This window comes from Solibacillus sp. (genome assembly GCF_040273735.1).
In the GTDB taxonomy this organism is placed as follows: Bacteria; Bacillota; Bacilli; order Bacillales_A; family Planococcaceae; genus Solibacillus.
The window spans coordinates 1-115,343 of the sequence record NZ_JBELZM010000011.1 but is presented as its reverse complement, the minus strand read 5'-3'; the positions used below and the strand labels follow the sequence as shown (position 1 = coordinate 115,343).

Genomic DNA, 115,343 nt, shown 5'->3' with positions numbered 1-115,343 from the left:
TTAATAAGCCAGTCACTCGGTTCAATACGCCGCTTTGGTTGATTACTGTTACTGTAAGCACTCGCTTCATGGCTTCTTCACTCCAATCATTTCATGTAATCCTTTACCAGGTGCAACCATTGGGAATACGCTAACAAGTTGCTTCACTCGGCAGTCGATTACAACCGGTTCATCCGAATTGATCGCTTCGTCAAAGATTGCTTCTGCTTCTGCTAAATTGTCAATGCGGTATCCTTTAATGCCATATGCATCGGCAAGTTTTACGAAGTCCGGCTGGATAGGCATTAAGCTTTGTGAATAACGTTCGTCATAGAAAGTTTCCTGCCATTGACGTACCATTCCTAAACAGCTGTTGTTAAGGATAACTACTTTTACTGGTAAGTTGAATTCTTTAAGTAATGCAAGCTCTTGGTTTGTCATTTGGAAGCCGGCATCTCCTACAATTGAAATAACCTTTTTCTCAGGCTTCGCAAATTGTGCACCGATTGCTGCCGGGAAACCGAAGCCCATCGTTCCTAAACCGCCTGATGTTACCCAGTTATGCGGATTATTTAAATGATAGTATTGAGCTGCCCACATTTGATGCTGTCCAACATCCGTTGTGACAATTGCATCACCATCCGTCAATTTATGAAGAATTTCAATTGCCTGCTGCGGTAAAACTTCTTCCCCTGCTTCTTCATACCAAAGTGGATATTTATCACGGCTATCGTTTAAGTAATAGATCCATTCTGTCGTATCCGGCCCTTGGAAATCTTTTTTCAACAGTGCAAATAATGCTTCTTTTGCATCTGCAACAATCGGAATATCAGTTGGTACATTCTTTCCGATTTCTGCCGGATCGATATCGATATGGATGATCGTAGCATTCGGTGCAAATGTTGCTAAATTTCCAGTTAACCGGTCATCAAAGCGTGCACCGATATTAATTAATAAGTCGCATTTTGTAATCGCGTCATTTGCAGTTGCATAACCGTGCATCCCAGCCATTCCATAGAATTGTTTATGCTGTCCGTGAATGCTTCCTAGACCAAGTAATGTATTAACAATTGGTAAATTGTATTTTTCAATAAATTCTGTCAATTGTTCGCGTGCATCTGCGAATAATACCCCGGCACCTGCTAGCACTAAAGGTTTTTTAGCTAAACTTAATGCTTGTATTGCCTTTTGGATTTGAAGATAATTTGGTTTCGTTGTCGGCTGATAACCTGGTAAATAAATATCATCAGGAGCTTTAATTTCATCCAGGAACACTGTTTGTGAGATATTTTTCGGGAAGTCAATGACAACCGGTCCTTTACGTCCTGTATTGGCAATATGGAATGCCTCTTTTACGATACGAGGAATATCAGCTACGTCCTGCACCTGATAGTTATGTTTTGTGATCGGTGTTGTGATTCCCATAATGTCCGCTTCCTGGAATGCATCTGTACCGATAACGGATGTGGCAACCTGCCCTGTAAAAATAACTAATGGAATCGAGTCAATCATCGCATCGGCAATTCCCGTTACGAGGTTTGTCGCTCCTGGTCCAGATGTCGCAATTACTACACCCGGTTTATTCATAACACGTGCATATCCTTCTGCCGCATGGATCGCCCCTTGTTCGTGGCGTGTCAGAATGTGACGAATCGGATTTCGGTAAAGTGCATCATAAATTTGTAATACTGCCCCACCAGGGTAACCGAAAATAATATCAACATCTTGTTCATGCAGTGCCTGCACTAAAATATCCGCACCGTCTCTCGGTTTTGTTACTTGTTGTTCTTCGGGCTTTTCGATTTCTTGATTTAATGAAACGTTTGCACTCATAGTAATTTCTCCTTCCTTTTTCAAAACTTTATATGTGAAGTCATTTATTTATAAATTGGTAAAAAGAAAAAGCCTTTTTCTCCGCACGCAAAAGAAAACCTCTTACGTAGGGATGAAAAAGACTTTTCATGGTACCACCCTCATTTATAACATCGATGTACATGTGCTTCTAAAAGAAACAGTGTGCATCTAGTTACCTCGCGAACCGTCTGAGCCTCTTTATTTCAAAATTCACCTTAGGAAATTTGTGCAACAAAACAAAGAGAACAGTTCATTAATAACGAGCAATTCGAATATGCCCGGAGCTATCTAATAGCGAATGCGTTTAATAGCTCACTCCGAGGGGATGTCGGATATAGTTGTATCGCCGGCTTCCACCAATACCGGCTCTCTGGTAGATACAAGACTCTATATCCTTTAACCTCATCAACGTTTTAAAGTATTCAAATTATATTTTCATTACGCCGCCCTGGGAAGCATTTGTTACTAAAGCAGAGTAACGTGCCAACCAGCCGCGCTTAATTTTTGGTTCAAATGGTTTTAGGTTTTGACGACGTTCTGCAAGAAGTTCGTCGGAAACTTGTAAATTGATTGTTCTGCTTGGCAAATCAATAATAATTGTATCGCCATTTTCGACTAATGCGATCGGACCACCTTCAGCAGCTTCCGGAGAAATATGGCCGATTGAAATACCGCGCGATGCACCTGAGAAACGGCCATCTGTAATGAGAGCAACTTTCGTTCCTAGCCCGCGCCCTTGAATCGCAGAAGTTGGTGCCAGCATTTCCGGCATACCCGGACCGCCTTTTGGACCTTCATAACGAATGACAACTACATGTCCTTCTCGAACTAAGCCTTCATCAATTGCCTGTTGAGCTTCTTCCTGTGAGTCGAATACAATTGCTTCGCCTGTGAAGGTTTTAATCGAAGGATCAACTGCTCCTACTTTAATTACCGATCCTTCAGGAGCAATATTTCCGAACAATACGGAAAGTCCGCCTACAGCACTATATGGATTATCCTTTGTGCGAATGACACGTTCATTAGTAATTTCATAATCTTTCACAAGCTCTCGCATTGAAACACCTGCGATTGTTGGTCTATCAGGGTGAATTGCCCCTGGAATTTTTGTTAATTCATTAATAATCGCCTGAACACCTCCAGCTTTTGCAATGTCATCCATCGAAATGTCCGATGCCGGCATAATTTTAGCAATGTAAGGTACACGTTCTGCTACTTTATTAATATCTTCAATGTTATAGTCAATTTCTGCTTCATTGGCAATTGCCAGTGTATGAAGCACTGTATTAGTAGATCCGCCCATTGCCATATCAAGAGCAAAAGCATCATCAATCGCTTCTTTTGTAACAATGTCACGTGGTTTTACATCTTCTTTGATCATGCGTACTAAATGTTTCGCTGCTTCGTAAATCAGTTCTTTACGTTTTTCGCTTGTTGCAACAATTGTACCGTTACCAGGTAATGCTAAGCCCAGCATTTCCATTAAACAGTTCATTGAGTTAGCTGTGAACATTCCCGAACAAGAACCGCATGTTGGACATGCATTGTTCTCGATATCAAGCAGCTCTTCAGCAGTCATCGTACCTGCTTTATGTGCACCGACCCCTTCAAAAACACTCGTTAATGATAATGTTTTACCTGAAGAAGAAGTACCTGCTTCCATTGGTCCTCCTGATACGAATACTGAAGGAACATTTGTACGAACAGCTGCCATTAACATACCGGGTGTAATTTTGTCACAGTTTGGTATGTAGAACACTCCATCAAACCAGTGTGCGTTAATAACCGTTTCTGCTGAATCGGCAATAATTTCACGTGATGGCAATGAATAGCGCATCCCGATATGACCCATTGCAATTCCATCATCAACTCCAATTGTATTGAATTCGAATGGAATCCCGCCTGCTTCAATAATGGCCTCTTTTACTACGTCCGCGAATTCTCGCAAGTGCACATGGCCTGGAATAATATCAATATAAGAATTACATACACCGATAAATGGCTTTTCTAGATCTCTCGCCTTTACTTTACCTGTAGCGTATAAAAGACTACGGTGCGGAGCTCGGTCAACTCCCATTTTAATCATATCACTTCTCATTTTAAACGCCCCTCAACGTAATGCTTTTACTCTAGCTGTTTTTTATATGTTCGATTTTCTATATAATTTTCGAATATTCGAAATTTTATGATTAGAAAGTATCGAATGTTTTTACACCTTTTAAGCTCACATCAAAATGTCGCTTGAGTGATGTGGTGTACTAAATTGTTGTTATCATAGTACGAAATGAACAGGAACGTCAACACTATTTTTTGAATTTTTTATACAATTCAGAAAACCTGGATTTATTGCAATCGCTTTCATCCTTATTGATGTTACCTTTTTACTCTTTCGTCACACTTTTTACAAAAAGTGAATTTTTAAAATTTTTTGTATATATTTATTAACTCCGAATCTTTTCTCCATAAAAAAGAACCTAGCGCCTATTCAGGCTAGATTCTATTAATTCTCGTAATCTATTAGAGTAATAATAATTCAACAGCAAAATTCAATATGATTAAACTGTGGATTCCTACAAAAATTAACCCTTGACGGTCCAGTTTCTTCTTTATTGCCATATCCATATTAATCACCCCATCTTTTTAATATCCTAACTATACATCATCTGACATTAAAAATCAAAATATTTAGAATATTTAATCAACGTTTTTACCCGCATTTTTTTTTAAACCATGGCATAATAACGTTACAACTAAAAAGGAGTGAAAAATGGATGAAAAAAGCATTAATCGTAATTGATTATACGTATGATTTTGTAGCGGATGATGGAAAATTAACTTGCGGGAAGCCGGGACAGGCAATAGAAAAAAATATTAGTACTTTAATAGAAAAGTTTATTAAGGAAAATAATGTTGTCGTATTCGCTAACGATTTACATGTGGAAAACGATCCCTATCATCCTGAATCAAAATTATTTCCGCCCCATAATATTGTAGGAACTAAAGGTCGTGAACTGTATGGTTCAATAAAAGAACTATATGAAACATACAAAGATCGCGTTATTTCTTTTGATAAAACCCGTTATAGTGCCTTTGCTGGGACAAATTTGGATATCTTACTTCGTGAACGCAGTGTGGAAGAAGTTGTACTTGTCGGGGTATGTACAGATATTTGCATTTTGCATACCGCAGTGGACAGTTATAATTTAGGTTATAAAATTACGGTTCCTGAACATGCCGTTGCAAGTTTTAATGAAATCGGACATAAATGGGCACTTGGTCATTTCAAATCATGTTTGGGCGCATCAATTATTTAAAAAATTACACCTAATTCATATTCAATATAAATTAATATTACTTCCATAATTTCCGGAACTGCTTAAAAACTTCCAGCTAAAAAAATGTTTAAGCTTATGCATGATAGGAAATAAATAACTAGATGCAATTATTATTCAATAATTTTAAAACAAAGGAGTTGGAAAGTATGATGAGTTTCATCTGGTTTTTAATTATCGGAGGTATTCTAGGTTGGTTAGCAGGTGTAATTTTAGGCAAGGATGTTCCAGGAGGCATTATCGGTAACATTATTGCAGGTATCGTCGGTTCATGGATCGGTAGCATGATTTTAGGGAACTGGGGCTGGAAAGTTTCAGATTTCTATGTATTCCCCGCATTAATCGGTGCCATTGTTTTAATCTTTATCGTAAGCTTTATCATGCGCTCAATGCGTAAAGCGACTTAATTGGAAATCTGCATCTGGAATAATCAGCAAAAAGTGTGACATTACGTCACACTTTTTTATTTGTCCTCTTCAAGAGCAATTTGTTTCAACTGATTGCCGTAATCCCGGTATAGCTTATAGTAGTATAAAATATCTTCTACATAATCCTCACTATGATTATACTGAAAAATCGCTTTTTTCAATAGTCCATCATTTACACCGGCAATGGATAAAAATTTTGCTGCACTGAATACGGCATCTTCTATATCAAACGGATCTGCTATACCGTCGCCATTCGCATCTACCCCATACCCGCCATATTTTTTTATGATCGCTGGATTTGTTTTATCATGGTCCGGGATGTCCCCCTGCCCTAAATCTTTGCAGGAAGGATGTTGCCAGCCTACAAAAGTACAAGGCATAAACTGCAAATGTCCTTCTGCTCCAACCGGTGATATAAGGGTTTTCATTGTGGAAAAACGGGTTTCTACGCGGTGATGTGCTGCCAAAAGCGTCCATGGAACACCGTATTTCTGTTCGGCTGCGACATAAACAGGTATATATTCGATTGGAATTTCCAAATCAAATTGTTCCTGGATTTGCTGATACACTGTTTTATCGGTAAATGGCCAACCACGAAGCTGCTGCCAGCTGAAATATGCGACAATATAAACTATTAAAGTGATGGGGATAAGCAAAGTAATTAATAATATTTTAGTTTTCGGAGAGAGTATAAGATTCTTTTTCTTGCTTTTTGCCATATAAGCCACCAATCTTTAAGACGAAATAATGTTGTTAACTTTCATTCTACTAAAAAAGCAGGTAATTTTCACTGTTGAAAATTAAAATATCAATGTATAAAATTAGACTTTGTTTAATAAAGATAAGAGGAGTGCTATATTATGTGGAAAGACTTTAAAGAATTTGCGATGAAGGGCAATGTTATCGATTTAGCGGTTGCAGTTGTTATTGGTGCAGCGTTCGGTAAAATTGTTACGTCATTGGTTGAGAATATTATTATGCCGCTTGTCGGTATGCTTACAGGCGGAATTGACCTGACAAACGAATGGAAGTTTGGGCCAGGTGAAGCACAGGTTGCATTGGGGGTATTCGTTCAATCGATTATCGATTTCATTATTATTGCATTTGCCATTTTTATGGCTTTACGATTACTGACGAAACTGAACCGAAAAAAAGAAGCGCAGGTTGCGGAAGAACCGACACCGGAACTGGATGCTAAAGAAGAATTGTTGAAAGAAATCCGTGATTTATTAAAAAACGAGCAATCTAAATAAAAATATTAAATCCTAGTTTACAAATCAAAAACGTATTCTAGGATTTTTTATTTTTTATTTCAATTATTCCCCTATTCTACTTAATACTCGTTTCTCCTATTGTCCCTTTCTTCTGTTCATGATAAATTGATGTAATACTCGATTCATTCGAAATGTTTAGCAAATTCATGTAAGGAAGTGTATTCATGTCACAACGTTCAATTGAAACAAAATTAGTACAGCTCGGAAATCTAAGCGATGCCAAAACTGGTGCGATCAATCCGCCGATCTATATGTCAACAGCTTATCAGCATACGGGCATAGGTGAATCGACAGGTTATGATTATACACGTACAAAAAATCCAACTCGTACAATCCTCGAAAATGGAATCGCAGAGCTGGAAAACGGGGATGCTGGATTTGCCTGCAGTTCTGGAATGGCGGCAGTACAACTTGTCATGTCATTATTTAAACCGAACGATGAATTAATCGTTCCGGAAGATTTATATGGCGGAACATATCGTCTATTCAAAACATTTGCTGAAAACTATAATATTAAACCGGTTTATAATCCGTTCACAAATGTGGATGAAGTTGAAAGTTTAATCAATGAAAATACGAAAGCATTGTTTATCGAAACTCCGACAAATCCGTTGATGCAGGAAATAGATCTTGTGGTATATGCGGCATTGGCGGAAAAACACAACTTATTGCTAATTGTAGACAATACATTCTACACTCCTTATTTCCAACGTCCCCTTGAACTAGGTGCACACATTGTTTTACATAGTGCAACAAAATATATTGGCGGACATAATGATGTATTGGCGGGTCTAGTAGTTGCAAAAGGTTCTGAATTATGCGAGAAGTTAGCATTCTATCATAACGGCATTGGGATGGTGCTTTCACCGATGGATTCATGGCTGCTCATTCGCGGATTGAAAACATTGCATTTACGTTTAAAGCAGCATGATGCGAATGCAAAAAAGGTTGCGGAATACTTAGCTGATGAACCTCTCGTTACAGATGTACTGTATACAGGTAAAGGTGGCATGCTGTCCTTCCGCATCAAAGATTCATCAATGGTAAACCCATTTTTAAAAGGAATCAAACTGATTACATTCGCCGAAAGTCTTGGAGGCGTAGAAAGCTTTATTACTTACCCTGCTACTCAGACACATGCCGATATGCCATATGAGGAACGTGTTGCACGAGGTGTGTGTGATCGATTGCTTCGTTTCTCAGTAGGTATTGAAGAAGCGGAAGATTTAATCGCAGACTTAAAACAAGTTTTCGATTCGTTACGAGGTGAATTTGCATGACAAACCGCATTGAAACAGCGTTAGTTCATGGGGCGATCCGTGAAGGCTATGCCGATAAAAAAGGTGCTGTAAACGTACCGATGTATTTATCATCGACTTTCCATCAGGAATCAATCGATGAATTTGGCGAATATGATTACGCTCGTTCGGGAAACCCGACACGTGCCGCATTGGAAAAGGCGATTGCAGAACTAGAAGGCGGTAATCGAGGTTTTGCATTTGCTACAGGTATGGCAGCTGTTTCAGCTTGCTTTATGATTTTATCTGCAGGCGACCATATCGTTATTACCGAAGATGTATATGGTGGCACATACCGTTTCGTTACAAAAGTATTGCCGCGCTACGGCATTACCCATACATTTGTCGACTTTACAGATACTGAAGCAGTAAAAGCAGCTGTACGTCCGGAAACGAAATTAATTTATATGGAAACACCTTCGAATCCTACATTAGGTATTACGGATATTCGGGGTGTAGTTGAAATCGCAAAACAACACGGTGCACTCACTTTTTTAGATAATACGTTCATGACACCGTTGCATCAAAAGCCGCTAGAATTGGGTGTCGATGTTGTCATTCATTCCGCTACGAAGTTTTTATCAGGACATTCAGATATTGTAGCAGGCCTTGTTGTAACAAAAGAGGAAAGTCTGGGCAATGAAATTTATTTTGTCCAGAATTCATTCGGTTCTGTACTCGGTGTGCAGGATTGCTACACATTAATTCAAAACATGAAAACGACGGCTGTACGTTTTAACGAGGAATCACGTGTTGCAATGCGCATTGCACAATTTTTACATGCACATCCTTTAGTGGAAAAAGTATATTACCCTGGACTCCCTACTCATCCAGGCTTCGAGATTCATGCAGCACAGGCAACTTCAGCGGGTGCGGTCTTATCGTTTAGTTTACCGAATTATGAGATTGCAAAAGCTTTTGTCGAAGCGATGAAAATTCCGGTATTTGCGGTTAGTCTTGGCGGTGTTGAATCGATCTTATCGTACCCTGCCAAAATGAGTCATGCAGCGATGGAACCTGAAGAACGTGCAAAACGCGGAATTACTGATGGTTTGCTGCGCTTTTCTGTAGGTTTGGAAAATGAAGATGATCTGATTGAAGACTTTACACAGGCATTGGAAATCGCCAGTAAAATTATATAATTTGAAGGCCGGCAAAATCTCCTGAAACGGATTTTATCGGCCTTTTGTTATGTGCTTATTCACTAATTACCGATAATAAATTGATCTCAAAGCCTCCTTCACATGATTTAAAATTATAATCAGTTAAAGAACCGGTAACATCTTTACTTAATTCATCACATTGATAACTTTCGATATTTTTACTTCCGAAATTATCTTCTCGGTTATCGACCTCGATGTTATATTGACCTTCTTGAAATCCAACTTTCCAGTAAATTGGTGCCCCTTCTATCGTATAGCGCGTCATCTCCAACGATGTTTGTTTATTTTCTGCGGTCTCTTTTAAAAACTGCTGAAATAACTCCAAGTTCTCGATCTCACCATGTTGATCAATAACGCGATCGGTTTGTATAGGTTCGATTTCCCGTTCTTCACTGGGTCCGGCATGTTCGTTGTCTTGACATCCAACCAATACAAATAATAAGCCAAATGCGAGCAGTCTGTTCATTATATCACTCCTCTTCTAGTTAAAATTTATACAGAATAGTTATTCAAATCCTTTACCTATAGACGTATAAAAAGGTAAATAGTTACAATAAATATTTATTTTGAATTCGAGATATTTTCCTTGTAATTTAATCAGTTGAGTAGTAAAGTGATAATTAAGAAAGGATGTGTACAGATGAAAAGAAATACATTAGGCTCACTTATTTGGCTTCGTATGATGCGCTTTACACATGAAAGTAATAACCTTTCGAATGAATTTTTAAAGCAATTTGATTTAACGACGGCGCAATTCGATGTGCTGATGCAAATCTCTTTATCTGAGCCAATTACCCAATCGGAACTTGCAAAAAAAGTGACGGTAACACAAGGTGGAATTTCACGCATGCTGTCACGCCTTGAGCAAGACCAGCTGATTATGAGAGAGCAAGACTGGAAAACGAAATTTATTTCATTAACTGAAAAAGGTAATGTACTTTTAAACAATGCATTCGACGCGCAACTTGCCTTTCAAACATCTTTTTTCGATGAATCGTTAACGAAGGAAGAGCAAAAAACTCTTTATAAATTGATCTCCCGCATTCAAAAAAATAGCGAACAGCGCAGTAAATAATTATTGGAGGAATGAACATGTATACAATTCCAGGACACCATCATATTTCGATGATTACAAAAAATGCACAGCGAAACAACAAATTTTACCGAGATATTTTAGGTTTACGCCGTGTTAAAGTAACGGTCAATCAGGATGACACATCAATGTACCACCTTTTTTATGGTGATAAAACAGGCAGCCCTGGTACAGAGCTTTCATTTTTTGAGATTCCGTTAGTTGGACGCACTCACCGAGGCACAAATGCCATTACAAAAATCGGTTTGATCGTACCAAGCGTCGATAGCCTGCAGTATTGGGCGAAACGTCTGGATGAATTTGGCGTTGAAAATGAAGGCATTACAATGTTTGCCGGACGCCCTGCCCTCCTTTTTGAAGATGAAGAAGGTTTACGTTTGGCACTTATAGCTGCACCAAATACGAAAGTGGGACATTGGGACTCGTATGAAAAATCCCCGGTTCCGGTTCAACATCAAATTCAAGGAATGGGCACTGTTGAAATAACCGTGAAGAATAAAGGAAAACTGGTTCGAACTTTAACTGAAGTCTTTGGTTATGAATTGAAAACTCAATGTGAAACGACTGCCCTGCTCCAATCGGTCAATGATGAAATGTTCGGGGAAATATACATTGTCGAACAGGACGGACTTCCGGAAAAACCTGGCCGCGGCAGCATTCACCATCTAGCTATACGCGTGAAAAACGATGAAGAACTGGCATATTGGGATGAGCAAGTAAAAGCGCGAGGGTTTATCTCTTCCGGCATTGTCGACCGCTTCTATTTTAAAAGCCTATATTTCCGTGAGTCGAATGGAATCTTATTTGAAATTGCGACAGATGGACCCGGCTTTTTACGCGACGGCGATGTGGAATCGCTCGGTGAACAATTGGATTTACCGGATTTTTTGGAACAGCAGCGTGAAGAAATTACAGCAAAATTGAAGCCTATTATATAAGGGGGCAATAATCATGGAACAATATCGAATCAATGAAAAAAATGGGATGGAGTTTGGACTATATACGTTAGGTGACCATATTCCGAATCCTTTAACAGGGTCACGCATTTCCCCGCAGCAGCGCATTCAGGAAATCATCGAAGCGAGCCAATTAGCGGAACAGGCAGGAATTGATGTATTCGCAGTCGGTGAAAGTCATCAGCAATATTTCACTACACAGGCTCATTCAGTCGTACTCGGTGCAATTGCTCAGGCAACGAAAAGCATTAAACTGGCAAGCTCTGCAACGGTGCTAAGCGTAGCCGATCCAGTCCGTATTTACGAAGATTTTGCGACAATCGATCTAATTTCGAATGGCCGTGCAGAAATTGTTGCAGGTCGCGGCTCACGGGTTGGTGCACATGAATTGTTCGGGGTTAGTCTACGTGACTACGAGGAAATTTTTGAAGAAAAGCTCGCTCTGTTAAAACAGTTAAATGACAATTCGGTTGTAAACTATAATGGCAAATTTCGTCCGACTTTAAAGGATGCACATATTTTACCTCAGCCATTAAATGGTTCGATTCCGATTTGGAGAGCTGTTGGCGGTCCTCCTGGCAGTGCGATTAAAGCTGGCTATATGGGCATTCCAATGATGCTGACTACTTTAGGCGGACCTTCGATTAACTTTAAAGCTTCTGTTGATGCATACCGCGAAGCAGCAGATCGCAGCGGTTTTGATGCGACATCTTTACCGATTGCTACGACAAGTCTGTTTTATGTTGCGGAAACGGAAAAAGAAGCAGTTGATGGGATGCACCCGCATTTAAGCGGTGGTTTCCAGGCTATTCGTGGCCAAGGCTATCCGCGCTGGCAAGTGGAACAGGCACCGCAAGTGGAAGATGCGCTCATGGTCGGCAGTCCGAACCAAATCATTGAAAAGGTACTGTACCAATACGAATTGTTCGGCATGCAGCGCTTCATGGCCCAAATTGATTTTGGCGGTGTACCGTTTGACAAAGTAATGAAAAATATCGAACTGATCGGTAACGATATCATCCCAGCGATTAAAAAATATACGTCGAAATAACATAAAACCCATCCATTTTCTTCAAATGAAATGGATGGGTTTTTGCAATAATGCCTGTACGGACTTTATAAAAAACAGCGATATAAATTATCGTTATTTATGCTCTGTTATTGGCTCCAAACTCATATTGGAACTGGTTGCATCGTCCGATTCAATCATTTTTCCGTATTTCATCATTTTAAAGCAGTACAAGATAAACTTAATCATGCTGATGAGTGCGATTATAACTGCTATTACGTAAATGATATTAAATACAATCCAGTCGAGATGAATCAAAATATAGTTTGCAGTCATTAAAAACCACATACTTCCTATCAGCCAATTTTTAACCTTCTTCGTGTAATCCATATGCGGTGTCTGTTCAGCAAAACTGAAGCAAATCCCCAAAATATAATAATAAAATATTAGGTTTACAAAACTCATAATAAATTCATAAATGATTAAGAATTCTTGCGGACCCCCTGTAAAGAATCCCTGCAGTAACGGCATTTCAAATAAAGATAGAATCCCAGAAAACAAGCTTAACCAGAAAGCAGTTTTGCAGTATTTTGAATGAGCATATTTTTGAATTGCAAAAGCTATCACAACAAATCCAATAATATCCGGAAACCAGTCAATTCCGATTTGCACGTCAAAAATAATGATGAGGTATCCAATTAGCAACCGCGAAAAAAATTGATGCATTAGCGATCACCCATTTCCTGTACGAAATTTTCAACATATTGTTCAGAAGGTGGATTATCCATATAAAATCTCAAATTTTCAAGAAAAGGCTCCCCTGTATCAAGTGTTCCGTGTAGAATGATATCGGTATACATCGATGGCCAAAAACTAAAATTGGAGGAAGTACGGATTGATAGGTTTTCTCCTTTTTCTGTATTGTATGGAAGTGTCAATAACTTCTCATCTTTATAAATACCGATATTCTCTAATGGAAAGGTCGATTCGATTGATTTAATCGTTGCCACTTCTTTGACAGTAAATGTCGTAAGTGCACCCTCCTCAACTAATTCATGCTGTTGCTTTACTGTAAACGGTTTACCGTTATATTTCTCCAATATTGCTACATTCAGCGGAAATGTTTGCTTGTTTCCATTTGAAAATACAGCTGTCACCTCATTCAAGTCTTTTAGCAACTCAAACATATTTTCTTCCACTTTAAATTGAACCGAATGCAATTCGTAATACTGGTAGGTTTCCATTTTTGTATCTACTTTAGTGTTTAAAGGATTAAACTGTCCATCATTTTTATCGTTTATAGTACTCAACTGTAAATTTCCCGCACTAATATATGGAATCTCCACATTCTCATTACGATTTGTTAAGTAACTAACCGTTATGAATTGCTCCTCCTCATTACCTTCCTGCAAAACTTGAGTACCAAACGGAATAATGAGCGGTTCTTCGATTGTTTTGCTATGTAAAACAACTGTACTGCTTATAAAAACGAGCAATGTTACTGCAAGCATTGCCATGAAACGTCTGCTCAATCAACCCACCCCCTTTTGTATAATAATAACAAATTTGAGATTATCATTCACAAGTTTCAACAAAAAAACCGTGAAGCATATATTCCTTCACGGGATTGGATCAGTGTTATCCATACTTATGCTATTAATTCGATTTTAAAAAGTCAGGATCCATATAGGCAGGATTCGGGTATTTGTAGAAACCTTCGCCTGTTGAAACGCCCATTTTACCTTGATCAATCATTTCGCGTTTGATTTTTTCTGCCACTAATTTTGCTGCAGAATCGTGCTCTGCACTCATTAAGTTTAAATTATACGGTGTTTCCATTCCTACGATGTCGTATATTGCAAATGGTCCGCGTGGTGACCCTGTTGAAACCATCCAGTTTTTATCGATTGTATGCGGATCTGCAATATCTTTCACCCAAAGCTCCATTGCCGCAGATAAAAACGGTACTAATAATGAATTGAGAATATAGCCAGGCTGCTCTTTTTTCAGCACAAAAGGAATCATGCCGATATTACGGGCGAAATCTGCCACTTGTTCAACATACTGCATATCTGTTCCGGGATGTCCCATTACTTCCGCCGTATTATTTTGCCAAATAGAGTTCGCAAAGTGTAATGCCAGGAATTTTTCCGGACGACCCGTAAATTCGGCAAATTGGCTTGGTAATAATGTTGAGGAATTGGAAGCAAAAATTGTTTTTTCAGGTGCCACTTTCCCAAGGTTTTCATAAAAATTCTGTTTGATTTCTATACGTTCCGGCACTGCTTCAATAACAAGATCTGCATCTTTTGTTGCTTCTGCTAAATCGGTGTAAAACTGAAGTGTGCCAGACGCTTTTTCAGCACGGTCAACATCTTGAAAATATTCGCCATATGTTGTTCTTAATTTGGCCATTCGCTGTTTGGCCATAGCAACTGCTTCTTCATTGATATCATAAACACTTACTTCAAATCCGAAAAATGCGGATTGAAATGCAATTTGACTGCCTAAAACACCGCTTCCTGCAATTGTAATCTTTTTATAATTCATAGGAACCTCTCCTTTTTTGTAAGCTCAATACACTGAGAGTATTACCGTTTTTACGGTAAATAAAAGGCACTTCATTAATAAATCGACAATAAATTAGAGATATTTATTCAATAAAAAACCCCGCGAAGGGCATGACTCCTTCGCGAGGTTCATTTTATACAGTTACTTTACTTTTGGGTGCAACACTTTCCCACACCTTTTCGATGCGTTCTTTTGCTGCTTCTTCCAATGTTAAGCCATTGTCAGTTTGAATTACTTGTGAATCCACGATATAAATTGGACTAGAAATTGTCGTCGCCCCTAAAATCGATAGTACCGGCTTCAATGAATATTCCAATGCCAATAAGTGTGCAATTGACCCGCCGATTGCAACTGGTAAGACAATTTTGTTTTCCAGCCCTTTTTGCGGCAGTAAATCGATGAATGTTTTCAAAATGCCAGTATAGGAACCTTTATAGATCGGTGTGAGGAAAAATACGATATCGGCCTCCCCTACTTTGACAATTTCTTCAGCTATTGCTTCACTCGCATAGTTTGCAGTAATTAAATCTTCTGCAGGCAACTGATGAACCTGAATTGTTTCATGCGAAATGCCTTGTTGCTCAAGCAATGATTCAATTGATTGCTGAACGCCTGTTAATCGCGATGTCACACTGTTTCCACCATTAATTAAAATCGCTTTTGTCATGATTCACTCCTCCTAAATATTTTGTAAAGTATAACGAGATGGGATTTGTTTTAACCCTAAATTCTCACGTAGTGTTTTTCCTTCATATTCTGTACGGAATACCCCGCGCTTTTGTAGCTGCGGAATAACTAAATCAATAAAATCGGTAAAGCCGCCCGGGAAATACGGAGGCATCAAGTTGAAGCCATCCGCCGCTTCCTGATCTACCCACTCTATTAACTGATCAGCTATTTCACTTGGTGAACCAAAAATGATGCGATGACCACGTGAACCGGCAATGCGCAAATACAGCTCACGAATCGTCAGGTTTTCACGTTCCGCCAGTTCGATGATCAGCTGCTGACGGCTACGGTTACCGTTTGTCGGAGGAATGTTTTTCGGCAGCGGGCCATCCAGGTCATGTTGTGACAGATCGACACCTAAATAGTCTGCTAAAAAATCCAGGCCGATTTCCGGCGTAATTAACTGTTGCAGTTCCTCATATTTGGCATAGGCCTTTTCTTTTGTTTCCGCCACGTATATCGATACGCCCGGCATGATTTTGATATCATCGCGGTCACGTCCTGCAGCGACTGCCTTGTCTTTCAGTTTTTTATAAAATTGTTGTGCGTCTTCAAGCGTCTGCTGTGCTGTAAAAATAACATCCGCTTGTTGTGCAGCAAGTGTCGTACCGGATTCCGATGATCCTGCCTGCACTAACACCGGTCTTCCTTGAGGCGGACGCGATGAATTTAACGGACCGCGTACTGCGTAATATTCACCTTTATGGTTTAATGTGTGCAGCTTCCCTTTTGTAATATATTCACCCGTCTGTTTATTGCGTGCCAATGCACCATCTTCATAAGAATCCCACAATCCTTTTACTACTTCGACAAATTCATCTGCCCGTTCATAGCGTAGAGAATGATCCAGATGCTGATCCTTGTTAAAGTTGCTCGCTTCTGCCGAATAGTAACTTGTAACAATATTCCATGCGGCTCGTCCGCCGCTTAAATGGTCAAGAGATGAAAACTTACGAGCGATATGAAATGGCTCATTGTATGTTGTTGAAGCAGTAGCTGTTAAACCTATATTTTTAGTCACTGTTGATAAGACACTTAGTAATGTTAGTGGTTCAAAACGAACTTGTTCTGCCGGGTGTGAAAGCTCGTTAAAAGATAAGCCATCACTTAAAAACAGCATATCTAATTTCCCTTGCTCCGCTTTTACAGCAACTTCTTTAAAAAACTCGACATTTTCGCTTGCGTCAGCTTGTGCATCCGGATGTCGCCATGAAGCGATATGATGCCCTGTACCCATTAAAAAGACGCCTAATTTCATTTGTTTTTTCGTCATTTGTGTACCTCCTACACTAACTGTTCTTCGCGTTTAGCCAATATTTCATGAACAAGTGGAATGACCTTCTCTCCAATTTCTTCGATTACTTCCAAATGCGGGAAACCGCGAAGCAGTACTTTGTCAAAGCCTAAGTCGACAAACTCCACAATGCGCTCAGCTACCTGCTGTGGTGTGCCGACAAGCGCAATCGAATTGCCCGATAACACTTGTGTCAACCCTGCCCAAATATTCGGTGCAATCACGAAATTATTGTCTTTTGACTCAAGCATCAACTGATGAAGGCGGCTCACACCCACTGCTCCGTTGCTTACTGTATTGGCATGTTTTGCTTCCAATACTTCCGGGTCCACTTGGCTAATAATTTTGTTCGCATTTTCAAATGCTGCTTCTTCTGTTTCACCTAAAACGACCTGGAATGAAACACTGTATGAAAGATCGCGATTTTTTTCTTTTGCCAGTTTAACAACCGATTCCAGCTCTTCTTTTGTCGTTTCCAATGTTTCGCCCCAAAGCATGTAGACGTCAGCCACATCTGTTGCGACTTCTTTTGCAATTGGTGATGAACCGCCGAAGAAAATCGGAGGTGCATTTTTAACAGGCAATGGTAAGTTTGCACCTTTTAATGTGTAGAACTCGCCATTATAATCAAATGTTTCCCCGTTAAACAGGCGTTTTAAAATTTCAATATACTCACGTGTACGCTTGTAACGTTCTGTATGTGATAAGAAGTCCCCGTCATTTTCAAGTTCTTTTGGCGCTCCGCCTGTTACGACATTGACAAATACTCGGTTATTCGTCCAGTAGTTGACTGATGAATACTGTTTTGCCAGTTGCGTAGGCGCAGTAGAACCAGGTCGAACTGCAATCAGGTAATTCAATGTCTTTGTATGTGCAGTCAAATGCGATGCAGCAACCAATGAATCTACACAGCTTCCGCCAATCGGTAACAATAACGTTGAGAAGCCTGCTTTTTCAGCGGCCTGTGCAACTTTTGCAATATAATCTACAGAAGGTTCACGATCCGAATCAACACCGACACCTGACCATGTTTGTACACCTTTATTTGACGTTTGATTTCCTACATATTCACTATCGCCGGAAGTTGGCGCCATTGTAATAAACTCTACTTTTGTCATTTTAATTCCCCCCTTATTTTGTAACCGGTGCACTTGCTACTACTTCATCAGCCGGTAATTCGTTTGATTGTTGAATTGTGCCTGATTTTATCTGTTCTGCCACCTGTGCAAAAGATTGGTTTGCCGGAATGTTAATAAACGAAATCTGCTCTTCCTGTGCTTTTTTGTAAGATAATTCACAGAAAGTTTCAGGCGGTGCAACAAAAGTTGTCGCTCCCAGTTCAATTGCTTTACGTAATGTTGCGCCACGGCGTCCTTCTGTTAAATCAAGTGCCGGATTACGCAAATCTTCTACAGAATGGTCCTGCTGAACAATACGTAAAATTGTTCCTTCCACAATCGGTGTTACAATACCTTCATCATTTACTACAACTGCAATCGCCATTTTTAAATCCCCCTATTATTTTGTTATTTGAGCAACTTCGGCAGCTTTTTGCAAGCTTTGTGCCAAGTCGTTTTTAATGTCTTCAATATCTTCCAAACCTATTGATAAACGGATCAAACCAGGTGTTACACCACTCGCCAATTGCTGTTCCGGTGATAGTCGTGAATGCGATGTGCTTGCCGGATGGATGACAAGTGACTTCGAGTCGCCAACATTGGCAACATGTGAAAGTAGCTGAACATTATTAATAAATGCCTTTGCTGCCTCTAGTCCGCCTTTGATACCAAAGCTGAAAATCGAACCTGCCCCTTTTGGTAAATACTTCTCTACTAAATTGTTAGGATCATTACCAGGTAGTGTCGGATAATTTACCCATTCCACTAGATCATGTTCCGATAAATATTCAGCAACTGCCTGTGCGTTCACAACATGCTGACGAACGCGCACTGCGAGTGATTCAAGACCTTGAATGAAGAGCCATGCATTGAAAGGTGATAATGTGGCGCCTAGATCATGCCCTAGTTCAAAGCGTGCCTTCGCAATGAATGCTTTTTCTCCTGCTGCTTCAACAAATGAACGGTTGCCGATTAATTCATTTGGCTCTACGAAGCTTGTGAATCGAGGTGCTTTCCATTCAAATTTACCGCCATCAATAATCGCGCCGCCTAAAGAAGTTCCGTGACCGCCAATAAATTTCGTTGTGGAATGTACTACAATATCTGCTCCAAATTCAATCGGCTTTGATAAGTAAGGTGTCGCAAATGTATTATCAACAATAAGCGGTACATCACGACGGTGCGCTACTTGTGCCAATCCTTCAATATCTGCAATTTGCAAGCTCGGATTGCCGATTGTTTCAGTGAATACGGCACGTGTTTTATCATTGATTGCTGCTTCAACTTCCTGTAAGTTAGATCCTTCGACAAAGCGTACTGTTACACCGAAGCGAGGCAATGTTTTAGAGAACAATGTATAGGTGCCGCCATAAAGGGCGTTCGTTGCTACAATCTCATCGCCTGCCTGTGCGACAGTCAGTACAGCAATTAAAATGGCCGCCTGTCCTGAAGCGACCGCAAATCCTCCTACACCGTTTTCCAATGCAGCAAGACGTTCTTCAAATACAGCATTTGTCGGATTGGCATTTCTCGAATATAAATAGCCGCTTTCCTGTAATTTAAATAGGTTTGCTGCATGTTCCGTGTCATCAAATACATACGAAGTTGTCTGATACAGCGGAACTGCACGCGAGCGTGTTACCGGATCAACTGTTTGACCTGTATGGAGAGCGATTGTTTCTTGATTAAAAAATGTCATATGAAAGATTCTCCTTTAATAAAGAAATTTTTTAGTGAGTGTAAGCAATTCCTGTTCTGACAGTTCACCTTTTACGGTGTATACTACTTTTCCGTTAATCAATGAATATAATACCTATAAAAATAGTATGGATATAAAACAAAAAAAATCTAGGCACTTAATTTAATTTGATGTATTTCTTTTACTGGAAATAGAATTTTCTAGCAATTCAGTAATCTTAATTCGTAAGTTTACAGATGCTTTTATTCAATGTCAACAGTTAATTTAAACAATCCTTACTGGAATAGTATGCTTTTTGCGGATTAACGTAAAAAAACGTATTTATTTGTATTTATTTACAAATTAATTATGAGATATATAGGGTGATTTTGGAGTTAGAAGAAGAAAAAACCACTATTTACATAGCGGTCTTTTGGTTTTTACCATGTTTAATAATTCATGACTTGATAATAAACAACAATTTGATAAATCACCGGTACAATTAATGCAATCGCCAGTGAGATGACTGCACCCCACTTAGATTGTGTCATTAATCGAACATTATCGATTTTCAAGTGCTGAAAAAAAGACAGTGTAAAATATAATGCAGTGATTAAAAAGATAGGGGTTACGAATGTGAGCCAAATTCCTGCATTCATTTCATGCATCGATTCCTTCACCTCAATCCTATTATATTTCAATATACATCTGTTTTATTTCTGTGAAAACAAAATTAATACTTTCGTCGAAAATAAAAGTCCATGGCATTGAACAATAAGGAGGAATTTTGAGTGCATCAATTGTAAAATTTTGAGTAATTTTCCCCGCTTCTGTTATAATGCTTACTTCCCTATTATGGAAATTAAGTGGTTGATCTGTCCGATTATGAATAAGCGTTATAATGAGCTTCTGTTCTTTATGATTAGTGGCCGTTCGAATTATGTAACAGGAAATGCACTTATCCTGTTCTTTTGTTTTATGAAAAGCTTGTTCGATTAATAATCGGTCCTGAGCTGAAATTGTTTTATCCCATGCAGCTTCAAATTGCAGTTTTTGCATGAACTTCACCCTTCCCATGAATTATTTATGTAATTAAAATAAGTAATAAATCAACCTTTCTTCTATAATACATGTTACAGTAAGAAAGAATCTTAAAAGTTAGAAGGCGAAAAAATATGATCGAAGTAAAGAATTCCCCGATAAGTGATGGTGAATATAATCGCGGCATTTTTGCGATTAATGCAATTCCTAAAGGAACGTTATTCCACCAAGCACCAGTATTAAGCTATCCAAACGAGCAGCATGAACATATTGAAAAAACGAATCTTGCGGATTATGCGTTTGAATTTGGCATTGGACGCTCTGCAATCCTATTAGGCTACGGGATGCTATTTAACCATTCTTATGAGCCGAATGCCACATATGAAATTAATTTCGACAACGAAACATTCGATTTCTTTGCTTATAAAGATATTGAAGCCGGCGAAGAGATTTTTATTAATTATAATGGCGATGTAGATGACAATGACCCACTATGGTTTAACAACGAAGAAGAATAACACGGGGAGCTGTCTAAAATTAGACAGTTCCTTTTTCTGTTCCCTCGATAAATCGAATGATATCTTCCGTCAGTAATTCGCGTTCTTTTCCTAATGTAATAAGATGGCCGCTGTTGGCGTATTTTTTTTTCGTAATAGATTTGCTAATTGCAGTCTTTTCAATTATATCAATGCTTTGGTGGAAAACCGGTTCGTCGAGCATACCTTTTGCCAGGAAAAGCGGTTGTTTCAGTAAATGAAGCTGTTTTCCTGTTTCAACGATAAACTGCTGCAGTGCAATCAGTTTTTCGGCAGGTCTTGGAAAGTGATCGTCTAAAAAATCTTGCAGTTCCTGTTCAGAACTTCCTCTATTTTGTAAATACCTCTTGGAATAATAGACAACACGCTGTTCCAGACCTTCCACAGGCCGCTCCAATACTGGTGAAGAAATAATACATAAAGCATTCACTTCAGGGAATTCATTTGCCAGTCTTATTCCTAGTACACCACCTAATGACTGGCCAATTACCGTAATCGCTTCATATTTTTCATCGATTAAAAATTGAACTGCCTGTCTGCTATGTTTCCATATCTGCTCCATAGAACTTGCAAATAATTGTTCCGGTGATGCTCCGTGCCCTGCCAGATTTGGTGCATAACTTGTATATCCTTTACTATGAAGCATTTGTGCCATATAGTGCATCTCTTTCGCATTGCTCGTAAAACTATGTAAAAGCAGAACCGCCTGTTTATGTCCATTTAAATAAATATCCTCTACAAAATGTTTCATGTTGTTCCCCTTTTCATTTGTGACAATATTATAGCATAACAATTCTCTCTTACTGACATTTCCTCAAGTTTAAAAAGCGGAAACAGTGCAAATGTTTTATTGTTCGGCTACAATATGGATTGAGTAAAAAAACCTATGAAAGGAGAATCATATTAATATGAGAACAATATTATTATCGATTCTTGCTGCGTTATTTTTAGCTGTACCGAACGTAGCAGCACATACGTACTTAGACACGACAAACCCAGAAGATGGAGCAGTTGTAACAGAAACATTGCAGGCGATCGAACTTACATACGCCGGGAAAATTGAAGTAGGCAGTACATTTAAAGTCATTTCAAGTAACGGTGAAGAAATAGAAACGGTTACGATGGATTTAGTCGATGGTGTATTAACGGGTACTTTTGATTCCCCATTACCAAATGATGACTATACTGTTGAGTGGAATAGTATTAGTTCTGATGGCCATCCATTGTCAGGTAAATTCTCATTTACGGTTGATGCACCTGTAGCTGAAGAACCGGTCGAAGAAAAAGTTACAGAAGAAAATGAAGAGCAAGTAGAAGTAAACGAAACGGTAGAAAATAATGCAGCGGAAACGACTGCGGTAGATGAGGAAGAATCATCAAACAATACATTACTATATATCGTTGGAGCCCTTTTACTTCTTATTATAATAGTAAGTATTTTCACGATTGCTAAACGGAAAAATGTAAAATGATAGCATTGACCATTTTTAGTCAATTTTTACTCTATGTTAGTTTAGCACTTCTTATGGGCTCATTTATCCTGTACTGTATCCCAGAAACAGTTCGTCCGAAAATTGATGTTTCTGCAAAGTGGCTCATTGTTAGCGCGGTCATCTTGCCGGTTGTCACATTTGTACCGAATATTCAATTGCTGACAATTTTGACACCACAGTTTGGCTTCATGGAATCAGTGGTTATGCTGCTTATAAAATTTAAAGTTGGCCATTCATGGCTCGCGGTCATTGGCTTTACGTTTATTTTGCTTATAATGATTCGCCAATTTATGAAGAAACCTACGAAGCTTTTAGCGTTCATGTCAATTTTTATTTTAATCGCCATTATGGCGGCAATTGGCTATATTAGTCATGCAGGTTCGATGACAGGCATTGTCGGGTCGGCACTGGATTTTGTTCACCTTCTTGCTATCAGTGTATGGCTCGGCATCTTAGTACTGATGAGCTTTTTCTCAAAAGATGCGCAAAACTGGGACGCTTTTTTGAAGTGGTTCTCCCCTGTTGCTCTCGTAGCTTTTACTGCTGTTGCATTAACAGGTGTTCTTATGACTGACACAATCGTACCGGGCTATGTGACAAGCTGGTCGAGTAATTATGGACATTTTTTGTTCATAAAGCATGTTCTGCTCGTACCTTTGACTGTTATTGTTTTGGCAAACGGCCTGCTTATTAAACTGAAAATGGACAAGCCATTATTTGAACCACGTACGTGGGTAAGAATCGAAACAGTTTTGCTCGTGTTGATTTTATTCATTACCGCGCTATATAGTGAACAACAGCCACCCACTTTTTATGTTCAGGAAATCTCGCCGTTTTTTGAAATGTTCTACCGTAGCTCGATTGAAGCCGGCATGCGAGGTTATCTGCAAATGACTGGTATTGGATTAGGATTTTTCCTGTTGACTGCACTGTTCATCGGTCTTGTCATCATAAGTTATATTAAACAGCTGCCGGTCGTTGTATCGGCTGCCATGACTTTTGCGCTCACACTATGTTTTTACATGGGCTTTATGTCAATTGTATTTTTTAAATAATGTCAAAATAAAGGGTTGTAGTAAAAGTCATCACCGACTTTTCTACAACCCTTATTCATTAGGCTAGCCTTTTTGTCTTCATACGCATATAGCGAATGAGCGCCGCGATAATTAATATTACAGTTAATGCAATTGTACCGTTCTGCATTGTCGTCTCATCTGTTTTTACCGCAATACCGATTAGTGCCCATACGATGACGAGTGTAAAGAAAATATCTTTTGAAATCGCAACGGCCAGATAACCGAGAATCACCGCAACCCCGACAAGTACGAGTGATCCGATTACCTCTGAAATCCCCAAATCGACACCATGATATTTTAACACATAGCTTACATTAGCGATTGTCGCTACAGATATCCACGCCAAGTAAAATGAAAACGGAAAGCGTTCTGAAAGACCTTTCTCCGTGTTTTTATACTGCTGGTAAATCGCAATGAGTGTAAATAACAAAAAGAACATTACGATAATGGATAGTATAAACTGTTCATAATGCCAGCTGAACAGCCAAGCAATATTAAATATACAGCTGATGATAAATAAAATACCCACTTTTCCTTTAAAACGATTGTCTTTCACTTTGCGGTATATAGTAATCAGCCATATGACAAGCAGTATATAAATTAAAGACCAAATTGAAAACACGTAGCCTGCTGGCGTAAATAATACTTCTAATCGATTCGAAATTTCTGATGCCGTCTGCCCGTTTAACGGCAGTGTATTTGATAGCGCATTTACTACTATTACAGCGATCATGGCTATCCACATTGTAATATACAAGCCCATTTTTCATCATCCTTTTTTCTAGAATTAGGGAACTATACCCTTCTTTAAAAAAGAATAAGCGGTGAAAGGCTATTGCGTTTTAAAGGCAATGTGGTTGTGAATTACGCACATGTTGACTATCACGTCTGTTTTTCAAATGCAAGTTTGATGCCAAAGCCGATTAGAACCGCTCCAGTTAACGTTTCGATCACCGATTGTGTAGCAGGTTTTTTCATGAAATTGCGGATTTTGTTTAATAAAAATACATAGAGCGCAAACCAAATAAATGTTAAAACAATATAGATAATTCCCATTGTCAAAAATGGCCAAAATGGTTCTGCCCCTTTTGATAGGAATTGCGGTAAAAACGTCAGGAAAAATACTGCTACTTTAGGGTTTGTGATATTTGTAATGAGACCCTGCTTAAAATATGAATTTCCTTTAGCTTCAATTTCCGGAATGTCCGTCATTTCCCCCGTATCCGCTTTTTTCGCACGCATGCTCATTAATGTTTTGATACCTAAATAGCATAAATAAGCTGCTCCAACGTATTTCAGCACTGTAAATGCCACGGCAGATTTTACAATAATCGCCGATAGCCCCGCAACCGCCGCAATTGTATGGACGGTTAACCCCGCACAAGAGCCGACCATCGTTTGAAATCCGCCCTTTTGCCCGTTAACAATCGTATTTTTCGTAACGATCGCTGTATCAGGACCCGGCAATACAATCAGAAGAACACACGCAATGATAAAGAACACAAGATTCTCCATTTACTCACCTTCATTTTCTGAATTTTTAAATATGGTAACATGTTCATCAAAATGAAGCTAGGGGAATTTTATGTTTAATGGATTGCTAGTGTGGCGTTACTTGTATGAATTCTGATGATATGACCTGTGACTGATTTTATTAGAAGAATTTTATATTTATTAGAAAACACCAAAGGTTTATTAGCATATTCCGAATGTTTAATTGAACATCTAAGAGCATTATTAGAACAAGTGCCATATATTAGAAAATCGGTAACTTATTAGAAGATGTCAAATTGATATTAGATGATTTAAATGATTATTTGAATATTACTAGCGATTCCTTCAATCGTCAGCAAGCAATGCCATTTTTTCTGCAGCTTTCTCTATGATTACATTATCTTCAACCTGACCAGTATAATTGATATACATCACGATCCGACCCCTTACAAATAGAAAATCTTTGTGAAAAGAATTATCCCTAATTAGCAGACGATCAAAAGCTGTGTGTTTTCTTTCTTTAAAACTTGCAGGTTCACTTCCATATGTATGCTTGATTATTAACTCATTAACTAATGAGCTAACATGGGAATGGAACCGTAACTTATAAACTTCCGATGAGATTGATGGTTGATATGCATTATTTGGATCGTACCATTCCCCATCCTGAATAACGCCCCTTTCTGTTGAATCATATTGTACAGAAGCGAAAATATTCCACTGTGATGAGTAGGTGCTCCCCAAATCCTCTCCTTCGAAATAAAATGGCTTCCTTTTAAGATGCGGCTGATTTTCAATTGAAGCAAGACGGACAATTGGCAGCCCTGTATCTTCTTCTGGTAAAGGGTTTGTTTTCATACTCCATATTTGGTAAATCGGTATAAACACAATAGTTAATGTAATTACTAATAATAAGAAACTGAAGACTATACTTGACCAATAAAAGTTTTCCCATGGTATTTGTTGATCGTCTACTTTCCTATCTTTAAGTTCATTCCGCAAACGATTAATTTCAAATAAGCTTTTACCTATCGGAAGTATTTGTATAAAATTAACAAATAAGACTAACAATGGGGCAAGTGTAAATCCATCTATCAGTTGCGAAACAGTAATATTTCCGTTTTCAATAATTTTTATGAAAAACGTAGTGATTACAATAATTGCAATTAAATTAACTATAAAATTAAATAATGTTTTATTAAAAGCCTTTTTTGCTATTGAGATTTGCTCTTCTCGATCTATTGGTGGTTCATTTACTTTACGATCAGTCGGAGCAGCAAACACGTGAAAATTGCGGTCACTCGCAATATAATCCCAGCCGTTTTCTTCAAATAAGCGTATTTTTTCACTCGAGATATATTTGCTTTTTGCCAGTTCCAGTCGGTAATCCATTCTTTTGCGGTCGCCTTTTTTAAACTTTGCAAAATGAGTACCAATCTCATAAAAATGCAACCCTTGCTCGGACATATCTGAAAACCAGCTTTCATGTTCCTTGATACGCCAATACTGCCCGGGTCTTATTCTGTGTACTATTTCCGCCATCGCTCTCCCCCCCTATATATCTGACCTAACAATAGAATAGCAGGGAATGTTTGTAAATAAATAAATTGGACCAGGAAACCATTTTAGCACTCCCTGACGCAATAAAAAAATTGAAATGTTCTAAGCAAAAAGGCAACCCTACCCAAGTAAGATTGCCTTTTACATTGCCTGGAACTAACTATCCGCAAGCAGCAATATTTTCTGAGCTGCATTTTCCACTAGTACATCAAGCTCTGCATATCCGTAATAACGTATATACATAACCACCTTACCTTTTGAAGCAACTAATTGTTTCCATTCTTTATCCTCGCGCGTAACAAGGTGATCAAAACCAGGGTGTTTCTTTACGATAAAACTTTCCCTCTCATCTCCGTATGTATGCCACTCCATCAAGTCAGACAGCAATGGTTTAGCGAACACCTGAAATGTTAAATTGTATATTTCAGTAGAAACGCTCGGTGAGTATGTACCGCTTTTATCCAACCACATTTCATCCTTAATTATTCCATTTTCATCTGTCTCAAACTGCACGGGTGCAAAGATACTCCAATTTGTTGTATAGCGGTTCGCCCAATCAACTTCATCACTAGAATATCCATCCCGGGTTAACTGTGAATTTTGTTCGATATCGGCTAAACGGACAAACGGTAAGTTTTCTTCATTTTTTGGAAGTGTAAAGGTATCCGTTTTTTTTAATTGATAAAATGGCATTAAGCCGCTTATAAGAATAATTCCTATGAGAACAACCGAAAATACACTATTTTTCCGCAAAGTTTTTCTCCAGGGGGCGTGGTGATTGATGGCTTTGCCTTCTATTAAACTTTCCTTCAATTCTTTAATCGCTAGTATAGCTCTTATCGCGTAAAAAACATAGTGAATATAGACGAGAGCAAGGATACTTTGCTGAACGACATATCCTTCAACTAACCGTAAGATCGGGGTTCCATCCAAAAACCACATCGTCAAAAGCATACCCAGAATCAGGACTACTCCCAGAGAAATCCATATTAAATTAAATACGAGTTTTTTACTTAGCCGCTGTAATGTAAATGCCTGTTCTGCAGAATCTGTGTGGATTTCGGGCGCATTGTTTTCAGTTGGCGAAGAGAAAACATGAAACCATTGATAGCTTGTGACATACTCCCAGCCGTTTTCCTCGTACAGATCAATTTGCTCATAAGTAATTAATTTCCTGTCTGTCACTTCAATCCGGTATTCGATTCGCTTCGGGTCGCCTTTTTTAAAAGTGGCTAAATTAGTTCCCATTTTATGAATGTGCAACCCTTGTAACGACATATCCGAAAACCAGCTTTCATGTTCTCCGATTCGCCAGTAGTTGGTTGGTCGGATTTTGCGCACCATTTTAGTCATCGTTTCTCTCCTCTAAAATACTGCTGTCGAAAATCAGAGATTTTAGACGAGCATATTCTATTCTTAATGCATGCTCACCTTCTTTTGTAATTTCATATATTTTTCTCCGCCCATCGTCTTTTGACAAAGCGATTAATCTGTCCTTTTGCATTCGTGATTGGACACCATATAACGTTCCGGGCCCCATTGTTAAACGGCCATTTGATACTCCTGAAATGGATTGCATTAACTGATAACCATGGTTAGGACGCATTAACGCCAATAACACATAATACATTGCTTCAGTCATCGGTCCGCCATTATAAGACATATTCATTCCTCCAGCTATTATGTCACGCGGTATATCGTATAACGTAATAGTAATTTACAGGAAATAATTTGTAAACTTGTTATTGAAAGCAAAGAAAAAACCACCCCAAAATTTTGGAGTGGCCTGCAATAATATTTATTAGAACATTTTATTCAAGTTTGCCATTTCAATTGCGGACATCGCGCTGTCGTAGCCTTTATTACCTGCTTTCGTACCAGCACGTTCGATCGCCTGTTCAATATTTTCTGTTGTGACAATGCCGAAAATTACCGGAACTCCTGTATCCAAGCCCGCTTTTGCAATTCCTTTTGCTGCCTCGTTACATACATAATCATAATGTGTTGTAGATCCGCGAATGACAGTACCTAATCCGATAACTGCATCATAATTATTTGTTTCAGCCATTTTTTTCGCTACGAACGGTACTTCAAAAGCACCTGGAACCCATGCTGTATCAATATTTGCTTCATCAACACCATGACGTTTTAAGCCGTCAATTGCACCACTTAATAATTTATCATTAATAAATTCATTGAATCGCCCTACGACAATTCCGATTTTCAAATCTGTTCCGACTAATTGTGCTTCAAATGTTTTTCCCATTTTAATTGCTCCTTTTTATACCATTACAGTAGTTAATTTTATATATTGAACTAAGTCCTCGATTGTAATAAATTTCAGGTTATGTTTTTGTGCTATCTTTTCGAGCTGCGGCATGCGGGCCATTGAACCATCTTCGTTCATAATTTCACAGATGACCGCGACTTCAACCGAACCGCATAACTTCGCCAGATCGACGCCTGCTTCCGTATGGCCGCGACGCTCCAACACGCCTCCCTGTTTTGCAATGAGCGGGAAAACATGGCCCGGACGATGAAAATGCTCCGGCTTTGTTGCAGAATCCAGTAATGCTAACATCGTTTTAGAACGCTCAAATGCACTTATACCTGTCGTTGTATGGATATGATCGATACTAATCGTAAAAGCAGTTTGATATGTATCGGTATTGCTTTGTACCATTGGGTGAAGGGAAAGCCTTTCTGCAATTGCAGATGAAATTGGTGTACAAATCAACCCTCTTCCATAAAGTGCCATGAAATTAATATTTTCCGGTGTAGCGAATTCTCCTAAAACTAGAAAATCCCCTTCATTTTCACGATTTTCGTCATCTGACACAATAATAATCTCGCCGTTTTTCAATGCCTGAATTGCTTCTTCAATCGTATTCATTTATCACCACTCCTTTAAAATCCGGTACGTTGCAAAAAGTCCATTGTAATTGTACTTCCCGATTGATTTTGTAAATGTTTTTTTACATATTTTCCGATTAGATCTGTTTCAATGTTCACAACATCTCCTGGCTTTTTAAAGCCTAATACAGTCTGCTCATACGTATGAGGGATTAAGGAAATGGTAATGAATGTATCTGTCACATCAAAAATTGTTAAACTCGTGCCGTCCACTGTAATCGAGCCTTTCTTAATACATTCAGCAATCAAATGCTTTTCCATTGCCAGATCAATATAAACCGCATTGGCGACGGGTCTTTTACGTTGAATTGTTGCAATTCCATCAACATGGCCCGAAACAATATGTCCGCCGAAACGACCATTCGCCGACATTGCCCGTTCCAGATTGACAGGCACACCTGCTGCTAATTGCTGGAGGCTTGTTGCTTTGACGGTTTCCGGCATAACATCCGCTAAAAATACGGATGGCGAGAATTCTTTCACTGTCAGACAGACACCATTAACGGCAATACTGTCCCCGATTTGAACATCCTCTAAAACTTTGCTTGCGCGAATGGCTAGTTCCATCGCTTGTGTGGACTGGCTGATTGTATCAACCGTTCCAAGTTCTTCAATGATTCCTGTAAACATCCTGCTCACCTCTTTTTAAAATAAAAAAAAGAACCCCGATTGAATTCGGAGTTCGATGAGAGGAAAATTGAGCATCATCAAATAAGCTTCTTGAAGATAATTTTCAAAAAACTGCTGACATTGCTTCCTTCTCCCATCCAGACTATAACTGTCGGCTTTGGACTTGCACCAAATCCTGCACACAAAAGTGGCTCACGGGCTTAGAGGTTAACTCATCACCGTCGATTGGGAATTTCACCCGACCCCGAAGGAAATTATTTTTTCAATGGAAATAAAAAATCCCGTCACAAGGCGCGACAGGAAAAGTGTATAGCAAAAAATCACGTTTAAAATAAAATTTTAAAAATGTGTTGCCATTCCTTCTCCCATCCAGACTATAACTGTCGGCTTTGGATTTGCACCAAAATCCTGCACACATAAAGTGGCTCACGGGCTTAGAGATAAACTCATCACCGTCGATTGGGAATTTCACCCGACCCCGAAGGAAATTATTTTATTTGAAAGTTATTGTAACATAAATATTTTAAAAAGCTAATAGTATTTTAGCACCTACTTACTTTTTGTTCCTTCAAACCTTTTACCTCTCCCCCTGTTAAATTAAAATTTTGAAACTTCTCTTAAGGTAATACGTAGAAGAATATACAGAATATTACATAACAAGAAACGAGTTATTTGTAAGGTAATTTTAAGTTTTATCCATTTGCTTGGATGCTTTATTTCAAGTTATTATCTTATGAAATATAGTGTCGGATAATCTTAAGTAATATAATATTATAAACAACTTTTATAATGGTAATGGAGGCTTTTATGGCGAATAATTCACAGTCGAATAAATATGTTATCTTCCTGGAATTACTTTTTTATGCAGTTTTACCTTATGCGATCTGGAAGTTTGGCCGAGAGCTTTTTGGTGACTATGCTGCGATGCTGCTGTCCACTGTTCCCGGAATAATTTATACTGTTTACCGCTTTGCTAAGGATCGTCAATTCAATATGACAGGCTTGTTTATTTTAGGCTCTATGCTGATTGGTACTACGGTCGATTTACTATCCGGCTCAGCCGAGCAGATGATATGGAATAATGTTTATTTAGGACTTTTTTACACATTTCTTTATGTAATTTTGCTCATCGTGAAGCAGCCTTTTTCTCTTTATATTGCAGTTGATTTTGCTTATTTGCAAGGTCATTCACGAAAGGACAGTAAAACATTGTTCTTTCAAAAAGGGATGTTTCAATGGTTTCAGCTCATTCAGATTGTCTTTATTATTCGTGGATTTGTAATGGCAGGAATTACGGTCTTTCTCTTACGGAAATATGGAATTGACAGCTTTGGTGACATGCTGGTTTATAAACGAGTTGCAGGATGGGTGTTTTCCGGCATTTTAATGGGGATGTTCTTTTACATTAATGTAATTGTGCAAAAATATACGAAGGGATTACAGGAAAAAGGTGATGAAAAGCTGCCGGAAACAGACATTGTGGCGGATTAATTTTTTATTGAAAGGTTGATGGAGATGAAAAACTTTGCTAATGTACAAGAATGCCCAAAATGCGGCGGCACGGAATTAGGAAAAGGCAAACATAGCGGGTACAGTGTTATGTCACCTGTTAATAAATTAAGTTTAGGATGCAATATCGAATACATTATTTGTACCGAGTGCGGGTTTATTATTGAAGGCTATGTAGTAAAACCCGAGAAATTTAAAGGGACTTTTTAATTCGTTATGAGTATTACAAATAGCCCGTTGCATATTGCATTGCAACGGGCATTGTAATTTCTATCTGTTTGTAAAAAATTTATTTAGCCTACTAACACAGCTTTTACAGAATAGTAGGCTTTTTGAATTTCCTTTGCATCCGTTGGGTATGTCGCCATCAATTCATCTCGTAACTCTTTAAGGCTTTTTGTATAACTTCCTGTAAAGCCATTCATTATAGCTGTCAAAAAAACAGGGGTGTAATTTCTTTTCATTCGACTCATAGTGACCGCCCCTAATTCAACTGTTTTAGACGCTTTTTTGCGGCCACCATATTTTTCAATGATGCAATGGTCTCTTGTTCCGTACGTGTTTTCAGACCACAATCGGGATTGATCCAAAATTGTTCTTTTGCGATTACTCTTTTACTATTTTCTATAATGGCCGCCATTTCTTCCACAGTTGGAATACGCGGGCTATGAATATCATATACACCTAAGCCAATTCCAAGTCCATATGGTGTTTCTTTCAGTACTTTTATCAGCTCCCCGTGACTTCGTGACGTTTCAATTGAAATTACATCCGCATCCAATGATTCTATTACATCAATAAAATCGTTAAACTCGCAATAACACATATGTGTATGAATTTGGGTCGTTTCCCGTACACCGCTTGTCGCTAATTTAAATGCTGCTACACTCGCATCGATATAAGCCTTATGCAGACTTTTACGGATTGGCATGCCTTCTTTCAAAGCAGGTTCATCTACTTGAATAATATAGATTCCCGCATTTTCAAGTGCCCTTACTTCTTCTCTTAGTGCCAGGCCGATTTGATAAGCAACTTCTGAGCGCGGTAAATCATTTCTTACAAATGACCAGTTTAAAATTGTAACGGGTCCTGTCAGCATTCCTTTGACCGGTTTTTCCGTAAGTAATTGTGCCGCACTTACTTCCTTAACTGTCATCGGTTCTATCCATTCAACATCTCCGTAAATAATTGGCGGTTTTACACAACGCGATCCGTACGAAACTACCCATCCATTTTTCGTAAAAGCAAATCCGTTTAATTTTTCACCAAAAAATTCCACCATGTCTGTTCGCTCGAATTCTCCATGGACAAGGACATCAAGGCCAAGTTGCTCCTGAATCGCAATCCAACGTGCCGTTTCATTCGCATTGAATGCTTCATACTCTGTTGTTGTAATTTCCCCTTTTCGCCATAAACTACGGTTTTTCTTAACTTCTGCAGATTGCGGGAAACTCCCGATTGTTGTTGTCGGATAGTCTGGTAACTGTAAAAAGGCACGTTGCAGTTTGCTGCGTTTGTTGTAGTTATCTGCTCGGTTAAATGATTCCGGTGTTAATGCGTTTACATGTGCATGTACAGCCTTCTTTTGTCTCGATTCATGAAGTGCCAAGGTGCGGATTGCTTTTTCGCTTTCTAAAAACGCCTGGATATGAAGGACTTCGGGCTGAAGAATTTTCCCTTTAATCATTTGCAGTTCCGTAATTTTTTCATTGGCGAATGCTAGAGCATTTAGCAGCTCTGGCAAAATGCCATCCTCTCCTGCTGTTGTAACTGGCACATGCTGTAGACTGCACGATGTTTGTAGATGGATTGGTGAAAATGGTACATAGGAACGTATTTCCGCAATCAGTGCCAACTGCTTCTGCAACTCGGCTCTCCAAATGTCCCGACCATTAATAATACCTGCATATAGAACTTTATCTTTTGGGAAACCAAACTTTTTTAACGCTGCTAGATTTTCATTTTTCCCATGAACAAAGTCCAGTCCAAAGCCATCAACAGGCAAATCAATCAATGTTTCATAATCGGATAACGCTTCAAAATAAGTTGTGCAGATCGTTTCGACTGTCAGTCCGTTTAATACTTGATGATAGAAATGCTGAACTAATGCTATTTCTTCGGACGTAAGGTCTTTTGTAAGGCTTGGTTCTTCAAGCTGGATCGACGTTGCACCACTTGCTTCCAACGACTGAAGCAACTCCTTATATACCATTACCAGCTGCTGAATATAGTGTTGTTTTTGTTCTGGGCCAACACCTTTCGTCAGTTTATAAAATGTAAATGGACCGATAATAGTCACACGATGGATTGTGCCGGCTGCTTCTATTGCCTCCTGTATATATTGCGCGTAAAAGTTGTGTTGCAATGCCAGTTTCTGTCCTTCGTATTCCGGTACAATATAGTGATAATTCGTGTTGAACCATTTCGTCATTTCACTTGCCACCACGTTTTCAGCACCGCGCGCCATTGCAAAATACGCGGTTAAATGATGCTGCAATGAAAGGTGGTCGTATCTTGATGGAATCATATTAAACATAACGGCTAAGTCAAGCATGCGGTCATAATATGTAAAATCTCCTACTGTTAAAATATCCAGCCCTAAATCCTGTTGCTGCTGAAGTTGAGCGATGCGTAAGTTTTTCATTTCCTGTTCATAACTTCCTAAAGATAGTTGTTCTTTCCAAAACGCCTCTGTTACACGCTTCCACTCACGATTCGGTCCAATATACGGATAGCCAATTACTGCTGTTTTCATAAACAATTCCTCCTTAAATTTGTTACATAAAAACCAAAACCCCTCTTTCCAAATGAAAGAGGGGTGTGAATGTTTAAGAGATTGACAAAAGAAACCTTTGTATTATCAAAGGAAGTTGTCTCACTTTCGCACAAAATCACCACCTATTTCCACGTAGGTATTGGCGTGTACTAGTTTCCGGCAGGTCTCCTGGCTCATCATCAACGTTCTTGTGATCCTTCCCATCATTAGACAGTGGTTGAATATCACGAACTCCGATTTACAGTTGCGGGACAGCACCAGACTTTCACTGGTTTCCCTTTTCAGCTTGTTCTCACAAGCACCGTAACTTACACAGTATGTAATTTCGTATACTATATCATAGAAAATGAGTTTTGAAAATTCTTTTTATTTCTTGCATCCTGTATATGCGGATTGAATTATTTCAGCTAATGCAGTGTGCTTTTTAATGAAATATGGAATGATATTAGCATATTTCGCTCTTTTATTAGAAATGTCCGCAGTAAACCCCACAAAAAAACTTGCTCAAAAAGCAGCTGCACTTTTTTCGCAAGTTAATCTAACATTTCACTATTATTTTAGACGTTCTTCAATGAGTGCTTCCATATCACTCGCAATCGTTTCATATGGAACACCATCTTCTCCCGTGCCATAACCTGAATAGTTTTTCACGGCAATTCCTTTTTCATCCACTAGGAAAAATGTATCAGCGTGGATAACTTGGTCATTCCCTTCAATTGACTGGACAGGTGTTTTAAATGAGTTTCTAGCAAATTGTTCAATAAATTTTTGATCGTACCCTGTCAGCATATGCCATTTTGATTCATCAACTGGTGTATGGCGCGATAAATATTCTGTCAAACGCTCTGGTGTATCGTAGTCCGGGTCTACTGAAAACGCGACAATTTTATAATCTTCCAGCCCCTTTTTTTCGAGGTGGTCCTGTATCCGGGTCATATTCATCGTCATTGGCGAGCAAATGGTTGTACAACTTGTGAAGATGAACATTGCCAGCCATGGTTCCCCTTTTAGGCTTTCCAGTGTCACTTCATTGTTACGGTGATCGGTCATCGTAAACCCGCTAATCTCAAAGTTGGTCGTCGGTTTAAACTGATAATTGCTGCATGCTGTGAGAACTGTCGCTGCCAAGAGCATAAGTGCGAATACAATTTTTTTCGTTTTCATTTCTCTCTCTCCACTCTTTGAACATTACTCTCATCTTACCCAATATTTAGTATATTCTCAATAGTTATTGGAAGAAGGATGTGTGTCAACATTGTGAAGAGTTTTTTATGCTCTATCTGCGGGATGATGTAATGATACAAGTGCTGTATGAATCGCTTCAAGTTTTGTTTCAATCCGATACAGTAAATAAAAAGATATAAAGATCGGAAATGTTACTTCCTGAAGAATCGCTATCCACTGGTCCATTAAAATTCCTCCTTACTTGAGAAAGCCGGCAAAGCATCATACTTCACCGGCCTTACTATTAACTGTTCAGTTCGATCGCCGTGACATTACGTTCAACGATGCGCGCTGATTTTTTCACATTGAACAAAAATCCGTCCTTTGAAAATACTGCCTGATCCATAATTGTTTGCATCGCTGCATTTACTTCAGCTTCCGTTAAATTCGGCTTCGGATCATTAATGTTGATCGTCATCGTATTCCCTGCAATGTTGGCAAATGTCAATTGTAATACTTGTGCCATATTCTCACCTCCCGTTCTTTGCTAATACTAATTAAGCTGTAATACTTTCTTTCTGCGTTTTCACAGATTCGATATAATCGAAATCTGTTAAGCCGACGATTGTAGTTGCAACTGTATATAGCTGCTGAGCTGTTGCATTTCTTTCCAAGTTACGGAATGTAGAACTTTTAATAATCGGCTCGTTAAATTCATCAAGACCTGTCTGATAAAATACTGTCAATGTTGCAGATAAAAATCCGAATTCGTTCATGTTTATCACCTCCTTGCCCTATATATGTCATGATTTACCGAAAAAAGGGACAATGACGATGAAAAATTTTACAAAACCTTATATAATAGACAATAATGAGGTTTATCACCAGTAGGTTAGTAGAAGGAATTTCAAGACAATATTTTGTAATGAGGTGAACATTGTGGGCTTAGATGGCTGGTTTTTATGGTTTATTTTATTTTGGGTTGTAGTATTGATTTCGCTTATGGGGATTGGCGGCTTTTTTATGTTCCGAAAGTTTCTGAAGGCCCTGCCAAAACAGGACGGAAAATCGGATCTAGATTGGCAAAACATATACTTAGATAAAACGATTCATCTTTGGGGAGAAGATGAAAAACAATTACTTACCGAGCTTGTCAGTCCTGTACCAGAGCTATTCCGCCAAGTTGCCAAAGAAAAGATTGCCGGTAAAATCGGTGAAATTGCACTGAATGAGCGTGCCTCAAAAATCGACCTGGACTTAATTATTCGTGGCTATATTATCGCTTCACCTAAACGCGACCATAAGTTTTTGCGTAAAAAACTCGATGAAATGAAAATTGATACGACGAACTATAACGATTTATTTGAGGCATAGACGAAAAAAGACTGTCTTTAAAAGTATAAAACTTTTAGAGACAGTCTTTTCTATGCGACAATATGCGATTTTTCAAGCTTTTTATATTTAATAAGCATACCGATTCGCCACGGCAAAATCATCGAGAACGCCAAGATGAAGAACATACCGGCAAGTTCACCGACATCGAATGTTTCGGCAAATATTAATTTTAAAATAATACGTAGTACTAATAATCCCACTAATATGAATGGAAATGCTTTAGATTGCTTCATATAAATTGCGCCGTCTCGCACTTCGAACTTCGACGTTAAGATTAATACAGATGAAAATAACAAGCCAAGTGCGGCCGCTTCCATAATTTGAATTGGCGCTACACGAAACTCCTCAAAAATAAACATCAGCGCGCCTGTTGACATCGCAAAAGGCGGAATGAGTATTTTTTTCGTGGATACCGGCTTTTTTTGTGCACGCAGTCTTATGAACATAACGAAAGAGCCCATTATGACTGCCATAATCGTCGAACCAATTAATAAATAGTGAGAAGGTATACTGTCGAACATTATATTCCTCCTCTTGCATGAACATATGTAAAATTATCGTGTAAAAAAGATAATATATTGGATCATGCACACTTTTTCACTTATGTTACTTCCCCTAGTATAGCACGGTCTTAATAAGCAGGGAACTGTTAGAATCCTTTAAAACCATCGAAAATCGGCAAGAGAAGATTAATAATGTAAGTCAATCCGTCAAAGAACAATAAAATGCCGACCGCGATCATAATATAGCCGCCAACTACTATGATTTTTTGGCTATGAGTGCGAATCCAGTTCATTCGTGAAATGAAGAATGACAATGTAAAGAATGGGATTGCAAAGCCTAAGTAGTATGCGAGCATATACCACATTGCCGAATCGGGATTTGTTCCGCCAAGCGTAATAATCGCTGCCAGTATCGGACCTGTACAAGGTGTCCATCCTGCTGCAAAAGCAAGCCCGATCAGCATCGAACCGAAATAGCCGGATGGCCGGTTTTTGAACTGAAACTTGCGGTCCTTCATTAAAAAGTCAATCTGCAGAAGACCGACAATCATTAAACCAAATGCGACAATTAAAATAGCCCCGACTTGACGCAGTAAATCCTGGTACTGGAAAAAGAAATCTTTCGCTAATGATGTACCAAATCCTATGGCGATAAATATAATCGAAAACCCAAGCAGGAAAAATAAAGTATGTAAAATTGCACGTTTTTGCATCATCCCTTTTTCGGTTTTCAGCTCATCGAGTGTCATCCCGGTTATGTAGGATAAAAATGCAGGGTAGAGCGGTAGCGTACATGGTGAAATAAAACTTAAAAACCCGGCACCGAACGCTAAAAGGATATTTAAATCTGTATTCATGCTGCTTCATTCTCCTTAACATTGATACCTTCATCGTACCAAATTTCCCCATACATTACTTGCTTTTTTAAATGAATATTTTTTGTCGGGTTTTTTGGATAATGCGAAAGATAAATGTGCGAAAGTACAACGTTATGTGTATTTGAAAATAAATGCTCCTTACGTATGAATGGACGGGCACTTTAGCACATTTGAGAAAGGAAGGGTAATTTTGTTATCGAATCATATCAATAATAAAAAGACTGGAATAAATAACCGAGGTAAACAAGACAACTATCGAAATGGTAATTAGTTGGAATTTCAACGACCAGCGCCAAACACATTCCTTAGGATAGCTTTTTTTCCATCTTAGTGCTGCTTTAAAGTTAATAAACCAGCAATGCAATGTTACAAAGATGGATGGTACCGTAAACAGGGCAATCAACAACAACGATTGCTGGAATACGTTTGTCGTATATTTTCCGTAATTAATCATGAAGTATGGAAGTACGAACCAGAAGACGGACGTTAATACTAATACGACAGCCGCCAAAAAATGCAGCCATTTATATTCGCTGTGTGTTTCCCTGTAATGTTTTAATGCTGCCTGCATGATCATCACCTACTTTTTTCACTTACTATTCCCACTTTCTGTCGAAAACGAAACCGGAAAAATGTAGTAAAATGAAAAATTCTGCCTTATCCATCAAGATTAAGGCAGAATTATTTATCATGACGAAGATAATTCGAAAACTTCTCTGTTAGACCGTATATTCCATTCAGGCTCGAAGCGTTTTACAATCGTATTTTTCAGTTTATTCATTGCTTTTTCGTTGTCCATTGGATAGATTGCAAAATACACATCGCTCACCTGCAAAAGCTGTGTTATCTTTGCATTCACATGGCAATGTGTAGAAGTTCCATCCCGATAACAACCTTTCGCATATATATTGCCAATATGCTGATTAAAACGCTCTTTAAATGTTCTTGCACAAACACCACAAAATTTTAGTTCATTGTTTGAAATAATCGTATAAACGCCCCGTTGTCTCAATAAGTCTTCATCACCACTGACGACAAAGCGAGAGTAAATTAGATCACCGTAGTTATTCAAAAACTGCCTGTAAAAATGATTCCCTTCTTTTTTTAGCGCTTTTATTGCTACCCCTGCCGGCATCTCCTTTAAGTGAGTTTGTCCGTTAACAAAGTCTTTTAAATGCTCATATTTCTTTTGTTTTGTAAGTTCGGCAAGCGTTTTTTTGTCGAAACTCTCAAATAAGTCGGCAATTCCCTGTTCTAGTACAATTAACTCTACTTTAGTAAATTCTAGTTTTTCATTATTTATTTGGATAAACATTCTTGTTCTCCTCTCAGCAAATCCTCTTTTTACATATATTTCGATATAAATTGGCAAAACCCTCTTAATTTTTCCGAATTCTGTATTAGTACACAATTAAATCAAGCGAATCATTGAGATTTGTTTTCCTATAAACTATCATTTATATTAAACTAATAAATCAAGCTCAGAGAAAGAAGTGAGTGCTCTTTGGACGTTAAACAACTCAACGAAAACCTTTATAAAAATAGACCTACCGTTGGATCACCCAGCCATTGCGATTGCAAGGATTGCTTGTTTTATGCGGAAACGATCATGCTAAATGAATATTTAGAAAGATTTCTAAATGAAATAGGACTTAATCCACTAAAAGCCGATGAAGTTTGGTGTTATAAAGAGGCAGATGAGTTTAAATACTATTTAGTAGATTTTTTTGTAGTAACTGCATTGAAGGAACAAACTCTAAGCTTTAACAATGGAAAATTAATTATAGCTTCGAATCCGTTTGCTGACCTCGGACAGTATAGACATGCATTAACTATTGATATAAGGTTACAAAAAATTTAGTATAAATTTTATTAAATCGCAGTAAAAAAAGCGATTCGCTCTATTGAACGAATCGCTTTATAACTAAAAATTTTCTTTGTCAAATACTTCTAAATCAATAATGCGGGCACCCTGTTTTAAAATGGCGGCTTCCAGTTCGTCCACTGTCGATTGTTTTGCACCTTTTGCCAGAGTAATAATCACTCGACGCAAATAAGTCGTATCATCATCAAGGGAGAACACACAATGCAGTGGCCACACCTTTTTAACCGCCGTCAGAACTCTAATTAAAATGCCGTCTGTGTCCGGCAATGCAATTGTAATGGCACAGCTTCCTGTACGGTAGCCCCACGCCTCTTCCAGCAGCTCAAATACTTTTGAATGAGGTAAAATGCCGGCAAAGTTTCCTTTCGTATCAACAACGGCCAAATAAGGCAATTGTTTAATTGAATGGAATACTTCAAAAAAAGAACTGTTTTCGTGGACAAATGCCTCTGGTTCTTCAGTAAGTGCTTTAACCGGGGCTTTCATGTCGCCTTCTTTTAATTTATATTCGAGTACTTCGACTTTATAAATATTTCCGACGAATTTTTCACCTGCTTCATCCAATACCGGGATGCATCTGTAGCCGTTGTCATTTAACTGACCGAGTACGTCTTTGATAGGATCCGTCTCTTTTACAAAGCTTACATCTTTTTTCTTTACATATCTTTGTTTCACTAACATGGCATTACCTCCTTGATGTACTACTCTTATTTTAAAGGTAGTCCTTCAAATACGAAAGTAATTTTTAGAATATTTTGTATTTGAAAGCTAGAATTTATTTGTAAATTTCATAATAGATATACGCATACGCTAAATCGAGGCATTTTTGGTAGCTTGGCAAATTGTTTTCTTTATTATTCACCGATGCAAAATAGATGGCCTCCAGTATGCTGTCGTTTTTCGGATAATGTTCACGGATTTTATAAAAAACCTTCGCGCATAATGTATCGGTACATTTTTCGGATAGCTGAATAATATAGCCAATTGTTGATTCATCTATGCGTGTACTCGTAATGATGACATCTTTCATCTCTTTCATCATTTTTTTATTGATTAAATGGATAATTTCATTCAACTTATCTTTTTCAGTCTCCACCACTTTACAATCAACTAGCACGAGCGTATACCCTGTTTCTTTTGTCGAGTTTAATAAATATGTACCTGCGAGCTGAAACTGCTGTAATGGCGATATAAAACTTTTATCCAATTCAAATTCTTTGGAAGTTGATGTTTTGATATATTTTTCCATATAGCGTTTATCTGTTTCAATTTTGCGGTAAAAACGCGCTTGGTACTGCTCCATCTTTTTTAGAAGAGTCTCTTCATTTATCAGCTTATATGCTTGGGTAATATATTTATAGCATTTCTGCACTAGATCCTTATGGCCATTAGCTTTCATACATAGAAGAAGCACCTCATGCAGTACTTCTATTGCACATTCATATCGTTCGTTTTCGAAAAGGATTTTCCCCCTTAGTACACGGACATGCAGATCAATACGGGAAAATTTTTCGAACGGGTATGATTCAAAATAGTCATTAAATAACTTTTTTGCATACTCCACTTTCCCAATCAGCAAGGACAATTCAATATGGGTTATAAAACGAACGAGCATGAACCTTTCATCTTCCGGGTTCCCCATCTTCAAAAAAACAGCCGGAATTTTGCTAATATCCCAAAAAATTTCTTTTGGTAATTCATCCATTTGTGTTGCATAATAATTATTCATCGCTAGTGAAAGCAATGAATAATTTTCTCCTTCCAATGCGAAACTGCTCGCTAGTCGGTAGTATTTCTTTGCCTGTTCAAAATCTATACTGAAATAATAGCAATGTCCAATTACCAAATAGAGGCTAGCTAAACATTCTTTAAGGTTTTCTTTGAAATGATGTTCTTCGTCCAATAACAATTGCAAAATCTTTATATTGCTATTCGCTAAAATAAATGGTTCACTATCAAATCTAAGAAAGTCAATTACCTTTTCGATATTCCCCTCTTCTACTAATGATTCGAACATTACTTTATATGCCTCAAAATGTGCATCGATTGATGTAAATGTTTGTGAACGATAATGGTCAAGCTGTAATGAGTTAAGTTGCTTCCCCATCGTTAAAGTCACCTCCTACTTTTTCAATGATAACGGTTCGTAGAGTTCTCTTTTAATAATTGTAAATTGATCCATAAACCGAATGACTTTATTTTTACAGTCAGCATATTTCGTTTCGTTGTCCCCCAGGTAATCACGCAAACTTTTAATAATTGTCGTTTCGATCTGGACGAGTTTTTTTGGGTAATGTTCGTATTCATAGAATCGGTCATTAAATAATTGCTTCGAGCTGTTTTCAAATTTCAAATATAAATCATATTGATCTTTTGGTAATGTTTCGAGTACCTCACGCAAATAATCCAAAAATAGATTGACGGTCATTACCGAAGCCATTAAAGCCTTTGTATACGACCCGACCGTTGCATTTTTTAATCGTTTAAACTTCGAGCTAATAAGAGCTTCATTCAATATAAAATTACGAAGCAGAAAAATGAGGGCGTGCTCTGAATTGATGACCGGCTCTTCTTCAAAATAAAAGAAAATCCAAACATCACTTACACTGTATTTTGCGAAAGATAAATGTGCAAAGTCATGGCGTATTAAATGGAAAAAGTAGTCGTAATGTTCCAGCTGGTCAAATTGTTCGAGTTGCTGTTCATTTAAAATAAATAATGAATTCGAAGTATCTAAATCTTTCATCTTTACACCTCTTTCACGAAGTTTACTACCATTATAATAGTTATTTGTTAAAATTTGTTGTTTTTATGCAAAATAAAAAGACATACCCGAAAGAAAGTGACTTTCGGGTATGTCTTAACTAATTAATAAGCTAGGCCAAATAACGCTTTAATATGAGTCATATAGCGGATATTTGAAGCTTCTTTCATTAATGAAGCTGGTAAACCTACTAATTGAGTGTTGTTAGCCCCAACTGTAGCAATACCGTCTTTACGACCTAAAGAACCTAAAGTACCTGAATTAGTAAATTTGAATTCTTTCAAGTCAGCACCTTTAATTTGTGCAAAAATGTTGTAACCTGCAATTTCACCTTGCTGCCATGCTACTTGAGCAGTTGGCGCATAAGTTGGGCGGTCACCAGGATTTGGAATATGTGCTGATGCATCGCCAATAACAAATACTTCAGGATGTGAAGTAGATTGTAAGAAGTCATTGATTGTTGCTTTACCGCGATCTGCAGCTAAACCTGATTCAGCTACTAATGGAAGCGGAGCAACTCCACCTGTCCATACTAATGTGTTTGCAACGATCGGCTCACGGTCTTTTAATTGAATAACATTGCCTTCAACTCCAGTAACAGGTGTTGATGTAATGAATTCTACACCGCGCTTCGATAATGACTGAGTCGCACGATCGATTAAGTTTTCTGGGAATACCGGTAAGATTTTCGGACCTGCTTCAACTAGTTTGATTTTAAGATCTTCAAATTTAACACCGTATTTCGCAGCAACTTTAGGGAAGTGGTCAACGATTTCACCTACAAGCTCAACACCTGTTAAACCGCCACCGCCGATGACGATTGTAGCATCTGCTTCGTCTTTTGTTGTTGCATATGCTTTAATGCGTGCTTCGATATGCTCGCGAATTGCATTAGCTTCATCAACTGATTTTAATACGAAAGAGTTTTCTTCTAAGCCTGGGATTCCGAAGAAACCAGTTTGGCTACCTAAAGCAACAACTAATGTATCGTATTGTAATGTTTTGCCGTTTGAAAGTGACACATTTTTGCTTTCTACGTCAAAGCTGTTTACTTTTGCAATTTCCAAGTTGATGTCAAAACCTTTGAAAATCTTTTCAAGTGGTAATGAAACAGCACCTTCAGCAATTGTACCGCCAGCTAAACGGTGTAATTCAGTAATGATTTGATGTGTAGGGAATTGGTTTACAACTGTAATACGCGCTTCGTCTTTATTTAAATATTTACGAGCTGTTTGTGCTGCTAATACACCAGCAAATCCAGCACCTAAAATAACGATTTCTTTAGTTACCATATTAAAAATCCTCCAATAAGATTAGATTGTACAAATTATTTCATTTGTTTACGTTCAGATGCTACTTGTAAAAATGCATTAGCAAAACGTAATGCCCCTTGAACTTGTGGGTCTTTTAACATTTTTAATAAGCCGAAAACGCCTACTGTCTCATTGCTAACTTCAGCACGGTCTTTCGCTTCGATCGCTGTTTGTGCCAATGATTTAGCAGTACCAACAACTGGGCTGGCCATTTCTGTTACAGCAGCAACAGTATCATTTTTTAATGTTTCATCTGTTGCAACACTAGTAGCGAATTCATACGTTTTTGTTAATAATGTAGTCATCTCAGCCAATTTTGGTAAGTTATCTACTAAAGTAGTTAATGAAGCTTGTACCTCTGGCTTTAGTAACTGATCTAATACATCTAATTGCTCTTGTGTAACAGCCACTTTTTCTACCTGCTGATTATTCATTTCTGACATAATAACTCTCCTTTGCCATCACTTAATATTATTTTTTCGAAAATTTCATACCCGATTGTAAAAACTTTCACATACCATTCAATAAGCAACGATAGCACAAAGATTCGTTTGTTACAATTAGAAAACGGAAATAAAAGACCGAAAAACTTAATTCAAGAATATTCTGTAATTTTATTATTTAAAAAAATTTCGTTTTTATGTATTTAGCGTAATTTTGTGTATTTTATAATAAAAATTTCGCTTCATTATTTTTAATATTGAAAGTATTAAAACAGTTGTTTCTTATCTTTATTAAAGGTTAATTGGGTATTTATAATGATGGAAAACAAAAATTCTTTAGTAGTAAAAGTGTTTTACCCCCTTCCTTTTCCCCATCTTGTAATTTTTCTAAAAAACTTTCTCTTCAAACGGTTGATTTGACTCAATAGGAACCTCCACGTTGCTATGAAACGAAAAAGTGCGTACTTTTTTTAACTTTCAAGTAGATCCATAATAAAAAAGCAACGAAATACTTATTCAATTGGAGGAGCAATAAATGATAACTAGTTTACAGGATACAATCAAATTAAATAATGAGGTAGAAATGCCGGCACTGGGCCTTGGCGTCTTTCAGGTGGAAAACGATACAACGGCAGAAATTGTTAAAAATGCGATTGAGACAGGTTACCGTAGCATTGATACAGCCGCTATTTACGGTAACGAAGCTGGTGTTGGAGAGGGCATTAAATTAGCACTGGCTTCTACCGGTTTAAATAGAAAGGACTTATTCATCACTTCTAAAGTTTGGAACGCCGGTTTAAATTATGAGGAAACTATTTCAGCTTACGAAGAAAGCCTTGAAAAATTAGGACTGGATTATTTGGATCTATATTTAATCCACTGGCCGGGTAAAAATAAATTTGCCGAATCTTGGAATGCTTTAGAGAATCTGTATCTGGAAGGCAAAATCAGAGCAATCGGGGTTTGCAATTTCAATATCTCGCATCTGCAGGATTTATTGAAAGCTGCTCGTGTAACACCAGTCATTAACCAAGTAGAGTTTCACCCGCGTTTACAACAACAATCATTACGAGCGTTTTGTAAAGAACACAATATTCAGTTGGAGGCTTGGGCTCCATTAATGCAAGGCGGTCTACTTGATGATACAACGATTGCAAAAATTGCTGAAAAGTATGGAAAATCAAATTCTCAAGTTATTTTACGTTGGGATATTCAAAATGGGGTAATCACGATTCCTAAATCAGTTCGTAAAGAGCGGATGGCACAAAACGGCGACATTTTTGACTTTAGACTTACTGATGAAGAAATGCAGATAATTAATGCGATGAATTTAGATAAACGTGTCGGTCCAGATCCGGAAGCTTTTGATTTCTAGTTTAAATTGAAGATTTGAAAATTGCAGAGACGAAAAGCCTCAAGATCTTATTAACTTGAGGCTTTCGTTATTTATTAAGATAGCTTTTTCTCAGCAATATCATCATCTCGCTGCATAAGAAGAACTTCTTCACCATTCTCTTTTAATTTTTCAATGTGATTCTCGCCCCACGTGCAAAGTAAATTGAGCACCGGCTCCATCTCGTGTCCATATGGGGTTAAAGAATATTCAACTTTCGGTGGTACTTGGTTGTACACCTTACGATTAATTAAACCGCATTGCTCAAGCTCGCGTAATTGGGACGTCAGCATTTTCTGAGAAATGCCGGGAATTAATCGGCGAAATTCATTCGTACGTATTTGACCATGGTGATTGAGGTGACAAAGAATGACAGGTTTCCATTTACCCCCAATGACTTCAAGTGTTGCTTCTACACCGATATTATAAACTTTTTTCATTTTAAAACCCCCACTATTATTCAAAAGTTACTAAAAGTACTGTACACGCTATCAAGGTATGTATGAATAATACTATACCCTATAAAATAAATCAAAGGAGTTATTTTAATATGTCTACATCAAAAACACCAAATGCCAAATTAACACTTCTTGCATTAGCAATTAGTTCATTTGGTATCGGTTCCACAGAATTTATCAGTGTTGGGTTGCTCCCGCTAATCACAAATGAATTTGGTATTACTTTAAGTACTGCAGGATTAACAGTATCAATCTATGCATTAGGCGTTACCATCGGAGCACCCATTTTAACAGTTTTAACATCCCGGCTTGAACGTAAAAAGGTGCTGCTGCTCGTAATGGTTCTTTTTATCGTCGGCAATTTATGGGTAGCGATAGCACCCACATTTACTTTACTGTTGATCGGACGCATTATTTCGGCTTTTGCTCACGGGGTATTTATGTCGATTGCGGCAGTTATTGCAGCTGACGTTGTAGCACCTAACAAACGGGCAAGTGCCATTGCTTTTATGTTTTCAGGATTAACTTTGGCAACTGTCAGTGGAGTACCTTTAGGAACATTCATTGGCCAGGTTATGGATTGGCGTCTGTCATTCATTTTCATCGTCATCATTGGCATAATTGGGTTAATCAGCAATGCATTCCTTGTACCAAATAATTTAACAAAGAGTAAACCAATTTCATTAGGTGATATCGGTAAAGTATTAAGCAATTTCCGTATGCTATTAATTTTATTTATTACAGCAATGGGTTACGGCGGCGTATTTGTTGTCTACACATATGTGTCCCCTATTCTTGAAAATCAGATGGGCTACTCCCCCCATGCGATTGTCGTAATATTAGTTGTATACGGAATTTGTGTCGCTATTGGTAATACAATCGGTGGCCATTTTGCTAACACTAATCCACTGCGTGCAATATTCATCTTCTTTATAGGACTAGCGTTAACGTTACTTGGTGTATACTTCTCATTTGATTCCAAAATAATTGGGCTCATAATGGTATTAGCAATGGGGCTGTTTATGTTCATGAATGTGCCTGGCTTACAACTTTATGCTGTTCAACTTTCCGAAAAATATGTCCCAGCAGCCACTGCGATGGCTTCCGCTTTAAATATTTCAGCATTCAATATTGGGATTTTCCTTGGTTCATATGTAGGCGGTTTAATTGTTCATTATCAGTCACTGGACAATACGCCCCTATACGGATTTTTCATGGTTATCATTGCAGCAAGTATTACGTTAGTTTGGATGGTTGTTGAAAATAAACAAAACGTATGTACGGCGAATGAATTCTCGCCATTATCCAAAAAACACTCGCTATAATACATTTAAGCAGAAATGGATAGAAACCTCTCCTAACATTAATGTTTGAGATGGTTTCTATTTTTATTTGTATTTCCATACACAAATAATTTCAAAGGAGCTATATCTTGTTTTCATAGTTCTTCGGAATATCTCCACAATTTATCCTTCAATTTTCCGTTTTATTTGCTATGCTTAGATTGAAGGAGCGTTATTATGAAAAAGATTATTTTTATACTTATTTTTGCCATGACTGGCTTTCAATTTTTTACGACTGAACAAGTTGGTGCTCCCGACTTACCTCAGCAGCTTTCACTAGCATCGTATTCCGTTTCAAACGGAGATCTTGTCCTTGTAAACCGGGACATCGCATTACAGAATGAACCAGGCAATTTAACCCCTATTCCTGATGATCTTGCCAAAAATGTAATCGTCAATTCAGAATATTTTCTTGAAGAACAGGCTATTGCACCTCTCAAGCAATTATTCAATGCAGCAGCGGATGATGGAATCGAGCATTTCATCATCAATAGTGCCTATCGCAGCGGAAAACTTCAGAAACAACTTTATGAACAATACGGTGCCGATTATGCCCTGCCTGCCGGATATAGTGAACATCAGACGGGTTTATCGATTGATATTGGTTCAACTGTCGGCAAAATGGAAAACGTTGCAGAAGGAAAATGGATGGAAGAACATGCAGCGGAGTTTGGCTATATTCTACGCTATCCTAAACATAAGGTCGACATTACCGGGATAGAGTATGAACCATGGCATTTCCGCTACATAGGCTTGCCCCATAGCGTGATGATGGAGCAGCACGACTTCGTTTTTGAGGAATATATTGCTTATCTTAAAGAAAAGCAATTTTATAAAATGAAATTGGATGATACAACATATTTTGTCCATTATACCGATAACAAGACAGCTGTTAATACACTTGAATCTACAAATGTTAAGGTATCCGGTGATAATGTCGGAGGGTATATTATTACTTCCGTATTGGAGGAAATATGATGGGCGTTCGTTATTGATAATTGGATAATTAAAAAACGACCATTTGCATGTGCAAAACGGTCGTTTTTTAATTTTGAACGCTCGATTAAACTTTAACTTCCTTCTCTTTTTTATACGTCGCATGATGTTTTCTCGCTTCCAGCACTTTGGATGCCGAAAAGATGAAGACCGCCAGCCAAATACATACGAAAGTGATGAATTCTGTTAGTGTAAAAGGCTCCTTGTATAAAAAGATTCCCAGCATTAAGCTGATCGTTGGTGCCAAAAATTGAATAAAGCCCATTAAATAAAGTGGAATTTTTTGAGCACTTTTTGCAAATAGGACAAGTGGCAAGGCCGTTACAATCCCGCCGCCCATTAACAATAGATTGGTTTTCCAGTCCACTTGCATAAAGGCAATTTCCGACGTTTTCATTAAATAGATGTATATCGAAACGGCAATCGGTAAAACAAATAATGTTTCGATTGCGAGTCCGCGTGTCGCATCGAGCGGGATTTGCTTTTTAATTACACCGTAAAAAGCAAATGTTAGCGCCAGTGCCAGTGATACCCATGGAATCGTTCCGCCTAATACCGCCTGATACCCTACCCCGATGGCCGCAATGATTACGGCTACCGCAGTTGCCCGGGAAATTTTCTCTTTAAAAAAGAATAATCCGAACAATACGGATATAAGCGGGTTAATATAGTAACCTAAACTCGTCTGTAGTAAATGTCCATTGTTTACTGCCCAAATAAAGATTCCCCAATTGAGCGAAACAAAAACCGATGCTACGAACAGTAAAAAAAACTGTTTCTTATTTTTCCATAGCATTTTTATATCTGCTATCATCTGTTTGTACTGACGGATCAGCAACACAAACAGAACGGTGAATACAAAGGACCAAATTACACGTCCCACTAATATTTCTACACTGCCGACATGCTGCAGCTGCTTCCAGTACAAGGGAATGATCCCCCACATTAAATAGGCGCCGATTGCTAAAATGACGCCCTTTTTTAGTTCTGACATTGGTGCACCTTCTAATTTTTGATACTCTCATTATAGATGTCCATATTTGAGAAGTAAATAATTGTAGCTTAATAGCGCAGTTTAAATTATTCTACTATACCATTTTGCAGTAAGTACATTTTGTGATATAACCCTTTTTGTGCGATGAGCTGCTGGTGTGTACCGCGTTCGACGATCTCGCCTTTATGCAATAATAATATTTGCTCGGCATCCTGAATTGTTGAAAGTCTGTGGGCGATCGCGATTGTTGTACGGCCTTTGCGCATTTTTTCCAATGACTGCTGAATGCCGACTTCTGTTTCGGTATCAATCGCTGCCGTTGCTTCGTCGAGCACAAGGATTTTCGGATTTGTCGCAATTGTCCGCGCAAACGCCACCAGTTGGCGCTGCCCGCTTGAAAATGTCGAACCACGCTCTGTCACACGGCTTCCATAGCCATCCGGAAGCGATTCAATGAAATCATTTGCCTGCACAAATTCCGCCGCTTCCTTCACCTTCTGTAATGTAAGACTTTCATTATACAGTCGAATGTTCGAATCAATCGTTCCGTAAAACAGGAACGGGTCTTGAAGCACGAGCCCCATTTTTTCCCGTAGCTCCCGTTGTTCGTAATCTTTGATCGACTGGCCGTCAATTAAAATTTCACCGCGCTTAAACTCATAGAAACGCATTAGGAGATTGATAATCGAACTCTTTCCGCTGCCGGTATGTCCGACTAACGCAACCGTCTCCCCAGGATTGACCGTGAACGAAATATTTTTCAGCACGTCTTGCTTGTCGTCGTAGCTAAACGACACATTTTTAAATTCGATTTGGCCATTTGAAACTTGAACCGGCTTATTTTCCTGTGATGGCTCGAGCTCTTCATTATCTATCAGCTCAAATACGCGGGATGCAGCTACAATCGCTTGCTGGAACAGTGCAAGACGTTCCATTACTTGATTGATCGGGTCAAAGAAACGGTTCATATATGTAATGAACGCATAAACAACCCCGACTTCAACTGACGTTTCAAATGATGTCCATCCGAAGTAAAACAGTAAAATAACGATTGCTGTAAAGTACACTAAGTCAATAATCGGACGAAGCAGGAGACTGTTCATTTTCGTGTTGGCCATCATTGACTGGAAATGCTCTTCATTGACACGGTCAAATTCGTCATTGAAACGCGGTTCTTGACGGAATGCCTGCACGATGCTCATGCCTGATAATGTTTCAGAAAGTTTCGCGTTAAGCTCACTCAGTTTTTCCCGCATGCGCATATACACTACCGAACTCATTTTGCGGTATAGCCAAATGATGTACAAAATGACTGGCAGCAAAAGAAGCATGTAAAATGCAAGCTTTGCATTCAGGAAAAACATCGCAAAATACACACCGACAATTAAAAATGCCGCCTGTACAAAGCTGATGAGTACCGAAACGAACATATCTTTAATCGCTTCCGTATCGTTTGTAGCCCTAGACACGATAGAACCCGCCGGAACCTGGTCAAAATAGCGCATGCCAAGTCGATGAATTTTTGAAAATACATCAATTCGCAGTTGCTGAATAACTTTTAGTGCAAGCTCCTGGAATTTAATATTTTGATAATATGTGATAATAACGTTCAGTAATTGTATAATAAAGTACCCAACCCCAAGTGTAATGATTGGGGCCATATCAAAATTGCCGATCATTAAATGGTCGTCGATGTAGACTTTGATCAAATACGGACCGATAATATCTCCTAAAACAGTTAAAACAAGAAGAAACAGCGCAATAGCCAGTATTTTTTTATGTGGCTTTAAATACGTAAAGAGGCGCTTTAATACGAGGCGCTGTTCTTTACTTGTAATCGTCTCATTCGCCATCGTGGTCACCCCCCTGTTCCACTAACTGCTCAAGTTGCTGTAACTGGTACATTTCATAATAGCTTCCTTCTAGTGCCATTAAATGTTCATGGGTACCTTTTTCAATAATTGTACCTTCATCAACAACGATAATGACATGTGCCTGCTGGATTGCGCTTAGACGATGTGATGTAATGATCGTTGTCGCATTTTTCCGCTCTTCTTTTAATGCATGTAAAATTGCTTCTTCTGTACGCGCATCAACCGCAGATAAAGAATCATCCAAAATGAGCAGTTCAGGTTTCATCAGTAATGCTCTAGCGATCGAAATTCTCTGTTTCTGTCCACCTGAAAGGGAAACCCCTCGTTCTCCGACAATAGTGTCATAGCCATCTGTAAAGCTCATAATGTCTTCATCAATATTCGCTAATGCTGCCGCTGCACGAACTTCCTCCATGCTTGCTCGTGGATTGGCAAAGGCAATATTGGAATAAAGTGTGGCCGAGAAAAGAAAATGATCTTGCGGTACATAACCAATCGCCTGACGCAAAGAACCTTTCTTATAGTCATTTATATTGTGCTCACCAAATTGAATTGTTCCTTCATATCCTTCAAACTCACGCAGCAGCAGCTTTAAAATCGACGTCTTTCCTGCACCTGTTTTACCGACGATTCCGAGTGTTTCTCCGCGTTTCAGTTCAAAATGCACATCGTTTAATGTCGGGGCAGCATCCTCAGGAAATGTAAATGAAGTGACGTTGAATAGTAGATCCCCGGAAGGATTTTCTTCAATTGCGTCAACCTTATCATCAATTTCAATCGGGGTATTTAAGATACGTTCAATCCGGTCATATGAAACACTGCCTCGCTCGACGATATTGAACAGCATTCCAATTGCCAGCATCGGCCAGATCAAAATACTTAAATACGTAGTGAAAGTAACTAAGTCTCCGACAGTCATTGCACCTTCCAAAATAAATTTCGTCCCGAATCCAAGACTTAGCATAAAACTTAACCCGACAACAAAGCTGATCGTCGGGTCAAATAATGAATCGACTTTTGCCACACGCATATTTTTTTCCACAACTTCATCGGAAAGCTTCGTAAAATCCGCAACATCCTCCTGCTGCTGACCAAACGTTTTCAGTACTTTCATCCCGCTGATACTTTCCTGTGTTTTATCATTTAAATCGGAAAACGCAGCTTGGGCATGACGGAAACGCTCATGCAGTAGCTTCCCGTAATAGCTAGTCGATAAGGCGACTAGCGGCATCGGAATGAGTGCAATTAATGTCAGACGCCAGTCAATCGTAATCGCCATTGCCAAAATGACAAAGCCCCCTGTTGTAAGCGAGTCAAATAATGTTAAAACCCCGCCGCCAGCAGTTTGCTGCACTGCACTTATATCATTTGTCGCATGTGCCATTAAATCACCGACACGATTTTTTTGATAAAAAGACGGAGACATTTGTGTAAAATGGCGATGGAGCTTTTCACGTAATGTTCTCGCCAGCAAGTTGGACGACCCAAAAATCATCTGACGCCAATAGTAGCGTAGTATGTACATGGCAATTGCTACACCGATGATAATGGCGAGCCATTTAAACAAGCCTGCTTTCGTTAATGTCCGGGTACCGATTTCATCAATAGTGAAGCCGATAATTTTCGGCGGCACGAGCTGCAGGATGGCTACTAATACAAGCATTATAAGCCCCACTGTGTATTGGTATTTTCGCTCTTTAAAAAACCAACCTAATTTAAGAAATACCTTCATTCTTTCACCCTCTTTTTTACTCAAGTTCCCCCATTTTACCAAATATTTTAATTTTCCGATATATTTTACAAATATTTTTTTCGGATTCCGAATTAATTTTCCGTAAAAAATGTTAAGTCCATCTCTTATCTATAAAAACATATAATTTTGGTATTCTTTATATGTTTCAGTCCAATATTTCGCCTTCTTTTTGTCCATACTAAAATTATAAATCCATTTAGTACGGTTTCCCGTTCAAATATGGATAGCAAATTTTGTTAGTAGCATTACTGATAAATAAATTGAAGGGAAATTTTAACATGATGAAACAATTATTATTTGCACTGGCTGCTATTTTTTTATTATTTGTTCCTAGGGTTCACGCACATACGCATCTAGAATCAACCAACCCTGCAGAAGGTGAGACTGTAAAGGAAAATATCCAAAAAGTTGATTTAGGGTTTGGGGGCAAAATTGAAGAAGGCAGTACATTTAAAGTTATTGCAAGCGACGGGAAGGAAATGGCGATTCATTCTATTTCAATAAATGAAGGTGTCCTATCCGGAATTATGCTTGATCCCCTTCCAAATGACACATATACCGTTGAATGGGATAGTATTAGTGAAGATGGACATCCGTTAACGGGTTCATTTACATTTAAAGTAAATGCGCCTAAGACGAATAAAGAAGAGGACAGCGCTGCAGATACAACAGAGAAGATTGAAAACGATGTCAACTCACTTGTCGATACATTAAAAGATGAGACGAATTCCGATGAGGATGATGAAGGATCATTTTGGACACTCATCATTGTCACCGCCCTAATTGTACTAGTACTTACTGTGATTACGATGTACAGCTATAGAAGATGGTTAGTAAAGAAAACGAAAAAATAAAAACAAAAAACTGCACTCAAACTTTTATAAAGTTAGAGTGCAGTTTTTTAACAATTTACTGTGCTGTAATTCCGCCATCTACTACAAACTCTGCGCCTGTCGAGTAGCTTGACTCGTCCGATGCTAAGAAGACTACTACTTGAGAAACTTCTTCCGGTTGAGATACGCGTTTAAGCGGAATCGATTTTGCAAATTCTTCGATTGCAGCTTTTGCATCTTCCTGCATAATCATTGGTGTTGCAATAACACCAGGGTGTACTGAGTTTACACGAATACCCATTGGCGCCAAGTTTAATGCTGCTGCTTTAGTCATACCACGAACAGCAAATTTAGTATCTGTATAACCTACAGCACCACCAACTAGACCATTAATTGACGAAATGTTGACGATTGAACCACCACCAGCTTTCATCATTGAAGCCGCTACTGCTTTCATACCTAAGAAAACAGAGACTTGGTTAATATTGACGATTTTCATGTATTCATCTAAAGACATTTCCAGCATATTTTTGTTCATTGAAATTCCTGCATTGTTTACTAATACGTTTACAGGACCAAAAGCTTCTTCTGCTTTCGCGATAACAGTTGTCCAATCTTCCTCTGAAGTAACGTTTTGTTTTACAAAGACAGCATTTCCCCCTAATTCGGCAGCAAATGCTTTACCTTTTTCTTCATTTAAATCTGTTAAAACTACTTTCGCACCTTGTTCTACAAAAGCCTTCGCATGGGCAGCACCCATACCTTGAGCCGCACCTGTAATAATTGCAACCTTACCTGTTAATCTAGTCATCAAAATCACCCTTTCAATAATATGATAGTTAACTATCACTATCTCGATTTAACAATAACAATGTTTTATCGGTCCGTCAATTTTTAGTAGCTATGAACTGTAAAAACATCTTCTTAATAAGGTGTAACTGCTTTTTAGGATCTAATTTCACAGGTAGATCAGGGTCATGCTCGGTCAAATAAGATTCAACTGTAAAGTAACTTATATTTTGTACGACAGTAAAAATATACTCCGGAATATCAATGCCTGCCCTGATCGATTGGTCTTCCTTTCCTTTTTCTGCAATAGAATACAAAACATTGGCCATTTCTCTTCGAATATCAATAAATTCCTTGTACTCGTACGTTTCTTCCGATATCGGTTTATACGCTTCGAACGCCTTAAAAAACTTTACAAACTGATGCTGCGGGTCATCGATTAACTCAATATAATAAGTTAATATCCGTTCAATTTGTTCATATGCAGTCAAAGATTCATTTGCAATGCGCTTGATAGTACTTGTCATTTCATTGGTTATTTCATTATTAATTGCCAAAACGAGCAATTCTTTATTCGCAAAATAGCGATAAAATGTCGCAATTCCAATCCCCACTTCATTTGCAACGTCCTGTAATTGAACTTGCTGAATTCCGCTATCCAACATCAAAGACTTTGCTGCCTGAATTATTTGTTCTCTACGCTGTTGTTTTCTTTGTTCTCTAATACTCAATAGTTTTCCCCTCGATTTTACATATTATAGCTGTATTGTATCATGATTATGTACGGTTAATTTAATGGTCATACTCAAAAAAATACACCGCAACAATTGGATTCAATCGTTGCGGTGCCTGTTTTAGCGTAAACGTTCCAAGTCCTGATAATCTTTCATATATGGGCCATCTTCAGCCACAGCTGAATGGTACAGCGCTTTAACGGCGAAGTTTTTCTCCAGTCCCATTTCCGATTTCAGTTTTTTCAGTTCGTCATGCAGTTCGCGATGCTCGTTGATCAATTTCAGCATCGTTGTTTTATTGTATTTCATCTAATATCACTCCGATTAGTTCATCACTTGTATGATGACTACTTTTAAATAATTGAATTCCGGGAAGTTATGTGGCACAGTAAAATCCTCCGGCAACTGGTGCTCTTCTAAAATTTTATAGCGTGCCCCATAATCTTTAAACGCTTTGTCGATGGATGTTTTGAACTTTTTCATATTAAAGCTTGCATTGTTTGTTGATGCGACAATAACTCCACCATTGTTTGTAATAGTTAACGCATCCTTGAGCAATTTCGGATAATCTTTTGACGTACTGAACGTCATTTTTTTCGTACGGGCAAAGCTTGGCGGATCCAGTACAACGACATCGAATTTCAGGCCTTTTCTTGCTGCATAGCTGAAGTAGTCAAACACGTTCATCACTTTAATATCTTGTGATTCATAGTCGATTCCATTTACACTGAATTGCTCAATTGTTTTAGGCAAGCTGCGTTTTGCCAGATCTACACTAGTCGTACCAGATGCACCGCCTAAAGCTGCCGCAACCGAAAACGCACCAGTGTACGAGAATGTATTTAGTACCGTCTTATCTGTTGAATAGCGGTCACGTAATGCTTTACGCACATTACGCTGATCCAGGAAAATCCCTGTCATTGCCCCATCATTCAGATCAACCGCAAAATTCATACCGTTTTCCTGAACGATCAGCGGGAATTCGCCTTTTTCACCGGATACATAATCATCCTGATCGATATATTGACCGTTTGTATCAAAGCGCAATTTTTCATAAATTCCGCGTGTATTCACTGCAGCGTCCAATGCTTCATAGATGTCATTACGGAATGAATATATCCCTTCACTGTACCAGCTCACCATGTAAAAGCCGTTAAAGAAATCAATTGTCAGACCACCAATGCCGTCACCCTCACCATTAAACACACGGAAAGCAGTTGTATCTTCAGAGGCAAAAAAGTCTGCACGTTTTTCAGCAGCTTCACGGATTTTTTTCGTAAAGAACTTCACATCAATCTGCTCTTTTTCTTTACGAGTCAGAACCCAGCCGATCCCCTTATTTTGAATACCGTAATAGCCAGTTGCAATATAGCCTCCGCTTTTATCAACTAAATGAAGAAGACTACCTTCTTCAATCGATACTTCCGGCATAACAACTGTATCTTTTAAAATTAATGGATTGCCATTCGTTAAATCCTTAATCGCTTTACTTTCTACTTGTAGTTCTGTTTTTTTTCTCATGCTTTCATCCTTACTACTGTTTTTCGTTCATAAAAAAGAGAGACTTGTTTTAAATACAAATCTCTCCGTACAATATAAGTTTACTACGAATGCTTGCGAATAGCTACTCGCATGTTGAGTGGACGCTTACTAGTATCGCTTTTTATATTTAATCAGGTTGGATGAACTCTCATATAGAAACTATATTTGAAGTGCTGCTTGCTTCTCGTTGATTTCAATTTCAAAGCCTAGATCTCTGATTAATGCATAATCCGCATTTTCCTCTTGCCCTACTGTTGTTAAATAATCACCTACAAAAATACTATTTGCAGCATACAAGCCAAGTGGCTGTAAAGAGCCTAAGTTGATTTCACGTCCTCCTGCAATTCGTATTTCCTTAGTTGGATTAATGTAGCGGAATAATGCGAGTACTTTTAAGCAATAGCGGGGATCTAGCTCCTTTGTACCTTCTAGTTTAGTACCGTCGATTGCATTTAAAAAGTTGATTGGAATGGAGTCTGCATCCAGCGCATGAAGTGCATAGGCAATATCGACAACATCCTGTTTCGTTTCACGCATTCCAATAATAGCCCCCGAACAAGGTGACATCCCATGTTTTTTAGCAATTTCAACTGTATTGACCCGATCTTTATATGTATGTGAAGTTGTAATATAATCGTGATGCTTTTCGGATGTATTCAAATTATGATTATAGCGGTCGACTCCAGCTGTTTTTAATTGTTCTGCCTGTTCATCTTTTAGCAGCCCTAAACAAGCGCATACTTTTAATCCGTATTTTTCTTTAATTTCCTGAACCGCTTCACTTACAACCTTTACATCTTTACGTGTAGGTCCGCGTCCACTTGCAACAATACAAAACGTTCCAATTTGATTTTCGAACGCTTTTTTAGCTCCAGCAATAATTTCATCCTTTGTTATAAATGGGTATTTTTCAATTGGTGCAGTAGAAATTGATGATTGTGAGCAATAGCCGCAGTTTTCAGGACAGTAGCCACTTTTAGCATTCATAATCATATTTAATTTTACCTTCTTACCGTAATAGTGTTTCCGAATGATGAATGCCCCTTGCATTAATAGCAGCAGTTCATCGTCTGATGCATGTACAATGGCTAATGCTTCTTCATGTGTAAGTATTTTTCCTTCGAGTACTTCTTCAGCTAATTGAACCCAATTCATTAGTATCCCCCCACTTGTGTTAACCTATTTAATTTTAAGGTTAACGTAAATATAAAGTAATAGCATTTTTACGTCAACCATTTTTTATTTAAAGTTAATTAATAAAGTGTATATCTATGATTTAAGTTAAAGTTTAGATGAGGGATTACAATAATTGAAGGTATATTCAACAACAAAAAGTACGAGCCACTTAACCCATACTAATTGAAACTACTTGTTTCATGAAATTTATCCAGTTCGGGATTTACCCCCTAATCAGTTTTGATTAGTAATTTCGATTTTATGTACTCTGAAATCATTGGAACAGCCACATTTACATTATTCCACACAGAATACTTGAGCTCCGCATCTTCTATATTTGAAGCCGTAAAACTCTCTACAACATCAAATTTCTCTACATCTATGGTAGTGATCTCGTCATCTTTTCCTTTGTAGTATAATACCTTGACAGTTAATTCATGCTTGTCAAAAATCACCAATATATATTCTGATATTTCATCATAAGTCATAAATAAATTTACCTTCATATATTCAACGTTATTCTCATGCATATTATTACCTCCTTCTTTATACCTACATTCGACACTTTCTTTAATAATCCTTTTTTATAATGTAAAAAAAGCGCCTATTTTACAGAAATACCGCCTATAAATTGGAGTGACGATTAGGTAATAAGAACCCTACCAAAAATCCCATTCCATTAGTGGGGAGTTGCCGGAACACTAATACCTGTTTTCCGCTATTACATCGGTGCTACTCATTCTTTTACTAGTCCTATTTATTAGATAGGCAAAAAAAAACTCCCCTTTAAAATGAACAGATTTTCTGTCCATATAAATGGGGAGCTTATATTATTTAAAAGTTACGTTGTTACTTTAAATACGGTTTTCATTTTTTCAATAATACCGCCTGATGAATATGTCAGTACACTTCGTTTATAGAATGACAGACTCAGGAAGTATAGTGTCAATACTGTTCCTACTAAAATAACGAAGCTAATGATTGGTTCAGTGGCATTCATATCTGTTGCACCTAAACGCATCGGCATAACCATTCCTGAAGTAAATGGAATATACGAGAAAACTTTGATCAGCATTGTATCAGGATTCCCCATACCAGTCAGCATAACGTAGAAACCAACGAGTGTCAGCATCATTGCCGGCATCATTACTTGCCCTGCCTCTTCAACTTTTGACACTAGGGAACCGAATAATGCGCCGATAATTAAATACATGAAAATCGTTAAGAATAAGAAACCGATTATATACAGGAAGTAACTGATCGATAGTGAATTAAGCAGATCCGTTACAATTGACCATTTGTTTCCGCCATCTGAAAAGCGAAGCAATAATAAGAGGCCGCCGAATAGAATGACGAATTGTGTAAGAGCGACTAAAAATACACCGACAATTTTTGAACGGAAATGAACTTCAGGCTTCACGCTCACTAATAACATTTCCAGTGCACGTGACCCTTTTTCCGAAGCAACATCTGTTGTAATCATTGATAAATACGATGCGACAAAAACATAAATGATAATTCCAATCGCATACGACACCCAAACGCCAGCCATTTTTTCTTCAGCAGATTTACCGTCATCCGCAGATTCATTCAATGAATTTAACGTAATGACAGGTTCTGACGACAATAGTAGCTGCTGCTGCTCTGGTGATAATTCCATTTGACTCATCGCATACAGCTGACTTGCTTGACTTAGCGCACTTTGAAAATCTTGCTGGTCATTCAGCGGAAGCGGATCATATGATTCAATTTTTGCCGCTAGTTTGCCATCTGCATCTGATAAGGTAAAGGCCGCATAATAGTCTCCATCCTTCAATTTATCCGCGATATCTCCTGATTCAACATATTCATATTCCACATCATCTGTATCCTGCAGCACTTGCGAGATATCAAAATCAGTATCATTTACAACAGCAATTGTATCGGCATCACCCGAGAAAATGAGGTCTTTGATTTCAGACCAGAACATAAAACCGCTTAGCACTACTAAATAAAGCAATGTTGTTAAAATAAAGGACTTCGATGTAATTTTTTGTTTATATAATTTTTTTATGAGCACTTTAAATTTAGACAAGGCCGGCACCCACTTTCTCTTTGAAAATTTCATGCAGCGATAAATAATCTAAACTGAATTTTTCGATGTAATTGCCGTTTGAAAGCAGTTCAAAAATTTCATGTGCATATCTTTCATCCTCAAGTGTCAGTACTGCCTGTGAATCCCGTTCCATCTTGACATGATTCACACCTGGATAATTACTTAATTCTTCAAAAGATTTATCGGTACGTACCGTCAGTTTCGTTTTACCGTATTGCTTTTTCAGATCAAGCAGCGAGCCTGAAAACAGGGATTCACCGCGCTTTAGTAAACATAAGTGATCACAAAGCTCCTCAACATTATCCATTTGGTGACTCGAGAATAAAATCGTCATTCCTTGGTCGCGCAAGTACAGAATTGCATTTTTAAGCAGTTCCATGTTTACCGGATCAAGTCCGCTAAACGGTTCATCAAGAATTAAAAATGCCGGTTTGTGAATAAAGCTGGCGATTAATTGGATCTTTTGTTTATTCCCTTTTGATAAAGTTTCGGCTTTCACATGTCGTTTTTCTTCCAGATCAAAACGCTCGATCCAAAAGTCTATATCTTTTTTCAGCTCGTTTTTATCCATTCCATGCAGCTCACCGAAAAAGTAAAGCTGCTCTTCCACTTTCATTTGCGGGAAAATACCGCGCTCCTCCGGTAAATAACCTAAAAAATCACGGCTTACCGATTTAATCGGCTGCCCATCCCACGTAATGGTACCTTCTGTTGTATCCTGTAAATCCAGAATCATTCGGAATGTAGTCGTTTTACCTGCACCATTTTGCCCGATTAAGCCGAATATTTCGCCTTTTTCAATTGTGAAGTTCAATCGATTTACTGCAACGAAATCACGGTAACGTTTCGTCACATCTTTCAGTTGTAACACCATGTGCGTACCTCCTGTTTATAAGAATCAGCAAATTCCATTATATAGCAATTTTTGCAATTATAAAATAAGTAAAAAATTATGTAATAAGTACTGCTTATAAAAATACTAAACAATTTCATTCGCCACTATGTTTATGTACGGAACAGAACAAGAAAAGATTCATTATTACATAAAAAACTTAGTAAGGAATTTATCCATACTAAGTTCTGTAAAGAAGTTATTATCATTTATCTTTATATGCAGGGCTCAGTTCGCTCCACACATCGAATAAATTTTCATCCAAATCATAAAAAACAAAATTTCTTCCAGCATGTCCGCGATCTTCAATCTCACCGACTTTTACACCGCTTTGCTGTAATTCTTTATACAATACTGTTAAAGAGTTTAATCCATCAACTTCAAATGTTATTGAAAAACGTTCGTTTCCAAACTTATCTTTAAAATTGGCACTTTCATTTTCATTCGACTTCACTAGAAAAAAACTTTGATTTGCAAAGTTTAATATAGCTTTATCCGTGTCTTTGTAACTTAAAACCGCTTCCAAGTTCTTCACATACCATTCAGCAGATTGATCCACATCCGTTACCGGGATGTAAGTTGTTCCGACTCTCACTAATTTATCGCCCATTTTTCTTCTCCCTTTTAAATTCTACGCAATGATTGGTAAATAGATTTCTACTTCTTCCCCTTCGCTGACAGGGTGATAAGTTTCAATAATATAAGAATCAAGATCTCTTTTATAACCTTGCGCTGTTCCCCAATTCAGCAAATTTTCATGAAGTTTATCCAACTCCATTATGTTCCCTCTTGTCGTGATATAATGGTTATTCGTCTCTAAATAATCCATTCCTGTCGGGATTCTCTTCACTCTCTCGCGAACGATAAGTCCTACATAGAAATTGCCTGTCGTATGGTCGGCACTCTTTTTAGGTTCAAACAATGCGATTTCACTTTCAATCTGGTAGTCGATCTCATCAGAACGGCTTAATAACCGTTTTGCAAGCAATGGTACTTCACTTCCAAAGTTTTGAAACTCCCCACTACCCTTTAAGCCAACCAACTTGAACTCTTTTTTTATCATTTTGAACGTCATTTACATCACCGCTCTATTCATATTTTTTTATCCATTCTTCCAGCAATGTACGATCAAATGGTTCTTTCAATTTTAGATAGCCGCTTGTCATGACTCCTGCATCTTGTTCCCTGTTTACAATATCATTGTCGTAAATCGTATAAGTGATCGACTTCATAAGTGCTTGATCAGAGAATTTAATTTGATAGTTAGAAGTTGTTTCTTTTCCTTTACGTACCGACTCGGTTGGCATCGTTTCGAGCAGGCGGTAAAGCTCTTTTACTTCATCCATATTATAAGAAACAGAAGAATCATTAGATGGATATTTAGCAACTGTGACCTTTGTTAAATCTCTGCTATCCACAAAACTCACTTCATTCAACTCTTTTGATAACTGATACATTTCATATTGATTCCACAAATAATAAACACCTAAAACAAATCCAATTAATAAGACTATTTTTATTGACTGCTTCATTTCATCCCCCATTATATAAAAGTTAACGTTAATAAATTTTACCATATTTTTCTTGTAAACCTTTAATATACTTCAATACAATTTGAAATAAAAAATAGCTTAGTTCTTTAAAAAGAACTAAGCTATTGAACAGCATATTTTATTTTCTGTAGTAATCAACAATCCCGTTATAAATAGATTGTGCATAGATTTCTACATACTTGTCATTGATTAATTTTTTACGGTCTTCTGCATTTGAGATAAACCCAAGTTCTACTAATACAGAAGGAATGATCATATTGCGAGTCACATAATACTGTGCTTCTTTTACTCCACGGTTTTTCATATCCGCATTTTTGACGATTTCATTATTGATATACGTCGCAAGCTTTTTATCCTCTTCATACTGGTCACCTGTTGTAATGCTGTAGTACGTTTCAGTACCTTTTGCACTTGTAGATGTCGCCGAATTTACGTGAATGCTTACATAAACTTCACCGAACTTGTCATTCGTAAACTTCACGCGGTCCTGAAGGGATGGATACGTATCTCCTGAACGTGTAGTATATACAGTTGCGCCGTTCGCTTCAAGTTTTTGTTTGACAAGATTGCCAACTTTTAAAACGATCGCTTTTTCAGTACTACCAGAGTTAACAGCACCCGGATCTTTACCACCGTGCCCTGGGTCTAAAATAATAATACGGTCTTTAATAGGACTGCCTTTTTCGTTCACTAGTTTAATGTACGATTTGTGCACATAGCCTGTATCTTTGCCCGCTGTTACTTTTGCCCAATAGCCATTAATGGAATGTACCGCAATTACTGTTCCTTTTGATAGCTTTTTAATTGTCGCTGATGATCCTGATGCCGATTTACGCATGTTTAAACTCGCAACCGTTACTTTACCCGTTGTGCCGGATGTTACAACAGGATTGTTGTTGTCCGAATCCGTTTCCGATGGTGGCGGATTCACATTTGAACCTCCTACATCCGTTGTGCTATTTTTTACAATATAGCCTGGAATTCCACCTACTGTTGTTAAATAATATCCGTCAATTTCTTTATAGACTGACAATGTTGACCCGGCTGAAATTTGTTTAATTTTTTTCGATGACGATGTCGGTTTGTAATACAGATTTATAATTGTATTTGTCTTGACAGCTTTAATTGATGGTCCAATGGCACTGCCATCTTGTTCAAGGAATTTGGCATATGATTTACTGATATAACCGTAATATCCTTGATAAGAAACTTTTAACCAATTACCTTCCACAGCATACACCGATAACTTACCACCCGTATTTACTCTGCCAATCACTGCACTTGATGTTGTCGGCTTTGTACGAACATTTAAGCCATCTGTTGTTACTGATACAAGACCAATTACTTGTGTCGTATCAACTGAATCAAGGTGTTCGGGTAAGGCTAGTCGGAATTCATCGCTTTTTGCTCGCGCAATAAATGATGCAAACTGTGCTCGTGTAACCGAGCCCTTTGGCATATATTTGCCATCACTACCTTTTGTAATCCCATTATAGTAGATTGCTTTAATATACGGAGCATATGTATTCGAACTCGATACATCTGGGAAGTACACCGGTAAATCTTTATAGTCACTTACATTTAAATTAAATGCGATAGATAACACGTGACTCATTTCTTCACGAGACAAAGTGGCATTAGGAGAAAATTTCCCTGATGTTTTAGTAAATAATCCTAATTGACGTGCACGTTCGATGTATGTCGATTGTTCTGTCCCGACTTTAACATCAGTGTACGAGGAATTAGTTACTTTTAGTGGACTTTTACCTGCAGCAATAACTGCCATTTTCGCAGCTTGTGCACGCGTCACACTCATGTTGGGTTTGTAGTACGTTTTGCCATTTTCCTGATATCCTTTAATCGCCCCAAGGCTAATTAAATACTGGATCTCATCATAAGTGGCATCGGTTGTCGCAACATCTGCAAATACTACTTTAGCTGATGTCGGTGTAACAGCTAGTGTACAAACGAGGAAGATTGCAACAACCAATGTAATCAGTTTTTGATTCATTGTTCCCTATCCTTTCATAAGCTGTCCCCCTCATTGTATAGTACAAAACCGGAAAAAAATAGAGGTAAATCCATATTTAATGTCAAAATCTTGTTACATTCTAATTACAAAAAGATTACACTACACAATAAATCAGGTTTGTAAAGTGGAAGTAAAGGGTAAATAGCCTATTTAACATTGTTGTAATAGAGCGAATTGTCGGTGTTTTTTTGACTGACAAAAAAAGAATCCTGTCCGTAATATTTCGGACAAATGGATTCTTTTTGAGTCTATAAATTTTTTGTGAATTCTCTTTATTTATTAGAATTTAATAGAAAATTGTTTTGCAATTGTACGAATCTCTTCAATTTTTTCCGGCTTTAAATATTCCATCATTTTTGGAACAAACTGTTCAACGTCCTCTTTAGTAAATGTACCTTCATCCTGCTTTTTAAAATTTTCAGCAAGTAAAGCTTTTGCTTCCTCCATCTTGTCCTCTTTTACTCTTTGTAAAATGAAGTTCGAAAACATTTCCTGCATATTTTTATCTATTTGCATAATGATTGCCTCCCTATAAATTTAATTTTGTGTAAATCATCATTACTTTAAAATTATAACAATAAATCCAATTAATAATCTATGTATTGAATATAAATCTAATTAAACGACTAAGCATCCTCCCCCCTTAATTAAAAAGAATAAAATTCCCCAAAATAAATATTCAGCTCAGCCTATTACTAGTCCTAAAAAACCTAACCACCGAATAAAATGCACAAATATGTAATTAATGGAGGACAATTTATGAATTCAATATTTACCTATATTTTTTTAGGCATAACTATGGCCGCTACATTTGGACCTGTTAAGAACGTCCTTTTAAATACAGGTTTAAAGAACGGGTTTTTTCATGCCTGGTTTTTCAGTCTTGGTGCATTGACCACTGACATTGTCTATATGTTCGTCGTTTATTTTGGAGTTGGAAAATTTATTGATTCTATACTTTTACAAACAATACTTTGGTCTTTTGGTTGCTTCGTTCTTTTGTACACAGGGATAGAAAGCTTACTAACGCTACATAAAATTGAAATGAATTCAAAAACCGGACGGATTGTAAGGTTAAGACATTCGTTATTAGCTGGAATATTAATGTCTTTGTTGAACCCAATAACAATCCTTTTTTGGCTAGGAATTTATGGCTCTATCCTCGCAAAAACAGCGGGTATCGCTACAGGAATTGACATCATAATAATTAGTAGCGCCATATTGTTCGGCATTATTTTAGTGGATTTTCTATATTCATTTTTGTCCAGTGTCGCCCGCAAATTATTATCAATTAAGCTATTGAAAACTGTAACCGTTTTTTCATCCATATTTATGATTGGATTCGGAATCTACTTTGGAAAACAGGCTTTTCATTTGTTATTTTAATTGTTGTAGCTTTGAGTATAAAATGAACACATAAGGAAACCATACCTAAATAAATATATAATTATTCGAGGTGTGGTAATGGATAAAAATAAGGGACATGTAAGTATATGGTGTATTGTAAGTCTGACTTCTATTCCTCTCATCATGACTTTAGGAAATTCAATGCTTATTCCAGTGCTCCCAATATTAGAAGACAAAGTCGGTATTACATCATTTCAATCGAGCATGATCATTACTAGCTATTCAGTCGCAGCAATTTTTCTTATTCCAGTAGCAGGCTATCTATCTGATCGCTTTGGCAGGAAAATCGTAATATTACCAAGTCTGATCTTAGCTTTAATCGGCGGGCTAATCGCAGGATTCGCTTCATGGAAAATGGATGATCCTTATACAATGATTATTATAGGCAGAATCATCCAAGGTATTGGTGCTGCCGGAGCGATGCCAATCGTTCTACCTCTTGTAGGTGACCTGTATCAAGACGACGATGAGAAAATCAGTTCTACTTTAGGCATCATTGAAACGTCCAATACGTTCGGCAAGGTTTTGAGTCCAATTTTAGGTTCAGTCTTTGCTGCTATATTATGGTTCCTTCCGTTCTTTTCTATATCTGCACTAAGTCTAATTTCCATTGCTCTTATATTCTTCTTTGTAAAAGTACCTAAAGATAAGGATGAACCTTTGAAGTTTAAGGAATTTATACGTAATACGAAAGAAGTTTTCAAGGATGAAGGAAAATGGTTGTATACGGTATTCCTTAACGGGGTCCTTGTAATGCTCATATTATTCAGTATGTTATTTTTCTTATCAGAAAACCTGGAAAAAGTTCATGATATTACAGGGATAAAGAAAGGTTTTGTACTGGCCATCCCCCTTTTACTTCTATGCATCTCCTCTTATATTTCCGGTCGGAAAATTAAAGGCGATTTATCTAGAATGAAGAAAATTATTGTGGCTTCCCTGATTGCAATGTCTATCAGCATTGCCTTCGTTGGATTTACAAGCAAAAAACTAATCCTCTTATTAATTGTAACAAGTATCGTGGGAATAGCCATTGGCGCATTACTGCCTGCCTTAGACACCATTATTACAGATAATATAAGAAAAGAATTACGCGGTACTGTTTCTTCATTCTATAGCTCTGCCAGATTTATCGGTGTTGCAGCAGGTCCGCCTATTATGTCACTCGTCATGAAAAATCATCTCAATACTAGCTATATCACTGCAGGTATATTAGGATTAATTCTTTTATTATTTGTCTTGAAGTTCATTAAAGTAGATGAAATCGGAAAATCAAAAGAATCAGCATAAAAAATATGGACCTAACAGCAAGTAAAAGCTGCATAGGTCCATTTTTATCGTAATTTCATGCAGATTTTAAACTAAACAGAATCAGGGAAATTCCGCAGAAAAGGCAAATTATTCGTGTCAGCGAAATTTTTTCTGCCAGACCAAGCAATGCTAGTGCTGTTGTCACAATTAAGACAACCGGACCGACCAGGGCAAGTAGCGTATTAATATAAAAGGCTTTTTCTAAATCATTGAATTTAAACATTAAAGCAGCAGCTGTTAACTCTATACTTCCAGACATAATTCTTAAAGCAATGATAATAATGAGTGCCTTGTCCATAAATGCAAACACATCCTTGCTAGTATTGTTACCTAACATATGCAATCAAACCAAGAAATATATTTATAAAAACATAGGATGAATCTTTTGATAGCAATAAATTTCAAAACAATCTGAAAATACAATTTTACATATAATACATTTCTATTTAAAATTAAAATATAGTAAATAAAGGCGGTGTTCAGTTGAAAAAAATTCACTATAGCTGGATTATTCTTGCTATATCATTCTGCTCCATTATTGCCGCCGGGATTGCGATGGCATCATCCGGGGTTTTCTTAACTCCTTTTGAACAAGAGTTCGGCTGGGATCGTCAAGTGATTTCCCTAGCCTTTGGAATCAGCTTGTTTTTCTATGGATTTGCAGGACCATTCATGGCAGCATTACTTCAAAAATTCGGATTAAAGAAGATGATGCTCGCTTCAATGGGGACGCTTCTGATCGGTCTTCTATTAATTTTCCTGATGAATCAATCCTGGCAACTGATTATTATTTGGGGAGTGATTATCGGGCTTGGCTCCAGCCTGTTTTTAACGGTTTTAAGTCCATATGTAGCGAATCACTGGTTTAAAGAAAAAAGAGGGCTTGCTACAGGGATTTTAACTGCAAGTACTGCAATGGGTCAGTTAATACTCCTCCCTGTATTAGCCACTATTATCGAAAATCACTCGTGGCGATGGGCAATCGGTTTAATTATTGTGATTAGCGCTGTGATGTTTTTCCTCATCTTTTTATTTATGAGAAACACACCAAAAGAAATCGGCATCCTTCCATATGGACAGACAGAGAATGTAGCGGTCGCGGATGTTCAAACAAAAGGCAATCCCATTGTTCTGGCATTTAAAGGGTTGGCCGAAGCTATACGTGCTAAAGAATTTTGGTTATTGGCAGGAAGTTTCTTTTTTTGCGGCTTCTCAACAAACGGACTTGTCGGGACTCATTTTATTTCATACTGTATTAGCTTCGGTATACCTATTGTTACTGCGGCTTCCTTGCTCTCATTTATGGGCGTTTTCAATATGGTAGGAACGACTCTTTCCGGTTGGCTGTCCGATCGTATTGATAATCGCTGGCTTCTGTTTTGGTATTACTTGTTTAGAGGCGCTTCTCTTGTCTTGCTGCCTTTTGCTCTAATGGAAGGCAATCTGACTTGGATCCTTGTTTTTTCTGTATTTTACGGATTGGATTGGGTGGCAACTGTACCGCCGACCATCAATCTTTCAAGACAAATATTTGGAGTACATAAAAGTGCGATTATTTACGGGTGGATTTTTGCATCTCACCAAGTAGGTGCTGCATCTGCCGCATATGGTGGGGGGATGTTATATTCCTATTTTAATACTTATACTTGGGCATTTTTCATGGCCGGTGTCTGCTGTGTAATGGCAAGTTTATTTGTAATATTAATAAAGAAACAGCCTCGCTCTATCCATTAAAACTTGGTGCTTTGATTTTTTCAAAGCACCTTTTTATATTAAAAAAGACTAAAATTCACAAATATATGAATTTTAGCCCCTGCCAAATATTTAATTTTAGTGCAGTAATTCTTTAACAAAATCATACTCTATATATGTTTTGTTTTCTTCCAGTAACGCTGGTGCAACGTCAAAATGTTTAAGTGCACGATTATGGCCATATGTTTTCTCACCACGTGTAATTGTGTAAGATAATGCATCTCTTGAGATGACCGCGCCATTTCCTGTCGAAGCGACTTTAAAGCCAAGTTCTTCAGCGACAATGCGTAACGGTACCATGATTTTGCCATCGACTTCTTTATAATCTTCACCAATTATTTCCTGTATTTTTGGTGCAATTTCAGGGATTTCTACTTCTTCTTCAAGTTTTGGGAATACGATGATTTTTTCTGGTGCTGTCTGTGCTGGAATACTCTTTGTTGTTGGTCCGTAAAATACAATTGCGCTGAAGTTTTTCAATTCCTTAGCAGACACTTTTTCGCCTTTTGCATTAAAAATGACCGATTCCTCATTTAAATTCAGCTTCAATTTTCCATCATCACTTAAGAAGTTTTCGTCAAACTGTGCCACCTTTACTGAGTTGGCAGTATCATCTTTTTCCACAATAACTACAGGTGGTGCATATTGCGGCGGATAAATTAAAATCATTGGCTGATCCGCGTAAATTGAAAGTGAAATCGTATCACCAATTTTCAGTTCAACTTTATCGCCATGTTCATCAAAAACAAGTGTTTTGTCATCTACATAGAAATTGAACACATTGTCATCTAGTTCTGCCGTAAATAATTTGGCATTTTCCCTCTGTTCGACTGCAGTAATATTCCCGCGGTGTTGGATAAATGTTCCTGCTTTTTCCACTTCTTCAGTCCCTTCTGTTGTTGACTGATCAGCGTAAGCAGTAACAGTTCCGAGTAACAGTACAGATAATGCTAAAGGTACAATTTTTTTCATATAGTTCCATCCTTTCGGTAATTTCACTACATTAGTCGATTTAAAGGAAAAAAGGTTACATATTCGAGTTATTTTTTTTAAATTGCAATGTTGTTAGCGCAATATAATCGTATAACGTTAATTTGCCACGATCGAAGTTTTCCAACCATAGTGGCTGAAACGCTCCCATTTGAACACCTTGTTTAAGTTGTTTACGAACAGCTTCTTTATCGTTGAAAATTGTTTCCACCTTTTGTTGTAATGCCTTGCTCGTAATCGTTTGCGGGTCTGGTGTCGGTTTTACTGGTGCTGCCGGCGTTGGTGTTACCGTATTTGGAAAATAACTTATTAATGTCTCGGCAATCGCTTCAATTATTTGATTTTTATTTGACCGGTATAGCTTTACATCTTGCTCTGAATTGACAAAACATACTTCTATGATGATGGCCTTTTTCGTTGTGCCATTTAAAAACACCAAGTTCGTACGCTGTTTTGCCCCGCGATCTTTTAACTTCCCTGCTTTCGCAATTTCGCTGCTCATCTTTTGCGCAAATGATGAAATAGAAGGATTCACATACAGCACTTCTGTTCCGATTCCTTCTTTTTGCTGTGTTGGTGCAGAATTAAAATGAATGCTGACATCAAGTTCCCGTTGAGTTGCGTTATGCTGCTTCACTAAATACGCCAAATTTTGCTGCTGGTTTTTAGATTGCTTATCAATAATTACGTTGACCTGAACACCTTTTTGCTGCAATTTTTTCCCGAGCCCCTGCACAAGCGAGACCGTCTCTTCACCTTCATCCATGTAACCTGAGGCGCCTGTCCTCTTTCCGTAATGACCTGCACTAATTGTTAGCATCGTTTTACACCTCCTTTTTCTATCTATATGTCCTTAAGTGTACAAAGAAAGGGACATTGCGGTTTTTTTATTATATTAAAATAGCAGTTAGGTTTTAAAACATTGAAATACAATCATCCAAATAGCGATATAGTAATTCAAATAATAATTCGTTACAATAAAGTAATTATATATAATGTGAGGGTTTGGCATGAAAAACAAACGAATGATTGGCTTTTTATTAGTTGTGAGTGGCAGTTTTTTCTGGGGTATCGGCGGAACGATGGCACAACAACTGTTTTCTCTTGGCATTGAAGTGAACTGGCTTGTGTCAACACGCCTTGTCATTGCCGGTATCCTTCTTTTAATTGCCCAGGCAATATTTAAAGATCGAGGGCAAATTTTCAAGATTTGGCGGGAGAAACGGGATGCATTCCGCTTACTCGTTTTCGCGATTATTGGAATGCTTGGGGTTCAGTATACATATATGGCTTCCATTAAAGAAGGCAATGCAGCGGTCGCAACATTATTGCAATACTTGGCACCCGTTATGATTATTATTTGGTTGACGGTGCGTGGTTTGTCCAGATTCACGAAAAAAGATGCGGTCACAATTGTGCTAGCTCTTTGCGGAAGCTTCTTTTTATTAACAAACGGTTCACTTTCCGCGTTTGCCGTACCGCTCCCTGCAATTATTTGGGGGGTATTGTCCGGGGTGACTCTTGCATTTTATACGCTCTATGTCATTCCCTTATTAAAACGCTTCGACTCACTTGTCGTTGTCGGCTGGGCAATGTTCCTAGCCGGATTGACAATGAGTTTTGTGCAGCCGCCATGGGATGTGGATGTTTCAGTATGGACAGGTGCAACTGTCTTTTATCTGGTCGTTGTTATTATTTTCGGTACAATGCTGGCATTCTGGTTTTACATCGAAAGTCTTCAAACTCTTACTGCCAAAGAAACGAGTCTGCTTGGCAATATTGAACCGATGACTGCCGTGCTGGCAACAGTTTTATGGTTGAAAGAACCGTTCGGCGGATTTCAGTGGCTCGGAACTTCGCTGATTTTGGTGATGATGGTTTATATAGCATTGAAGGCGGATCGGGAAAAGGTTGAGGATGAAGCAGTGGTAGACATTTGATATAGAAAGTGCTCGCATGGAAAGTGCGGGCGCTTTTTTGGCTGGAGGGGTTATAGTTTTGCGAAATCTTCCGCAGAATTCGGAAGCGTATTTGAAAATTCTGGTGTAGGGTACGATTTTTAAGTTAGTTTCCGGGAAATATTAGGGTCTGCTGAAGATGTTATGGTTTTTATTAGAACATTGGCGACTGTTATTAGAAGAGTTGAACAGTTTATTAGAACATTTCGAATAGATATTGGAAAACTCAGTTGTGGAGTACGACTTCGATTGAATTCCCCGGCAATATTGAGGGTAATTTGATGGTGTTATGTTTTTATTAGAACAATAGCTGTAGTTATTAGAAAATCTGAGAGTGATATTAGAACATCTATTGAGGCTATTTGAACATTTTAATGGGTTATTAGAACATTGAACGATTATATTAGAAATTCGGTATTATATTAGAACTTTTCACGATTTATTAGAAGATCAAAGCTGGATATTAGAAAACCGTACACCAAAGTAAAAACCAACTAGCCTCAGCTAGTTGGCTCCATACTAAATATTTTCAATTTCCTTAAATACGTCAAAAGCGCCTTCACTTTTATTAGAACAAACAACACTAATCAAACCACTTTCCGGATAATATGCTGAGTGGAAGCTCACGCCGGGGTCATAGCCCATCACATGATATTTTGAGATACTATCTTCCTTCTTATCTATCCATACACCATAGCCGTAATAGCGGTCGTAGTCGTTATCGGTATTTATATATGGCGTTAACAATTGCTTCGTCATCGTTTCGCTTAAAAGTTCAAACTTCATCAATGCTTGCCAGAAACGATGCATATCTTCCGCAGTGACAAAAGCTCCGCCGTCCGCCCCGCCTTTTACAGGAACAGAATAAATATTCGATTTCCATTCACCGTTTTCCTCATCAATATAGCCAAGTGCTGTATTTGAAGGCAGTGCATCCAGTTCAAAGTATCCTGATTGCTCCATATGTGCACGCTTGAATATATTTTCAATCACATACTTGTCAAAGCCCTTGCCGCTCACCAGTTCAACGACAAGACCGAGCAGTATATAGCCTGCATTATTATAATGGAAGCGCTCGCCTACTTTCAACTTCATCGGTTCATTCTGGAATAGCGGTAAAAAATCACGGCCGTTTCGCATCAAATACATCGGCTGATTCACCCATAAATCCGCAAATTCCTCCATTACTTCTTCGTCAAAGTAATCAGGGATACCCGCTGTATGGGTTAACAGGTGGTGGATAGTGATTTCCTCATCGAATCGGGGAAACGGAATGTTTAAAATATCGGATAACTTCGATGCAAATGAAAGCTGCCCCTTCTCTATAAGCTGGCAAATCGCTACGGCTGTAAAGATTTTGCACCCGGAAGCAATTCCGAATCGCGTGTCCTCATTATTTAAAATACTATGTGTACAATTTGCAAAACCGTTACTGTATTGCTGTATAAAATCATTATTCCGTTTCACTAAAACATTGCCTGAAAAATCAATTTTGTTTATAACTGCTTTTACTTTTTCGCTTAACATATTCATATTCATTTTCATCTTAATCCCCTTCAAATTTTGAATGATTTCAGATAAAAACTGGTTAACTATTATTTTCCGAATGATATTTTCGGAATAACAAAACTTGGCAATTCCATTTTACCATAGGAGCCAATAATCATATATAAAATTTTAAACTAAAAAAATGCCGTGTATAACACCCTTCCTTATTTAAACATGCGTATCTTCTCTAGCACATTGCATTATGTATAATGTCTTGCAGTACCGTCTCTACCATGTTGATTGTCTTCTTAGTTTACATAAAATTCTTATTGTATTCATAAAAAAGCAGGCATTTAAAATACGCGTGCTTGGATATTTAACGATTCAGCAACAGATTTCGGTTAACTCTCATATTTAAAATGGAACAGATATGGCCTTTGAATTATTAAATAAAAAAACGCAAATCCAATGAACTGGAAATGCGCCCTATTTTATTTATTCCTCATTAAAATCTAAATTACTTGGTTGTTTTGGCAAATGTTCAACGTCAAGCATATTTGTTGTCGGCACTTTTTTCGTTACTTCCTCAAATCGGAAGCCATCAGCCCAAACCTTTCCTTGACCTATAAGTAAAACTCCGAAGAAAATAGAAGAGCTGTCACCCGGAACATCCAACACGATTGAATAATGATTCCAATTTGACGTTCCGTGAATTGATCGATTGTCCATATTGTCAAATTGAATTGTATCTCCCATGGCATTATCAATTCGAAGCCAAGCCCCGCATTTCAAAACATCCTCCGTTTTCAGGAAACACGAAAGCTTTAATCGTTTCCCCTTATAGTCATCCGCTTGAAAACCCTGCATCATCGTAGCAAAGTGCTGCTCATTTAATACACCTTTTGAATAGAGTAATCCTGATTTTGTCCCTGTATGAAAAACATCTGAATCTAATGTTATTTCATATAATTCAGGGTTAGATCCACTTAAACTCCATCCTTTTATCTCTTTACTTTCATTCATTTCTTTTTCCTCCTCCATCATTTGTATTGATCGCATAAGCTTTCGATATTTTCCTGGTGGCAAAAAGTACACTTCTTTAAAAGCTCTCGTAAATGCTTCCTGTGATTGAAAATGAAATAAGAAGGCAATCGTTAATATTGTTTCATTGGAATGCAGAAGAAGCATTGCAGCGGTAGCTAATCGCCGCTCACGAATATATTCACCGATTGACTTACCAGTTTCATGCTTAAAAATGCGCAATAAATGGTATTTTGAATATCCAATGACTGATGGGAAAGTATCCAGTTGAATTTCTTCTGTTAGATTACTTTCAATAAATGCAATGACTCTTTGCGTTACTTCACTGTAGTACAACTTGCTCACCTCAAAATCATCATAACGAATGGAGAGAAAAATTTTTTGATAAATCTTGCTCAAGTTTTTTATCCATATTTTAACATAAAATTCCTATTACAAATGAGCAAAGCAAAAATTCAGTCTATTTAACGATTCGTATATGACGAATACATGGTAATTTAAATTTATAAAATATTGGAAGAAGGAAAACGTATGATTATTAAACATGTTACGATGTACGCTTCAAACTTTGATGCAACAAAACAATTTTATTTAGTTAGGCTGCAATTCCCTCTACTTTCAGAAGAACCGGATCGTTTTACAATGAATGTCGGGGAAACGGCTGTCACCTTCATTGAGGCTCCTTTTAACGAAAAACCATTCTATCATTTTGCTTTTGATATCCCTTCAAATCAATTTGAAGAAGCGAAAGAATGGACTAAAGGAAAAGTAACATTATCGAAAGAACAAGGTGAAGATGAAGTTTATTTTGAAGGAATTGATGCGAAATCTATTTACTTTGAGGACCCTGCAGGTAATATTGTAGAATTTATTTGCCGTCTTTCAGATGCTAAACAAAGTACAGCACCGTTTACCGCTTCATCTCTTCAAAAAGTGTCGGAGATGAGTATTGTCGTAAAGGATAAATTAAATTCAGTATCGGTATTTCATGAAGTTTCGATTTTTGAACGGGACCATAAAGGAATATCGGCAGAAGGTTTAACATTTATGGGAAGACGTGAAGATGCATCCTACCTTTTATTCGTAAATGAGGGCCGCACATGGTTCTTCTCAAATAAGAATGCTGAAGTGTTCCCAGTTGAGGTTTTATTAACGGATGGAGTATTGTTGAAAATTGATGAAAATCTGAAATTGGTGAGTTTGGATCTTGCTTGAAGATACTTACGATAATAAAACGAGCTTGGTCCTACAAGCTCGTTTGTGCAATATGTATTATACTCTGCATAACTAAATCGATATCATTGTCATCCCTAATAACAAATAAATGGTCGGCCTCCTTTTCTGTTGGATCCACTATTTCTTCTATTAGAGATTCTTTATGTTGCCTAACAAGCAGTTCTTCAAAATTTGTAATAGATTCTCTAAATATATTTGTACTTCTTTGACTATGTTTTACTCTAGAATGGAGTACACCATCCGATATATCAAAGTGAATCAATATGCGGAGAAATGCTTCAGCTGGGAATAGTTCCTCAAGTAAATACATTCGACCTTTGAGGCTTCTATTCGAGTTACAAATAATAAGATGAAAATCTGTATGTTCTTTGGAATAATCGACAATTAATTTAGAGAGCGCATGTTTAAGTATATTTGGTCCTTCATCTCGTTTAACGCAAACACACCAATACCACCGCCATCATACAACATTTCCATCACTCCATCTCGATAGAACGCCTACTTTATATCTTTTTGGCATATTTCTACCTCACACGACATTTATTTAAAAACCTAAAAGATTTAAAAAGTAAGCTGCTCCACCAAAAATGAGAAGCATCAACGCGACTTTGTTTAAAGACACCTGCTCCATAAGGGGAGTATGCGTTGAGCGATTCGATGAAAAAATGGACCACCAGCTTGGATCGGGGTATTGATGTGAAATCCCTATCCATAACAGAAAAAATAGTAAAACTAAAAAACAATAGATTTTCATCTGAATCACCTTTAAAATACTTTCATATAAGATTCCTTAGCTTACTTTTAAAATAAAAACGCACTCCTTAGCCTATAAGAATGCGCCTTTAGTTGAAAAATGCTAAATAAATTACAATAGCGATTACTATTATAAGAAAAAGAATTCCTGTACCTTTCCACCCTAAATCCCCGATTAAATCTTGAAGGCCGCCACCCTGCATGGCTGCCGGGTTTCTCTTTAATTCTTGTTGTCTTAATCTTTCTCTTCTTGCTTCTGGCGTTTCTTGATCTTTATTCAATATAGGTTCCTCCCATACAACATCACTTTAAACATTAACATAAATATCCAGCAAATATTAATAATCTTTCCCGCAAGAAACACAGCGATTATCTGTATCGTTTTCTCCATACATCCGAAGTTCCTTTTCTATGTTACAAACACGGCATTTTTCAAAGCGAATTTGAGGTAACGTCCCAGCTTCTGCTAATGGCACCCATTGTTCTTCATATAATTTTTTAGTCATTCCATAGTCAATTAAAATCAGATGCCCCTCTTCAGTTAGGCCGTAATTTCCACTATCTTTATAATCAAAACCATCGAGTTCTTGATCAATAACTTTGATTGCGGTTTTTAAATCTACCATCATTCTTGGATCCTTTTCAAGATCGATATCGTATGAGCAGTAATTGTGTAAAGGGAGTTGTTCGTAAAAAGGCTGAACGACATATTTCTCACTCAAAAAAAGAATTGGCGCAATATGTTTCTCTAACCCCTGTATTTCCAATGATCTGTACATTTCATATTCATTTTTACTTTGGGCATACCCGATAGGATGTAAAAATGTTTTTATGACAATATCATCGAAACGATAAACTTTTCTCGTTGAACCGATTCCAATCATTTCAGCTTGTTTAAGCAAATCTTCTATGTTTTCTACTACTTTGGAAATATTCATTTCTCTATCCCCTAATCATATTCTCGCTATTGCAAATGCTGGTAAAGATTGTTCAATCATCCTTCATACCAGGCTTTATTGAATTCAAGATTTAATGCTTTACCCACCAAAACCGGGATAAAAATTAAGCGCTAATCCTTTAAAAAGAATAGCGCATGAAAACTATATTGGTATTTTTGTTCCTTGATGGAAATGCATTTTCCAATGTCCATCGACTAATTTCCAAATAGAACTCCTTAATGAATGCTGTTTGCTTAGCTCATTAAAGATTCGATACGTTGCCAGAATTATTTCTTCAGACAAAGAGTGTATTTCAAAATCACTCATTTTCATTTGTACGATACCAAGAGTCGCTCCGCTAATCTCTTCATCTTTGTACAGCACTTTCCCTGAGCTTCCAAATTCAAAAAAATTGTCTGAAAGTAAGTTCGTTAGCTCCTCTTTTGATGTTCGAATTTCCGGTAACAACAATTTGTTCTCTAGTTGAAATAAATGTTTTTCTAATGCTGATTTATTCTCCACTTTCCAGTCACCTTTTCTGTTCATTTTATTAAATAGTACTATCTTAATCTGCCACAGGAATAGTAGGTGACTGGCAACCATATGAGTATGCTAGACAACTAAAACCAGACTTTTCAAGAATAGGTTTACTCATTGGGCTGGCATCAACTGTAAGGAAAGAATATCCCTTCTCATAAGCTTTTTGTGCGCGAACGGCCAATAGTTTCGAATAATAACCATTGCCTCGGTATTGCGGAAGCGTCGACCCTCCCCATAAGCTGGCAAAGGACGAATTATTCTCTAGGTACATCCAAGCAGCACTTACAAGCTGGCCATCCTCATAAACCCCATAAATATATAGTGAGTCGGGACTATCTTGTTTATCTCTCCAAAGTCTTTCCCCAAGGTCTGCATGGGAGCCGTTCCAGATTGCCTCTTCTAGCGCAATAACATCCAGGATGCCTTGTTCATCCGTTATTTCCTTTACTGCATGCAGATCGGAATTTGTAAGGAATGGATGACTTTCCGGTAATTCCATGACCATGAGTGCTTCTGGATCATCAATCGTAAATCCTTCTTGTTTAAGTATTTCAGTCAAATTATCAGGTTTGTCATAGCTGTACACTTTCCATTCAAAACTCTGGTTAAGGTTACCGAAATAAGTTAACTCATTTCGAATCACTTCCATAGCAGTCTTTTCATTTACATTAGAAGATAAAATGAATCCACTTTCGTTAAATTTTGAAATGTGCCGAATAACATGTTCGGTTTCCTCTCTCCTAAATCCTGGAGTTACAGCTTCTTGTCGCAGTTCTTTGTGAAAAATTGCAATCCATTCGTTTTTGTCCATAGTCGAATTCCTTTCAACGCTCAATACTTTAGTACAAAAAATAGAAGCGCTTAAATATATTGTAAATTAATTATACACGTTTTTATTTAATCCTCATTAACTTCTTCGGCAACTTTATCGATTCTTTCTAACATTGGCGGATGTGTGTAGCGGAACCACTTGACAAGTGCTGGCGGATTTACTTCACTAAGACCCGCTTTCGTCAACTGCTGAAACGATGAAACCGCTGATTCAGGGTTTTCGACCAATTCAATAGCAAATTCATCTGCTCGGATTTCCTGATAACGTGAAATAGCATTGGACAATGGGCTTGAGAAGAAAAGTAAAAATGATGAGATTAGTAAAAACAGCGGCAATGAATTCAAATTGCCCATTTCTTTAATTTTAAGGATCGGTCCGTAACGGCTTATCATCCAAGGCATGATTTTTGCGATCAGCCATAGTCCAATGAGTGTCATAAATAAGTAGACCGCGATGTTAATATAAATATCCTTCAGCAAATAGTGGCCCATCTCATGTGCCATGATAAAGAGGATTTCATCATGTGTTAAACGGTTTAATGTCGTATCCCACAGCACTATCCGGGAATTATCACCGATTCCTGTCACATACGCATTTAAAGCATTCGTTTTCTCCGACATATTCACTTCAAATACATGGTCAGATGGGATATCCGCCTGTTCAGCGAGAGATAGAATTTTCGTCTCCAACTCCTTATCTGTCAACGGAGTAAAATCATTGTAGATCGGATCGATGACGACTGGTTGAATAAACATTAGGAAGATTGAAAACGGTACAGTTAAAGCCCATGCATAGAGCCACCATTTTTTCGGACTTTTTCTGATAAGCCAATAGAGAACAGCAACCATGATTACCGACATCCCAAACTCCAGCCAAAAATCAATTATATTTTCACGCATCCATGAAGAAAAAATTTGCGTACTGATTCCATAACTTTTACTAAGCGTATAGCGGTAATATTCCAGTGGGAACTGGATGATGAACAATAGCAAGGACAGAAAGAACAGATACATTGCTGTTTTAAAAATGGACCATTTAAATTGTTCAGAACTCCACTTCTCAAACAAACGTGAAATTCCCGTAACTAAAATAACGAAGTAAAGCAGCCATTCCAATGGCGTTGTGATAAAAAACAGGAAATTTCTCACTTTCGATAACTCTTCACTTAATAACAACTCCTGTGTTGTAAGAAAAGTGCTTGGATCTGCAGCCGTTCCTTGAAGAGCTGCTGGAATTCCACTATTTTGTCCATGGAAAAAATACAAATACATTGCGACCACATAAAGTCCAAATGCAAAAACAGCCATTAAACCCCATTTTTTTGTCATTCCATCTACACCTCAATTCATTCGTTACCATATCCTATTATTGAAATGAGGAAATCATTTCTACCAAGTTGGGTAATCACATTTTTCAAGGTTCTATGCATCTTGGAAATTTCACAAATTGCCTCTACATTAAATTAAATTTATAAGGAGCGCTTAATCATGTTGTTTGCTGTTCATTATTTGGAAAATAATACTCCTGTCCTAAGTCAGTGTTTAGAACGTATTCCTAAAATAGATGAGGATTTAAAAATAAAAGGCCGTAAAGGAAAGGTTATAAATGTCGTTCAAATTGAAGAGAATAAATACCACGTCCATGTCGTGCTAGAAAAAATAAATAAAAAACAAACTTTATTAATAAACGATAAGAAGAAAAGACGTTGATCGAAGGAAAATGTAGTATGCACTGAAAATAAAAGTAAAAATATAACATTTTACTATATACCTCTCCCTTTGAAAATGCTATAATAATAGGTAAGAACATTGTTAATCTGTTTCTTATCGCGGTCTTGTAGCTCAGTTGGGAGAGCACCACCTCGACAAGGTGGGGGTCGCAAGTTCGAGACTTGTCGAGACCATCATTTTGAGTGCCCGTAAACGTTGTTATATCAACGTTTACGGGCTTTTCCTTTTTGAGAGACTTTCTACTTTACGCCTGATTTTTTGGATTTGTCCGCAATTTGTCCGCAGGATTTTTTCCAATTATTTAGCGTTACTTTGGATAGCATTGTGAAAAATGTCTGCAATGTCCTTATCTGCATGAAATTATAATTTTTCGCTTTTTTATCCTAATATATAGAAGCATATGAACAAAACTTGGTCTAAGTTTGGTCTCATTTCAAAACACTAGATTCACTGAAAAACGACTTCACTTAGCACATGAAAGTCATGTCTCTATATTGACTAATTCCATCTCTTTTCGGAAAAGTTATTGCTATTTATAGGGATGGGAACAGGAAGCTCTACATTGTCATATAAAATTACTGCCAAAGAGTAAGCTAAATCCTTTTTTACATTTTTATGCTTTACGTTTAGCTTCTCCTTGCGATAAAGGATAGTCCCACCAATATTCGGAAAAAAAGTCCTTTATCCTGTTGTATGGATTCTGGATAAAATTATAAAATTCACCAAAAATAGTTCGCTTATTAATATATGATATTAATGATCACTGATCATGACTCATGCCTCATAAATTGAATCTCCGTGAACTGATAATTCTGCCTTTTGCTCATAATATTCCTTTAAAGGGACACTCTATAATCAACATAAACTTCTAAAGGTTGGAGGCTGTCAGAATGAAGGTTTTATCAATGATCCAGCCGTGGGCAATCCTTTTTGTCCTTAAAGAGGCAACATATGAAACTAGGTCATGGAGAACGAATTATCGGGGGCCACTTGCCATTCACACAAGTAAAAAAATAGATAAAGACGTCTCTAACCATATAGCCATAAAATCGTTGCTTGGTAAACACGGATACACACCAGAGAATCTTCCAACTGGCCAAATCATTGCTGTATGCAAACTTGTAGATTGTTTGAAAGTAACTGAAAACAATGAAACATGGGCCATTCTGGAGGATGGTCGAATCGTATCAGGAAATGACTATTTTATGGGTAACTTTAAAGTGGGAGGTTATGCTTGGGTAGTTGAGGATATGCAGATGCTGGATGAATTTATTCCAGCAAAGGGAAGGCTAGGTTTATGGGAGCATGTTTTAATTTTATAGGAGCTGATACATTACACACGCTGCGCTGAATCAGCTCCTTCAGGAACCCACTTTTCACGCGCAAAATCTTCTATTTTCTTCCTTATTTCCCCAGGCATCCTACCACTTCTTTTCACATAAAACCCAACTCTAAATAGACTAGTTTACCTAATCAGACGAAATTGAACTTAGTCTGTTGAAAAATGTACAAACCTTAACACAATTCACGGAATGCTGACAGTTTTGTTAAGAGGATAAGTCCAACAAGAGCTCATTTTTTTGGTCTCTTTATTTTTACAAACTTATACCTAAATTTCGTATTCGCGAAATAAAAACGTTATTTTAGGGGCATTATGATGTAGGTATACCAATTGACTATTTTCCCTCTTCTTTCATCAACCTAGACCTTTCTAGACGCTTTTGTTTAGAAAGGGCTTTTGTAATAAGTAATGTTTCATTTTCTTGAGATGAGCTTCATGGGTAGGTAATGAACACTTTTTTACTAAACTGAACGATTAAAGAAAATGGACGTATATGCCATGCTGGGACCAGAACCACTTCAATCCTTTCTCTGATAGCATTGTGGCCAGTCGTTAGAATTCTTTAAATGTTCTAAATGGTCTTGCCAGTTCATTTAACTCGTTCTGACTCCAACATCCCGATAGGAAGAAGTTACTTGCTATTATTAAGTATAGAGAATGATTTACTACTCATTTTAATCTCCTTTCTCATAGTCAGAATTCTTCATGGTACGAGGTCCTGGGGGTTGTGGTTTCTAATTTTCCCCTTGTTCAACCTTATTTCTGCAGCTGATCAAATTTGGTCTTTTCTTGTAATCCCAAAGTTACCTTCGGACAATGGTATCCCCTGCTTCTTCCCTAATGAACGGTGCAAGGGGTGTCATGAACCAAAAGATAATATACAATAATTTCAAACTAATGGAATGCTTTAGTTTAAGTTATACAAACACATTCAAAATAGTGTTCCCGAATAAAAGCTTGGGAACGTTCGATTCAGCAGCTAGACTACTACACATTCTTGGCTGCTTTTTACTTCAATTAGGTTACCAAACGTCGATGTTTTTTAACTATGCGACTTATTATTAATTGAATATTCGGTGATTTTAAGTGTATTATAGATATATACATTTATTGGAAAGGTGATGCAATGAAAAAGAAATTTAGTATATTTTTATTATTAGCAGGATTGGTTTGTGGTATTTTTTCATATACGAATAATTCTTATGCAGTCACACAGGAAAGAGAGTTAAAAGAAGATCAAGATACGACTATTTCTAATTCTTTAAACAGCTCAAAAAGAGCAAGCTCTACAGAGTTTCAACCTCTAACAGTTACAGATTCTAAAGGAGTTTCCTACTTAACTACGGAGGAATATCTACGCACACCTTCTGGATTACCTATTTATAAAACTGAATTACTTTATAGCGATTTCTATGAAGTACAAAAACAAGAGTTCATCGAGTTCACGAAAAAAGTTGAAGGACATTTGTATAAAGGTACCCTAAAATTATATCGAGCTGAAAAGAGTAATGATGGTTGGAAAGCTATGTATAGTGGGATAATCTCCACAGGTGAAGCATTTATCAAATAACAGTAATACTCAATATTAAATTTATACAAAATCTATTCAAATAACATTCCCAAATCAAAGTTTGGGCATACACCACAAAGGCACGAATGTTGTTAAATCAACATTTGTACCTTTGCGCTTGAACGATCGATTATACAGTTTAATATACATTTGGTATAAATTGTTGAAGTAGCAGCGTTTATACTTGCAGAGCTTGTTCATAAATTTGCATCAAATTGAATAACATTTTTTATCTTCAAAAGTGTTATTCAACAATATGGCCCTATAACGGAAAAACGCGTTCTTCTTATTGAAGAATCACGCCCGTTAGTTGAACAACGAATGTGCCGACAGTATGAGGAAACACTTATATTTTATTTGTTTTCAATATGCTGTTTGTGTCAAACCAAAGTATATACCCTAGCCAAACGAAAACTGCCCCCATCGGTAATGCTAATATTCGATCATAAGGGTGAGGAATGATTGCAGTAGCTAAAGTAACGACAGCAGCAAATGAAAGTAATATACCCGTGAAGCGTGGAAATACTTTAGCACGATACATTGCAATTCCTAGGAGTAAGCCACCAAGCATATATAATATTCCAGCTATAGGGGCCAATATCGTAAAAACCCCCAAATTAATCTCCGATCTATTCTCCCCAAAGAGTCCTAACATACCCTCTACAAACTTAGGTGCTTCATTTATAAGCAGCGGATAAACAAATGCTTCAATGAAACTAAAAGTCATTGAAATTAACCAAAACAAATTAAAAATGATAAATCCTATCAAACCACTCCATCCTACTACTTCAACTTGCTTCATGTAAACTCCAATATTCCCTATTATAAAGGATAAAGACATTAGAATGCTTAAACAGGCAACGATCTGCCAGGAACTTGAAGAAACAGATGTTAAAATTTCAGGTGGATGGATGAATTGAATCACTGTGTATAAAGCTCCTGCCAAAATTGCAAATAATCCTGCAACTTTTTTAAAATTCCTTCCTGCTATACTCAATTCATTTTCCTTCTTGTTAAATTTTTTTACCATTCATAATCCTCCTTGTTAAAACGAATTATTTTTTTAAAAATTCATATAGTTTACTAACTGATATGAAAAAAGAAAGAAGTGATATCGTGGATCATTATGATTTAATCAAAAATGCATTAGTCTACTTTGAAGATAATATAGAAGAATCTTTATCATTAGAGTCTGTATCAAATCACTTCAATATTTCGAAATTCTATTTTCATAGACTTTTTTCCGCAATGACTAGTTACTCATTTAATAATTACTTACTTTCTAGAAGATTAAATAAGTCCATTAAACTTATTCAAAACGAAAAAGTATCCCTAACAGAAATTGCATATCGGCTTAACTTCGGAACTCCATCGTCTTTCACTCGTGCCTTCAAAAGACAATATGGGATAGTTCCTAGCAAATTGAAAGAAAATTTGTCGACAATGAATGAATCGCCTATTCCTTTCGTTATAAAGAAACCGATTAAAAACATAAATGGTGATATAGTCACCGATTTCACCTTAACTGAATTCGATGAAATGCGAATTTGCGGGATTGCATTTTCAGTTGATTTAGCAACTGAAAATTACAAGGTGAAAATTCGATCGCATTCGAAAATGCTATTAGATAGTATTAATCAATCTATTAATGGTCCATGCTATGTCATTTACTCAAATTGTCAGCCGAACTCAACACAATTTAATGTTTTATTCGGGATTCCATACGATATCCAGATTAATAAACCTTATTATTTTACAGATGATATACCTACCATATTTTGTGCTAAATTTAAATATTTTGGTGACATCCTCGACATAGGGGACGTTCTTACTACTGACTTTGCTAGGTTTTTAAAGATTTCCAAACAGGAAGCAGCGGAATCCAGCATTGAAATGATCCAAGTTTTTGAAGATGTTCATCAGCTTGATTCTTCCTATCATCTTTACGTACCAATAAAAAAACATCCAATTGATTCAGAGTGTTAATTTTTACTTATTTGCCTCCATCCAACTATTTTTTATTACTGTTAATTTAAGATAACATCAAAAGAGTATGTAGACTTTCCACATCTTGCTGTAATTTTAGATAATGGAAATACAACATCATTATTTTTTTTCGATGTTCGCCTATGAAAGCCGAACCATCCAGAAAATAATCTAGAATTTCAAAAAAGCCTCTATCTTATATTCTAAGTACTAAAAGATAGAAGCTTTTTTAATTTGGCAGTCACTGAAAGGGTTGATGACAATGCTACCATGGCAGCATAAGATTATTTACTTAATAGGACAACCAATTGGAATTTCCTTGGTTAATGGTCCAGGGACATCATTAACCTCTACATCATCCAGTCGTTGTAATGTACAAGAATGTCATTTAACAATATGACCATATAATGGAAAAAATGCCGATTTATAATAATTAGGCTTCGCCGATTCCCATGGCTAATAATAGAAAAGCAAAAACTAAAACCGCTAGATTTGCAATTATCCCAACAATTCCGATTAACAATTTGCTTATGCGTCCTTTAGAAATCCATGAAGATTTACCAGCAAGTATAATACCTATAATAGATAAAATACCGAAAATAGTAATAAAAAGGTAAATATCAGCATTCGGTCCTCTTTCTGTATAGAAAAAATAATACTTACTATCACAGGAACTATAGATAAAACACCTAAAATTGCACCTAATTTACTTTTATTCAAAATCAATCCCGCCATTGACTCTTATTGTAATTCAAGCAAAAGCTCTTCCTTATACACAAAATCACGCTCGAATCTCGATAACTACCTCGCCTTGTTTTCAATCACTTATAAAATATCTTAACAGTATTCCCATATATATTCTAATTAGCATGTCTTGTTAAACTAAACCACCCGTTAGCTTAACATGTTTAGATTTACAGTTATTATTTATTTAGATTTGGTACTTCAACGTTAATAACTTCCTTTATTTTATCGTTTCCAATTGCTCCACTATGAAATGTATTGGAATCACTCCAATAAAGTAGCCTAAATGAAACGCCGTTATTAAGTTCAATCTCTAAAAATAGACGAGTACCTTCTAGCTTACCTATATCTATTAATGACTGTACATTTTCTAATTTTAATTCATAAAATGCAGTAAGGAACTTATCCTTAGAAGACTGTGAGAATGTATGCATTCTCTTGCCATCTTCGGTGCTTTGAATATAGATATTCTTCACCAACCTATCCATAGGATAAAGTTCTCCTGCAGTTTTTGCCTTTTTATTTGTGTTGGCTACATATACAACATCATTTGCAGCAACTATTAAGGAAGTTGGATATCCTTTTATTTCATAAATGATTGTTCCTTCTTTTAAATATGCCGCATCACCATTTTGCATCTTGTGATTGCTACATGCACTGTCGGCCATCTCATATGTCACTTTACCAAGTTCTTTACCTTTTTCAATCGTTATATGGAGATTTCCATTTGCTAGCTCTGGATAATGACGCTCGTATTTAATATCATCAATCATCAGCATATCTACCCATTCAATTATTGCATCAGGACACCCTTTAAGAGATATGGAGTTACTACAAGAAGATAGCAACAAAGCAAATACTGAAAAAAATATAATTTTTTTAAAAGTTCTCATCAAAACACAACACCTCCTAATTATTAGACTCTTATCTCAAATATAGGTAAAAAACTTTCCGGAGTATTCAGTAAAGTTTTTCTTTAAAGACGTTATTCAATTAAATGGCCCTCTAACAGAAGGACACGCAATTTTATACATTGCGTGTCTAAAATTGCTTATAGTTCATTTTCAAAAGTATTTACTGTCATAATCCTGTCTTATTTTTCCGCTTAACTGAGCATATATCTTTGTTGTCTCACTCTTTTCATGTCCCAGTAAACTTTGGATGACATCGATTGGCGCACCATTATTAATCACATGTGTTGCATAGCTATGTCGTAACTGATGCGGATGTATACACTTTTTTATTCCAGCCCGATTTGATACGCGCTTAATAATATATCTCAAATTATCAATGCTCATCCGCCTTTTAGGTTTTCTGTCCGTAATAAACAAACAAGGATCTTCATCATCTCGTTCGTCTAAATATCTTTTTAACCAAAAGGAGCAGCGAGTATTAAAGTATACTTCTCTTTCTTTATCGCCTTTCCCTTGTACAATGACTGAATTTGTTCGAAAATCAATATCATGACGATTTAATTTCACTACCTCCCCAATACGACAGCCGGTTGAATATAGGAACTCAAATAGCGCCTTTTCCATCGTTGTTTGGCAAGCTTCTCTTAGATGTTCAATCTCTAATTCTGACTGAAATTTAGGAATTCTTTTACCTAATTTCGGCTCTTTTAATTTAGCTGCAGGATTTTTTAGAATATATCCCTCTTCATGTGACTATCTAAATAGTGATTTTACACAACGAATCCTATGCCCTAAACTAGAAGGCTTTAAGTGATTTCCTGACTTTAGTAAGTATTCCTTTAATTTTTCTGTACTAAATCCATTCATATCAATATCACCAAAAAACCGCAATAAAAGGTTGTATTGAAAACAATATGTTTTTAATATAAGTATTGAATATCCCTCAATTTTTTTATCTTATTGGTATTTTTTCCACGCTTCGGATAATAACATTATCTTTCACTCTCCCATTAAATTAAAACTAGTAATCTTAATTCTAGTATGTTCAGATTGTATCTTTCTCATACAAAACTCCCTGTGTGGTTTCCCACCTTACATACAGAGAAGTTCCCAAATACGATTTTGGGTATAGGAATAGACTGTAATTATGTTACCATACGTCGCTTTGGTAACTTTTTTTATTGCCAACTATTAAAATAACTCATTCAAACAGCAACTATATAAAACCATTTATAAATGTCAATATTAGGATATATATTGCTTGTTTAGGAGGCGTAACAATGAAATTAAATGTTATTTTAAGTGTTCTATCTGTTTTTACCTTGTTAACTCTAAGTGCCTGTTCACAAAAAGAATATAACTTTTATGGATCGAGTGATAATTGGATTGTGACGTACGACACTGAAATACGCGAAGAAAGAACATTGGCTGATTTTTCATTTGAATATATTGGAGAAGAACCTGCACCAGAAATATTTGATTATAACTTAAAAAGTGAATGGCTAGATTTAACAAGCAAAGAAGAACGATTTAATCATCAAGATAAGAATATTTCGTCTGGAGGTACTGAATGTACAGGGCCTCCAATTAATGCAGATGTAATGTGTGAAAAATTTACTAAAGAAGAACAAACGATAGAAGCAAAAATAGATTGGAATGACAATTCTGAAGTTATTGTATTGACTAGATAATGCAAACAAAATAATTACATCAATAAACGTTCCCAAATGACACTTTGGTAACCAACACCCCCTATTCAATTGAATAGGGGGTTATGAAAATGCTATATCAGTTTTCTAAAAGATAGGAGGAAATTGATGAATTGGTTTGTACGAATCTTTATAGGTTCAGGACTTCTTATATTCGGTGGAGGTGCTTTGTTGATGCTCTATGCGGAGTACGGTCTACCGTGGAAGCACGCTGAAATGAAAAGAGAAATGGTTACTTATTTAGAACAACGTTATTTAGATGAATTTGAACTTGGAAACGTACGCTTTGATTGGATGCACGGAAATAACTATTACACATATGCTACAGCTGCTACGACTGATATTACTTTTTATGTTGAACGTTCTAGCGATGGGACATTTGATGATGGTTATGGTTACGAATACTGGTCTATTTATGGCGAATCTATCATTAAACCTTATATTCCATTTGCCTCTACCATTTCAACGAACGTTACTTTTTATGAACCACTCCCTAAAAATAAAGATGTGTTTGAACATTTACAACATACTTGCTGGACTGTTTATATAGATATTCCATACTCTTTAACTCAAACAAATAAAGAAAATGAACTCAATAAACTTCTCGACATCATACAGAAAATGGATAAGGATGGTATATGTTTTGAATATATGCGCGTCGGATATATGGGGAAAGATGTTGAATTACATAAAGAAGAGTTAACACGTATTCACGAAATAGAAAAACTAAAAGTAGTTGACTACGATGTATGGGAACACAACCACTAAAATGCTTGAACAAGAGTCTCTATTTTCATTAAATATTTATGCAACATGAATCTTAATAATGTTCCCAAATCAAAGCTTGGTAATATTTCAAACAGCGACAAAAACTGATTTAACAGTGCTTGTCGCTGTTTTTATTAGAAATAACGTTCTGAGACGCTGTGAGAAATCATTTTAAAGAGGACTGTTCAATTCACTTGTTTTGAATGGAGGTTTCATATAAATAGAATCTCTATGAAATGTACCAAAGGAAGCTTTCGGTGCATTTTTTTTCAACTAACGGTGCAGGTGAGTTCAATAAGTAATCTCTATTGTACATATGGAATATAATAGTAATAGGAAATTGAGTTCTTAATATTCGATATAGGAAAGGGGTAACATATTTTGAAGAAAATATTTTCTCTTTGGGTTCTAATTATATTCCTATTAATAGGTTGTTCAGAAGTAGTTTTTAATCCCCATGAAGAACCCGCTGGAAGTCAAAGTAATTATGATATGAAATTAAGTATGGATAACAACGGACTTTTTAGTGCAGATATATCTATAAATATTCTCAATGTTTCAAATGAAAAATGGGACGAGTTAAAACTTTATTTTATTCCTAATATGTTTACATCCGAAAATTCTCCTCAATTGAATACCCCCTCTGAAGTTAGAATTGAGTCAGTTAAAATTGAAAATCAAGATGCATCATACTCACTTGAGAAAGACACAATTAACATTCCTTTAAAAACATCGGTTTCTCCAAATGAAAGTATTAATTTCCAAATGAAATATCACTTCACCTTACCAATCGACGGGTTTAGATTCGAAAAAATAGATAGTAATTATCATCTTGCTCAATGGTATCCAATGGTCCCTACCTATCAAAAAGGATGGAATAAACTAGATTATACTTTCAAAGGGGAGTCGTATCACACAACTTTTAGTAACTTTAATCTAACAGTTGATATTCCTAAAGAATACACTCTTGTTATAACCAGTGACGAAGATAAATTACTAAATTTAAGCAATAATTTATTTCGAATTGAAAATGTTAAAGAAATATTTGTTGCTCTATTAAAAGACCCACAAGTCATCCAAAAAAAATCTCAGAACGTCAATATAAGAGTATTTGGAAAGGACGAATCAGAGGAGTTTTTAGATAAAGTAGCAGAGACAGCTGTCGAGTCTTTTAATTACTTCCAAAGTATTATTGGGCCATATCCCCACAAACAGTTAGATATTATTTTAGATGGGCCAGGAATGGAGTATCCAGGAGTAGTAACAGCTAGCTCCATCAATGGGCGTTCTGTTACAAACGAAGCAATAAAAAACATTGTAGTTCATGAAATTGCTCATCAATGGTTTTATGGAATAATAAGCAATGATCCATACACCGATGCGTGGTTAGATGAGGGAATAGCACAGATTGCAACTCATTTATTTCTAATGCATAATGAGAAAGAATTCAGTTATTTAGACCATTCAGACAAAATGGAACCGTTGCCTTCCAATTTACCATTACACGAGTATCTGAAAAGTCCACAAAGTAATTATATCTATGGTCAATCCTCTACGAACTTAGCCAAGATTTTCAATCAACACGGTGGAAAACAAACAGCAGAGGATTTTTTAAGCAGATATTTTACTCTTTATAAGTATAAAGAAGTAGATACAGATGAATTCGTAAGGTTCATGAAATTTTATTTAGAATTAAAAGATGATTCCTTATTCGAGAGTTGGCTAAAATTGGGAGATGCTGAAAAATGAATAAATCCTTCTTTAACTAACAAGGATTTATAAAGTATAAAAATAAACCTAATAAACGTACCCAAACCCAAGTTTGGGAATACACCAAAATGCGGGAAACGTTGATTTAATAACGTTTATCGCTTTTCTTTTGAAACATTAATTATACCTGATTTATGCAAGTCAATGAAACGTTACTAAAGCAGCTTTTATACTTGCTGGGCATGATCTTTAATTTGCATAAAAACTTGTATAGCTATTCTTTTATCGGTATAAATTTGTATCTTCTCTAAGACTCCCCCAAGAAAAAATGTTGCTCCACAATATGGCCCAATTGTTGAAGAAGTAAAATGCACAAAAAAAACGGTTTATAGGGGCGTTTTTGAAATGTATCAAATTATTCTCATTAATAATATTTAACTATGGTTCCCTTTTTAATTTATTGATTGGTGTAAATACAATGTTAATTCCTAAATGGCTCGTATCATTCTCTAGCTCTTTTAGCTTAAGTGGTCCTTTTACTTCTTTCTTATCTATTTCGATTATCCAATAACTATTCTTCTAAATCATACTCATAAATCGGGTTTACACACTTTAAGATAGATATAATTGCATTATTATATCCAGACATTTTTTCTAGTTCTCTTTTATCTGTAAATTCTTCGTTTTCAAACTGTACGGAAAATTTATTTATTATATTTAAGTACTAAATTCACTTTCTTTCATTCCTTTGAGATCCGCCAATATTTCATTATAAGCCAGCAATTCACCTTCATTTTATATCCTTAAACTCTGTTTTATCGTATATAGTATTTGTATTTGTAAAATGTATTTTCCTTTCAATAACATCAACTAATGTAAATTGGTTCAGTTTATTATCATCAATCATAATTATCCTCCTATTTGTTTGAAGTTTCATTTTAACGATATTTTCTTGTTCATTCCCTACCCTATTAGTTTAAATAATTTTTTTCACAAATTTGCCTAAATGTTAACATAAATCCAGATTTATTAAACTGTTACTCAGCAATCTGGCCCTATAAGGAAAAACGCGATCTTCTTATTGAATACCGGAAGATCCTCTTTTAGTGCTATGACATATCAATTCTCTGTCGAATGAAGTAGTTTTATGAGATGATTTTCTCTTTTATTCATCATTACAATTTCAATTTTTTTCTATCAGGATGCAATAATAGGCTATCTGTAAGGTCCAATCGTGATAAAATTAAACAAACAATTAGAGTTATGAAACTCATATATGAAATATGATATTGGCTAATAACACGAATTGTGAATAAGTCAGTAAATTACAGGGGAAAATTATAAATGGCCGAATTAATGGATTGGAAAAATAGTGCTCACGGGCAAAAATTTATAGCTTCTTTTAGCGGAGGAAAGGATAGTGCCTTAGCTTTATATAAAGCAATGATGGTTGGAGAAGCGGTTGGACTGATCGTCATGCTGGAGGAAGAAGGAAAACGTTCTAGATCTCATGGAATGCCTCCGGAACTCATTCACGCCCAAGCTAGATCTATAGGTTTGCCCGTATATACTGCAGCTGCAAGTTGGAGAGATTATGAGAAAGTATTTATACGTCTTTTAGAAAAGGCTAAAAATCAAGGATCAGAAGTGTTAGTAACTGGAGATCTAGATATGCCTGCACATGGCTGTTGGCATGAAAAGGTTACGAAGTATGCTGGATTAAAGCTTGGAATGCCCTTATGGGAAATGAACCATCATGAAGCTGTCGAAGAGTTCATAAATTTAGGATTTGTAACGATTATTGTAACTGTAAATTTATCACTTGGAATGCGAGAGGACGATTTAGGGCGAACGTTAACTCATGAATACGTGAAGGAGCTTGAAGCTCGTGGTATTGATCCCTGCGGAGAAGGTGGAGAGTTCCATACCACAGTACTAGATGGGCCCATTTTTAAATATCCTATTCAAGTTCGTAAATGTGAGATTTTTAAGGACGGAGAATATGCTTTTTTACCTTTAGAGCTAGATCTGTAACTTATTAAACCTTGATAAAAGTGCAAAACGAAAAAGCATGTCTTGAAAAAATGAACAAAGCATGCTTTTTTTATATTCAATTTTTTTCTTTTCGAGACAATAAAATTGAAGAATTTGAGAACGGGATAGTTGAAAGTGTTTTAAAATCAAATAGGTAGACCTATCATTAAAGTTATTTAATTTAAAAAGCCAAACAACAAGCAATAACCCCGTTCTAAATTTGGGACGGGGTTAAATATAGTTGTTTAATTTTCTATATACGATACTTCACTCTACTCAATAATATAACAATAAAGTTATTTAAAATTCTAAGGTTTATTAAACAATAGCGCCCGTTTATTGAAGAATCACGCTTCATAAGCTTTAACTTACTTTAATGCCAAATGCTATCCATCTTCCATCTATATCTTCAATTACAAATTCTTTATTGTTGTAATCTGTGTTATTTAATAAACGCACTAACTTCACATTAGAATTAATAAACTCTTTTTGAAGATCCTCTTGATTTTTTGTAATAAAGTAAGCATCGTACCCATAGCCATATAAGTCCCTATTGGGAATTACTTTTTGTCCGTTAGTTTTAGTTAAGATAATTTCAGTGGTATCACGATACAAACATATATGGGGTTCAGTTGCTTTCAAATATCGCACGGCTTTAAATCCCATTTTCTGTTCATAAAATTCAGCAGTTTTTATTATATCCAATGTCGGAAATACACAGTGTGACTCTAATAAAAGATTTTTCATTTTACTTACTCCTTTAATATTTATGGTCAGTATAAAGTTTCTTTACCGCTGTTTAATAATCCTTCTTTTGCTAACCTGTGACAGTAGTTTAAATACATTCAACTACAATATAATCTAAATTTCCCTAAAGAAGTTATTCAACAATATGGCTCTTCGAAAAAACGCGATCTTTTTATTGAAGAAGGTACTGTACCCGTTTGTTGAAAATCGTCATTCAACTCAAGCTATCGTTCGGTGAAGCAAGATTACGTCTAATTGTAGGAATTCATATCTTGTCGCCCCTGAAAAGTTTTTCGAAAATTTTTCATCTTTGCTAAGAAGTATAAGAAGAAAAGCAACTACCCGAGGGCATCCAACTAAGGCAAGTTAAATATCTCAACAATATCGTAGAGCTGAATCATCGCTTTATAAAAAACGAATTCGCCCGATGCTTGGATTAAAGTCCTTACGAACTGCCAAACAAATTATTGCTGGGATAGAGGCTATGCATATAATCAATAAAGGACAGACTCTCCAACGAGAGAAGTCTGTTCATAATCAAAAGGAATTTATCCATCAACTGTTTGGATTAGTTGGTTAAGACCAGGTGTCACTAGAAATTATTCACTTCTTTTATATTTTCTTAAAGTGTTTGCACCAGAATCGTTGGTCTTATACTGTACAATGATGCACTATTCATAGCGTTAGCTTTATAATCCGAGTCTGGCACCTACTTCTGCATACTCTATATCTTTTCTTTCTGTATTCCAATTATCCCCGGTTTCTCCGTCCCATATCGCTCCTGTTTCAACAAAGCCAACAGAAGCAAATAAATTCCGGACGGCTTCGTTTACCATCCAGTATGATGTAGCAATTGCATCGGCTTTTCCTTGCGGGAACGACTTTATGTGCTCTATAACTTTTATTATTGCTTGTTTTCCAAATCCTTTGCCTTGATGCTTTTTATCAATCATAAAGCGATTAAGTCCATAAGTACATTTATCGCCATATTTTTCACATAATAATGAACTTTCCGCCAGTTCGAAAAACCCAATATCGACATATCCTATAACTTCCTCATTGTTACATATCGCGAAGATCATAGGCGGTTTTTCGTCGTTAAGTATTTTTACATAGGCTTTAGCCAAACAATAAATGCTGGAATCCACATTCCCTTTCTGCTCGTCTGTTATGCTTAACTTCAATACTGCCTCAAAATTATCGTGAGTAATTTTTCTTAACTCAATCATTTTTCTTCCCTACTTCCGAAAATATAAATTCGCTGCATCTGCCCGTAACGCTGTCCCCAACAATATTTTTCAGTGTCATTCACCTCACGCTAACTGCACTTAACGCATAATTACTTCATTTCAATTACAACCTAAATTTTAACAGATATACCTCGTATATTTATAGTAGTTATTCAACAATATGGCCCGATTGTTGAATAACGCAAAGGGCAAATTGTAGTCATATCCTTGCGGTGAAAACTAATGATTTTACAGAACTGATTATTTTTGAACATTGATTTTCATTAAAAAGCAGTCTGAATTCAAATTAGTAATAGCTTATACAGAGACCCCCTACCTCATAGACAAAATTTATAATACAGATAATACAGAAAAACAAAAAAAGAGTAATACAAACCACTTGTTTACTCTTTTGTCCGCAATTTGTCCGCAGAATTATTTTTTTGTGCTTATTTTATTTAACTGAATTGATTTTCCTAGTTCCAAAAACCTTATTAAATCAGGCTTATTTAACTTAATTGAATTTCATTTAACTCGTTATATTTAGCCGGATAAATTCGACAAGGTGGGGGTCGCAAGTTCGAGACTTGTCGAGACCATTATTTCAAGTCCCGGCAAACGTTGTTATATCAACGTTTTAGGGCTTTTTCTTTTTGGAAGACTTCCTCCCTACACCGCTCTTTTAGGGTTGGCGTGACCTAAATGGGTTTCCTACCTTACATACAAATACTTTTCCAAATACGATTTTTTGGGGACTAAATTGGATTATAATTTAAAGTAAATTTTCCTTATATATCAAGGGGGCATAGGTGATGAAATTTATTGAGTTTGGCATAGGGAACACTTGGCTTATACGTACTGAAACGGAATTAGAAGATGGTTCAGAATATGAAGAAAAAGGTATCAAAGGACCAATACATTTCCAATCAATTTATATTAGAATTTGGATAAATAAAAACGTTTTAATAATTGACTTAAAAGAAGGTATAAAATTGGAAAAGAAAGATCGTAATGAATTTAAATTTATTTTTGGAATAACTAGTAGTACATAATTCTATACAAATACAATTAATGTTACCAAACGACGTTTTGATAACCATTTTGCAGTAGTATAGAATAAGAAGGTGTTATCCTAAAGCAGCTTTTATAACGCAAAAACGCGATCTTCTTATTGAAGAATCGCGCCTAATTGTTGCATAAGGATGGTATCAGATTTATAAAATTACTAGAATAAGAAACTCATCACAATTAATTCACCCTTGGGGCCTTGACGTCGCACACCGTAATCCGTAAATCCACACTTCTTATAAAGGTTTTGTGCTACAGTGTTTGCAACATTAACAGCAAGTACAATTTCGTTAATATGAGGGAAATTCTCTTGTACATATGCGGGTAGTAACTGCAATGCCTGCTTTGCATAGCCCTTCCCTTGTTCATTTACCTCTGTTGAAAAAGCACGTACTAAAATTGCATTACTATTATTCGAATATGGTGCTACTCCTTCCTGCTGATGTAAATCAAAATATGTCACAAGTTTCCCTTCAACTATTACTAATATTGGTGTTCTGCTATAACTGGCTAATTTTACACATTCACGTGGGTGTCCTGTAAATTTTAGCTGGTTTTCACTAATTGATACTCATTAATTAAATTTTGATAGGATTGATTGAATGATTGTAATTCCATGATTAACCTCCCAAACTAGAACTTATGTTCCTATCCTAACTTATCGTTTTGAATATTTCAATAATTTTTATAATTAAGTGTCAAAAATAACGCTTATCATTGACATTCATAACAATGAAAACAGCAAGCCCTTACCCAGTAAACAAGCAGAATAACCAAAATTCTGAAATTGTTACATAAATTTAATATAAAGTGTTGTTAACTATCATTTATAATAAAAGTATAGTCATTATGAGAGGTGAATTAAATGATTATTAAAACTAATAAATCAAACCACTTAGATGAATACCTAAAGAATAGTTCTGAAACTAGCAGTGAAGATAACGATATGCTTGAAAACATCAAGGTTACAATAGAGGAGAATAAAGAAATAATAGAGAAAAACCGTAAAATTCTTGAATTAAAGAAACAAAACGAAGCCACTGAAGAATAATCACAGTGGTTTTTTTTATTTTTTAAATTCTTCTCGTACAGCTCAATTTACTCGATTTGAATGGAGGGAACATGTAAAAAGAATCTAGACCTCACGCCATTTTATTAACAATGACACATTTTAATTAAAGTATTTCTTAATACATTTTGCATTATTAATGACTTTTATCTTATCTTTATGTACCACATATTTATTAAAGAAATTAACTTTACCAACTTCTTCGAAATGACGATTCCATTTAAACATTTTAAAGAAAATATCTAAAGTTGGTTTGTAATTTGCCTTCTCTATTCGAAGTTTTTGCTTTAAAAACCTCTTTATAATTCTATAAGTTCTGACTAAATAATTTGTATCTAAAAATATAATTAAATCTGCACTTTGAAAACAATTGCTTACCCAATCTTCATTGTGTATACCTTCAATTATCCAATTGTCTGATTGTAATATACTGTTAAGATACTCTTCCCGTTCTTGTTCAGTTCTTCTTATATCTCCGGACTTATTCCTTATCCAAACTACATTGTCTAATTCGTAGTACGGTATACCTAACAACGATGATATTTCTTTTGCTAAAGTTGTTTTACCACTTCCGACTGATCCAATAATATGTATTTTCTTGTAAATTGTCTTTTTCAAAATACACCAACTCCGTAAGATTTGTTTATATAACATTTCGCTTATAGAATTGAATTTACCTTCTAATTTTATTTGATGTAAAAAAGCTATTCCATCTTCCCCATAAAATAAAAAATGCGCTTGATCCTGATCGGAATGCATTATTGGATAATTAATTTATTCCCTACCGTACATACTACAGATGAGGTGGGTTAATGACGATTGTACGATTAGGATATGTTGCGATGAGTATGGAGCTAAAGAATGCTTCTCCGTCTCAAACGATGACGTTTACACAATTCCAAAAAATTAAGGATCGTGAAGCGGCCATACGAAAATTAGAGCGGATAGCACTGAAAAATTTAGAAAATACATTTAGGTTATTAAAACATAATGTCTTTAATGAAATTCATTTCTATCGCTTAACCTCTCGATTGATTCCTCTAGCTAACCATGAAGAACTGCCTGATTGGAATTATATAAAGCCCTTATTAGAGAAGTTAACTGAAATTGGTGAGTACGCAACAAAACATAATATACGAATTGATTTTCATCCTGATCATTTTGTCGTTCTGAATTCACCTAAAGCAGAGGTAGTCAAAAACTCTTTAAAAACGTTAAAGATGCATTATTTATTGTTAAAGGGAATGAAAATAGATCCGACACACCGATGTGTTCTTCATGTTGGTGGCAACTATAAAGAAACCGAGAATTCTCTTGAGCAATTCGTTGATAATTGGATGGATGTTCCAAGAGCACTTCAGAAGATGATTATCCTTGAAAATGACGATACTTCTTTTACAGTTGATGATACATTATATTTGTGCGAAAAATTAGAAATACCTCTTGTATTTGATTATCATCACCATCTTGCTCATCATTATGATGAAAAATGGGATGATAAGTGGGACCGAATTGTCGCTACTTGGAAGGATTCACCGTTGCCAATAAAAATGCATATTTCAAGTCCTAAAAGCGACAGAGAATTCCGCCATCATTCCGATTATGTGGACGTAGACATGTTTTTCAGATTTTTAAATGAAATCAAAGGAACAGTACCGGAAATACATTGTATGATTGAGGCAAAAAAGAAAGATGAAGCGTTATTTCAGTTGATGGAGGAAATAAAACTTCGTGAAGATGTTGATATCATTGATGGTTCATCTTTTTATTTAAAATGACAATAACTGGCACTGCCCTTGGGAAGAAGCCAAAATGGTTAGGGAAATATACAACAAGCCCCACCTCCATTAGTGTTGGGGCTATTTGACGTTTACCATCATTTCCGAAGGACACCTGAGGTTATGAATGAAAACGGTTCAAAATTTTGAAATTACTTTGCTAAACAAAAATGAGAAATATAAACATATTTAAGTTAGGATAGCCCTCTCTAAAAGGGGAATCAATATAAAAAAGGAAGGAGATGAATGGATGAAAGAACGAATAGTCAAGTGGTTGTTGGTTATGGGGTTTGTATTTTGTTTGCCTCTAACAGATATCATGAGCGTTTATGCTGCAGATGGAGCAAGGCAATTGTTGAAAGCTGACTTACAGGAAAATGCGGAACGAGATTTATCTGATCTTAAAGCAGAAACTGAACCTTCCGGGCAGGATCCTGAGCAGCCTGTTGACCTAAGAATTTTACAACAACGGTATCCAGAAATATTTTTCTTACAAGGTCCTACTGATCAAAAACGAATTGCTTTAACTTTTGATGACGGTCCTGATCCCCGATTTTCAAATGACGTATTAGATGTATTAAAACAGTACAATGTCCCAGCAACATTCTTCGTATTAGGTTCAAAAGCCGTTGCTAACCCCGAGATTGTGAAGCGAATGCAAAACGAGGGTCATGTAATCGGAAATCATACCTACGCCCACCCTAACCTTGTCGAAGAAGCTGACCTCGGAACGCTTGAGAGTGAAGTAACGAGAACGGAAGATGCCCTTAACGAAATTACTGGTTACCGGACAAAATTATTTAGACCACCTTATGGCTTCCTTTACAATGAATTAGTCGAGAAGCTTGGGAAAATGAACTATAACGTGATTGCCTGGGATATTGATACGTTGGATTGGCAAGAAGACCCGCCAGAAGTTATTGCTTCGAGAGTAGTAGACAACATTCATCCAGGTGCGATTATTCTCATGCACGATGGTGCAGAATCGTCTGGGGATCGAACGAATACAATCTTATCGCTTCAACAAATTATTCCAAAACTGCAAGAGCAAGGCTATGAATTTGTCACAGTTCCCGATTTGTTGGGTATTCCATTAGAGAAATAAAACTGCATTTACCTGTATTACTATATCGAGCAAAAAAGACGCCTTCTTAATAAGAAAGCGTCTTTTGCATGGTTTATAGAGATATCAGGGGGTCACCCCTATATCCGTTTCGTTGTATTTATTTAATGTACGATGTTAATGGAGCATAATCGAGCCGCCATCAACCATCAATGTTTGACCTGTAATATATTTAGAGTCTTCTGAAGCTAAAAAGACAGCAGCACGTCCGATATCTTGTTCCGGATCACCGAATTTACCCATCGGAATACCAGCAAGTACACCTTCATAATATTCCGGCTGTGCTTTAGCCCAAGCTTGTACACCTTCTGAATTGGCGATTGGTGAAATCAGGTTTGCTGTAATACCATCTGCACCAAATTCATTCGCTACGACACGCGTAATACCGCGAATCGCTTCTTTTGCTGCGGCATAGGCAGCTTGTGTTTTATGCCCTTTTAACCCGGCACCTGAAGCAAAGTTAATAATATTACCACGTGTTTTCTTTAAATGTGGAATAGCAGCCTGCATTAAGTACCATGTAGGATAGAAGCCTGTATCCATTGACAATGCCAAATGTTCTGGAGTTGTTTCAAGGAACGATACCTGTTTAGAAGCATGTGCATTATTCACTAACACATCTAAACGGCCATATTTCTCGATAACTTGTTCCACGACATTTTTTAGTTGATCATGCTTTGTTAAATCAAATTCAATAAAGCTAGATTGCGGCGAATGTTGCTGTAAATCAGCTAATACGTTTGCGCCGGCTTCCGGATTGAGATCAACTGCCACAACAATTGCTCCCTCTTTCACCATTGCACGACCTATACCAGCGCCAATACCGCCTGCACCACCTGTAATGATCACTACCTTGTCTTTTAATTTCAATACAATTTCTCCTTCTCAGAAAAACCACAAACTAACGTGATTGTTCCCAGTATCGTTAATAAATTTTTGTTACTAACAAATTAAATATACAACTTCATGATTTTAGAGGCAAATGATTGGATGCAGATTGATAACAAATTTATCTTACTCCCCCTTTATTAATTATAATTATTTTGGACAGATTTTTTCTATAAACAGATTACTAACCCTTAAATATCAAGGAGTAAACTGCTAATTATAATAAATGCTCTTTAAGGATAGAATACGAATAATTTGTAAATGAATATAAAAGGGATGACATTAATTGTTTAAACATTCGTAACTTTTGAGATGATTATCCTTAACGATATATCCGCCTTGAAACTTTGAATAAAGTTATCAAAGTACTTATGTATTTGTTTTAAAATTGAACAGGAGGAATTACTTATATGGCAAATTTAAACGGCAAAATAGCAATCGTTACAGGTGGAGCTTCTGGTATTGGGTTAGCAACAGTAAAGGCCTTTGCAGAAAAAGGGGCAAAAGTAGTTTTGGCTGACTTCAATGAACAGGCAGGTAAAGCGAAAGAGGAAGAATTAAAAGCTGCAGGTTTCGAAGTTTTATTTGTTCAAGTAGATGCTGGAAATGAAGAGTCAGTTAAAAATCTTGTTGCGAAGACTGTTGAAACATTTGGTAAATTAGACATCATCGTTAACAATGCTGGTATTGGGGCTCTAGGTGAAATGCATGAATTAACTTATGAAGATTATCATCGAGTTATCCGTGTAAATCAAGATGGTGTATTCTTCGGAACTAAATATGCGGTTCAAGAGTTCCTTAAAACTGGGGGCGGCGTCGTCCTGAACACGTCTTCTATTTTAGGACTTGTTGCTGAAGGTGGTGCTTATCCTTATGTAGCTTCAAAACATGCGGTTGTAGGGATGACAAAATCTTCTGCAGTTCAATATGCTTCTCGCAATATTCGCGTTAATGCTGTTTCTCCTGGTTACATTGAGTCTGGTATGGTAAACAAAGAAGCTCTTGGAGAATTCTACGAAGGTCTTGTTGCGAGACACCCGATTGGCAGACTTGGAGATCCAAGCGAAATTGCCCATGCTTTCGTTTTCTTAGCTGAAAATGATTTCGTTACAGGTGCAGTGATTGCTGTTGACGGTGGATACACAGCTCAGTAATTCATAGTCCTTATTTAACAGGAATTAGGCTAATAACCCTCGTTTGTGTAAAATATCGCCCACCTCATTAACTAGGGGCACTATTACTCTTTTGTCTCAGCCAACTCCGTAGCTTAGTAACTGTCCAAAATAACGAAACATTATATAAAGAAAAATCCTCATCTTTAGTTAATGATGAGGATTTTGCGTTTTCTTATATTTCCTAGCACTGGATTAATGTAATCATAAAAAACGAGATACCGTTCAAAGGAACTATTAAGAAATAATATCTTCAAATGTTGGTAAAACCTTCGGGGAGTGAATTAAATCAAATTTTTTTATAGAAGAACTCTAATTATTTTACGACTGTATTTTTGTGAGTTTTCCATTCAATTCCACTAGAAACACATCCAAAACTTACTATTAATAAAAGGACAAATAGCGTATTATGCAACCAATTTGGCATAAGAAAACCTCCCTTAATTCTATACTTTGTCTTTTCCCCTAATATTCTTGCCTCATTGGTACAATAAAAAAGTAGTTTGCCGGCAACCCTCTTTGGTACCAATACAACTGTTCCAAACAATGGTCTTAGTCGAAGACGTTTTAACATATTAAGATTACCGACACTACGATTTTATTGAAAAACCTTCAGTAGTAGGAAATGTTATTTGAAATTATCCTTAGCTTTTACTACTTGAAACGGTAAACTCTTGCAGATTCTCAGAGCTAAGACTGTAAGAAGCTATTTTCTTCTTCCATTGCTTGACTACATCAATGTGCTCATCGTATGTGTAAACAAAGAAATTTATTTCTTTGTTTTTACTCTTCGCATTGATGACAAAGGGAATAACATTACTATCAGGATTTAGAAATAAATCTTCACTTCCCGGGAAGATATGATATCTCTCTAAAAAATTTGCTTCATTAAAATAATTAATAAATCTTATTTTCTCCTCTTCTCCAACGCTCTTTCCGTTAAAGGTTACAGTAATATCCTTTGAATCTAGTTTTGGATGCAGTGCATATTTACTCACAACCCATGCTACAACCGCACTTGGTGGACTTGTTAACATTTTAATAAGTATTCCTACAAATAGAATTAAAACAGCCGTCCATGTCATATCTATTCACTCCTTGGAATATTTCTTGATATATAACTTTTATTTTAAAAAGTTCACATCACATCTGTCTTCCAAATATCTTCACAGCAGAACTAGTCCCTATTCTAGAAGCACCTGCTTCAACCATTAATTTTATATCCGCTTTATTGCTTACTCCTCCTGATGCTTTAATGCCAACATTTGGTCCAACTGCTTTTCTCATTATCGCAACATCTTTAACAGTTGCACCATGTAAGGAAAATCCCGTTGAAGTTTTGACATAGTCTGCACCAGCTCTAACAGCCAATCTACATGCTCTTTCTTTTTCTTCATTTGTTAATAAACAAGCCTCAATAATAACTTTTACTAGGGCTTTTCCACTTGCTGCATTAACAACTGCGCGAATATCATTTTCAACAAGTGAATCGTTTTTATTTTTCAGTGCACCGATATTAATAACTGTATCTATTTCAGTTGCCCCATTTTCAATTGCATTTACAGTTTCAAATGCCTTTGTTTCCGGGGTGTTTCCGCCTAAGGGAAATCCTATAACCGTACAAACATTGACATCTGAATCACGCAAAAGTTCTGAAGATAACCTTACCCATACAGGATTTACACATACAGATGCATAGCCATATTGTTTGGCTTCTTTACATAAATTCACTATTTCTACTTCTGTAGTAGTAGGTGAAAGTAACGTATGATCGATTAATTTTGCATAGTCCATCTATTTATCTACCTTTTTAATTTTAGTTTTTTAGAAACTTTTTACACATATTAATTTAAGCTTAATGCCTTCTTTTCCTTATAAAGAAGCACTGCTTGATATTTTAAATGTATATTCCAAATTAGCTATCGTAATTGTACAAGTATCGAAATGTCAGAGGGGATATACCCTTGAGAAAGAACTGTTAATGCTTGAATGTGTAGTTATATATTCTCTTCCTATAACCCTTTTCTAAATTTGTTGCTCTTAAAAGTTGTGAAAAAGTAATGCATTAAAACCATAATATTAGCCTACCACCATCTTAAAGAGTTCCCATCCTTTAATGACCATCCAATCCAATGTTTTTTCAGCCATCCATTTACCATTTAATAACAAAAGAATCATGAACAATTCATGATTCTTTTGAAGTATTATGATTAAGTTGTTTAAAGAAATTGACATGCTTCAGCAAACCGTTTAATTCCCTCGGCAATTGATTTTTCATCTTCCCTAGCGAATGTAAAGCGCACATATCCTTTTTTTGAACCCATTGTCGAGCCGGGAACATAGATTACACCCCTTTTAATGGATTCCTCTAGTAATTGCATTTCATTGTAGTCTTTTTTGAGTTTAACCCATATGTGAATACCGCCCTCTGGAATAGAGAATTCTACCTGATTCTTTAAATATAAATTAAGACTTGTAACTATTTGATTTCTCCGTTTTTCTAATTCTTTCCTCAATTTTTCTATATGAGACTGAAAATTCGAGGATTCCATAAAATCGTTTGCAATCCATTGTGTAAAGCTAGAATGGCCAAAGTCTATTTGTTGTTTTGCATCAGATAATCTCTCAATTACTGATTTTGGCCCTATAATCCAGCCAATCCTTAACCCCGAAGCAACAATTTTTGACAAAGAGCTAATATATAAGACATTCCCGTGAACATCCAATGATTTTAGTGTAGGAATCTTTTTTCCATTAAATGATGTTAAACTATATGGGTCATCTTCTACTACAGGGATTCCATGTTCAGAGGATATTTCCAAAATCGCTTTACGTTGTGTTTCATTTAGCTGAGAACCTGTAGGATTATGATAATCAGGATTTAAAAAAATCATTCTAATTCGATGCTCTTTATATAATGACAGTAAAATTTCAGGATCTATACCATCCTTATCGACAGGCAAATAATATACTTTTAAACCTGCAGATTTAAAAATTGGGAGATTATACGTATAAGAAGGATCTTCTATTGCAACTGCGTCTCCGGGCTTTAACAAACACTGTACGACTAAATGTAACGCTTGTTGTGCCCCGGATGTAATCAGAATCGAAGAAGGATTTGTTTCAATTCCCCGATACTTATTTACGTGTTCTGTAAGAGTATTCCTTAAAATAGCGCTCCCTTGAGGATGATCATATCCCAAGCTTCCAATGAAGGATCTTGTAGAAGTAATTTCTCTTAAAAAATTCATTGGAAAAAGGTCCTGCGACAGTTCTCCGCTAGCTAAATTAATTAATTTATGATCTACCGTTTCATTTCTTATTCGTTGTGTAACAGGTAGATTGGGCAAAAAGGACCCTGCCTCGATATATCTATTCCAGCTGGGAATACGTTTCTTGGCTAGACCCCAAATATCTTTACTAATCGTCGTTCCGCTTCCTCTATTTCTTTCAATGAGTCCATTTGCTTCCAATTCATCATAAGCGGCAATTACCGTACTCCTGTTAACATTCAGTTCCTTTGCTAAATATCTTTCAGATGGCAACGGTTTATCGGGTGGAAATGTACCATCTGCTATTCCACTTTCAATATATTCTGCAAGTTGTTTATATATTGCTTTTTTCGCTGTTCTGTCCGGTCTCCAATCCATCTGTAACACTCCTTATTTCCCTAATTAGCGGTTCATTTAAAATTACTATATTCTATTTCATTTGGACTCAAAAATAACCATCCATTCCATTGCATTTTTAGCCAACCACATTCTTTTTAAAGCTACTTTCAACAGCTTAATTTTCGAACAAAACCATTAGTGGCGCTGATTCTTATACAACGAAACTTAATAAATGAGTAAAAAAATTTATTTCCTTGTTTTAGAACATTTTGTGATAGATTTTGTATTTTCTTGCCTTTCATATTTAGCGCAACTAATATGATTACGAGTTGTGTACCTGGTAACGCATAAACCAATTATTAGCCTATGAAATGCCAAGATTACGTGAAAGGAAATTACCTATGGAAAAGGTTGGGGAATTTCATTCTCACTTATTCAATTTTTATTTGTAACGTTTCAATTAATTTTACTTAACAGTAAGGGAAGGATTTTCTGTATGAAAATTAAATGGCCATTTTTAGTATCAATGATCTTGCTTACTGTTTTTCTAGCTGGCTGTGAACCATTAACGGTTCTGGATCCGAAAGGACCAATGGCTGCAAGACAAGCAAGTGATATCATGTTATCTATTGGAATCATGGCAGTTGTTGTCATAGTTGTTCTTGTTATTTTAGTGTATATCTTGGTCAAGTATCGCGCATCAAACCAACCATCTGATTATGAACCACCTCATGTCGAGGCAAATATTTGGGTAGAAGTGATTTGCATAGGGATTCCAATACTAATTGTAGCCTATCTATCATTTGTTTCTGTTCAAAGTAACTATATTGTAGAATCTGCACCAACAGGTTATGAAGATAAGGAACCATTAGTCGTCTATGCTTCTACTTCAGACTGGAAATGGCACTTTAGCTATCCGGAGCAAGGAATTGAAACAGTAAACTACTTATATGTTCCAACGGATCGACCTCTTGAGTTTAGACTTTACTCTTATGGACCGATTACGAGTTTCTGGATTCCACAGCTTGGCGGTCAAAAATATGCGATGGCCGACATGGTTACAACCTTACACTTAGCAGCTGACGTTCCGGGAGAATATGTTGGACGAAACGCTAATTTTAGTGGTAAAGGTTTCGCAGAAAATATATTTAATGTCACAGCAATGTCTCAGCAGGAATTCGATGAATGGGTTAAAGAAGTTTATGAAACTGCTGAACCATTAACAGAAAGCACTTTCAATAAATTATTAGAGCCTGGTCACTTAGGACAAATGACCTTTACAGGTACACATTTAGAATTTAGCCCTGCACCCGAACATAATCACGGTTCGGTTACAGATGAAGCTGAACATGATGAACAGTCACACAATGAGTCAAATGAAGAATCTGACCACAATGGTCATTAGTAAAAAATAGAAAAACTAGATTCAAAGATTACTCTTTTAATCTAGAGAGGAGAATAAAGATGGAATTCTTTGAACGTTTCGCCATACCTCATCCAAGTCCAATGATTTATGCCTCAATGGTTGCCATTGCTTTAGTATCGATTGGGATTGTTATTGGTATTACTTATTTTAAAAAATGGGGTTATTTATGGCGGGAATGGTTGACAACGGTTGACCATAAAAAAATCGGGCTTTTATACCTGTTTTCTGCCCTGATTATGCTTTTCCGTGGTGGAGCGGATGCGGTTCTAATGCGTGCCCAGCTCTCTTCACCCGAGATGAAAATTTTAGATGCACAACATTACAATGAAATCTTTTCAACACACGGGATTGTAATGATCATGTTCATGGCAATGCCATTTATCTTTGCCTTTATGAACTTAGTCGTACCATTACAAATTGGTGCACGCGACGTCGCATTCCCTCGTTTAAACGCACTCAGCTTCTGGTTATTCTTTGCAGGCGCAATGTTATTTAACATTTCGTTCGTTATCGGTGGTTCTCCGGATGCAGGTTGGACTTCCTACTTCCCTCTTGCCGGAAATGAGTTCAGTACATCAGTGGGAACTAACTATTACATGTTAGCTCTTCAAATTTCCGGGATTGGTTCCCTAATGACAGGAATCAATATGATGACGACAATTTTAAAAATGAGAGCACCCGGTATGACATTAATGAAAATGCCAATGTTTACTTGGTCTGTTTTTATTGCCAATGTAATCATCGTGTTCGCATTCCCAGTATTAACAATTGCTTTGTTAATGGGTACAACTGATCGTTTATTCGACACAAACTTCTTTACCTCTACAAATGGTGGTATGGATATGCTTTGGGCAAACTTCTTCTGGGTTTGGGGACACCCTGAGGTTTACATTTTGATCTTGCCTGCTTTCGGCCTTTACAGTGAAATTATTTCAACGTTCTCGGGCAGAAACCTGTATGGTTATAAATCGATGGTTGGTTCAATGGTGTTGATTTCCTTACTGTCATTCTTAGTATGGACTCACCACTTCTTTACAATGGGTCAAGGTGCTTTCACTAACAGTATCTTCTCTATTACAACAATGGCGATTGCTGTTCCAACTGGTGTTAAAATCTTTAACTGGTTATTTACGATGTGGAAAGGGAAAATTCGGTTTACTGTACCAATGCTGTATTCTATAGGATTTATCCCATTATTTACAGTTGGTGGGGTTACAGGTGTTATGCTTGCCATGTCAGCCGCGGACTATCAATATCATAATACAATGTTCTTGGTAGCTCACTTCCACAACACAATTATTCCTGGTGTCGTATTTGCTATGCTGGCCGGATTAACTTATTATTGGCCAAAATTCTTCGGCTACATGTTAAATGAGAAAATTGGTAAGTTGACTTTCTGGTTACTTACAGTAGGTTTTGTACTTTCTTTCTTCCCAATGTATATCACTGGATTAGATGGTCAAGCACGTCGTATATACACTTACTCAGAAGCAACTGGCTTTGGACCATTAAACATGGTTTCTTTTGTTGGTGCTGCATTGATGGCAATTGGATTCGTAACACTCGTTTATACGATTTACTATAGTTACAAAAACTCACCGCGAAACATCGGTAGTGACCCATGGGATGCTCGCTCATTAGAATGGGCTACTCATACGCCGATTCCAGAATATAATTTTGCAAGATTACCTTATGTTACATCAAGTGAAGCATTCTGGGATGCAAAGAAAAAAGAGCAGCAATTATTTAAAGGTGTAGTAAAAGATATTCATATGCCAAATAACAGCGGCGTTCCATTTATTATGGGAATTATTTTCTTTGTTGCCGGATTCTCATTCATCTTTTCATTATGGGCCCCTGCTGTGATTGCTTTAATCGGAATTTTCGTTTGTATGGCTCTTCGTTCATTCGAAAAAGATCATGGACGCCATATTCATGTAAAAGAAATTAAAGAGATAGAAGCACAATATGAGGAGGTGCAAGGTAATGAAGCTTAATCACGCACAACCGCTCGAGTATAGTACGGATCAAAATCAGTTAAATATTCTAGGCTTCTGGATTTTCCTTGGAGCTGAAATTATGCTGTTCGCTACCCTATTCACGGCTTACTTCGTACTAGAGGGAAGAACTGGTAGCGGTCCAACACCTGCAGAAATTTTTGAAATTACTCCCGTATTGATTGAGACATTTGTTTTGCTAACAAGTAGTTTCACAATAGGTCTCGGTGTTCATGCGATGAGACTTGGTCGTAAAAATGCGATGCTAACTTTCTTTGGAATTACCCTACTACTTGGGTTAGTGTTTCTGGGCGTGGAGATTTATGAATTTATTCATTATTACCATGTTGAAGCAACATATCAAACTAGTGCCTTTACAGCTGCACTGTTAACCACATTAGGTACACATGGTGCTCACGTAACGTTAGGTTTATTTTGGGGATTATTCATTATCCTTCAGGTAAAAAAACGCGGGTTAACACCTGAAACAGCAAATAAATCATTTATCTTCTCCCTTTACTGGCATTTCTTGGATGTTGTTTGGATCTTTATCTTTAGCTTCATCTATCTGAAAGGAATGATGTAATATGAAAGAATTATTTCCTGTAAAACAGGTGATGGGCTTCGTCTTTTCTTTGGTACTAACTGTAGTCGCTATGATAGTTTACTTTACAGATATGACATTCGCAGGTGGCATGACAATTCTTTTAATAACAGCCTTCATTCAGGCATTTTTACAGCTAGTTGTCTTCATGCATGCTGGTGAATCAAAAGATGGCTCAGCCATTTATACTAATATCCTGTACGGTGTCATTCTCGCAGCTATTACAATATTTGGTTCATTATTGATTCTGATTTGGGATATGTAGAAAATAAAAAGAAGCTTGAGACATGTTATCCATGATCTCAAGCTTTTTGAATGATAAAAATTGTTTGAGCTAAGTTAAAATTCTCGACCTTTTCCTCTTACTACCTGGTTAGCGAAATCTATAATGCCAAGGTTTCACTTTACTAATCCCAATAATTAAATACTAAATCTCCTACCGTCTGTGATCTGAAATGATTCATAAACCGGAGCTCAACACCATTAAGTTCATTTTCATTCTTCAAAACAATACCTCTGTCTTTTGTTTGATATACTAATGGCTCTGCTAATTGTGATGCAGTTAATACTGTATAGCGATTAGCAAACAAGGCGCCCAATAATTTATGATCCGTAAAGTTTAAGCCTCTAATATCACAATTTTTAGTGAAGGCTATATAATCATACATATTATTATGAAAAATATATAACTCTTCCCCATCTATTTTTACATGAGCATGAGCATACCCAAGATCAATATCAGGTTCATAAAAGCCCAAAACGCTCCCATTTAATTGCTGAACATACGCGTGGCAATATTTTTTAAATTCTGCAGTATGTGCTACCCAATCACGCTCAAATGATAAATCATCTGCAGTAAAGCCTGTTACGCCTCTTTTTAAAATCATGTACAAAGCCCCCTCTGAATCAATTTTCAATACTTATATTATTTTTAGATGATAATTCACTTTTCTCTTTTAAAATGCCATAACCATTATAATTGAAGCAAAATAGCGCCCGCAGAAAATTTTTCAGAGGGCGCTTTAGAGGATTTTATATTAGTTCATATATAATTTCCGCATTCTTATACTTCTCCTGAAAGCGGTGAAGCTCTTCCTTGTTATAGAAAAAAGCGATTTCACGTTTATTGCAGATGGCTTTTGCTACTTTCTTCCGGGATAAAATAAGTTTAGGACACTTCACTATTCGAAAAATGTTTTAAAGGTATAGATTCCGTTTGTTTCAACTTTTTTCGTCGAATCCATGCAACAATCACGACAAGAATTAAAGCAAACCCTAAATAGCCCATCGTTGAGTAAACTTTCCCTACTAAACTTGTGAAGCCAACTAGGCTTGCAGCAAATCCTGCCAAGCCAACGACGATGACAGCTGGCTTGAATGACTTTGATTCAGGTGCAAAGAAGCGTACAGTAAAGGCATAGAACATACCAACTGCCGTATTGTACATCATCCCTAGCAATGCGATTGACATAAGAACACCTACCGCTGGATGAATTTGATTTGCTAGCTCTAATGTCGGCATATCTACTCCTGCCACTACGTCGATTTTCACGAACATCGCGACATTGATTAAAATAATTAATAGACCTAGCATAATCCCGCCAAAAATACCGCCGCGCCCTGCCACTTTACTATTTTTCTCCGTACCACCCATCACGATTAACAGCGCAGCACCCGCAGCGATATTATATGAAACATATAATAATGCGCCAATAAACCAATTTCCTGCCGCTGCCGGCTGCTCCTTCGCTAAGCTATCTGCTTGTGACCACGATAGATCCATCGTAAAAATCGAGTAGATTAATATAACAAAGATAACCCCCATTAAATAGGGTGTTACACTCGCAATAATATTGATGATGTTTTTAACATTCAATAACAATGTCGCAATCGTTAAACCAACCATTATAATGCTGCCAATCATAGGGTCAATGCCAAACATTTGATTGAATGTAGAGCCTGAACCTGCAAACATCACAACCGCTACCCCGAATAAGAAGAACGTAATCAGGAAGTCTAAAATGAATCCTAAATAACGACCACTAATTTGATAAATAACCCCTTTATGGGAAGCAACCTGCATTTCTGATCCTAGTTGTGCTAACGTCATCCCTAAAAAGGCAAACGCTAAAGAAGCGAGAATTCCCCCAACTAGCCCCAGTGTACCGAAACTTGTAAAATACTGCATAATTTCCTGACCAGAGGCAAAGCCCGCGCCGACAATTAAACCGACGAAAGCACCTCCTATTTGTAAACTTCTTTTCATAATGCACCTTCTTATTGTTTGAATTTTCTGATAAAACAGCCCATAAATTACCTTAAGCACAAACATTCGTGCTTAAGGAGTTGTTTTGTATTAGTTATATGTTTTCTTTTCGACAGTATAAGATTCCACTGTTTCACGATTGATCGCATAGCCGATACCAGCTGTTTGCGGTACCTGGATATAACCATTTTCCGCCACTACCTCAGGCTCGATAATATCCTTTTCCCAGTAGCGATTCGAGCTCGCTGTATCCCCCGGTAGAATAAAGTTCGATAAAGTTGTCAGTGCTACATTATGGGCACGTCCCACACCCGACTCCAGCATGCCGCCACACCATACCGGAATGCCCTTTGATTCGCAATAATCATGAATTTTCTTCGCTTCTGTTAAGCCGCCGACACGACCGATTTTAATATTAATAATTTTTGTCGCACCGATTTCGATGGCTTTACGTGCATCCTCTAATGAGTGAATGCTCTCATCCAAACAAATTGGTGTTGTCATTTGTTTTTGCAGTGTTGCATGATCGATAATATCATCCGAAGCTAACGGCTGTTCCACCATTGTTAAGTTAAATTCATCAAGCTGCTTTAATAGTTCCGCATCTTCTAGACCGTAAGCAGAGTTGGCATCTGCCATAATCGCCACATCCGGGAATTTTTCACGTAGTGTACGCATCACTTCCACATCCCAGCCTGGCTTGATTTTTACTTTGATGCGCTTGTACCCGTCACGCACATATTCATCTACTAAAGCGACTAAATCATCAATCGACTTTTGGATTCCAATACTAATTCCTACCTCGATTTGATCCTTTGTACCGCCTAGTGCAGCTGCTAATGTTTGATTCGTTTGTTGGGCATAAATATCCCAGATTGCGCCTTCAATTGTTGATTTCGCCATATTATTTTTACGGATTGGCTCAAAAATAGCGCTCACTTCATCTGGATGGCTGATCTCTTTATTTAAGATTAACGGAATCAAATAATCCTCCAGCATGTGCCAGTTCGTTTTTAACGTTTCTTCGTTATACCATGGCGAGTGGAATGCTACAGATTCACCCCAGCCAATTGTCCCTTGTTCATCTTTTGCTTCTAGTAATAAAAAATCTTTATTTGTAAATGTACCAAAGCTTGTTGTGAAAGGTGCCTTTAGCTTCATTTGTAAATGCCTAATTGTAATTTCGGTAATTTTCATGTTTGATGCCTCCAAGTGCTAATGAGTCTTTTCGTACAAAAATATATTCATTCCACGCTTCCTGCTGCTGCAGGCGAACAGCTGTGTAGCCGGCTGCAAATAATGCCTGGCAAGTTTCTCGCACAGCTAATCGCCAGTGCATCGCATGCAACTGACTCGACGCCTTTAATTGTTGGAAATCCTTTGGAACAGGTAAAGCATAAACAGACTTCGTGAAATCTACGTTATGTAACGTGATCCTGCATAAATTGTCCTGCTCCCAAACCATTTCCCCAAGCGGTTCCGGATTTTCGATATCAGGTTGGATAGACTGCGCTACATAATCAGACGTTAAATGCCAGTGCACCTCAAAACGATCCGATGGTAACCCTTTATTAAAGCCATCCTGCATTTCGCCGTAGCAGTTTTCCAGATACATATCACAAATGCCGTTCAGCTTTGTTAAATTCAAGTAACCATTGCGTGTTTCCAGTGGATCAAATGTCCATACCATCAGGTCATATCCTTTTTGAATGGCGATTTCTCGCTGCGCGTCTTTCAACTTTTCGCCAATTTTTTGAGAACGATAGGCCTCATCAATGCCAAGCATATGCGAACATAAATAGGTTTTGCCATTATTGAGTGCCGCAAAGCCGTAGCTAAAGCCGATTAGTGTTTCGCCTTCATAGGCCCCTACCATAATGCCACCATGCTTGACGGCCGTTAACGTTTGATGTGTCGGCAGTGGGGATGTTTGCCAAATTTGCTGCTCCAGCACTTGCACTTGCTGCATTTCTTCTAGTGTCGTGAGTTCTTTTATAAAAATCATA

121 protein-coding genes, 1 tRNA gene, 2 pseudogenes and 3 riboswitches (1 of these 127 running past the window's edge) are annotated in these 115,343 nt (G+C 37.0%); of the genes and pseudogenes, 43 read left to right on the top strand and 81 right to left on the bottom strand.

The window, feature by feature from the left end:
- From ilvN to ilvD, 3 genes are all read right to left on the bottom strand, one after another.
- Positions 1-70, bottom strand: partial view of an acetolactate synthase small subunit gene (gene ilvN / locus ABS917_RS12250; RefSeq protein ID WP_008403681.1) — the 5' end (the start) only. The gene continues 446 nt to the left of window position 1, outside the view; the window shows 70 of its 516 coding nt (coding positions 1-70); the start codon lies at positions 68-70; its stop codon lies beyond the left edge, outside the window.
- The gene (gene ilvB, locus ABS917_RS12245) at positions 67-1,812 is read right to left on the bottom strand and encodes a biosynthetic-type acetolactate synthase large subunit (RefSeq protein ID WP_350479240.1); all 1,746 of its coding nucleotides are present in this window, start codon (positions 1,810-1,812) and stop codon (positions 67-69) included. The genes ilvN and ilvB overlap by 4 nt, the downstream gene beginning before the upstream one ends.
- A 448-nt stretch (positions 1,813-2,260) precedes the next feature.
- The gene (gene ilvD / locus ABS917_RS12240) at positions 2,261-3,931 is read right to left on the bottom strand and encodes a dihydroxy-acid dehydratase (RefSeq protein WP_350479239.1); all 1,671 of its coding nucleotides are present in this window, start codon (positions 3,929-3,931) and stop codon (positions 2,261-2,263) included.
- Between the two features lie 673 nt (positions 3,932-4,604).
- Between ilvD and ABS917_RS12235 the strand changes: the two genes are divergently transcribed.
- Positions 4,605-5,147 carry a cysteine hydrolase family protein gene (locus ABS917_RS12235; protein ID WP_350479238.1) on the top strand — a complete coding sequence of 181 codons (543 nt, stop codon included), beginning with the start codon at positions 4,605-4,607 and terminating at the stop codon, positions 5,145-5,147.
- 167 nt (positions 5,148-5,314) lie between these two features.
- The gene (locus ABS917_RS12230) at positions 5,315-5,572 is read left to right on the top strand and encodes a GlsB/YeaQ/YmgE family stress response membrane protein (RefSeq protein WP_251687726.1); all 258 of its coding nucleotides are present in this window, start codon (positions 5,315-5,317) and stop codon (positions 5,570-5,572) included.
- Between the two features lie 56 nt (positions 5,573-5,628).
- Here ABS917_RS12230 and ABS917_RS12225 read toward each other — a convergent pair whose 3' ends face one another.
- Positions 5,629-6,312: a lytic transglycosylase domain-containing protein gene (locus ABS917_RS12225; protein ID WP_350479237.1), complete on the bottom strand. Its 684-nt coding sequence runs from the start codon at positions 6,310-6,312 to the stop codon at positions 5,629-5,631.
- 141 nt (positions 6,313-6,453) lie between these two features.
- On the opposite strand from ABS917_RS12225, the gene mscL reads away from it, so the two are divergent.
- The 3 genes from mscL to metC all read left to right on the top strand — a co-directional run bounded on the left by mscL (position 6,454) and on the right by metC (position 9,307).
- Entirely contained in the window at positions 6,454-6,846 is a 393-nt protein-coding gene (gene mscL / locus ABS917_RS12220; protein ID WP_350479236.1) for a large conductance mechanosensitive channel protein MscL, read from the top strand.
- Positions 6,847-7,031: 185 nt separating this feature from the next.
- Positions 7,032-8,147, top strand: coding sequence for a methionine biosynthesis PLP-dependent protein (locus ABS917_RS12215; protein WP_350479235.1), 1,116 nt, complete (start codon positions 7,032-7,034; stop codon positions 8,145-8,147).
- Entirely contained in the window at positions 8,144-9,307 is a 1,164-nt protein-coding gene (gene metC, locus ABS917_RS12210) for a cystathionine beta-lyase (protein WP_350479234.1), read from the top strand. Before ABS917_RS12215 ends, metC begins: the two co-directional genes overlap by 4 nt.
- Positions 9,308-9,362: 55 nt before the next feature.
- Here the strand turns inward: metC and ABS917_RS12205 are convergent, their stop codons facing one another.
- Positions 9,363-9,794 carry a DUF4362 domain-containing protein gene (locus tag ABS917_RS12205; protein WP_350479233.1) on the bottom strand — a complete coding sequence of 144 codons (432 nt, stop codon included), beginning with the start codon at positions 9,792-9,794 and terminating at the stop codon, positions 9,363-9,365.
- A gap of 174 nt (positions 9,795-9,968) precedes the next feature.
- On the opposite strand from ABS917_RS12205, the gene ABS917_RS12200 reads away from it, so the two are divergent.
- The 3 genes from ABS917_RS12200 to ABS917_RS12190 are packed head-to-tail and all read left to right on the top strand — an operon-like array spanning position 9,969 to position 12,428.
- Positions 9,969-10,403: a MarR family winged helix-turn-helix transcriptional regulator gene (locus ABS917_RS12200; protein WP_350479232.1), complete on the top strand. Its 435-nt coding sequence runs from the start codon at positions 9,969-9,971 to the stop codon at positions 10,401-10,403.
- A 17-nt stretch (positions 10,404-10,420) separates the two neighbouring features.
- The gene (locus ABS917_RS12195) at positions 10,421-11,359 is read left to right on the top strand and encodes a ring-cleaving dioxygenase (protein ID WP_350479231.1); all 939 of its coding nucleotides are present in this window, start codon (positions 10,421-10,423) and stop codon (positions 11,357-11,359) included.
- A gap of 13 nt (positions 11,360-11,372) precedes the next feature.
- On the top strand, positions 11,373-12,428 hold the full coding sequence (locus ABS917_RS12190) for an LLM class flavin-dependent oxidoreductase (protein WP_350479230.1): 1,056 nt from the start codon (positions 11,373-11,375) through the stop codon (positions 12,426-12,428).
- 93 nt (positions 12,429-12,521) lie between these two features.
- Here the strand turns inward: ABS917_RS12190 and ABS917_RS12185 are convergent, their stop codons facing one another.
- The 10 genes from ABS917_RS12185 to ABS917_RS12140 form a co-directional block, all read right to left on the bottom strand.
- Complete coding sequence (locus tag ABS917_RS12185; protein WP_350479229.1) at positions 12,522-13,112, bottom strand: hypothetical protein; 591 nt, start codon at positions 13,110-13,112, stop codon at positions 12,522-12,524.
- Positions 13,112-13,918, bottom strand: coding sequence for a hypothetical protein (locus ABS917_RS12180; protein ID WP_350479228.1), 807 nt, complete (start codon positions 13,916-13,918; stop codon positions 13,112-13,114). Before ABS917_RS12180 ends, ABS917_RS12185 begins: the two co-directional genes overlap by 1 nt.
- Positions 13,919-14,042: 124 nt before the next feature.
- On the bottom strand, positions 14,043-14,936 hold the full coding sequence (locus ABS917_RS12175) for a 3-hydroxyacyl-CoA dehydrogenase (protein WP_350479227.1): 894 nt from the start codon (positions 14,934-14,936) through the stop codon (positions 14,043-14,045).
- Between the two features lie 154 nt (positions 14,937-15,090).
- A complete protein-coding gene (gene ssuE / locus ABS917_RS12170) occupies positions 15,091-15,624 on the bottom strand; it encodes an NADPH-dependent FMN reductase (RefSeq protein WP_350479226.1) in 534 nt (177 codons plus the stop codon).
- A gap of 12 nt (positions 15,625-15,636) precedes the next feature.
- Complete coding sequence (locus tag ABS917_RS12165) at positions 15,637-16,959, bottom strand: LLM class flavin-dependent oxidoreductase (RefSeq protein WP_350479225.1); 1,323 nt, start codon at positions 16,957-16,959, stop codon at positions 15,637-15,639.
- Positions 16,960-16,970: 11 nt separating this feature from the next.
- The gene (locus ABS917_RS12160; protein WP_350479224.1) at positions 16,971-18,098 is read right to left on the bottom strand and encodes an LLM class flavin-dependent oxidoreductase; all 1,128 of its coding nucleotides are present in this window, start codon (positions 18,096-18,098) and stop codon (positions 16,971-16,973) included.
- Between the two features lie 13 nt (positions 18,099-18,111).
- Positions 18,112-18,483 (bottom strand): chemotaxis protein CheY, encoded by a 372-nt coding sequence (locus ABS917_RS12155; RefSeq protein ID WP_350479223.1) that lies wholly within the window; start codon positions 18,481-18,483, stop codon positions 18,112-18,114.
- A 15-nt stretch (positions 18,484-18,498) separates the two neighbouring features.
- Positions 18,499-19,797 (bottom strand): O-acetylhomoserine aminocarboxypropyltransferase/cysteine synthase family protein, encoded by a 1,299-nt coding sequence (locus ABS917_RS12150; RefSeq protein ID WP_350479222.1) that lies wholly within the window; start codon positions 19,795-19,797, stop codon positions 18,499-18,501.
- A gap of 428 nt (positions 19,798-20,225) precedes the next feature.
- Entirely contained in the window at positions 20,226-20,444 is a 219-nt protein-coding gene (locus tag ABS917_RS12145; RefSeq protein WP_350479221.1) for a hypothetical protein, read from the bottom strand.
- 22 nt (positions 20,445-20,466) lie between these two features.
- Positions 20,467-20,835: an SLAP domain-containing protein gene (locus ABS917_RS12140; RefSeq protein WP_350479220.1), complete on the bottom strand. Its 369-nt coding sequence runs from the start codon at positions 20,833-20,835 to the stop codon at positions 20,467-20,469.
- 116 nt (positions 20,836-20,951) lie between these two features.
- On the opposite strand from ABS917_RS12140, the gene ABS917_RS12135 reads away from it, so the two are divergent.
- On the top strand, positions 20,952-21,335 hold the full coding sequence (locus ABS917_RS12135) for an SET domain-containing protein (RefSeq protein WP_079526970.1): 384 nt from the start codon (positions 20,952-20,954) through the stop codon (positions 21,333-21,335).
- A 19-nt stretch (positions 21,336-21,354) separates the two neighbouring features.
- Here the strand turns inward: ABS917_RS12135 and ABS917_RS12130 are convergent, their stop codons facing one another.
- Complete coding sequence (locus ABS917_RS12130) at positions 21,355-22,104, bottom strand: alpha/beta hydrolase (protein WP_350479219.1); 750 nt, start codon at positions 22,102-22,104, stop codon at positions 21,355-21,357.
- A 157-nt stretch (positions 22,105-22,261) separates the two neighbouring features.
- Here ABS917_RS12130 and ABS917_RS12125 point away from each other — a divergent pair, with 157 nt between their 5' ends.
- Positions 22,262-22,825, top strand: coding sequence for a copper resistance CopC family protein (locus tag ABS917_RS12125; RefSeq protein WP_350479218.1), 564 nt, complete (start codon positions 22,262-22,264; stop codon positions 22,823-22,825).
- A complete protein-coding gene (locus tag ABS917_RS12120) occupies positions 22,822-23,901 on the top strand; it encodes a copper resistance D family protein (RefSeq protein WP_350479217.1) in 1,080 nt (359 codons plus the stop codon). Before ABS917_RS12125 ends, ABS917_RS12120 begins: the two co-directional genes overlap by 4 nt.
- Positions 23,902-23,959: 58 nt before the next feature.
- Here the strand turns inward: ABS917_RS12120 and ABS917_RS12115 are convergent, their stop codons facing one another.
- The 8 genes from ABS917_RS12115 to ribE form a co-directional block, all read right to left on the bottom strand.
- A complete protein-coding gene (locus ABS917_RS12115; protein ID WP_350479216.1) occupies positions 23,960-24,685 on the bottom strand; it encodes a TspO/MBR family protein in 726 nt (241 codons plus the stop codon).
- 119 nt (positions 24,686-24,804) lie between these two features.
- Positions 24,805-25,437, bottom strand: a complete 633-nt coding sequence (locus tag ABS917_RS12110) for a LysE family translocator (protein WP_350479215.1) — start codon at positions 25,435-25,437, stop codon at positions 24,805-24,807.
- Positions 25,438-25,761: 324 nt separating this feature from the next.
- Positions 25,762-26,958 carry a DUF2812 domain-containing protein gene (locus ABS917_RS12105; RefSeq protein ID WP_350479214.1) on the bottom strand — a complete coding sequence of 399 codons (1,197 nt, stop codon included), beginning with the start codon at positions 26,956-26,958 and terminating at the stop codon, positions 25,762-25,764.
- Positions 26,959-27,132: 174 nt separating this feature from the next.
- The gene (locus tag ABS917_RS12100; RefSeq protein ID WP_350479213.1) at positions 27,133-28,329 is read right to left on the bottom strand and encodes a DUF2812 domain-containing protein; all 1,197 of its coding nucleotides are present in this window, start codon (positions 28,327-28,329) and stop codon (positions 27,133-27,135) included.
- Positions 28,322-28,639 (bottom strand): PadR family transcriptional regulator, encoded by a 318-nt coding sequence (locus ABS917_RS12095; RefSeq protein WP_350479212.1) that lies wholly within the window; start codon positions 28,637-28,639, stop codon positions 28,322-28,324. Before ABS917_RS12095 ends, ABS917_RS12100 begins: the two co-directional genes overlap by 8 nt.
- Positions 28,640-28,777: 138 nt before the next feature.
- Positions 28,778-29,242 (bottom strand): 6,7-dimethyl-8-ribityllumazine synthase, encoded by a 465-nt coding sequence (ribH, locus tag ABS917_RS12090; RefSeq protein WP_079526989.1) that lies wholly within the window; start codon positions 29,240-29,242, stop codon positions 28,778-28,780.
- Positions 29,243-29,257: 15 nt separating this feature from the next.
- A complete protein-coding gene (gene ribB, locus ABS917_RS12085) occupies positions 29,258-29,869 on the bottom strand; it encodes a 3,4-dihydroxy-2-butanone-4-phosphate synthase (RefSeq protein WP_350479211.1) in 612 nt (203 codons plus the stop codon).
- A gap of 14 nt (positions 29,870-29,883) precedes the next feature.
- Complete coding sequence (ribE, locus tag ABS917_RS12080) at positions 29,884-30,519, bottom strand: riboflavin synthase (RefSeq protein WP_350479210.1); 636 nt, start codon at positions 30,517-30,519, stop codon at positions 29,884-29,886.
- A gap of 121 nt (positions 30,520-30,640) precedes the next feature.
- Positions 30,641-30,775: riboswitch (FMN riboswitch) on the bottom strand.
- 97 nt (positions 30,776-30,872) lie between these two features.
- A riboswitch (FMN riboswitch) is annotated at positions 30,873-31,009 on the bottom strand.
- Positions 31,010-31,326: 317 nt separating this feature from the next.
- Here ribE and ABS917_RS12075 point away from each other — a divergent pair.
- A complete protein-coding gene (locus ABS917_RS12075) occupies positions 31,327-32,010 on the top strand; it encodes a VC0807 family protein (RefSeq protein WP_350479209.1) in 684 nt (227 codons plus the stop codon).
- 24 nt (positions 32,011-32,034) lie between these two features.
- Positions 32,035-32,238 (top strand): transcription initiation factor TFIIIB, encoded by a 204-nt coding sequence (locus ABS917_RS12070; protein ID WP_350479208.1) that lies wholly within the window; start codon positions 32,035-32,037, stop codon positions 32,236-32,238.
- Positions 32,239-32,321: 83 nt separating this feature from the next.
- On the opposite strand, the gene ABS917_RS12065 is transcribed toward ABS917_RS12070, so the two are convergent.
- From ABS917_RS12065 to ABS917_RS12040, 6 genes are all read right to left on the bottom strand, one after another.
- Complete coding sequence (locus tag ABS917_RS12065; protein ID WP_350479207.1) at positions 32,322-32,501, bottom strand: hypothetical protein; 180 nt, start codon at positions 32,499-32,501, stop codon at positions 32,322-32,324.
- Between the two features lie 11 nt (positions 32,502-32,512).
- Positions 32,513-34,783 (bottom strand): 5-methyltetrahydropteroyltriglutamate--homocysteine S-methyltransferase, encoded by a 2,271-nt coding sequence (gene metE / locus ABS917_RS12060; protein WP_350479206.1) that lies wholly within the window; start codon positions 34,781-34,783, stop codon positions 32,513-32,515.
- Between the two features lie 162 nt (positions 34,784-34,945).
- A riboswitch (cobalamin riboswitch) is annotated at positions 34,946-35,125 on the bottom strand.
- Positions 35,126-35,356: 231 nt separating this feature from the next.
- Positions 35,357-35,968 carry an SCO family protein gene (locus ABS917_RS12055; RefSeq protein ID WP_350479205.1) on the bottom strand — a complete coding sequence of 204 codons (612 nt, stop codon included), beginning with the start codon at positions 35,966-35,968 and terminating at the stop codon, positions 35,357-35,359.
- Positions 35,969-36,073: 105 nt separating this feature from the next.
- Positions 36,074-36,214 carry a YvrJ family protein gene (locus tag ABS917_RS12050; RefSeq protein ID WP_008403759.1) on the bottom strand — a complete coding sequence of 47 codons (141 nt, stop codon included), beginning with the start codon at positions 36,212-36,214 and terminating at the stop codon, positions 36,074-36,076.
- Positions 36,215-36,272: 58 nt separating this feature from the next.
- On the bottom strand, positions 36,273-36,494 hold the full coding sequence (locus tag ABS917_RS12045; protein ID WP_350479204.1) for a DUF2922 domain-containing protein: 222 nt from the start codon (positions 36,492-36,494) through the stop codon (positions 36,273-36,275).
- A 31-nt stretch (positions 36,495-36,525) separates the two neighbouring features.
- A complete protein-coding gene (locus ABS917_RS12040) occupies positions 36,526-36,744 on the bottom strand; it encodes a DUF1659 domain-containing protein (RefSeq protein ID WP_350479203.1) in 219 nt (72 codons plus the stop codon).
- Positions 36,745-36,907: 163 nt separating this feature from the next.
- Between ABS917_RS12040 and ABS917_RS12035 the strand changes: the two genes are divergently transcribed.
- Complete coding sequence (locus ABS917_RS12035) at positions 36,908-37,342, top strand: DUF2621 domain-containing protein (RefSeq protein WP_483316064.1); 435 nt, start codon at positions 36,908-36,910, stop codon at positions 37,340-37,342.
- A 50-nt stretch (positions 37,343-37,392) separates the two neighbouring features.
- Here the strand turns inward: ABS917_RS12035 and ABS917_RS12030 are convergent, their stop codons facing one another.
- From ABS917_RS12030 to ABS917_RS12015, 4 genes are all read right to left on the bottom strand, one after another.
- The gene (locus ABS917_RS12030; protein ID WP_350479201.1) at positions 37,393-37,884 is read right to left on the bottom strand and encodes a CcdC family protein; all 492 of its coding nucleotides are present in this window, start codon (positions 37,882-37,884) and stop codon (positions 37,393-37,395) included.
- A 128-nt stretch (positions 37,885-38,012) separates the two neighbouring features.
- Entirely contained in the window at positions 38,013-38,723 is a 711-nt protein-coding gene (locus tag ABS917_RS12025; RefSeq protein ID WP_350479200.1) for a cytochrome c biogenesis CcdA family protein, read from the bottom strand.
- A gap of 214 nt (positions 38,724-38,937) precedes the next feature.
- Positions 38,938-39,315, bottom strand: coding sequence for a hypothetical protein (locus ABS917_RS12020; RefSeq protein ID WP_350479199.1), 378 nt, complete (start codon positions 39,313-39,315; stop codon positions 38,938-38,940).
- 117 nt (positions 39,316-39,432) lie between these two features.
- Positions 39,433-40,059 carry a GIY-YIG nuclease family protein gene (locus ABS917_RS12015; protein ID WP_350479198.1) on the bottom strand — a complete coding sequence of 209 codons (627 nt, stop codon included), beginning with the start codon at positions 40,057-40,059 and terminating at the stop codon, positions 39,433-39,435.
- Between the two features lie 189 nt (positions 40,060-40,248).
- Between ABS917_RS12015 and ABS917_RS12010 the strand changes: the two genes are divergently transcribed.
- Positions 40,249-40,605 (top strand): hypothetical protein, encoded by a 357-nt coding sequence (locus tag ABS917_RS12010; RefSeq protein WP_350479197.1) that lies wholly within the window; start codon positions 40,249-40,251, stop codon positions 40,603-40,605.
- A 63-nt stretch (positions 40,606-40,668) separates the two neighbouring features.
- Here the strand turns inward: ABS917_RS12010 and cbpA are convergent, their stop codons facing one another.
- From cbpA to ABS917_RS11985, 5 genes are all read right to left on the bottom strand, one after another.
- Positions 40,669-41,310 (bottom strand): cyclic di-AMP binding protein CbpA, encoded by a 642-nt coding sequence (cbpA, locus tag ABS917_RS12005; protein WP_350479196.1) that lies wholly within the window; start codon positions 41,308-41,310, stop codon positions 40,669-40,671.
- 94 nt (positions 41,311-41,404) lie between these two features.
- Positions 41,405-42,736 (bottom strand): dehydrogenase, encoded by a 1,332-nt coding sequence (locus tag ABS917_RS12000; RefSeq protein ID WP_350479195.1) that lies wholly within the window; start codon positions 42,734-42,736, stop codon positions 41,405-41,407.
- A gap of 15 nt (positions 42,737-42,751) precedes the next feature.
- On the bottom strand, positions 42,752-43,375 hold the full coding sequence (locus ABS917_RS11995; protein ID WP_350479194.1) for a serine protease: 624 nt from the start codon (positions 43,373-43,375) through the stop codon (positions 42,752-42,754).
- A 122-nt stretch (positions 43,376-43,497) separates the two neighbouring features.
- Positions 43,498-44,685 (bottom strand): NAD(P)/FAD-dependent oxidoreductase, encoded by a 1,188-nt coding sequence (locus tag ABS917_RS11990; RefSeq protein WP_350479193.1) that lies wholly within the window; start codon positions 44,683-44,685, stop codon positions 43,498-43,500.
- A 35-nt stretch (positions 44,686-44,720) separates the two neighbouring features.
- Positions 44,721-45,149 (bottom strand): helical membrane plugin domain-containing protein, encoded by a 429-nt coding sequence (locus ABS917_RS11985; protein ID WP_350479192.1) that lies wholly within the window; start codon positions 45,147-45,149, stop codon positions 44,721-44,723.
- A 535-nt stretch (positions 45,150-45,684) separates the two neighbouring features.
- On the opposite strand from ABS917_RS11985, the gene ABS917_RS11980 reads away from it, so the two are divergent.
- Positions 45,685-46,524 carry an aldo/keto reductase gene (locus ABS917_RS11980; RefSeq protein WP_350479191.1) on the top strand — a complete coding sequence of 280 codons (840 nt, stop codon included), beginning with the start codon at positions 45,685-45,687 and terminating at the stop codon, positions 46,522-46,524.
- Between the two features lie 74 nt (positions 46,525-46,598).
- Here ABS917_RS11980 and ABS917_RS11975 read toward each other — a convergent pair whose 3' ends face one another.
- Positions 46,599-46,982, bottom strand: a complete 384-nt coding sequence (locus tag ABS917_RS11975; RefSeq protein ID WP_350479190.1) for a winged helix-turn-helix transcriptional regulator — start codon at positions 46,980-46,982, stop codon at positions 46,599-46,601.
- A gap of 62 nt (positions 46,983-47,044) precedes the next feature.
- Between ABS917_RS11975 and ABS917_RS11970 the strand changes: the two genes are divergently transcribed.
- Both ABS917_RS11970 and ABS917_RS11965 read left to right on the top strand, forming a co-directional pair.
- Positions 47,045-48,325, top strand: a complete 1,281-nt coding sequence (locus tag ABS917_RS11970; RefSeq protein ID WP_350479189.1) for an MFS transporter — start codon at positions 47,045-47,047, stop codon at positions 48,323-48,325.
- A 195-nt stretch (positions 48,326-48,520) separates the two neighbouring features.
- Entirely contained in the window at positions 48,521-49,321 is an 801-nt protein-coding gene (locus ABS917_RS11965) for a M15 family metallopeptidase (RefSeq protein ID WP_350479188.1), read from the top strand.
- Between the two features lie 85 nt (positions 49,322-49,406).
- On the opposite strand, the gene rarD is transcribed toward ABS917_RS11965, so the two are convergent.
- From rarD to ABS917_RS11950, 3 genes are all read right to left on the bottom strand, one after another.
- A complete protein-coding gene (gene rarD / locus ABS917_RS11960; RefSeq protein WP_350479187.1) occupies positions 49,407-50,333 on the bottom strand; it encodes an EamA family transporter RarD in 927 nt (308 codons plus the stop codon).
- A gap of 86 nt (positions 50,334-50,419) precedes the next feature.
- Positions 50,420-52,186: an ABC transporter ATP-binding protein gene (locus tag ABS917_RS11955; RefSeq protein ID WP_350479186.1), complete on the bottom strand. Its 1,767-nt coding sequence runs from the start codon at positions 52,184-52,186 to the stop codon at positions 50,420-50,422.
- Complete coding sequence (locus ABS917_RS11950) at positions 52,176-53,939, bottom strand: ABC transporter ATP-binding protein (protein ID WP_350479185.1); 1,764 nt, start codon at positions 53,937-53,939, stop codon at positions 52,176-52,178. Before ABS917_RS11950 ends, ABS917_RS11955 begins: the two co-directional genes overlap by 11 nt.
- Before the next feature lie 299 nt (positions 53,940-54,238).
- Between ABS917_RS11950 and ABS917_RS11945 the strand changes: the two genes are divergently transcribed.
- Positions 54,239-54,814: a copper resistance CopC family protein gene (locus ABS917_RS11945; protein WP_350479184.1), complete on the top strand. Its 576-nt coding sequence runs from the start codon at positions 54,239-54,241 to the stop codon at positions 54,812-54,814.
- Between the two features lie 55 nt (positions 54,815-54,869).
- On the opposite strand, the gene ABS917_RS11940 is transcribed toward ABS917_RS11945, so the two are convergent.
- The 13 genes from ABS917_RS11940 to ABS917_RS11880 all read right to left on the bottom strand — a co-directional run bounded on the left by ABS917_RS11940 (position 54,870) and on the right by ABS917_RS11880 (position 66,122).
- Positions 54,870-55,604: a glucose 1-dehydrogenase gene (locus ABS917_RS11940; protein WP_350479183.1), complete on the bottom strand. Its 735-nt coding sequence runs from the start codon at positions 55,602-55,604 to the stop codon at positions 54,870-54,872.
- Positions 55,605-55,680: 76 nt separating this feature from the next.
- The gene (locus tag ABS917_RS11935) at positions 55,681-56,313 is read right to left on the bottom strand and encodes a TetR/AcrR family transcriptional regulator (RefSeq protein WP_350479182.1); all 633 of its coding nucleotides are present in this window, start codon (positions 56,311-56,313) and stop codon (positions 55,681-55,683) included.
- A 123-nt stretch (positions 56,314-56,436) separates the two neighbouring features.
- A complete protein-coding gene (locus ABS917_RS11930; RefSeq protein WP_008403793.1) occupies positions 56,437-56,625 on the bottom strand; it encodes a hypothetical protein in 189 nt (62 codons plus the stop codon).
- 15 nt (positions 56,626-56,640) lie between these two features.
- Positions 56,641-57,837, bottom strand: coding sequence for a class I SAM-dependent rRNA methyltransferase (locus ABS917_RS11925; protein ID WP_350479181.1), 1,197 nt, complete (start codon positions 57,835-57,837; stop codon positions 56,641-56,643).
- A 180-nt stretch (positions 57,838-58,017) separates the two neighbouring features.
- The gene (gene bioB / locus ABS917_RS11920; protein ID WP_350479180.1) at positions 58,018-59,013 is read right to left on the bottom strand and encodes a biotin synthase BioB; all 996 of its coding nucleotides are present in this window, start codon (positions 59,011-59,013) and stop codon (positions 58,018-58,020) included.
- A 251-nt stretch (positions 59,014-59,264) separates the two neighbouring features.
- Positions 59,265-59,564, bottom strand: a complete 300-nt coding sequence (locus ABS917_RS11915) for a trypsin (RefSeq protein ID WP_350479179.1) — start codon at positions 59,562-59,564, stop codon at positions 59,265-59,267.
- Between the two features lie 311 nt (positions 59,565-59,875).
- Positions 59,876-61,117: an ABC transporter permease gene (locus ABS917_RS11910; protein WP_350479178.1), complete on the bottom strand. Its 1,242-nt coding sequence runs from the start codon at positions 61,115-61,117 to the stop codon at positions 59,876-59,878.
- On the bottom strand, positions 61,101-62,003 hold the full coding sequence (locus ABS917_RS11905) for an ABC transporter ATP-binding protein (protein WP_350479177.1): 903 nt from the start codon (positions 62,001-62,003) through the stop codon (positions 61,101-61,103). The genes ABS917_RS11910 and ABS917_RS11905 overlap by 17 nt, the downstream gene beginning before the upstream one ends.
- Before the next feature lie 223 nt (positions 62,004-62,226).
- Complete coding sequence (locus ABS917_RS11900) at positions 62,227-62,631, bottom strand: VOC family protein (protein ID WP_350479176.1); 405 nt, start codon at positions 62,629-62,631, stop codon at positions 62,227-62,229.
- Between the two features lie 21 nt (positions 62,632-62,652).
- Entirely contained in the window at positions 62,653-63,096 is a 444-nt protein-coding gene (locus tag ABS917_RS11895; RefSeq protein WP_350479175.1) for an AraC family transcriptional regulator, read from the bottom strand.
- 13 nt (positions 63,097-63,109) lie between these two features.
- Positions 63,110-63,553, bottom strand: coding sequence for an aspartate aminotransferase (locus ABS917_RS11890; RefSeq protein WP_350479174.1), 444 nt, complete (start codon positions 63,551-63,553; stop codon positions 63,110-63,112).
- A gap of 139 nt (positions 63,554-63,692) precedes the next feature.
- On the bottom strand, positions 63,693-65,585 hold the full coding sequence (locus tag ABS917_RS11885; protein WP_350479173.1) for an N-acetylmuramoyl-L-alanine amidase: 1,893 nt from the start codon (positions 65,583-65,585) through the stop codon (positions 63,693-63,695).
- Between the two features lie 300 nt (positions 65,586-65,885).
- A complete protein-coding gene (locus tag ABS917_RS11880; protein WP_350479172.1) occupies positions 65,886-66,122 on the bottom strand; it encodes a hypothetical protein in 237 nt (78 codons plus the stop codon).
- Between the two features lie 243 nt (positions 66,123-66,365).
- On the opposite strand from ABS917_RS11880, the gene ABS917_RS11875 reads away from it, so the two are divergent.
- Both ABS917_RS11875 and ABS917_RS11870 read left to right on the top strand, forming a co-directional pair.
- Entirely contained in the window at positions 66,366-66,992 is a 627-nt protein-coding gene (locus ABS917_RS11875; protein ID WP_350479171.1) for a LysE family transporter, read from the top strand.
- Positions 66,993-67,070: 78 nt separating this feature from the next.
- Entirely contained in the window at positions 67,071-68,303 is a 1,233-nt protein-coding gene (locus tag ABS917_RS11870) for an MFS transporter (RefSeq protein ID WP_350479170.1), read from the top strand.
- A gap of 55 nt (positions 68,304-68,358) precedes the next feature.
- On the opposite strand, the gene ABS917_RS11865 is transcribed toward ABS917_RS11870, so the two are convergent.
- The gene (locus ABS917_RS11865; RefSeq protein ID WP_420820144.1) at positions 68,359-68,622 is read right to left on the bottom strand and encodes a YqhV family protein; all 264 of its coding nucleotides are present in this window, start codon (positions 68,620-68,622) and stop codon (positions 68,359-68,361) included.
- Between the two features lie 185 nt (positions 68,623-68,807).
- Between ABS917_RS11865 and ABS917_RS11860 the strand changes: the two genes are divergently transcribed.
- Positions 68,808-70,058: an MFS transporter gene (locus ABS917_RS11860; RefSeq protein WP_350479168.1), complete on the top strand. Its 1,251-nt coding sequence runs from the start codon at positions 68,808-68,810 to the stop codon at positions 70,056-70,058.
- A gap of 96 nt (positions 70,059-70,154) precedes the next feature.
- On the opposite strand, the gene ABS917_RS11855 is transcribed toward ABS917_RS11860, so the two are convergent.
- Both ABS917_RS11855 and ABS917_RS11850 read right to left on the bottom strand, forming a co-directional pair.
- A complete protein-coding gene (locus ABS917_RS11855; RefSeq protein WP_350479167.1) occupies positions 70,155-71,048 on the bottom strand; it encodes a stalk domain-containing protein in 894 nt (297 codons plus the stop codon).
- A 55-nt stretch (positions 71,049-71,103) separates the two neighbouring features.
- Complete coding sequence (locus ABS917_RS11850) at positions 71,104-71,886, bottom strand: N-acetylmuramoyl-L-alanine amidase (protein ID WP_350479166.1); 783 nt, start codon at positions 71,884-71,886, stop codon at positions 71,104-71,106.
- 190 nt (positions 71,887-72,076) lie between these two features.
- On the opposite strand from ABS917_RS11850, the gene ABS917_RS11845 reads away from it, so the two are divergent.
- Positions 72,077-73,006: an EamA family transporter gene (locus ABS917_RS11845; RefSeq protein ID WP_350479165.1), complete on the top strand. Its 930-nt coding sequence runs from the start codon at positions 72,077-72,079 to the stop codon at positions 73,004-73,006.
- 537 nt (positions 73,007-73,543) lie between these two features.
- Here ABS917_RS11845 and ABS917_RS11840 read toward each other — a convergent pair.
- Positions 73,544-74,563, bottom strand: a complete 1,020-nt coding sequence (locus ABS917_RS11840; protein ID WP_350479261.1) for a serine hydrolase domain-containing protein — start codon at positions 74,561-74,563, stop codon at positions 73,544-73,546.
- 444 nt (positions 74,564-75,007) lie between these two features.
- A complete protein-coding gene (locus tag ABS917_RS11835; protein ID WP_350479260.1) occupies positions 75,008-75,889 on the bottom strand; it encodes a helix-turn-helix domain-containing protein in 882 nt (293 codons plus the stop codon).
- 195 nt (positions 75,890-76,084) lie between these two features.
- On the opposite strand from ABS917_RS11835, the gene ABS917_RS11830 reads away from it, so the two are divergent.
- Positions 76,085-76,768 (top strand): VOC family protein, encoded by a 684-nt coding sequence (locus tag ABS917_RS11830; RefSeq protein WP_350479164.1) that lies wholly within the window; start codon positions 76,085-76,087, stop codon positions 76,766-76,768.
- A gap of 863 nt (positions 76,769-77,631) precedes the next feature.
- Here the strand turns inward: ABS917_RS11830 and ABS917_RS11825 are convergent.
- The 5 genes from ABS917_RS11825 to ABS917_RS11805 form a co-directional block, all read right to left on the bottom strand.
- Entirely contained in the window at positions 77,632-77,823 is a 192-nt protein-coding gene (locus ABS917_RS11825) for a DUF6366 family protein (RefSeq protein ID WP_350479163.1), read from the bottom strand.
- 57 nt (positions 77,824-77,880) lie between these two features.
- Positions 77,881-78,480 carry a protein kinase gene (locus ABS917_RS11820; RefSeq protein WP_350479162.1) on the bottom strand — a complete coding sequence of 200 codons (600 nt, stop codon included), beginning with the start codon at positions 78,478-78,480 and terminating at the stop codon, positions 77,881-77,883.
- A 162-nt stretch (positions 78,481-78,642) separates the two neighbouring features.
- Complete coding sequence (locus tag ABS917_RS11815; RefSeq protein WP_350479161.1) at positions 78,643-79,002, bottom strand: nuclear transport factor 2 family protein; 360 nt, start codon at positions 79,000-79,002, stop codon at positions 78,643-78,645.
- A 43-nt stretch (positions 79,003-79,045) separates the two neighbouring features.
- Positions 79,046-79,831 carry a GNAT family N-acetyltransferase gene (locus tag ABS917_RS11810; RefSeq protein ID WP_350479160.1) on the bottom strand — a complete coding sequence of 262 codons (786 nt, stop codon included), beginning with the start codon at positions 79,829-79,831 and terminating at the stop codon, positions 79,046-79,048.
- 86 nt (positions 79,832-79,917) lie between these two features.
- The gene (locus ABS917_RS11805; RefSeq protein ID WP_350479159.1) at positions 79,918-81,180 is read right to left on the bottom strand and encodes a M48 family metallopeptidase; all 1,263 of its coding nucleotides are present in this window, start codon (positions 81,178-81,180) and stop codon (positions 79,918-79,920) included.
- 159 nt (positions 81,181-81,339) lie between these two features.
- Here ABS917_RS11805 and ABS917_RS11800 point away from each other — a divergent pair, with 159 nt between their 5' ends.
- The 4 genes from ABS917_RS11800 (at position 81,340) to ABS917_RS11785 (ending at position 84,494) form a co-directional block, all read left to right on the top strand.
- Positions 81,340-81,561 (top strand): hypothetical protein, encoded by a 222-nt coding sequence (locus tag ABS917_RS11800; protein ID WP_350479158.1) that lies wholly within the window; start codon positions 81,340-81,342, stop codon positions 81,559-81,561.
- A gap of 121 nt (positions 81,562-81,682) precedes the next feature.
- Positions 81,683-81,755: transfer RNA gene (locus ABS917_RS11795), tRNA-Val, on the top strand.
- 717 nt (positions 81,756-82,472) lie between these two features.
- The gene (locus tag ABS917_RS11790) at positions 82,473-82,904 is read left to right on the top strand and encodes an ASCH domain-containing protein (RefSeq protein WP_350479157.1); all 432 of its coding nucleotides are present in this window, start codon (positions 82,473-82,475) and stop codon (positions 82,902-82,904) included.
- 1,146 nt (positions 82,905-84,050) lie between these two features.
- On the top strand, positions 84,051-84,494 hold the full coding sequence (locus ABS917_RS11785; protein WP_350479156.1) for a hypothetical protein: 444 nt from the start codon (positions 84,051-84,053) through the stop codon (positions 84,492-84,494).
- Between the two features lie 346 nt (positions 84,495-84,840).
- Here the strand turns inward: ABS917_RS11785 and ABS917_RS11780 are convergent, their stop codons facing one another.
- Positions 84,841-85,524 carry a hypothetical protein gene (locus ABS917_RS11780; protein ID WP_350479155.1) on the bottom strand — a complete coding sequence of 228 codons (684 nt, stop codon included), beginning with the start codon at positions 85,522-85,524 and terminating at the stop codon, positions 84,841-84,843.
- 86 nt (positions 85,525-85,610) lie between these two features.
- On the opposite strand from ABS917_RS11780, the gene ABS917_RS11775 reads away from it, so the two are divergent.
- On the top strand, positions 85,611-86,480 hold the full coding sequence (locus ABS917_RS11775) for a helix-turn-helix transcriptional regulator (RefSeq protein ID WP_350479154.1): 870 nt from the start codon (positions 85,611-85,613) through the stop codon (positions 86,478-86,480).
- Between the two features lie 923 nt (positions 86,481-87,403).
- On the opposite strand, the gene ABS917_RS11770 is transcribed toward ABS917_RS11775, so the two are convergent.
- Together ABS917_RS11770 and ABS917_RS11765 are read right to left on the bottom strand one after the other, a co-directional pair.
- The gene (locus tag ABS917_RS11770) at positions 87,404-88,117 is read right to left on the bottom strand and encodes a hypothetical protein (protein ID WP_350479259.1); all 714 of its coding nucleotides are present in this window, start codon (positions 88,115-88,117) and stop codon (positions 87,404-87,406) included.
- 171 nt (positions 88,118-88,288) lie between these two features.
- Positions 88,289-89,086, bottom strand: a pseudogene (locus ABS917_RS11765) (tyrosine-type recombinase/integrase).
- Positions 89,087-89,418: 332 nt separating this feature from the next.
- On the opposite strand from ABS917_RS11765, the gene ABS917_RS11760 reads away from it, so the two are divergent.
- The 4 genes from ABS917_RS11760 (at position 89,419) to ABS917_RS11745 (ending at position 94,359) form a co-directional block, all read left to right on the top strand.
- Positions 89,419-89,829, top strand: a complete 411-nt coding sequence (locus tag ABS917_RS11760; RefSeq protein ID WP_350479153.1) for a hypothetical protein — start codon at positions 89,419-89,421, stop codon at positions 89,827-89,829.
- A gap of 126 nt (positions 89,830-89,955) precedes the next feature.
- A complete protein-coding gene (locus ABS917_RS11755; protein ID WP_350479152.1) occupies positions 89,956-90,615 on the top strand; it encodes a hypothetical protein in 660 nt (219 codons plus the stop codon).
- A gap of 381 nt (positions 90,616-90,996) precedes the next feature.
- Positions 90,997-92,364, top strand: a complete 1,368-nt coding sequence (locus ABS917_RS11750) for a M1 family metallopeptidase (protein ID WP_350479151.1) — start codon at positions 90,997-90,999, stop codon at positions 92,362-92,364.
- A 1,305-nt stretch (positions 92,365-93,669) separates the two neighbouring features.
- Positions 93,670-94,359, top strand: a complete 690-nt coding sequence (locus ABS917_RS11745) for a Dph6-related ATP pyrophosphatase (RefSeq protein ID WP_350479150.1) — start codon at positions 93,670-93,672, stop codon at positions 94,357-94,359.
- A 363-nt stretch (positions 94,360-94,722) separates the two neighbouring features.
- On the opposite strand, the gene ABS917_RS11740 is transcribed toward ABS917_RS11745, so the two are convergent.
- Complete coding sequence (locus tag ABS917_RS11740; protein WP_350479149.1) at positions 94,723-95,106, bottom strand: VOC family protein; 384 nt, start codon at positions 95,104-95,106, stop codon at positions 94,723-94,725.
- Between the two features lie 326 nt (positions 95,107-95,432).
- Here ABS917_RS11740 and ABS917_RS11735 point away from each other — a divergent pair.
- Positions 95,433-95,686, top strand: a pseudogene (locus ABS917_RS11735) (DDE-type integrase/transposase/recombinase); the annotation flags it as partial.
- A 109-nt stretch (positions 95,687-95,795) separates the two neighbouring features.
- Here ABS917_RS11735 and ABS917_RS11730 read toward each other — a convergent pair.
- Positions 95,796-96,335 carry a GNAT family N-acetyltransferase gene (locus ABS917_RS11730; protein WP_350479148.1) on the bottom strand — a complete coding sequence of 180 codons (540 nt, stop codon included), beginning with the start codon at positions 96,333-96,335 and terminating at the stop codon, positions 95,796-95,798.
- An 812-nt stretch (positions 96,336-97,147) separates the two neighbouring features.
- Here ABS917_RS11730 and ABS917_RS11725 point away from each other — a divergent pair.
- Positions 97,148-97,387, top strand: coding sequence for a DUF3977 family protein (locus tag ABS917_RS11725; protein ID WP_350479147.1), 240 nt, complete (start codon positions 97,148-97,150; stop codon positions 97,385-97,387).
- Between the two features lie 173 nt (positions 97,388-97,560).
- Here the strand turns inward: ABS917_RS11725 and ABS917_RS11720 are convergent, their stop codons facing one another.
- Positions 97,561-97,866, bottom strand: coding sequence for a GNAT family N-acetyltransferase (locus tag ABS917_RS11720; RefSeq protein ID WP_483316063.1), 306 nt, complete (start codon positions 97,864-97,866; stop codon positions 97,561-97,563).
- Between the two features lie 402 nt (positions 97,867-98,268).
- Here ABS917_RS11720 and ABS917_RS11715 point away from each other — a divergent pair, with 402 nt between their 5' ends.
- On the top strand, positions 98,269-98,454 hold the full coding sequence (locus ABS917_RS11715) for a hypothetical protein (RefSeq protein WP_350479146.1): 186 nt from the start codon (positions 98,269-98,271) through the stop codon (positions 98,452-98,454).
- Positions 98,455-98,574: 120 nt separating this feature from the next.
- On the opposite strand, the gene ABS917_RS11710 is transcribed toward ABS917_RS11715, so the two are convergent.
- Positions 98,575-99,090: a P-loop NTPase family protein gene (locus ABS917_RS11710; RefSeq protein ID WP_350479145.1), complete on the bottom strand. Its 516-nt coding sequence runs from the start codon at positions 99,088-99,090 to the stop codon at positions 98,575-98,577.
- A gap of 194 nt (positions 99,091-99,284) precedes the next feature.
- Here ABS917_RS11710 and uvsE point away from each other — a divergent pair, with 194 nt between their 5' ends.
- Positions 99,285-100,250 carry a UV DNA damage repair endonuclease UvsE gene (gene uvsE / locus ABS917_RS11705; RefSeq protein WP_350479144.1) on the top strand — a complete coding sequence of 322 codons (966 nt, stop codon included), beginning with the start codon at positions 99,285-99,287 and terminating at the stop codon, positions 100,248-100,250.
- 250 nt (positions 100,251-100,500) lie between these two features.
- Positions 100,501-101,355: a polysaccharide deacetylase family protein gene (locus tag ABS917_RS11700; protein ID WP_350479143.1), complete on the top strand. Its 855-nt coding sequence runs from the start codon at positions 100,501-100,503 to the stop codon at positions 101,353-101,355.
- A 135-nt stretch (positions 101,356-101,490) separates the two neighbouring features.
- On the opposite strand, the gene ABS917_RS11695 is transcribed toward ABS917_RS11700, so the two are convergent.
- Entirely contained in the window at positions 101,491-102,243 is a 753-nt protein-coding gene (locus tag ABS917_RS11695; RefSeq protein WP_350479142.1) for an SDR family NAD(P)-dependent oxidoreductase, read from the bottom strand.
- A 428-nt stretch (positions 102,244-102,671) separates the two neighbouring features.
- On the opposite strand from ABS917_RS11695, the gene ABS917_RS11690 reads away from it, so the two are divergent.
- Positions 102,672-103,415, top strand: coding sequence for an SDR family NAD(P)-dependent oxidoreductase (locus ABS917_RS11690; RefSeq protein ID WP_350479141.1), 744 nt, complete (start codon positions 102,672-102,674; stop codon positions 103,413-103,415).
- A gap of 662 nt (positions 103,416-104,077) precedes the next feature.
- Here the strand turns inward: ABS917_RS11690 and ABS917_RS11685 are convergent.
- From ABS917_RS11685 to pdxR, 3 genes are all read right to left on the bottom strand, one after another.
- Positions 104,078-104,518 (bottom strand): YfmQ family protein, encoded by a 441-nt coding sequence (locus ABS917_RS11685; protein WP_350479140.1) that lies wholly within the window; start codon positions 104,516-104,518, stop codon positions 104,078-104,080.
- Positions 104,519-104,576: 58 nt separating this feature from the next.
- Positions 104,577-105,227 carry a deoxyribose-phosphate aldolase gene (gene deoC / locus ABS917_RS11680; protein WP_350479139.1) on the bottom strand — a complete coding sequence of 217 codons (651 nt, stop codon included), beginning with the start codon at positions 105,225-105,227 and terminating at the stop codon, positions 104,577-104,579.
- Positions 105,228-105,652: 425 nt separating this feature from the next.
- Positions 105,653-107,083 carry a MocR-like pyridoxine biosynthesis transcription factor PdxR gene (gene pdxR / locus ABS917_RS11675; RefSeq protein WP_350479138.1) on the bottom strand — a complete coding sequence of 477 codons (1,431 nt, stop codon included), beginning with the start codon at positions 107,081-107,083 and terminating at the stop codon, positions 105,653-105,655.
- A gap of 457 nt (positions 107,084-107,540) precedes the next feature.
- On the opposite strand from pdxR, the gene qoxA reads away from it, so the two are divergent.
- From qoxA to qoxD, 4 genes are read left to right on the top strand one after another with little or no spacing between them, the layout of a single operon-like run.
- A complete protein-coding gene (gene qoxA, locus ABS917_RS11670) occupies positions 107,541-108,449 on the top strand; it encodes a cytochrome aa3 quinol oxidase subunit II (RefSeq protein WP_350479137.1) in 909 nt (302 codons plus the stop codon).
- A 59-nt stretch (positions 108,450-108,508) separates the two neighbouring features.
- Positions 108,509-110,467: a cytochrome aa3 quinol oxidase subunit I gene (gene qoxB / locus ABS917_RS11665; protein WP_350479136.1), complete on the top strand. Its 1,959-nt coding sequence runs from the start codon at positions 108,509-108,511 to the stop codon at positions 110,465-110,467.
- Entirely contained in the window at positions 110,457-111,053 is a 597-nt protein-coding gene (qoxC, locus tag ABS917_RS11660) for a cytochrome aa3 quinol oxidase subunit III (protein WP_008405414.1), read from the top strand. Before qoxB ends, qoxC begins: the two co-directional genes overlap by 11 nt.
- Position 111,054: 1 nt before the next feature.
- Positions 111,055-111,336: a cytochrome aa3 quinol oxidase subunit IV gene (gene qoxD / locus ABS917_RS11655; RefSeq protein WP_008405415.1), complete on the top strand. Its 282-nt coding sequence runs from the start codon at positions 111,055-111,057 to the stop codon at positions 111,334-111,336.
- A gap of 142 nt (positions 111,337-111,478) precedes the next feature.
- On the opposite strand, the gene ABS917_RS11650 is transcribed toward qoxD, so the two are convergent.
- From ABS917_RS11650 to ABS917_RS11635, 4 genes are all read right to left on the bottom strand, one after another.
- Complete coding sequence (locus ABS917_RS11650) at positions 111,479-111,958, bottom strand: hypothetical protein (protein WP_350479135.1); 480 nt, start codon at positions 111,956-111,958, stop codon at positions 111,479-111,481.
- Between the two features lie 281 nt (positions 111,959-112,239).
- Complete coding sequence (locus tag ABS917_RS11645) at positions 112,240-113,337, bottom strand: YkvI family membrane protein (RefSeq protein WP_350479134.1); 1,098 nt, start codon at positions 113,335-113,337, stop codon at positions 112,240-112,242.
- A 90-nt stretch (positions 113,338-113,427) separates the two neighbouring features.
- Positions 113,428-114,534, bottom strand: coding sequence for an o-succinylbenzoate synthase (gene menC, locus ABS917_RS11640; RefSeq protein WP_350479133.1), 1,107 nt, complete (start codon positions 114,532-114,534; stop codon positions 113,428-113,430).
- Positions 114,509-115,343 (bottom strand): GNAT family N-acetyltransferase (locus ABS917_RS11635; RefSeq protein WP_350479132.1); only part of this gene is annotated, 835 nt, incomplete at its 5' end. The genes ABS917_RS11635 and menC, both read right to left, overlap by 26 nt.

Excerpts from the sequence above, each read along its gene's own strand:
- ABS917_RS12000 (WP_350479195.1), bottom strand. The coding sequence starts at position 42,736 with ATGGGGAAGCAACTTAACTCATTACAGCTTGACCATTATCGTTCACAA.
- ABS917_RS12120 (WP_350479217.1), top strand. The coding sequence starts at position 22,822 with ATGATAGCATTGACCATTTTTAGTCAATTTTTACTCTATGTTAGTTTA.
- ABS917_RS12070 (WP_350479208.1), top strand. The coding sequence starts at position 32,035 with ATGAAAAACTTTGCTAATGTACAAGAATGCCCAAAATGCGGCGGCACG.
- ABS917_RS12175 (WP_350479227.1), bottom strand. The coding sequence starts at position 14,936 with ATGAATTATAAAAAGATTACAATTGCAGGAAGCGGTGTTTTAGGCAGT.
- pdxR (WP_350479138.1), bottom strand. The coding sequence starts at position 107,083 with ATGGATTGGAGACCGGACAGAACAGCGAAAAAAGCAATATATAAACAA.
- metC (WP_350479234.1), top strand. The coding sequence starts at position 8,144 with ATGACAAACCGCATTGAAACAGCGTTAGTTCATGGGGCGATCCGTGAA.
- ABS917_RS11895 (WP_350479175.1), bottom strand. The coding sequence starts at position 63,096 with ATGACGTTCAAAATGATAAAAAAAGAGTTCAAGTTGGTTGGCTTAAAG.
- ABS917_RS12105 (WP_350479214.1), bottom strand. The coding sequence starts at position 26,958 with ATGGCGGAAATAGTACACAGAATAAGACCCGGGCAGTATTGGCGTATC.
- ABS917_RS12190 (WP_350479230.1), top strand. The coding sequence starts at position 11,373 with ATGGAACAATATCGAATCAATGAAAAAAATGGGATGGAGTTTGGACTA.
- ABS917_RS12230 (WP_251687726.1), top strand. The coding sequence starts at position 5,315 with ATGATGAGTTTCATCTGGTTTTTAATTATCGGAGGTATTCTAGGTTGG.
- ABS917_RS11800 (WP_350479158.1), top strand. The coding sequence starts at position 81,340 with ATGTTGTTTGCTGTTCATTATTTGGAAAATAATACTCCTGTCCTAAGT.
- ribH (WP_079526989.1), bottom strand. The coding sequence starts at position 29,242 with ATGGGAAAAACATTTGAAGCACAATTAGTCGGAACAGATTTGAAAATC.
- ABS917_RS12030 (WP_350479201.1), bottom strand. The coding sequence starts at position 37,884 with ATGTTCGACAGTATACCTTCTCACTATTTATTAATTGGTTCGACGATT.
- metE (WP_350479206.1), bottom strand. The coding sequence starts at position 34,783 with ATGAAAACAGCAGTAATTGGCTATCCGTATATTGGACCGAATCGTGAG.
- ABS917_RS11650 (WP_350479135.1), bottom strand. The coding sequence starts at position 111,958 with ATGATTTTAAAAAGAGGCGTAACAGGCTTTACTGCAGATGATTTATCA.
- ABS917_RS11915 (WP_350479179.1), bottom strand. The coding sequence starts at position 59,564 with ATGCATGAGAATAACGTTGAATATATGAAGGTAAATTTATTTATGACT.
- ABS917_RS11760 (WP_350479153.1), top strand. The coding sequence starts at position 89,419 with ATGAAATTAAATGTTATTTTAAGTGTTCTATCTGTTTTTACCTTGTTA.
- ABS917_RS11985 (WP_350479192.1), bottom strand. The coding sequence starts at position 45,149 with ATGTCAGAAATGAATAATCAGCAGGTAGAAAAAGTGGCTGTTACACAA.
- ABS917_RS11845 (WP_350479165.1), top strand. The coding sequence starts at position 72,077 with ATGAAAAACAAACGAATGATTGGCTTTTTATTAGTTGTGAGTGGCAGT.
- ABS917_RS12125 (WP_350479218.1), top strand. The coding sequence starts at position 22,262 with ATGAGAACAATATTATTATCGATTCTTGCTGCGTTATTTTTAGCTGTA.
- ABS917_RS12065 (WP_350479207.1), bottom strand. The coding sequence starts at position 32,501 with ATGAGTCGAATGAAAAGAAATTACACCCCTGTTTTTTTGACAGCTATA.
- ABS917_RS11715 (WP_350479146.1), top strand. The coding sequence starts at position 98,269 with ATGATTATTAAAACTAATAAATCAAACCACTTAGATGAATACCTAAAG.
- ABS917_RS12095 (WP_350479212.1), bottom strand. The coding sequence starts at position 28,639 with ATGTCTTATAATGGCGGACCGATGACTGAAGCAATGTATTATGTGTTA.
- ABS917_RS12020 (WP_350479199.1), bottom strand. The coding sequence starts at position 39,315 with ATGCAGGCAGCATTAAAACATTACAGGGAAACACACAGCGAATATAAA.
- ABS917_RS12200 (WP_350479232.1), top strand. The coding sequence starts at position 9,969 with ATGAAAAGAAATACATTAGGCTCACTTATTTGGCTTCGTATGATGCGC.
- ABS917_RS12165 (WP_350479225.1), bottom strand. The coding sequence starts at position 16,959 with ATGACGAAAAAACAAATGAAATTAGGCGTCTTTTTAATGGGTACAGGG.
- qoxA (WP_350479137.1), top strand. The coding sequence starts at position 107,541 with ATGAAAATTAAATGGCCATTTTTAGTATCAATGATCTTGCTTACTGTT.
- uvsE (WP_350479144.1), top strand. The coding sequence starts at position 99,285 with ATGACGATTGTACGATTAGGATATGTTGCGATGAGTATGGAGCTAAAG.
- ABS917_RS11830 (WP_350479164.1), top strand. The coding sequence starts at position 76,085 with ATGATTATTAAACATGTTACGATGTACGCTTCAAACTTTGATGCAACA.
- ABS917_RS11785 (WP_350479156.1), top strand. The coding sequence starts at position 84,051 with ATGAAAAAGAAATTTAGTATATTTTTATTATTAGCAGGATTGGTTTGT.
- ABS917_RS12075 (WP_350479209.1), top strand. The coding sequence starts at position 31,327 with ATGGCGAATAATTCACAGTCGAATAAATATGTTATCTTCCTGGAATTA.
- ABS917_RS12140 (WP_350479220.1), bottom strand. The coding sequence starts at position 20,835 with ATGCAAAAACTGCAATTTGAAGCTGCATGGGATAAAACAATTTCAGCT.
- qoxD (WP_008405415.1), top strand. The coding sequence starts at position 111,055 with ATGAAAGAATTATTTCCTGTAAAACAGGTGATGGGCTTCGTCTTTTCT.
- ABS917_RS11925 (WP_350479181.1), bottom strand. The coding sequence starts at position 57,837 with ATGAGAAAAAAAACAGAACTACAAGTAGAAAGTAAAGCGATTAAGGAT.
- ABS917_RS11690 (WP_350479141.1), top strand. The coding sequence starts at position 102,672 with ATGGCAAATTTAAACGGCAAAATAGCAATCGTTACAGGTGGAGCTTCT.
- ABS917_RS12025 (WP_350479200.1), bottom strand. The coding sequence starts at position 38,723 with ATGAATACAGATTTAAATATCCTTTTAGCGTTCGGTGCCGGGTTTTTA.
- ABS917_RS11905 (WP_350479177.1), bottom strand. The coding sequence starts at position 62,003 with ATGGTGTTACAACTGAAAGATGTGACGAAACGTTACCGTGATTTCGTT.
- ABS917_RS11805 (WP_350479159.1), bottom strand. The coding sequence starts at position 81,180 with ATGACAAAAAAATGGGGTTTAATGGCTGTTTTTGCATTTGGACTTTAT.
- ABS917_RS12100 (WP_350479213.1), bottom strand. The coding sequence starts at position 28,329 with ATGACTAAAATGGTGCGCAAAATCCGACCAACCAACTACTGGCGAATC.
- ABS917_RS11745 (WP_350479150.1), top strand. The coding sequence starts at position 93,670 with ATGGCCGAATTAATGGATTGGAAAAATAGTGCTCACGGGCAAAAATTT.
- ABS917_RS11870 (WP_350479170.1), top strand. The coding sequence starts at position 67,071 with ATGGATAAAAATAAGGGACATGTAAGTATATGGTGTATTGTAAGTCTG.
- ABS917_RS11810 (WP_350479160.1), bottom strand. The coding sequence starts at position 79,831 with ATGGACAAAAACGAATGGATTGCAATTTTTCACAAAGAACTGCGACAA.
- ABS917_RS11645 (WP_350479134.1), bottom strand. The coding sequence starts at position 113,337 with ATGAAAAGAAGTTTACAAATAGGAGGTGCTTTCGTCGGTTTAATTGTC.
- ABS917_RS11730 (WP_350479148.1), bottom strand. The coding sequence starts at position 96,335 with ATGATTGAGTTAAGAAAAATTACTCACGATAATTTTGAGGCAGTATTG.
- ilvB (WP_350479240.1), bottom strand. The coding sequence starts at position 1,812 with ATGAGTGCAAACGTTTCATTAAATCAAGAAATCGAAAAGCCCGAAGAA.
- ABS917_RS12215 (WP_350479235.1), top strand. The coding sequence starts at position 7,032 with ATGTCACAACGTTCAATTGAAACAAAATTAGTACAGCTCGGAAATCTA.
- ABS917_RS12135 (WP_079526970.1), top strand. The coding sequence starts at position 20,952 with ATGATCGAAGTAAAGAATTCCCCGATAAGTGATGGTGAATATAATCGC.
- deoC (WP_350479139.1), bottom strand. The coding sequence starts at position 105,227 with ATGGACTATGCAAAATTAATCGATCATACGTTACTTTCACCTACTACT.
- ABS917_RS12110 (WP_350479215.1), bottom strand. The coding sequence starts at position 25,437 with ATGGAGAATCTTGTGTTCTTTATCATTGCGTGTGTTCTTCTGATTGTA.
- ABS917_RS11995 (WP_350479194.1), bottom strand. The coding sequence starts at position 43,375 with ATGAAAGATTTAGATACTTCGAATTCATTATTTATTTTAAATGAACAG.
- ABS917_RS11740 (WP_350479149.1), bottom strand. The coding sequence starts at position 95,106 with ATGAAAAATCTTTTATTAGAGTCACACTGTGTATTTCCGACATTGGAT.
- menC (WP_350479133.1), bottom strand. The coding sequence starts at position 114,534 with ATGAAAATTACCGAAATTACAATTAGGCATTTACAAATGAAGCTAAAG.
- ABS917_RS11880 (WP_350479172.1), bottom strand. The coding sequence starts at position 66,122 with ATGCAAATAGATAAAAATATGCAGGAAATGTTTTCGAACTTCATTTTA.
- mscL (WP_350479236.1), top strand. The coding sequence starts at position 6,454 with ATGTGGAAAGACTTTAAAGAATTTGCGATGAAGGGCAATGTTATCGAT.
- ABS917_RS11755 (WP_350479152.1), top strand. The coding sequence starts at position 89,956 with ATGAATTGGTTTGTACGAATCTTTATAGGTTCAGGACTTCTTATATTC.
- ABS917_RS11950 (WP_350479185.1), bottom strand. The coding sequence starts at position 53,939 with ATGAAGGTATTTCTTAAATTAGGTTGGTTTTTTAAAGAGCGAAAATAC.
- ABS917_RS12150 (WP_350479222.1), bottom strand. The coding sequence starts at position 19,797 with ATGACATTTTTTAATCAAGAAACAATCGCTCTCCATACAGGTCAAACA.
- ABS917_RS12205 (WP_350479233.1), bottom strand. The coding sequence starts at position 9,794 with ATGAACAGACTGCTCGCATTTGGCTTATTATTTGTATTGGTTGGATGT.
- bioB (WP_350479180.1), bottom strand. The coding sequence starts at position 59,013 with ATGAATTGGGTTCAATTAGCTGAAGAAGTACTCGAAGGAAAAATACTT.
- ABS917_RS11945 (WP_350479184.1), top strand. The coding sequence starts at position 54,239 with ATGATGAAACAATTATTATTTGCACTGGCTGCTATTTTTTTATTATTT.
- ssuE (WP_350479226.1), bottom strand. The coding sequence starts at position 15,624 with ATGACAAAAGCGATTTTAATTAATGGTGGAAACAGTGTGACATCGCGA.
- ilvD (WP_350479239.1), bottom strand. The coding sequence starts at position 3,931 with ATGAGAAGTGATATGATTAAAATGGGAGTTGACCGAGCTCCGCACCGT.
- ABS917_RS11780 (WP_350479155.1), bottom strand. The coding sequence starts at position 85,524 with ATGGTAAAAAAATTTAACAAGAAGGAAAATGAATTGAGTATAGCAGGA.
- ABS917_RS12160 (WP_350479224.1), bottom strand. The coding sequence starts at position 18,098 with ATGACAAAAGTAGAGTTTATTACAATGGCGCCAACTTCCGGCGATAGT.
- ABS917_RS11965 (WP_350479188.1), top strand. The coding sequence starts at position 48,521 with ATGAAAAAGATTATTTTTATACTTATTTTTGCCATGACTGGCTTTCAA.
- ABS917_RS11855 (WP_350479167.1), bottom strand. The coding sequence starts at position 71,048 with ATGAAAAAAATTGTACCTTTAGCATTATCTGTACTGTTACTCGGAACT.
- qoxB (WP_350479136.1), top strand. The coding sequence starts at position 108,509 with ATGGAATTCTTTGAACGTTTCGCCATACCTCATCCAAGTCCAATGATT.
- ribB (WP_350479211.1), bottom strand. The coding sequence starts at position 29,869 with ATGAATACGATTGAAGAAGCAATTCAGGCATTGAAAAACGGCGAGATT.
- ABS917_RS11975 (WP_350479190.1), bottom strand. The coding sequence starts at position 46,982 with ATGAAAAAAGTTTATAATATCGGTGTAGAAGCAACACTTGAAGTCATT.
- ABS917_RS12015 (WP_350479198.1), bottom strand. The coding sequence starts at position 40,059 with ATGTTTATCCAAATAAATAATGAAAAACTAGAATTTACTAAAGTAGAG.
- ABS917_RS11725 (WP_350479147.1), top strand. The coding sequence starts at position 97,148 with ATGAAATTTATTGAGTTTGGCATAGGGAACACTTGGCTTATACGTACT.
- ribE (WP_350479210.1), bottom strand. The coding sequence starts at position 30,519 with ATGTTTACAGGAATCATTGAAGAACTTGGAACGGTTGATACAATCAGC.
- ABS917_RS11955 (WP_350479186.1), bottom strand. The coding sequence starts at position 52,186 with ATGGCGAATGAGACGATTACAAGTAAAGAACAGCGCCTCGTATTAAAG.
- ABS917_RS11790 (WP_350479157.1), top strand. The coding sequence starts at position 82,473 with ATGAAGGTTTTATCAATGATCCAGCCGTGGGCAATCCTTTTTGTCCTT.
- ABS917_RS11980 (WP_350479191.1), top strand. The coding sequence starts at position 45,685 with ATGATAACTAGTTTACAGGATACAATCAAATTAAATAATGAGGTAGAA.
- ABS917_RS11990 (WP_350479193.1), bottom strand. The coding sequence starts at position 44,685 with ATGGTAACTAAAGAAATCGTTATTTTAGGTGCTGGATTTGCTGGTGTA.
- ABS917_RS12045 (WP_350479204.1), bottom strand. The coding sequence starts at position 36,494 with ATGGCACAAGTATTACAATTGACATTTGCCAACATTGCAGGGAATACG.
- ABS917_RS11865 (WP_420820144.1), bottom strand. The coding sequence starts at position 68,622 with ATGGACAAGGCACTCATTATTATCATTGCTTTAAGAATTATGTCTGGA.
- ABS917_RS11770 (WP_350479259.1), bottom strand. The coding sequence starts at position 88,117 with ATGAGAACTTTTAAAAAAATTATATTTTTTTCAGTATTTGCTTTGTTG.
- ABS917_RS11820 (WP_350479162.1), bottom strand. The coding sequence starts at position 78,480 with ATGAATATTTCCAAAGTAGTAGAAAACATAGAAGATTTGCTTAAACAA.
- ABS917_RS12050 (WP_008403759.1), bottom strand. The coding sequence starts at position 36,214 with ATGGACCAGTGGATAGCGATTCTTCAGGAAGTAACATTTCCGATCTTT.
- cbpA (WP_350479196.1), bottom strand. The coding sequence starts at position 41,310 with ATGTTAGTGAAACAAAGATATGTAAAGAAAAAAGATGTAAGCTTTGTA.
- ABS917_RS12055 (WP_350479205.1), bottom strand. The coding sequence starts at position 35,968 with ATGAAAACGAAAAAAATTGTATTCGCACTTATGCTCTTGGCAGCGACA.
- ABS917_RS11685 (WP_350479140.1), bottom strand. The coding sequence starts at position 104,518 with ATGACATGGACGGCTGTTTTAATTCTATTTGTAGGAATACTTATTAAA.
- ABS917_RS11940 (WP_350479183.1), bottom strand. The coding sequence starts at position 55,604 with ATGACTAGATTAACAGGTAAGGTTGCAATTATTACAGGTGCGGCTCAA.
- ABS917_RS12155 (WP_350479223.1), bottom strand. The coding sequence starts at position 18,483 with ATGGCGATTGCAGTTGTAGTAAATGATGAAGGTATTGTAACACCGATT.
- ABS917_RS12185 (WP_350479229.1), bottom strand. The coding sequence starts at position 13,112 with ATGCATCAATTTTTTTCGCGGTTGCTAATTGGATACCTCATCATTATT.
- ABS917_RS12040 (WP_350479203.1), bottom strand. The coding sequence starts at position 36,744 with ATGAACGAATTCGGATTTTTATCTGCAACATTGACAGTATTTTATCAG.
- ABS917_RS12195 (WP_350479231.1), top strand. The coding sequence starts at position 10,421 with ATGTATACAATTCCAGGACACCATCATATTTCGATGATTACAAAAAAT.
- ABS917_RS12115 (WP_350479216.1), bottom strand. The coding sequence starts at position 24,685 with ATGGGCTTGTATATTACAATGTGGATAGCCATGATCGCTGTAATAGTA.
- ABS917_RS11850 (WP_350479166.1), bottom strand. The coding sequence starts at position 71,886 with ATGCTAACAATTAGTGCAGGTCATTACGGAAAGAGGACAGGCGCCTCA.
- rarD (WP_350479187.1), bottom strand. The coding sequence starts at position 50,333 with ATGTCAGAACTAAAAAAGGGCGTCATTTTAGCAATCGGCGCCTATTTA.
- ABS917_RS12235 (WP_350479238.1), top strand. The coding sequence starts at position 4,605 with ATGAAAAAAGCATTAATCGTAATTGATTATACGTATGATTTTGTAGCG.
- ABS917_RS12145 (WP_350479221.1), bottom strand. The coding sequence starts at position 20,444 with ATGCATGAAATGAATGCAGGAATTTGGCTCACATTCGTAACCCCTATC.
- ABS917_RS12225 (WP_350479237.1), bottom strand. The coding sequence starts at position 6,312 with ATGGCAAAAAGCAAGAAAAAGAATCTTATACTCTCTCCGAAAACTAAA.
- ABS917_RS11840 (WP_350479261.1), bottom strand. The coding sequence starts at position 74,563 with ATGAATATGAATATGTTAAGCGAAAAAGTAAAAGCAGTTATAAACAAA.
- ABS917_RS11890 (WP_350479174.1), bottom strand. The coding sequence starts at position 63,553 with ATGAAGCAGTCAATAAAAATAGTCTTATTAATTGGATTTGTTTTAGGT.
- ABS917_RS12130 (WP_350479219.1), bottom strand. The coding sequence starts at position 22,104 with ATGAAACATTTTGTAGAGGATATTTATTTAAATGGACATAAACAGGCG.
- ABS917_RS11875 (WP_350479171.1), top strand. The coding sequence starts at position 66,366 with ATGAATTCAATATTTACCTATATTTTTTTAGGCATAACTATGGCCGCT.
- qoxC (WP_008405414.1), top strand. The coding sequence starts at position 110,457 with ATGAAGCTTAATCACGCACAACCGCTCGAGTATAGTACGGATCAAAAT.
- ABS917_RS11930 (WP_008403793.1), bottom strand. The coding sequence starts at position 56,625 with ATGAAATACAATAAAACAACGATGCTGAAATTGATCAACGAGCATCGC.
- ABS917_RS11900 (WP_350479176.1), bottom strand. The coding sequence starts at position 62,631 with ATGGGCGATAAATTAGTGAGAGTCGGAACAACTTACATCCCGGTAACG.
- ABS917_RS11700 (WP_350479143.1), top strand. The coding sequence starts at position 100,501 with ATGAAAGAACGAATAGTCAAGTGGTTGTTGGTTATGGGGTTTGTATTT.
- ABS917_RS11970 (WP_350479189.1), top strand. The coding sequence starts at position 47,045 with ATGAATAATACTATACCCTATAAAATAAATCAAAGGAGTTATTTTAAT.
- ABS917_RS11885 (WP_350479173.1), bottom strand. The coding sequence starts at position 65,585 with ATGAATCAAAAACTGATTACATTGGTTGTTGCAATCTTCCTCGTTTGT.